Annotated in this window: 103 protein-coding genes and 2 tRNA genes (1 of these 105 running past the window's edge); 38 read left to right on the top strand and 67 right to left on the bottom strand. The window is 35.1% G+C overall.

Features of this window, described 5'->3' with window-relative positions:
- On the bottom strand, positions 1-556 hold the start of the coding sequence (locus tag UH1x_RS13700; RefSeq protein WP_482622306.1) for a SusC/RagA family TonB-linked outer membrane protein. The gene continues 2,522 nt to the left of window position 1, outside the view; the window shows 556 of its 3,078 coding nt (coding positions 1-556); its start codon is at positions 554-556; its stop codon lies off the left edge, out of view.
- Between the two features lie 310 nt (positions 557-866).
- Between UH1x_RS13700 and UH1x_RS13695 the strand changes: the two genes are divergently transcribed.
- The 5 genes from UH1x_RS13695 (at position 867) to uxuA (ending at position 7,625) form a co-directional block, all read left to right on the top strand.
- The gene (locus UH1x_RS13695) at positions 867-2,255 is read left to right on the top strand and encodes a 3-keto-disaccharide hydrolase (RefSeq protein WP_482626509.1); all 1,389 of its coding nucleotides are present in this window, start codon (positions 867-869) and stop codon (positions 2,253-2,255) included.
- Between the two features lie 5 nt (positions 2,256-2,260).
- Positions 2,261-3,616, top strand: a complete 1,356-nt coding sequence (locus UH1x_RS13690; protein WP_482622304.1) for a Gfo/Idh/MocA family protein — start codon at positions 2,261-2,263, stop codon at positions 3,614-3,616.
- A 158-nt stretch (positions 3,617-3,774) separates the two neighbouring features.
- Complete coding sequence (locus tag UH1x_RS13685) at positions 3,775-5,610, top strand: alpha-L-rhamnosidase-related protein (RefSeq protein ID WP_482622302.1); 1,836 nt, start codon at positions 3,775-3,777, stop codon at positions 5,608-5,610.
- 4 nt (positions 5,611-5,614) lie between these two features.
- Positions 5,615-6,430, top strand: a complete 816-nt coding sequence (locus tag UH1x_RS13680; RefSeq protein WP_482622300.1) for an SDR family oxidoreductase — start codon at positions 5,615-5,617, stop codon at positions 6,428-6,430.
- Between the two features lie 19 nt (positions 6,431-6,449).
- A complete protein-coding gene (gene uxuA / locus UH1x_RS13675; protein WP_482622299.1) occupies positions 6,450-7,625 on the top strand; it encodes a mannonate dehydratase in 1,176 nt (391 codons plus the stop codon).
- Positions 7,626-7,635: 10 nt separating this feature from the next.
- Here uxuA and UH1x_RS13670 read toward each other — a convergent pair whose 3' ends face one another.
- Together UH1x_RS13670 and UH1x_RS13665 are read right to left on the bottom strand one after the other, a co-directional pair.
- Complete coding sequence (locus UH1x_RS13670) at positions 7,636-9,870, bottom strand: DUF7133 domain-containing protein (RefSeq protein WP_482622298.1); 2,235 nt, start codon at positions 9,868-9,870, stop codon at positions 7,636-7,638.
- Between the two features lie 171 nt (positions 9,871-10,041).
- A complete protein-coding gene (locus tag UH1x_RS13665; RefSeq protein WP_482622296.1) occupies positions 10,042-10,860 on the bottom strand; it encodes an SDR family oxidoreductase in 819 nt (272 codons plus the stop codon).
- A gap of 395 nt (positions 10,861-11,255) precedes the next feature.
- Here UH1x_RS13665 and UH1x_RS13660 point away from each other — a divergent pair, with 395 nt between their 5' ends.
- A complete protein-coding gene (locus UH1x_RS13660) occupies positions 11,256-12,086 on the top strand; it encodes a DMT family transporter (protein WP_482622295.1) in 831 nt (276 codons plus the stop codon).
- Between the two features lie 77 nt (positions 12,087-12,163).
- Here UH1x_RS13660 and UH1x_RS13655 read toward each other — a convergent pair whose 3' ends face one another.
- Positions 12,164-12,355, bottom strand: coding sequence for a hypothetical protein (locus UH1x_RS13655; protein ID WP_482622293.1), 192 nt, complete (start codon positions 12,353-12,355; stop codon positions 12,164-12,166).
- A 273-nt stretch (positions 12,356-12,628) separates the two neighbouring features.
- Between UH1x_RS13655 and UH1x_RS13650 the strand changes: the two genes are divergently transcribed.
- Positions 12,629-13,165 (top strand): lipid-binding SYLF domain-containing protein, encoded by a 537-nt coding sequence (locus UH1x_RS13650; protein WP_482622291.1) that lies wholly within the window; start codon positions 12,629-12,631, stop codon positions 13,163-13,165.
- Positions 13,166-13,224: 59 nt separating this feature from the next.
- On the opposite strand, the gene UH1x_RS13645 is transcribed toward UH1x_RS13650, so the two are convergent.
- Together UH1x_RS13645 and UH1x_RS13640 are read right to left on the bottom strand one after the other, a co-directional pair.
- Positions 13,225-14,043 carry a glucose 1-dehydrogenase gene (locus UH1x_RS13645; protein WP_482622290.1) on the bottom strand — a complete coding sequence of 273 codons (819 nt, stop codon included), beginning with the start codon at positions 14,041-14,043 and terminating at the stop codon, positions 13,225-13,227.
- A gap of 146 nt (positions 14,044-14,189) precedes the next feature.
- On the bottom strand, positions 14,190-15,287 hold the full coding sequence (locus UH1x_RS13640) for an aldose epimerase family protein (protein WP_482622288.1): 1,098 nt from the start codon (positions 15,285-15,287) through the stop codon (positions 14,190-14,192).
- A 453-nt stretch (positions 15,288-15,740) separates the two neighbouring features.
- Here UH1x_RS13640 and UH1x_RS13635 point away from each other — a divergent pair, with 453 nt between their 5' ends.
- Both UH1x_RS13635 and UH1x_RS13630 read left to right on the top strand, forming a co-directional pair.
- On the top strand, positions 15,741-16,433 hold the full coding sequence (locus UH1x_RS13635; protein ID WP_482622286.1) for an NUDIX hydrolase: 693 nt from the start codon (positions 15,741-15,743) through the stop codon (positions 16,431-16,433).
- Between the two features lie 74 nt (positions 16,434-16,507).
- On the top strand, positions 16,508-17,530 hold the full coding sequence (locus tag UH1x_RS13630; RefSeq protein WP_482622285.1) for a LacI family DNA-binding transcriptional regulator: 1,023 nt from the start codon (positions 16,508-16,510) through the stop codon (positions 17,528-17,530).
- A gap of 75 nt (positions 17,531-17,605) precedes the next feature.
- Here the strand turns inward: UH1x_RS13630 and UH1x_RS13625 are convergent, their stop codons facing one another.
- The 4 genes from UH1x_RS13625 to uxaC are packed head-to-tail and all read right to left on the bottom strand — an operon-like array spanning position 17,606 to position 21,804.
- On the bottom strand, positions 17,606-18,901 hold the full coding sequence (locus UH1x_RS13625) for a TRAP transporter large permease (RefSeq protein WP_036152612.1): 1,296 nt from the start codon (positions 18,899-18,901) through the stop codon (positions 17,606-17,608).
- Positions 18,901-19,359 (bottom strand): TRAP transporter small permease, encoded by a 459-nt coding sequence (locus tag UH1x_RS13620; protein ID WP_482622283.1) that lies wholly within the window; start codon positions 19,357-19,359, stop codon positions 18,901-18,903. The genes UH1x_RS13625 and UH1x_RS13620 overlap by 1 nt, the downstream gene beginning before the upstream one ends.
- A 6-nt stretch (positions 19,360-19,365) precedes the next feature.
- Positions 19,366-20,343 (bottom strand): TRAP transporter substrate-binding protein, encoded by a 978-nt coding sequence (locus UH1x_RS13615; RefSeq protein ID WP_482622282.1) that lies wholly within the window; start codon positions 20,341-20,343, stop codon positions 19,366-19,368.
- 42 nt (positions 20,344-20,385) lie between these two features.
- Positions 20,386-21,804, bottom strand: coding sequence for a glucuronate isomerase (gene uxaC, locus UH1x_RS13610; protein ID WP_482622280.1), 1,419 nt, complete (start codon positions 21,802-21,804; stop codon positions 20,386-20,388).
- A 529-nt stretch (positions 21,805-22,333) separates the two neighbouring features.
- Between uxaC and UH1x_RS13605 the strand changes: the two genes are divergently transcribed.
- Positions 22,334-22,555, top strand: coding sequence for a hypothetical protein (locus UH1x_RS13605; RefSeq protein WP_036157855.1), 222 nt, complete (start codon positions 22,334-22,336; stop codon positions 22,553-22,555).
- 126 nt (positions 22,556-22,681) lie between these two features.
- Here UH1x_RS13605 and UH1x_RS13600 read toward each other — a convergent pair whose 3' ends face one another.
- Genes UH1x_RS13600 through UH1x_RS13580 form a run of 5 tightly spaced genes read right to left on the bottom strand, consistent with a single transcriptional unit; the run spans position 22,682 to position 26,273 of the window.
- The gene (locus UH1x_RS13600) at positions 22,682-22,957 is read right to left on the bottom strand and encodes an ATP-dependent Clp protease adaptor ClpS (protein ID WP_036157852.1); all 276 of its coding nucleotides are present in this window, start codon (positions 22,955-22,957) and stop codon (positions 22,682-22,684) included.
- A 20-nt stretch (positions 22,958-22,977) separates the two neighbouring features.
- Positions 22,978-23,814, bottom strand: coding sequence for a 50S ribosomal protein L11 methyltransferase (gene prmA / locus UH1x_RS13595; protein ID WP_482622278.1), 837 nt, complete (start codon positions 23,812-23,814; stop codon positions 22,978-22,980).
- A gap of 14 nt (positions 23,815-23,828) precedes the next feature.
- A complete protein-coding gene (tpiA, locus tag UH1x_RS13590; protein WP_405410165.1) occupies positions 23,829-24,578 on the bottom strand; it encodes a triose-phosphate isomerase in 750 nt (249 codons plus the stop codon).
- 40 nt (positions 24,579-24,618) lie between these two features.
- A complete protein-coding gene (locus UH1x_RS13585; RefSeq protein ID WP_482622277.1) occupies positions 24,619-25,716 on the bottom strand; it encodes a BT_3928 family protein in 1,098 nt (365 codons plus the stop codon).
- 8 nt (positions 25,717-25,724) lie between these two features.
- A complete protein-coding gene (locus tag UH1x_RS13580; RefSeq protein ID WP_482622276.1) occupies positions 25,725-26,273 on the bottom strand; it encodes a DUF1599 domain-containing protein in 549 nt (182 codons plus the stop codon).
- A gap of 103 nt (positions 26,274-26,376) precedes the next feature.
- Between UH1x_RS13580 and folP the strand changes: the two genes are divergently transcribed.
- Genes folP through UH1x_RS13565 form a run of 3 tightly spaced genes read left to right on the top strand, consistent with a single transcriptional unit; the run spans position 26,377 to position 28,838 of the window.
- Positions 26,377-27,201: a dihydropteroate synthase gene (gene folP / locus UH1x_RS13575; protein WP_482622274.1), complete on the top strand. Its 825-nt coding sequence runs from the start codon at positions 26,377-26,379 to the stop codon at positions 27,199-27,201.
- A 54-nt stretch (positions 27,202-27,255) separates the two neighbouring features.
- Positions 27,256-28,041 (top strand): diadenylate cyclase, encoded by a 786-nt coding sequence (locus tag UH1x_RS13570; RefSeq protein ID WP_396631971.1) that lies wholly within the window; start codon positions 27,256-27,258, stop codon positions 28,039-28,041.
- On the top strand, positions 28,041-28,838 hold the full coding sequence (locus UH1x_RS13565; protein ID WP_482622271.1) for a DUF3667 domain-containing protein: 798 nt from the start codon (positions 28,041-28,043) through the stop codon (positions 28,836-28,838). The genes UH1x_RS13570 and UH1x_RS13565 overlap by 1 nt, the downstream gene beginning before the upstream one ends.
- Here the strand turns inward: UH1x_RS13565 and UH1x_RS13560 are convergent, their stop codons facing one another.
- Together UH1x_RS13560 and truA are read right to left on the bottom strand one after the other, a co-directional pair.
- A complete protein-coding gene (locus tag UH1x_RS13560; protein WP_482622269.1) occupies positions 28,839-30,605 on the bottom strand; it encodes an ABC transporter ATP-binding protein in 1,767 nt (588 codons plus the stop codon). It lies immediately after the preceding gene.
- Positions 30,598-31,347 carry a tRNA pseudouridine(38-40) synthase TruA gene (gene truA / locus UH1x_RS13555; protein ID WP_482622268.1) on the bottom strand — a complete coding sequence of 250 codons (750 nt, stop codon included), beginning with the start codon at positions 31,345-31,347 and terminating at the stop codon, positions 30,598-30,600. The genes UH1x_RS13560 and truA overlap by 8 nt, the downstream gene beginning before the upstream one ends.
- A 156-nt stretch (positions 31,348-31,503) precedes the next feature.
- Between truA and UH1x_RS13550 the strand changes: the two genes are divergently transcribed.
- Positions 31,504-31,998 carry a metallophosphoesterase family protein gene (locus tag UH1x_RS13550; protein ID WP_396631975.1) on the top strand — a complete coding sequence of 165 codons (495 nt, stop codon included), beginning with the start codon at positions 31,504-31,506 and terminating at the stop codon, positions 31,996-31,998.
- Positions 31,999-32,041: 43 nt separating this feature from the next.
- Here the strand turns inward: UH1x_RS13550 and UH1x_RS13545 are convergent, their stop codons facing one another.
- The 3 genes from UH1x_RS13545 to UH1x_RS13535 all read right to left on the bottom strand — a co-directional run bounded on the left by UH1x_RS13545 (position 32,042) and on the right by UH1x_RS13535 (position 34,184).
- A complete protein-coding gene (locus UH1x_RS13545) occupies positions 32,042-32,902 on the bottom strand; it encodes a hypothetical protein (protein ID WP_482622266.1) in 861 nt (286 codons plus the stop codon).
- Between the two features lie 112 nt (positions 32,903-33,014).
- Complete coding sequence (locus UH1x_RS13540; protein ID WP_482622264.1) at positions 33,015-33,512, bottom strand: DM13 domain-containing protein; 498 nt, start codon at positions 33,510-33,512, stop codon at positions 33,015-33,017.
- A 261-nt stretch (positions 33,513-33,773) separates the two neighbouring features.
- Positions 33,774-34,184, bottom strand: coding sequence for a DUF4293 domain-containing protein (locus UH1x_RS13535; RefSeq protein WP_482622263.1), 411 nt, complete (start codon positions 34,182-34,184; stop codon positions 33,774-33,776).
- 196 nt (positions 34,185-34,380) lie between these two features.
- On the opposite strand from UH1x_RS13535, the gene rho reads away from it, so the two are divergent.
- Entirely contained in the window at positions 34,381-36,021 is a 1,641-nt protein-coding gene (gene rho, locus UH1x_RS13530; RefSeq protein ID WP_482622261.1) for a transcription termination factor Rho, read from the top strand.
- A 193-nt stretch (positions 36,022-36,214) separates the two neighbouring features.
- Positions 36,215-36,922 carry a hypothetical protein gene (locus UH1x_RS13525; protein WP_482622259.1) on the top strand — a complete coding sequence of 236 codons (708 nt, stop codon included), beginning with the start codon at positions 36,215-36,217 and terminating at the stop codon, positions 36,920-36,922.
- Between the two features lie 788 nt (positions 36,923-37,710).
- Here the strand turns inward: UH1x_RS13525 and rpsT are convergent.
- The 4 genes from rpsT to proS form a co-directional block, all read right to left on the bottom strand.
- Positions 37,711-37,962, bottom strand: a complete 252-nt coding sequence (rpsT, locus tag UH1x_RS13520) for a 30S ribosomal protein S20 (RefSeq protein WP_036152561.1) — start codon at positions 37,960-37,962, stop codon at positions 37,711-37,713.
- 47 nt (positions 37,963-38,009) lie between these two features.
- A tRNA-Glu gene (locus UH1x_RS13515) sits at positions 38,010-38,081 on the bottom strand.
- Positions 38,082-38,122: 41 nt separating this feature from the next.
- Positions 38,123-38,194 (bottom strand) — tRNA-Glu (locus UH1x_RS13510).
- 78 nt (positions 38,195-38,272) lie between these two features.
- Complete coding sequence (proS, locus tag UH1x_RS13505) at positions 38,273-39,748, bottom strand: proline--tRNA ligase (protein WP_482622257.1); 1,476 nt, start codon at positions 39,746-39,748, stop codon at positions 38,273-38,275.
- Between the two features lie 96 nt (positions 39,749-39,844).
- Here proS and UH1x_RS13500 point away from each other — a divergent pair, with 96 nt between their 5' ends.
- Together UH1x_RS13500 and UH1x_RS13495 are read left to right on the top strand one after the other, a co-directional pair.
- Positions 39,845-41,161: a hypothetical protein gene (locus UH1x_RS13500; RefSeq protein WP_482622256.1), complete on the top strand. Its 1,317-nt coding sequence runs from the start codon at positions 39,845-39,847 to the stop codon at positions 41,159-41,161.
- 33 nt (positions 41,162-41,194) lie between these two features.
- On the top strand, positions 41,195-42,700 hold the full coding sequence (locus tag UH1x_RS13495; protein ID WP_482622254.1) for an OmpP1/FadL family transporter: 1,506 nt from the start codon (positions 41,195-41,197) through the stop codon (positions 42,698-42,700).
- A gap of 53 nt (positions 42,701-42,753) precedes the next feature.
- On the opposite strand, the gene UH1x_RS13490 is transcribed toward UH1x_RS13495, so the two are convergent.
- Both UH1x_RS13490 and UH1x_RS13485 read right to left on the bottom strand, forming a co-directional pair.
- Entirely contained in the window at positions 42,754-44,190 is a 1,437-nt protein-coding gene (locus UH1x_RS13490) for a T9SS type B sorting domain-containing protein (protein ID WP_482622253.1), read from the bottom strand.
- Positions 44,191-44,315: 125 nt separating this feature from the next.
- Complete coding sequence (locus tag UH1x_RS13485) at positions 44,316-46,118, bottom strand: T9SS type B sorting domain-containing protein (protein WP_482622251.1); 1,803 nt, start codon at positions 46,116-46,118, stop codon at positions 44,316-44,318.
- A 134-nt stretch (positions 46,119-46,252) separates the two neighbouring features.
- Between UH1x_RS13485 and folE the strand changes: the two genes are divergently transcribed.
- The gene (gene folE, locus UH1x_RS13480) at positions 46,253-46,933 is read left to right on the top strand and encodes a GTP cyclohydrolase I FolE (protein ID WP_482622250.1); all 681 of its coding nucleotides are present in this window, start codon (positions 46,253-46,255) and stop codon (positions 46,931-46,933) included.
- Between the two features lie 14 nt (positions 46,934-46,947).
- Positions 46,948-48,426 (top strand): cysteine--tRNA ligase, encoded by a 1,479-nt coding sequence (gene cysS / locus UH1x_RS13475; protein ID WP_482622249.1) that lies wholly within the window; start codon positions 46,948-46,950, stop codon positions 48,424-48,426.
- On the opposite strand, the gene UH1x_RS13470 is transcribed toward cysS, so the two are convergent.
- Positions 48,423-49,346: an AraC family transcriptional regulator gene (locus tag UH1x_RS13470; RefSeq protein WP_482622247.1), complete on the bottom strand. Its 924-nt coding sequence runs from the start codon at positions 49,344-49,346 to the stop codon at positions 48,423-48,425. The two genes, cysS and UH1x_RS13470, sit on opposite strands and share 4 nt — an antisense overlap.
- Before the next feature lie 195 nt (positions 49,347-49,541).
- Here UH1x_RS13470 and exaC point away from each other — a divergent pair, with 195 nt between their 5' ends.
- From exaC to UH1x_RS13435, 7 genes are all read left to right on the top strand, one after another.
- Positions 49,542-51,065, top strand: a complete 1,524-nt coding sequence (gene exaC / locus UH1x_RS13465) for an acetaldehyde dehydrogenase ExaC (RefSeq protein ID WP_396631989.1) — start codon at positions 49,542-49,544, stop codon at positions 51,063-51,065.
- A 13-nt stretch (positions 51,066-51,078) separates the two neighbouring features.
- Entirely contained in the window at positions 51,079-51,453 is a 375-nt protein-coding gene (locus UH1x_RS13460; RefSeq protein ID WP_036157840.1) for a DUF779 domain-containing protein, read from the top strand.
- 104 nt (positions 51,454-51,557) lie between these two features.
- Complete coding sequence (gene yidD, locus UH1x_RS13455; protein ID WP_245233005.1) at positions 51,558-51,791, top strand: membrane protein insertion efficiency factor YidD; 234 nt, start codon at positions 51,558-51,560, stop codon at positions 51,789-51,791.
- Positions 51,792-52,064: 273 nt separating this feature from the next.
- On the top strand, positions 52,065-53,027 hold the full coding sequence (lgt, locus tag UH1x_RS13450) for a prolipoprotein diacylglyceryl transferase (RefSeq protein WP_482622245.1): 963 nt from the start codon (positions 52,065-52,067) through the stop codon (positions 53,025-53,027).
- Between the two features lie 2 nt (positions 53,028-53,029).
- Entirely contained in the window at positions 53,030-53,521 is a 492-nt protein-coding gene (locus UH1x_RS13445; RefSeq protein ID WP_482622243.1) for a DUF192 domain-containing protein, read from the top strand.
- A 30-nt stretch (positions 53,522-53,551) separates the two neighbouring features.
- Positions 53,552-54,064 carry a GNAT family N-acetyltransferase gene (locus UH1x_RS13440; RefSeq protein WP_482622241.1) on the top strand — a complete coding sequence of 171 codons (513 nt, stop codon included), beginning with the start codon at positions 53,552-53,554 and terminating at the stop codon, positions 54,062-54,064.
- Between the two features lie 8 nt (positions 54,065-54,072).
- Positions 54,073-55,299 (top strand): ATP-binding cassette domain-containing protein, encoded by a 1,227-nt coding sequence (locus UH1x_RS13435; protein WP_482622239.1) that lies wholly within the window; start codon positions 54,073-54,075, stop codon positions 55,297-55,299.
- Positions 55,300-55,370: 71 nt separating this feature from the next.
- Here the strand turns inward: UH1x_RS13435 and secDF are convergent, their stop codons facing one another.
- The 3 genes from secDF to UH1x_RS13420 form a co-directional block, all read right to left on the bottom strand.
- A complete protein-coding gene (gene secDF / locus UH1x_RS13430; protein ID WP_482622237.1) occupies positions 55,371-58,358 on the bottom strand; it encodes a protein translocase subunit SecDF in 2,988 nt (995 codons plus the stop codon).
- A gap of 116 nt (positions 58,359-58,474) precedes the next feature.
- Entirely contained in the window at positions 58,475-59,092 is a 618-nt protein-coding gene (locus UH1x_RS13425) for a hypothetical protein (RefSeq protein WP_482622236.1), read from the bottom strand.
- Positions 59,093-59,230: 138 nt separating this feature from the next.
- Positions 59,231-60,157, bottom strand: a complete 927-nt coding sequence (locus UH1x_RS13420; protein WP_036152528.1) for a malate dehydrogenase — start codon at positions 60,155-60,157, stop codon at positions 59,231-59,233.
- Positions 60,158-60,437: 280 nt separating this feature from the next.
- On the opposite strand from UH1x_RS13420, the gene UH1x_RS13415 reads away from it, so the two are divergent.
- Entirely contained in the window at positions 60,438-60,815 is a 378-nt protein-coding gene (locus UH1x_RS13415; protein ID WP_482622234.1) for a hypothetical protein, read from the top strand.
- 184 nt (positions 60,816-60,999) lie between these two features.
- Here UH1x_RS13415 and UH1x_RS13410 read toward each other — a convergent pair whose 3' ends face one another.
- On the bottom strand, positions 61,000-62,016 hold the full coding sequence (locus UH1x_RS13410; RefSeq protein ID WP_482622232.1) for a DUF6588 family protein: 1,017 nt from the start codon (positions 62,014-62,016) through the stop codon (positions 61,000-61,002).
- Between the two features lie 71 nt (positions 62,017-62,087).
- Positions 62,088-64,028: a DNA topoisomerase (ATP-hydrolyzing) subunit B gene (gene gyrB, locus UH1x_RS13405; RefSeq protein ID WP_482622231.1), complete on the bottom strand. Its 1,941-nt coding sequence runs from the start codon at positions 64,026-64,028 to the stop codon at positions 62,088-62,090.
- A gap of 374 nt (positions 64,029-64,402) precedes the next feature.
- On the opposite strand from gyrB, the gene UH1x_RS13400 reads away from it, so the two are divergent.
- On the top strand, positions 64,403-64,588 hold the full coding sequence (locus tag UH1x_RS13400; RefSeq protein ID WP_276492184.1) for a CsbD family protein: 186 nt from the start codon (positions 64,403-64,405) through the stop codon (positions 64,586-64,588).
- An 88-nt stretch (positions 64,589-64,676) separates the two neighbouring features.
- Here the strand turns inward: UH1x_RS13400 and asnB are convergent, their stop codons facing one another.
- Positions 64,677-66,350, bottom strand: coding sequence for an asparagine synthase B (gene asnB, locus UH1x_RS13395; RefSeq protein ID WP_036152515.1), 1,674 nt, complete (start codon positions 66,348-66,350; stop codon positions 64,677-64,679).
- Positions 66,351-66,596: 246 nt separating this feature from the next.
- On the opposite strand from asnB, the gene UH1x_RS13390 reads away from it, so the two are divergent.
- A complete protein-coding gene (locus tag UH1x_RS13390) occupies positions 66,597-67,136 on the top strand; it encodes a DUF2911 domain-containing protein (protein WP_036152512.1) in 540 nt (179 codons plus the stop codon).
- A gap of 64 nt (positions 67,137-67,200) precedes the next feature.
- On the opposite strand, the gene UH1x_RS13385 is transcribed toward UH1x_RS13390, so the two are convergent.
- The 8 genes from UH1x_RS13385 to UH1x_RS13350 all read right to left on the bottom strand — a co-directional run bounded on the left by UH1x_RS13385 (position 67,201) and on the right by UH1x_RS13350 (position 80,466).
- Positions 67,201-68,775 (bottom strand): amidohydrolase, encoded by a 1,575-nt coding sequence (locus tag UH1x_RS13385; protein WP_482622230.1) that lies wholly within the window; start codon positions 68,773-68,775, stop codon positions 67,201-67,203.
- Positions 68,776-68,925: 150 nt separating this feature from the next.
- Positions 68,926-69,354 (bottom strand): hypothetical protein, encoded by a 429-nt coding sequence (locus UH1x_RS13380; protein ID WP_482622228.1) that lies wholly within the window; start codon positions 69,352-69,354, stop codon positions 68,926-68,928.
- A 72-nt stretch (positions 69,355-69,426) separates the two neighbouring features.
- Positions 69,427-71,250 (bottom strand): DUF885 domain-containing protein, encoded by a 1,824-nt coding sequence (locus UH1x_RS13375; RefSeq protein WP_482622227.1) that lies wholly within the window; start codon positions 71,248-71,250, stop codon positions 69,427-69,429.
- 77 nt (positions 71,251-71,327) lie between these two features.
- On the bottom strand, positions 71,328-72,089 hold the full coding sequence (locus UH1x_RS13370; RefSeq protein ID WP_482622225.1) for an NYN domain-containing protein: 762 nt from the start codon (positions 72,087-72,089) through the stop codon (positions 71,328-71,330).
- A 174-nt stretch (positions 72,090-72,263) separates the two neighbouring features.
- Positions 72,264-73,370, bottom strand: a complete 1,107-nt coding sequence (locus UH1x_RS13365) for an OmpA family protein (RefSeq protein WP_482622224.1) — start codon at positions 73,368-73,370, stop codon at positions 72,264-72,266.
- A 135-nt stretch (positions 73,371-73,505) separates the two neighbouring features.
- Positions 73,506-75,518 carry a hypothetical protein gene (locus tag UH1x_RS13360; protein WP_482622222.1) on the bottom strand — a complete coding sequence of 671 codons (2,013 nt, stop codon included), beginning with the start codon at positions 75,516-75,518 and terminating at the stop codon, positions 73,506-73,508.
- A 146-nt stretch (positions 75,519-75,664) separates the two neighbouring features.
- Positions 75,665-77,419 carry a TonB-dependent receptor gene (locus UH1x_RS13355; RefSeq protein WP_482622220.1) on the bottom strand — a complete coding sequence of 585 codons (1,755 nt, stop codon included), beginning with the start codon at positions 77,417-77,419 and terminating at the stop codon, positions 75,665-75,667.
- A gap of 29 nt (positions 77,420-77,448) precedes the next feature.
- Positions 77,449-80,466 (bottom strand): tetratricopeptide repeat protein, encoded by a 3,018-nt coding sequence (locus tag UH1x_RS13350; RefSeq protein ID WP_482622218.1) that lies wholly within the window; start codon positions 80,464-80,466, stop codon positions 77,449-77,451.
- 155 nt (positions 80,467-80,621) lie between these two features.
- Here UH1x_RS13350 and UH1x_RS13345 point away from each other — a divergent pair, with 155 nt between their 5' ends.
- The 4 genes from UH1x_RS13345 to UH1x_RS13330 are packed head-to-tail and all read left to right on the top strand — an operon-like array spanning position 80,622 to position 84,763.
- Positions 80,622-81,305 carry a cell division ATP-binding protein FtsE gene (locus tag UH1x_RS13345; RefSeq protein WP_482622217.1) on the top strand — a complete coding sequence of 228 codons (684 nt, stop codon included), beginning with the start codon at positions 80,622-80,624 and terminating at the stop codon, positions 81,303-81,305.
- Positions 81,306-81,317: 12 nt separating this feature from the next.
- Positions 81,318-81,809 carry an SRPBCC family protein gene (locus UH1x_RS13340; RefSeq protein ID WP_482622215.1) on the top strand — a complete coding sequence of 164 codons (492 nt, stop codon included), beginning with the start codon at positions 81,318-81,320 and terminating at the stop codon, positions 81,807-81,809.
- On the top strand, positions 81,806-82,108 hold the full coding sequence (locus UH1x_RS13335) for an antibiotic biosynthesis monooxygenase family protein (RefSeq protein WP_482622213.1): 303 nt from the start codon (positions 81,806-81,808) through the stop codon (positions 82,106-82,108). Before UH1x_RS13340 ends, UH1x_RS13335 begins: the two co-directional genes overlap by 4 nt.
- A gap of 21 nt (positions 82,109-82,129) precedes the next feature.
- Entirely contained in the window at positions 82,130-84,763 is a 2,634-nt protein-coding gene (locus UH1x_RS13330; protein WP_482622211.1) for an MGH1-like glycoside hydrolase domain-containing protein, read from the top strand.
- Between the two features lie 136 nt (positions 84,764-84,899).
- Here UH1x_RS13330 and UH1x_RS13325 read toward each other — a convergent pair whose 3' ends face one another.
- The 26 genes from UH1x_RS13325 to aceB form a co-directional block, all read right to left on the bottom strand.
- Positions 84,900-87,527 (bottom strand): MGH1-like glycoside hydrolase domain-containing protein, encoded by a 2,628-nt coding sequence (locus UH1x_RS13325; protein WP_482622210.1) that lies wholly within the window; start codon positions 87,525-87,527, stop codon positions 84,900-84,902.
- Positions 87,528-87,789: 262 nt separating this feature from the next.
- The gene (locus UH1x_RS13320) at positions 87,790-88,167 is read right to left on the bottom strand and encodes a VOC family protein (RefSeq protein ID WP_482622209.1); all 378 of its coding nucleotides are present in this window, start codon (positions 88,165-88,167) and stop codon (positions 87,790-87,792) included.
- 37 nt (positions 88,168-88,204) lie between these two features.
- Positions 88,205-89,113, bottom strand: a complete 909-nt coding sequence (locus tag UH1x_RS13315) for an NAD(P)/FAD-dependent oxidoreductase (protein WP_482622207.1) — start codon at positions 89,111-89,113, stop codon at positions 88,205-88,207.
- A gap of 302 nt (positions 89,114-89,415) precedes the next feature.
- Positions 89,416-90,708, bottom strand: coding sequence for an APC family permease (locus UH1x_RS13310; RefSeq protein ID WP_482622205.1), 1,293 nt, complete (start codon positions 90,706-90,708; stop codon positions 89,416-89,418).
- A gap of 18 nt (positions 90,709-90,726) precedes the next feature.
- The gene (locus tag UH1x_RS13305; protein WP_482622203.1) at positions 90,727-91,275 is read right to left on the bottom strand and encodes a GNAT family N-acetyltransferase; all 549 of its coding nucleotides are present in this window, start codon (positions 91,273-91,275) and stop codon (positions 90,727-90,729) included.
- Between the two features lie 160 nt (positions 91,276-91,435).
- Positions 91,436-93,706 carry an ATP-binding protein gene (locus UH1x_RS13300; RefSeq protein WP_482622201.1) on the bottom strand — a complete coding sequence of 757 codons (2,271 nt, stop codon included), beginning with the start codon at positions 93,704-93,706 and terminating at the stop codon, positions 91,436-91,438.
- Between the two features lie 299 nt (positions 93,707-94,005).
- A complete protein-coding gene (locus UH1x_RS13295) occupies positions 94,006-94,536 on the bottom strand; it encodes a DUF4303 domain-containing protein (protein ID WP_482622199.1) in 531 nt (176 codons plus the stop codon).
- Positions 94,537-94,576: 40 nt separating this feature from the next.
- On the bottom strand, positions 94,577-95,068 hold the full coding sequence (locus UH1x_RS13290; RefSeq protein ID WP_482622197.1) for a phosphoribosylaminoimidazolesuccinocarboxamide synthase: 492 nt from the start codon (positions 95,066-95,068) through the stop codon (positions 94,577-94,579).
- Between the two features lie 28 nt (positions 95,069-95,096).
- A complete protein-coding gene (locus UH1x_RS13285; RefSeq protein ID WP_482622195.1) occupies positions 95,097-95,747 on the bottom strand; it encodes a peroxiredoxin-like family protein in 651 nt (216 codons plus the stop codon).
- Between the two features lie 153 nt (positions 95,748-95,900).
- Entirely contained in the window at positions 95,901-96,275 is a 375-nt protein-coding gene (locus tag UH1x_RS13280) for a VOC family protein (RefSeq protein ID WP_482622193.1), read from the bottom strand.
- 85 nt (positions 96,276-96,360) lie between these two features.
- On the bottom strand, positions 96,361-97,176 hold the full coding sequence (locus UH1x_RS13275) for a DUF6597 domain-containing transcriptional factor (RefSeq protein ID WP_482622191.1): 816 nt from the start codon (positions 97,174-97,176) through the stop codon (positions 96,361-96,363).
- Positions 97,177-97,255: 79 nt separating this feature from the next.
- On the bottom strand, positions 97,256-97,840 hold the full coding sequence (locus UH1x_RS13270; protein ID WP_482622189.1) for a hypothetical protein: 585 nt from the start codon (positions 97,838-97,840) through the stop codon (positions 97,256-97,258).
- Positions 97,841-98,104: 264 nt separating this feature from the next.
- Complete coding sequence (locus tag UH1x_RS13265; protein ID WP_482622188.1) at positions 98,105-98,872, bottom strand: DUF6090 family protein; 768 nt, start codon at positions 98,870-98,872, stop codon at positions 98,105-98,107.
- 293 nt (positions 98,873-99,165) lie between these two features.
- Positions 99,166-100,248, bottom strand: a complete 1,083-nt coding sequence (locus UH1x_RS13260; protein WP_482622186.1) for a serine hydrolase domain-containing protein — start codon at positions 100,246-100,248, stop codon at positions 99,166-99,168.
- 152 nt (positions 100,249-100,400) lie between these two features.
- Positions 100,401-101,054: a hypothetical protein gene (locus tag UH1x_RS13255; RefSeq protein WP_303597870.1), complete on the bottom strand. Its 654-nt coding sequence runs from the start codon at positions 101,052-101,054 to the stop codon at positions 100,401-100,403.
- 82 nt (positions 101,055-101,136) lie between these two features.
- The gene (locus tag UH1x_RS13250) at positions 101,137-101,850 is read right to left on the bottom strand and encodes a haloacid dehalogenase type II (protein ID WP_482622184.1); all 714 of its coding nucleotides are present in this window, start codon (positions 101,848-101,850) and stop codon (positions 101,137-101,139) included.
- 24 nt (positions 101,851-101,874) lie between these two features.
- On the bottom strand, positions 101,875-102,225 hold the full coding sequence (locus tag UH1x_RS13245) for a DoxX family protein (protein WP_482622182.1): 351 nt from the start codon (positions 102,223-102,225) through the stop codon (positions 101,875-101,877).
- A 29-nt stretch (positions 102,226-102,254) separates the two neighbouring features.
- Entirely contained in the window at positions 102,255-102,917 is a 663-nt protein-coding gene (locus UH1x_RS13240) for a peroxiredoxin-like family protein (RefSeq protein WP_482622180.1), read from the bottom strand.
- A gap of 22 nt (positions 102,918-102,939) precedes the next feature.
- Positions 102,940-103,584: a DsbA family oxidoreductase gene (locus tag UH1x_RS13235; protein ID WP_482622178.1), complete on the bottom strand. Its 645-nt coding sequence runs from the start codon at positions 103,582-103,584 to the stop codon at positions 102,940-102,942.
- Between the two features lie 3 nt (positions 103,585-103,587).
- A complete protein-coding gene (locus UH1x_RS13230; protein ID WP_482622176.1) occupies positions 103,588-103,902 on the bottom strand; it encodes an EthD family reductase in 315 nt (104 codons plus the stop codon).
- 67 nt (positions 103,903-103,969) lie between these two features.
- Positions 103,970-104,962, bottom strand: a complete 993-nt coding sequence (gene gap, locus UH1x_RS13225; RefSeq protein ID WP_482622174.1) for a type I glyceraldehyde-3-phosphate dehydrogenase — start codon at positions 104,960-104,962, stop codon at positions 103,970-103,972.
- Positions 104,963-105,027: 65 nt separating this feature from the next.
- Entirely contained in the window at positions 105,028-105,753 is a 726-nt protein-coding gene (locus tag UH1x_RS13220; RefSeq protein ID WP_482622172.1) for an SDR family oxidoreductase, read from the bottom strand.
- A gap of 120 nt (positions 105,754-105,873) precedes the next feature.
- The gene (locus tag UH1x_RS13215) at positions 105,874-106,422 is read right to left on the bottom strand and encodes a carboxymuconolactone decarboxylase family protein (protein WP_036152420.1); all 549 of its coding nucleotides are present in this window, start codon (positions 106,420-106,422) and stop codon (positions 105,874-105,876) included.
- A gap of 75 nt (positions 106,423-106,497) precedes the next feature.
- On the bottom strand, positions 106,498-107,061 hold the full coding sequence (locus tag UH1x_RS13210) for a TetR/AcrR family transcriptional regulator (protein ID WP_036152418.1): 564 nt from the start codon (positions 107,059-107,061) through the stop codon (positions 106,498-106,500).
- 151 nt (positions 107,062-107,212) lie between these two features.
- Positions 107,213-108,844: an isocitrate lyase gene (locus UH1x_RS13205; protein WP_482622170.1), complete on the bottom strand. Its 1,632-nt coding sequence runs from the start codon at positions 108,842-108,844 to the stop codon at positions 107,213-107,215.
- 74 nt (positions 108,845-108,918) lie between these two features.
- Positions 108,919-110,517 (bottom strand): malate synthase A, encoded by a 1,599-nt coding sequence (aceB, locus tag UH1x_RS13200; RefSeq protein ID WP_482622168.1) that lies wholly within the window; start codon positions 110,515-110,517, stop codon positions 108,919-108,921.
- A gap of 126 nt (positions 110,518-110,643) precedes the next feature.
- On the opposite strand from aceB, the gene UH1x_RS13195 reads away from it, so the two are divergent.
- The 4 genes from UH1x_RS13195 (at position 110,644) to UH1x_RS13180 (ending at position 115,246) form a co-directional block, all read left to right on the top strand.
- Positions 110,644-112,122 carry a helix-turn-helix domain-containing protein gene (locus tag UH1x_RS13195; protein WP_482622166.1) on the top strand — a complete coding sequence of 493 codons (1,479 nt, stop codon included), beginning with the start codon at positions 110,644-110,646 and terminating at the stop codon, positions 112,120-112,122.
- A gap of 281 nt (positions 112,123-112,403) precedes the next feature.
- The gene (locus tag UH1x_RS13190; protein ID WP_482622165.1) at positions 112,404-112,709 is read left to right on the top strand and encodes a hypothetical protein; all 306 of its coding nucleotides are present in this window, start codon (positions 112,404-112,406) and stop codon (positions 112,707-112,709) included.
- A 136-nt stretch (positions 112,710-112,845) separates the two neighbouring features.
- Positions 112,846-113,598, top strand: coding sequence for a polyphosphate--glucose phosphotransferase (gene ppgK, locus UH1x_RS13185; protein ID WP_482622163.1), 753 nt, complete (start codon positions 112,846-112,848; stop codon positions 113,596-113,598).
- Positions 113,599-113,695: 97 nt separating this feature from the next.
- A complete protein-coding gene (locus UH1x_RS13180) occupies positions 113,696-115,246 on the top strand; it encodes a hypothetical protein (RefSeq protein ID WP_482622161.1) in 1,551 nt (516 codons plus the stop codon).
- The last annotated feature ends 97 nt before the right edge of the window (positions 115,247-115,343 follow it).

Here is a 115,343-nt window from a genome sequence, read left to right as displayed (position 1 = left end):
CTAAATTATCACTAACACCGTCACGTTCACCTCCTTGGTTCGCGGTAATAACAGTATTACCTCTTATCTTAATAGATAAAGGTGCACCAGGTTTAGAGTTCAACGTTCTAACATCCACACCCGCAATACGACCTTGAATTGCCTGACCTAAGTCCGTTTTTCTTTGTTCCGTAAGTGTTTTACTATCCACAGAGGCAACAGCACCTGTTAAATCACTTTTCTTCACAGACCCGTAACCAATAACTACAACTTCATCTAGTTGCGCAGTATCTTCTGTCATGGTAACCGATAAATTAGGTTGCCCTGAATACGTGACATCAACAGACTTATAACCTAAATAAGAGATGCTAAGTACATTTCCGTCCTCTACTGAAATACTAAAATTTCCATCAAAATCGGTCACGGTTCCATTTGATGTTCCTTTTACTACAACAGATGCTCCTGGAATTGGCATACCTTGGTCATCTGCCACCGTACCTGTAACGCTACTCTGCGCCAATAATACAGATGACATGCCCAATAAAAGGAATACCATTAATAGTTTAAGTTTTTTCATTTTTTTATTGTTAAGTTAATTGACTACTAATGTATTGTTAAGACCTTGTTAATGAATGGACATATTCATCGAAAATATGGACAATGGATAAAAATTCATTTATTTTTAAATTAATAATCACACAAAAATTGAATTAAAATTTTACATAATTCACATATTCGAAAGAATAAAAATCACATATTTTTATATTTTAAGGAATAACACACTTTAACATTTAGAGTAAAAAATCCATGCTTTTTATTAAAATGTCCATCCATAAAAACAATAACCGCAGTACTTTGTTAAACCATTCTAAACCAATATATCAATGATGAAAAATTTCTTATCAAACCTTAAATTATTAGCAGTAATAGCTATCCTATTATTAATAGGTTGTACCGAAAGTCCAAAAGACGATACCCCATGGGTCAGTCTTTTTGACGGAGAAACCTTAAACGGATGGCATAAATTAGGTGGAGATGCCACTTATGCCGTAAAAGATAAGGCCATAGTGGGCACCACTACGCATAATACACCCAATACATTTTTAACTACTGATAAAATGTATACCGACTTCATATTAGAATTAGATTATAAGGTAGATTCTTCCATGAACTCAGGTATACAAATTAGAAGTAATAGCATACCAACTTATAGAGACGGAAGAGTTCATGGCTACCAAATTGAGATAGACCCCTCTGACAGAGCATGGAGCGGTGGTATTTATGATGAATCTAGACGTGGTTGGCTTAACCCAATGACAGATAATCCAGCAGCTCAAAAGGCTTTTAAACAAAACGAATGGAACCATTATCGCATTGAAGCTATTGGAGACACTATTAAAACATGGGTAAATGATGTACCTGCTGCCTATTTAATAGATGACAAAACATCAGAAGGATTCATCTGCTTACAAGTTCACAGCATTCATGATGACCAAAAAGCAGGTACCGATATCATTTGGAAGAACGTAAGAATCCTTACTGATAGTGTTTCTAAATATTCAAGAAGTTCTCCTTTAGATCCTATTATCACTAAAAATCAATTGACCATCGATGAAAAGAAAAATGGATGGAAATTACTTTGGGACGGGAAAACAACTAATGGTTGGCGAGGTGCCAAATTAGAAGAATTTCCTGAGCAAGGATGGAAAATTGAAGATGGTGTTTTAAGCGTTCTTTCTTCTGGAGGAGCTGAATCTGCTGCAGGTGGTGATATTGTTACCACAGATCTTTATGAAGATTTTGAACTGAAAGTAGATTTCAAACTAACACCAGGAGCCAACAGTGGTATTAAATATTATGTAGATACCGAAATTAACAAGGGCGAAGGATCTTCCATAGGTTTGGAATATCAAATACTGGATGACAATCTCCATCCCGATGCCAAAAAAGGAAACCATGATGGTAGTAGAACAGTTAGTTCTTTGTATGACTTAATAAAAGCCGATGTTAATAAACCTATCAAACCAATTGGAGAATGGAATACAGCTTACATTATTTCCAAAGACAATCAAGTTGAGCATTGGTTAAACGGGACAAAAGTTCTTGAGTATGAAAGAAAGAGCGATGCCTTTAGAAAACTTGTATCTGAAAGCAAATACGCTAAGTGGCCCAATTTTGGCGAATTGGGCAAAGGTCAGATTCTACTTCAGGATCATGGAGACCTAGTATCCTTCAAAAATGTAAAAATTCGTGAAATCAGTAATACAAAAGAATAAATACAATGAGTTCAAACAGAAGAAATTTCATTAAAAAAACGGCTCTTGGTGCAGTAGGCGCTACAATAGCAAGTACTACTGCAAATGCTATGTCTGCAAAGAGCTATTCTAAAATAATAGGTGCAAATGATAGAATAAATGTAGCAATACAAGGTTTAGGCAGGAGGTATGGTGCCTATATACCCGCAATTGCACATAAGCAAAATAATATTGAGCTAAAATATTTGTGCGATGTCATGAAAAGTCAGCGAGAAAAAGCTGCCGCTAACTTGGCTTCAAAAATCAACTATAAGCCAAAACTAGAAAATGATATTCGTAAAATTTTAAACGATAAAGACGTGGATGCCATTTTCATGTCAACACCAGATCATTGGCACACACCAGGTGCCTGTATGGCCATGCAGGCTGGCAAACATGTTTTTTTGGAAAAACCTTGCAGTCATAACCCTAAAGAAGGTGAATTGGTGGTGGCTTATCAAAAAAAGTACAACAAAGTGGTGCAAATGGGTAACCAACAGCGCTCATCACCAGAATCACAAGAAATTATCAAAGAAATTCACAACGGTATTATTGGTGATGTCTATAAAGCAACAGCTTTTTACTTAAGTGCAAGAGGTCGTGTTCCTCACCAAACGAAAGCTAATCCGCCAGAAGGTTTAGATTGGGACCTTTTTCAAGGTCCTGCACCAAGAAGAGCCTACACAGATAACACTTGGGATTATAATTGGCATTGGTACGGTTGGGATTTTGGTACGGCCGAGATGGGTAATAATGCTACTCATGAACTTGATATTGCACGTTGGGCATTAGGTGTTACATATCCAGAATATGTATCTGTTGATGCTGGTAAATATCATTATAAAGATGATGGTTGGGAAATGTATGATACCATGGAAGCTACTTTTAAATTTGCAGGCAACAAGACCATAAAATGGGATGGTAACAGTAGAACAGGTTATCATAAATATGGAAATAAATATGGTAGAGGTACTATAATTGACGGTTCTGAAGGTACAGTATACATTGACCGTGGTGGATATAAGCTTTTTGACCTTAAAGGTGGGCTTATCAAAGAAAATCTTTCTTCTGGCGAAGAAGCCGGTACCGCTCTTGGTGGCGGTGGTGATATGTCTACGTTACACACTGTAAACTTTTTTGATACTATCAGAGGTAAAGCAGAACTAACATCCCCTATTGATGAAGGAGCTATTAGTCAAATGTTAACACATTATGCCAATATAGCTTCTAGAATTGATGACTCTTTTGAAATTGATGAAACTACAGGACGCATATTTAATAGAGAAGCTATGAAATTATGGTCTAGATCCTATGAGCCAGGCTGGGAAATTAAAGATGTTTAATTTCTCTTTTAAAATAAATAATCTAAAATGTAATTATTCTTTTTAGCTGGAGAAAAATTATGTACTCGTATTTCTACATTTAGTTATTAGACTAGATACTATGTTGAACTAGCATAGTATCTGGTTCTAATCATCATATCCAACTTACCGAAAACACTATGAAAAAGCATATTTATTTATGTCTTACATTACTATCTATATCTATATCTCAAGCTCAAAATAACCTTGGGGATATTGACTTGAGAACAACAGGTATTAAACCTGCAAAGGTCGATAAATTAGATGATGAGAGTTACTTAATAGATTTTGGAAAAGCATTTTTTGGCACCGTCCAGTTAAGCAGTACTATAGGGCAAGTAGATTCACTGGTTGTACATTTAGGTGAAAAACTAAATAAAGATAATAGAATAGACAGAAATCCGGAAGCCACAATTAGATATCAAAAAGTAGTTTTAGCAAATTTACCAGCTAACCAAATAATTAAGTTAAAACTAACACCTGACAAACGAAATTCAACCGGAGCTGCTATTTTATTGCCTGATAGTATAGGTGCGGTTATGCCTTTCAGATATTGTGAGATAGAAAATTTAAAAATTCCATTTAAAAAATTATCAGTACATCAAAGTGCATTGCACAATAAATTCAATGACAATGCCAGTACATTTTCATCATCGAATAAAATATTAGACTCCATATGGCAACTTTGTAAACATACGATTAAGGCTACAAGTTTTACAGGTTTATATGTTGATGGTGATCGTGAGAGAATTCCTTATGAAGCAGACGCCTACATAAATCAATTAAGCCATTACAGTGTAGATAGTCTATACAATATGGCCAGAAGAACAAATGCATACTTTATTGAAAACCCTACTTGGCCAACGGAGTGGTTATTGCACACCGTACCCATGTTTTACACAGATTATATGTATACGGGCGATTTAAAACCCTTACAAGAGCATTATGAAAATCTAAAATTAAAAACCTTAATGGATTTAGAACGTGCGGATGGACTAATTAGTTCTTCTTCACCTAACCTGAATAAAGAGTTAATTCAAAAACTAGGCTTTAAAAAATCAGATACAAAAATAAAAGACATCATTGACTGGCCACCTGCACAGAAAGACACAGGATGGGAACTTGCCACTGCAGAAGGTGAAAGAGATGGTTATGAAATAGTACCAGTAAATACTGTGATTAACTCCTTCTACTATTATAATCTAAAATTGATGAGTGAAATAGCCGCTTTTTTAGGTAAAGAAGAAGATGTTAATTTTTTTAATAAGAAAGCAGGTATTATAAAATCTGTTATCAACACTTTATTCTTTGATGAAGAAAAAGGGTACTACATAGATGGAGAAGGTTCTACTCATTCTTCTTTACATGCCAATATGATGCCCTTAGCATTTGGTATTGTGCCACAAAATTATAAAAAATCAGTTACAGATTTTATCAAAACCAGAGGTATGGCATGCAGTGTATACGGGTCTCAATATTTACTGGAAGGATTATATAATAGTAATGAAGCCCAATATGCACTAGACTTAATTACAGAAACTGAAAACGATAGAAGTTGGTGGAATATGATTCAAAATGGCGCAACCATGACTTTAGAAGCTTGGGATGTTAAGTACAAACCGAATTCTGATTGGAACCATGCCTGGGGCACCGCACCCTTAAATATTACTACAAGATATATGTGGGGTATAAAACCAAAAATAGCGGGTTTTAAGGTAGCCGAAATAAAGCCACAACTGGCTGACTTAACTTTTTCTAAAATACAAGTCCCTACCAAAAATGGAGTTATCATAGCAATTTTCAAAAAAGATAATAATGCCCATAACTATACCATTACAATACCAAACAACATGACAGCAGAATTTACAGTTCCCCCAAATTTTATGCTAATTGAATTTAATGGTCAAAAGCTAAAATCAACAAATAACCTCATCCATCTAAAAAGTGGTAATCATACAATTAAATTAAAACATTAATAACATGAATCTATTCAATATTGACAGTAAAGTAATTTTAATAACAGGCGGAGGCGGAATTCTTGGTGGTGAAATGGCCAACTATCTAATACAAAATGGCGCTACAGTAGTTATTTTAGATTACAAAGAAGATATCGTCAATAATGCAATAACAAAACTTAAAAAGAAAGGAGATAACGTATCTGGTTTTGTATGTAATGCTTTAGATGAGCAAAGCTTAAAAAACGTTTCAGACAAAATAATGGCTCAATATGGGAAAATTGATATCCTAATAAATGCTGCAGGCGGTAATATGCCCGGTGCCACTATTGGTGAAGACCAGACTATTTTTGATGTCAACATAGACCACTTTAAAAAAGTGGTAGACTTAAACCTATTTGGCAGCATTCTACCAGCATTGGTTTTTGGTAAAGAAATGGCAAACAATAAACAAGGTGTTATTATAAACATCTCCTCTATGACTGCGCAAAGTGCAATAACTAGAGTGGTTGGTTACTCTGCATCTAAAGCTGCTATAGATAATTTCACCAAATGGTTATCGGTAGAACTAGCAACTAAATTTGGTGAAGGTTTACGTGTAAATGCAATTGCTCCAGGGTTTTTTATAGGAAATCAAAATAGAAATCTTTTAATTGATCAAGAAACTGGTAATTTTACAGATAGAGGCGATACTATAATACAAAATACTCCCATGAAAAGATTTGGTGAAACAGATGAATTAAATGGTACTATTCATTATTTATGTGCTGAAGCATCAAAATTTGTAACAGGTGTAGTTGTCCCTATTGATGGAGGTTTTAGTGCTTTTAGTGGAGTTTAATAAATTATAACAAAGAAAAATGGAACAAACATGGCGTTGGTACGGACCAAACGATCCCGTATCATTATTAGATATTAAACAAGCAGGTGCAACAGGTGTAGTAAGTGCATTACATCATATACCTAATGGTGTAGTGTGGTCTGTAAATGATATTATGGAGCGTAAGAATATAATAGAAGCAGCAGGTTTAACTTGGTCTGTTGTAGAAAGTGTTCCTATCCACGAACAGATCAAGACCCAAAATGGTGATTATAAGACTTACTATGAAAATTACAAACAAACACTCACAAATTTAGGAGAATGCGGTATAGATACGGTTTGCTATAACTTTATGCCGGTACTTGATTGGACCAGAACCAATTTAGATTTTGAAATAGAAGACGGTTCTACAGCTCTTAGATTTGAAGCTGATGCATTTGCAGCCTTTGAATTATACCTACTAAAAAGACCAGGTGCAGAAAACACATATACAGACGCTCAGAAATCTGCCGCTAAAATATATTTTGATCAACTTACCGAAGAAGGAAAGAAAAAGTTGATAAGCAATATTATTGCAGGGTTACCAGGGGCTGAAGAAGGTTATTCGTTAGAAGAATTCAATGCTATTTTGGCTACTTATGATGCTATAGGACCAAAAGAACTAAAAGAACATTTATTCGAGTTTTTATCGGAAATTATTCCGGTTGCAGAAAAATCAGGTATACGTATGTGTATTCATCCAGATGATCCACCTTTCCCTATTTTAGGCTTACCACGCGTTGTAAGTACAGAGCAAGATATTGTTGACCTTTATAAAGCAGTGGATAGCCCAAACAACGGATTAACTTTCTGTACAGGTTCATTTGGTGTTAGACCGGATAATGATTTACCAGGCATGGTAGAACGCTTAGGTAATCGCATTCATTTTATCCATTTACGTAGCACACAACGCGATGCTGATGGAAATTTTCATGAAGCCAACCATTTAGAGGGAGATGTAGACATGTACGGTGTTATGAAAGCTTTAATCAAAGAGCAGGATAAAAGAAAAGCATCTGGTCGTAAAGATACCAGAATGCCTTTGCGCCCTGATCACGGGCACAAAATGCTAGATGACTTGAGAAAGAAAACCAACCCTGGGTATTCCGGTATTGGCAGACTAAGAGGCTTAGCCGAATTAAGGGGCTTGGAATTAGGTATTAGAAAAAGTATGTAATCAGTTTAGATTAATTATCAAGTGCTTGAAGTTCTTTTTCTGTAAATTCCATACCAGAAGAAGACTTCACACTTCTTAATTCTTTTATACGATTGGTGCTTAACCTTTTCGGTTTATCAGAAAAAGCATTGGTTACGTATGATATTATATTGGCTATATCCGTATCTGTTATAGTTTCATTTCTAATAAGACCAGGCATTGCTAAATTAATATTATAAACTTCACCATTTACATGCACAGGACCCTCAAGTCCATGTAAAATTATAAGGGCTAGTCTCTCTGTATTTTTAACATGTTCAGAATTCATTAAAGGAGGTGCTAAACCTTCAATTCCCTTACCACCGGCACCATGGCAAGATGCGCAAATCTGAAAAAACATTCGAGCACCACTTGTACGTGTATCTTCAGTAGTTTTCTCAGTTGTAAAAATAGCATTCATCTTATCCACTTTTTTATCTGAAATAGTTCTTGCCAGTTTGTTTACAAAAGGGGTATGTTTTAGGCTATCCATAACAATAGCATTGGCATAAATATCAGAATCAACAGCGCCTAAACCTGAAATTACAGCCTCTACGATGGTTATATTGTTTTCTCTTCTATTTAAAATTTCCATCATTAATGGTAAAAAATGATCTTCATCAATCTTGATCCAACTACCTAATGAACTACCTAAATAAAGATCCAAACTAATAGTATCACGCTCCAAAACAGTTTTAAATATTGATATAGCTTCTTCTACATTTTCTTTGGTTGCAAATCCTTTTAAAAGTAAAAGAGCATGAGAGGCTACATTTTCATCACTTCTTATGATAACCTCTGTCAAAAATTCAAATGACAATGCTTTCCAACCTTCAAGCACGTACAATGCATGAATTTGACTTAATGGCTTTTTAGTATTCAATGCAATTTCTTTTACTTCATCAATTACAGCATTAAATTTTTTAAAGATTAAATAATGCTGGGCACGGTCGCGAACCCAACCATTATCGTTCAATAATAACTTTACCAATTCACTACCGTTCAAACTATTAAAGTCTGGTGTAACATTCACCTCAGCATTTTCATGGGATACTTTTAAGATTCTTCCAAAATTCACAATAGTATCTAATTCCTTTGCTTTCGCATTATCCCTTAAATATGGACTCATATAAGCATGATGACCAATCATACCTCTATGCATATCAACAACATACATATTTCCATCAGGTCCATTTTTTAAGCTTACCGGTCTAAAGCCTTCATCTGTAGACGTAATAAATTCTTTCTTTTGCCAGGCTTGTTGTGCAATGGTAGAATCTCCAGTAAAATTTAAAAGCACTCGCTTAATTAAATTACCTTCAGGAATACAGACAAAAACATTTTCGTCATATGACTCGGTAAACTTACCACCTCTATAAACCAGCGGACTACAAGCAGCTGTAGCATTAACTAAAATACTATCCGCATTTAGCACTCCCTTTGCGTACCCCCTATTTACAGACCCTGCAAAAGCCGGATACACTCTTTGATCATTGGTAAGAAGTTTATCAACACTTGCGTTAGGGGTAAAATACTTATTTTCTATTACGGTATTAGGCAGCACATAATCTCCCAACAAAATTCTTGAATTGTCATTGTAATAAAGCCTACCAAAATTATCATGGGTAATACCCCATTGCCCTCTAAAGGTAGTAGGTTCCTTTTTCCATACCCCGTCAATTCTTCTATACCTGAAATTAGACTTTGCATTGTAAATCCAATTATCAATATTCAATTCCAATCCGTTTGGTTGATGCTCTGGGTTTCCTTCAACCGCATAAATAGAATCGACCATAACTTTATTTACCGGTTTATCGTCTTCTATATCAACAAACCATAAATACGGAGGCTCAGCATATAGTAAACCACCATATACATGTGCCAGAGCACGAGGCATCACCAAGCTATCCATAAAAATTTTTGAATGATCCGCAATTCCGTCTTCATCCAAATCTTCAAGAATTATAATACTACCGGTTGGATCTTCTTCACCAGAACCTTGTAAATCATTCATATAACCGGGCATTTGAGCAACCCAAATTCTATCCTTTGCATCAAAATCTATAGCAACGGGAGCCTTTAACAATGGCTCAGCTGCTAAAACTTCTAAATTAAAACCATCTTCAACAGTATAAGGTTCTAAAGAAACTTGAGTCTCTTTAAAGCTGGTTTGACAAGAAATTAAAAGACAGAAAGTGATAAGAAAACCAATATGAATAATACGCATGAAAACTAATTATGTAAATAGCGAACTTTATATTTTAGATAGAAAAAAATCACCAAAAACTAGGTAAAATCCGACCACTAAAATCAGTTTTAAAGTTAGGTAATCGATTACAAAAAACAGTTAAAACAAATCGATATTAACTATTTTTTGTAATCAAGATAAATTTCCAAATTATACACCGGAAAATGATGTGAAACCACCATCAACATCAAAAATGCTCCCTGTAACAAAGCTTGAAGCATCACTAAGCAGATAATGTACCATCCCATTTAATTCTGACGCATCTCCAAAACGACCCATTGGGGTATTTTTAATGATACTATTTCCTCTTTCGGTAAATGAACCGTCTTCATTGGTAAGTAAGCGTCTATTTTGATTTCCTATGAAAAACCCAGGCGCAACTGCATTAACCCTAATTTTATCTCCATGTTTAGACGCTAATTCATTTGCCATCCACTTGGTAAAAATATCAACAGCACTTTTTGCCATGGAATATCCAAGAACTCTAGATATGGTTTGTTTTGCAGCCATTGAAGAAATATTCACAATAGAACCATAACCTTGTTCTACCATTAATTCACTTAAAACTATGGTAGGTATAACGGTACCAAATAAATTAATATCGACTACTTTTCTGGTATCGCTCATAGCAATGTCTCTAACAGTCTGATCTGGTTTTACGGTTGCCCCTGGTATATTACCACCCGCAAGGTTTACTAGTCCGTCCAGATGACCGAAGTCTTCTTTAATTTTATTTTTTAACTCAATAAGCTCATTTTCGTCCATTACATCGACCTTGAAAATAAATGTACTTTTTGGAACCAGTGTATTTAACTCCTTCTGTTTGTCCTTTAATTTATCTTCAGACCTACCTAACAATAAAACTTTAGCACCATTCTCTACCAAATATTTGGCAATAGAACCACCCAAGGTTCCCGTTCCGCCAGAAAGGGCATAATTTTTATCTTTCAAGGATAATAATTCGTTCATTTATTATGTATTTATTTAGTTGTAATTATAATTTAAAAAATAATAACTCGCTATTTGATTAGACAATTTATATTGTGATGCCAAGTTAAGAGAATTATGAAAAACTATCTCTAACCTTACCTCTATTATAACTTTTACATACGGTATTATTAACCATAAATATGATTGACAGCGTATTTTGGAAGTACAACTAGTTTTTGAGTCTCATAAATGTCAAAAAATGACTCTCTTTATTTTTAGTATGATGAATATACTTCAATTACACCATTGAAAAACAACCTTTTATTAGCTAATATTATCAGAATGATAAAACTTAAGAATAACCCACAATTATCACAAATTTACTCGGGGATATCTATAGTGCCCCTTTAACTTTGCAAGGACAATTTTGGACTGTGAAGAAGGCAATTTTATTTATGATCATTAGTACGTTTTCATTTAGTTTAATGAATTCGTTTATAAAATATCTAGAACATATTCCCACCTTTGAAATTGTATTCTTCAGAACCATAGGTTCCCTAATTTTAGGAACAACATATATACTAGTAAAAGGCATTCCTATATTAGGCAACAACCGTAAGTTTATGATATTTAGAGCTCTTGCAGGTTTAACCGCAATGAGTTTGTTTTTTATGTCCTTAAAATATTTACCTGTGGGCACAGCTGTATCACTTAGGTATCTGGCTCCTATTTATGCGGCTGTATTTGCTGTTTTTCTGCTTAAAGAAAGATTAAAACCTATTCAATGGTTTTTATTTTTATTTGCCTTTGCCGGTGTTCTAGTATTAAAAGGCTTTGATAACACTATAAATACCACCGGTTTATTATTGGTATTGGCAGCATCTGTTTTCAGCGGGTTAGTATATGTACTGATTAGAAAAATAGGAAACGGTGATCACCCGTTAGTCATCGTAAATTACTTTATGTTCACAGGTACTATAATAGGAGGTATTTTAAGTATTAAAGATTGGGTAAACCCTATGGGAATTGATTGGTTGTTATTATCGAGCTTAGGTCTATTCGGTTTTTTTGGTCAAGTATTCATGACAAAAGCTTTTCAGATTGCCAAGACTAATTTAGTTGCCCCTTTAAAATACATAGAAGTAATATTTACCATTTCCGTAGGTATTTTTTGGTTTGGAGATATTTATTCTCCTTGGAGCTTATTAGGCATAGTTATGATTATTACCGCATTAATTGCCAACGTAATAATAGGGAAGAAATAAAACCCACTAGATCAGAAATAAAAATAGCTGCCAATTACAATGAATTGACAGCCTATAGTTATGGTCAGAAATTTCAATTATCTACGAGCAGTATCTTGCTCAGCCAAGCTATTATTTACATCTTTCAATGAATTAACAATAACCACATTAACCTCTCTTTCAATTTCTTCAGAATAGTTGAAGTAATAAATAGTAGAAAAAAGCAGCGCTAATGCTATTAATAGGTTAGCTATCATTTTAGAATCAAAAAAGTTCTCTTGGTTATTCATCGCTCTTCATTTAAATATTCTATGAATATAGAGCATCTTAAATTAATTAACAAATTTTTAAGAAATGGATTTTTTCCTAACCTCCTACAAATTAGCAACATAACAATTTACCTTACTGTAATTTCAATTATATTAACTTATAATTAACTGATTTGCAAATGTTTAAATCGTTTTTGAATCAAAATTACTTTGGATAACAACAATCAAAACTTTCAATTCTATTTAATTTTGAAGTATTGAAATTATAATTACTAACACATAAAATTAGAACAAATGAAAATTTTAAAAACAATAACAGCAGCAGCATTTTTATTTTTAGCTGTGGGTGTAAATGCACAAAGTACTAAGGATAAAAAAGTGATAAATGATGCTGATAAAGCGAAAGAGAAATTAATGACAATGGAAGTTGGCTTAGACCAATTCTTCAACAATTCTGCAGGATATGTAATCTTTCCGAATGTAGGTAAAGGTGGTTTTATCATAGGCGGAGCATCAGGTAATGGTGTGGTGTATGAAGATGGAACAAAAGTAGGTATGGCAGACTTAAAAAAATTAAGTGTAGGCTTACAAGCAGGTGGACAAGCAATTACAGAAGTGATATTTTTTGAAACTCCGGATGATCTAGCTGAATTTAAAGATGGGGATTTTGAATTCTCTGCAGAAGCTTCTGCCGTAGCATTAAAATCAGGAATTGCAGTAAATGCTAAGTATAGAGATGGTGTTGCCGTATTTGCTTTACCAAAAGCAGGATTAATGGCAGATGCATCTGTTGGCGGACAAAAATTTGATTACAAGCCAATGATGAAATAATTCATCACCACATAATATAAAAAAAGCCACCCAATTGGGTGGCTTTTTTGTTTCGTATTTTAACCATTAGCAGTAAAGCCAGGGTAACACGTCATGCCCCCATCTACGAAAATGGTCGTTCCATTTATATATTCAGATTCATCTGAAGCTAACCAACTGGCTACACTACCAATATCATCTGGCACTCCTATTTGCTTGTACGGTATTAATTTCAACATACCGTCCCTACCCTCTTGTGTACTCCAAACATCTTTATTGATATCCGTTTTAATAGCGCCAGGAGCAATAGAATTACATCTTACTTTATCCGGACCATATTCTTGACAAATGGTTTGCATTAACATGACCAATCCGCCTTTAGAAGCTGCGTAGTTTGCATGACCCGCCCATGGAATAACCTCATGAACAGAACTCATATGAATAAGTTTGCCTAATGATTTAGATATTTCTGGGCGCATTCCTCTTCTCTTAAATTCAAGAATAGCCTCTTTTGCACAAAGAAACTGTCCTGTCAAGTTTACATCTATCACTCTTTGCCAATCCTTTAATGGCATTTCATGTAGCGGATGATCTAACTGCAGACCAGCATTGGCAACACAAACATCTACCGTTCCAAATTTAGCCACCGTTTTTTTAAACATGTCCTTTACGTCATCTTCTTTGCTTACATCACATTTTACAACTATAGCATTACCGCAATCAGAATTTTCACTGATCCAATGTGCAACATCTTCCGCTTCTTCCTTACTACTATGATAATTAACTACAATATTAGCACCTTCCATTCCCATTGCCTTCGCAACCGCTTCGCCAATACCGTCACTAGAACCAGTAACAATACAGGTTTGGCCTTCTAATCTTTTATTTGGTTTTTGCATAATGTTTCTTTTTTATGGCTAAATATATTCCGTAATCAGGGTTTTAATTATCGCAATAACCTAAATTACTAGCACAACGTTTCTAATAAAACTTAAACATACTGAAGAAAAGCTTGGTAAAAAGAATTACTCCTTTTACATCTCAATTACTTAGTAGAAAATTTGAAAGTTGTTCTAGTAGTATACGTTTCTCCCGGAATAAGAGTAGTACTAGGAAAATTAGGTTGGTTAGGAGAATCAGGAAAATGTTGTGTTTCAAAACAGAATCCGCTTCTTTTTTTATATGGCTCTCCATTAGGTGTGGATAATGTTCCATCTAAAAAATTACCGGTATAAAACTGCATACCCGGTTGATCTGTTAGTACTTCCAATACCCTACCAGATGCAGAATGATAAGCCTTAGCAACGGAGCGATAGCCCTTTGATACATTATTTAAAACCCAACAATGATCAAACCCTCCTCCTATTTCAATTTGCTTGTGATTGTTTTTAATAGCATCATCTACCAAACGAAATGTTCTAAAATCGAAAGGTGTATGCTCTACAGCTGCTAATTCACCTGTTGGTATAAGTGAATTATTCACCGGAACAAATTTATCGGCATCAATACGAACTTCATGATCTAAGATTAATTTTGAAAAGTCGCCCGATAAATTAAAATAAGAGTGATTTGTTAAATTGACCACGGTAGTTTTATCCGTTATTGCTTTATAATCAATATCTAAACTATTATCACTATTTAAAGTGTAGGTAACCGTAGTTTGCAAATTTCCTGGAAAACCTTCTTCCATATCGGCACTTAAATAAGACAATTTTAAAGAAACAAAGCTGGCTGATTCTATCACCTCCTCTACATTCCAAACCACTTTATCAAAGCCTATTAAGCCTCCATGTAAGCTATTGTCTCCGTTGTTTTTTGCCAATGAATATACTTCTCCTTCTAAACCAAACCTTCCATTGGCAATTCTATTCCCGTAACGACCAACTATTGCACCAAAGAATGGGTTTTCATTTTCGTATAATTTTAAATTGGCAAGAGAAAGAACAACATTATTTAATTCTCCGTTTTTGTCCAACGTTTCAATAGATGTAATTCTGCCGCCATATGTAATAATACATACTTCAATACCTCCAAAATTTTTAAGCTTAAATAGCTCTACAGCTATATTAGAAGAAGAGCACCCATAGTGACTTCTATCAATAGTTAATAATCTTGGTAAATCTTCATTTGCTACATTTTTCATATTTCATAGATAATGTCCCACAACTTATAAAAACACAATTGGCAAAAAAATAATAAACCATTGATTATTTAAAATTCCTATAACCTGTAAAATAATTCAACAATCTAAGGTTAAGTGTTAGAATTATATAAACATAAAGTGTTAAAAAATAAATTTTCACATGCTATCCGCTGTAATTCAATTTGTCACAATCAGAGCACGAACTAAATTTCTACAAAAAAATTAACACGAAAATAGAGACAATAAAAACTACATGCCCCTGTATATATCTACAAATAACTAATTTTTACCTAGCGTAATTAAACAATAAAATTCACCATAACAAAAATGGAAAAATGACGATAACATTCTAAAAAATAGACCACTGTAGGGTAAAAATCTAGTTGTAATTAATTATAAAAAAATTTCAAGTCTTTAGAATCTTGCTATTTTTAGACCTACAAAAATTAAAACATGGTTTTGAATAGGTATTGCAAAGAGGACAAAGTCTTACTTGCTGTAGATTGTATTATATTCGGGTTCTATCAAGAAGAATTAAAAATATTACTTGTTAAAAGAGATTTTGAACCAGCTAAAGGTGAGTGGTCACTAATTGGTGGTTTTCTGAAAAAACAAGAGAATTTAAATAAAGCAGCTTCAAGAATTCTTAATCATTTAACCGGTCTTCATGATATTTATATGGAACAGGTACACACCTATTCTAAATTGGATCGTGACCCAAAAGAAAGAACAATATCAGTTTCCTATTTTGCTCTTATAGATATAGCACACCATTGCAAAAATCTTTTAAAAGATAACCCCATTAAATGGTTTGATATTAAAGATAGACCAGATCTAATTTTTGATCATAACAAAATGGTAAAAGATGCTCTTGCATCACTACGCAACAGAATATCCAATAAGCCCATTGGTTTTCAACTTTTGCCCGAAAAGTTTACAATGCGCCAACTTCAAAAAATGTACGAAGCTATTTTAGATACCGAATTAGATAAAAGAAATTTCATAAACAAATTCAATTCTTTTGACCTTTTAAATAAACTGAATGAAAAGGATATGACCTCATCCAAAAAAGGGGCTTTTCTATTTGAATTCGATGAGGATAAATACCAAAAAAAGGTAGAGGAAGGTTTTTGTTTTAAAATCTAATTACCCGTTAATTTTAAGCTCCTTTCGGAAACAATTTATGATTCAATAATCGTAAATTCGTTCTACACTTTTTTATGAGCAAGAAAGCCACCATTTACGATATTGCAAAAGAGCTGAAAATAACCGCAGCTACTGTCTCTAGGGCTTTAAACAACAATCCTAAAATAAGCGAAAAAACTCGCGATTTGGTTCTTGCCACAGCTGAAAAATTAAATTACAAACAAAATAGACTTGCCGTTGCTCTCAAAAGTGGTAGGAGCAATAATGTAGGTGTTGTTGTACCATTTATTAATAAAAACTTTTTTGCATCGGTAATTAGAGGCATTGAAGAAGAGCTCTACCCTAAAGGGTTTCATGTCATCATCTGTCAAACACATGAAGAAAGTGATCGGGAAAAGAAAATTATTCAAAATTTAATTAATGCACAGGTAGACGGTATTCTAGTTTCCACCTCATTTACAAATAAGAACAAAGATCAATTAAATCAGGTTTTCAAAAAAAATTCGCCTTTTATATTTTTTGATCGTGTTTTAAATTTTGATGGCATAAGCACAGTAACCATTGATGATTACCAAGGTGGATTTAATGCTACTGAGCATCTTATAAACCAAGGCTGCCAAAGAATTGCCCATTTTAACGTAGATCAAAACATAGAACTATATAATAACCGATTTAATGGTTACAAGGATGCACTTTCAAAACACGGTATTGCGTATAACAGCGATTATGTAATAACGCTAAAAAATGATATGCAGGCAGGTAAAGAAGCTGCCAAAAAACTAATGGAACTACCCGTACCACCAGATGCTATTTTCTCTTCTACGGATAATGGATTGCTGGGTGCGGTTAAATATTTACAGAGCAAATCTATAAGAATACCAGAAGATGTAAGTGTTGTAGGATTTAGTAATGAACCATTTACTCAGTTTTTAGAACCATCTATCAGCTCCGTTGACCAATCACCAGTGGAAATGGGAAAAATGACCGCTAAAGTATTTTTGGAGCAGATTGAAAATAAGCAATCTATAAACACACAAAAAAAGGTAGTACTCCCTGCTAAATTGGTTGTTAGAAAATCATCCAATAAAACCAAATAGCTGATAAATTACAATTTCGGATTTTATTTATCCTCCGTGTACTTTAATTATGCTTATTAATAGCTTAGCAATATTTTACAAATCAAACAAGCTAGGTAGCCATAAGCTTAATTGCGGAATATAAGTAACCAAGAAAAGAGCAATAATCATTGCTATAAACAAGGGCAACAAGGGTTTAAATACCTTTTCAATGGTGGTTTTGGCCACACCTACCCCAACAAATAAAACAGACCCAACCGGTGGTGTACATAACCCAATACAGAGATTCAATACCATTATAATCCCGAAGTGGACAGGGTCCAAACCTAATTTGGTGACCACTGGCAAGAATATGGGAGTAAAGATTAATACAGCAGGGGTCATATCCATAAAAATACCCACAAACAACAACAATAAGTTAATGATCAAAAGAATAACAATCTTATTATCACTTAGGCTTAAAAGTCCGGAGCTGATATCTTGGGGGATATTTTCATAAGATAATGCCCAAGACATACACATAGACGACCCGATCAATAGCATTACAATTGCCGTTGTTGCAGAAGAATCCAATAAAATTTGAGGCAATTTTGGCAGGGTGATCTCCTTGTAAATAAAGCCAAGAATTAGACTATACAATACCGCAATGGCAGATGCTTCTGTAGCCGTAAAGATTCCTGTAACAATACCTCCAATAACCACAACCAACATAAAAAGACTAGGTAAGGCATCTATAAATGTTTTCCCTACTTCTTTTAAACTACTTCGTTTTCCTACTTTGTATTTCTTCTTTTTTGCCCAGAAAGCTGCTACGATCATCAGAAATAATCCCGTCATTATTCCGGGGATATATCCCGCTAGAAACAGTGCTGCAATAGATGCACCACCACTGGCTAAAGAATAAACTATTAATACATTACTTGGCGGAATAATTAAACCGGTTGTTGCGGAAGTTATATTGACCGCTGCCCCAAATTCTTTAGAATAGCCTTCTTTTTCCATCTCAGGACCTAAAATACTACCCATAGCAGAAGCAGATGCCATTGCTGATCCTGCAATTGCACCCATTAACATAGCCGCTATGACGTTTATTAATGCCAAGCCGCCAGGAAAGGAACCTACCAATGTCTTTGCAAATGCAATGAGTCTATGGGCTATACCTCCCTTATTCATGAGCTCGCCCGATAGTACAAAAAATGGAATTGCCAACAAGGCAAAACTATCCAGACCTGTAGCCATTCTTTGAGATACCGTTGTAAACGCAGGCATTGCAGGTATACTAACCAACATGGTCAGTAAAGATGAAATTGCTATACTCCAAGCTACAGGTGTACCAATAGACAATAAGCATATAAAACTTAGTACTAAAACGATAATCGGTAAATGCTCCATCATGAATTGATATTTTTGAGGTCAGATATTTTGTAATACATAATCAACAAACCGCTGATTGGAATTATAAGGTAGACCACTGCAAGAGGTAATTGCAGAGCCGGTGATTGTTGCCCTAAAACATAAGAGATATATACTAATCTGGACCCACCTATTACAAAGGCGAACAAAACAAATAGTATAATTAATATGGTGACTATTATCTTTAAGTTTTTCTGTGTCTTTTCACTTTGCCTAAGCGGTAGAATATCTATGGCTACATGTAAATTTTTACCAGAAACATATGCAGCTCCCAGTACTCCGATCCAAATCATTAAAAAACGTGCTAGCTCATCTGTAAATGAACTAGGGTTGCCAGTTACGTATCGTGTAAAAACTTGCCAAAGTACATTAATGACCATGACGGCCATAATAAGTACTAGTGCCTTGCCTAAAACGGAATCTATTTTATTTCGCATAGTAAACTATTTGGTTTCTTGAATTTGTTTGATAAGCGGGTATATTTCTTTATCATCTTTATAGCTTTCAAAAATACCTGCTACTTTTTCTGCAAAAAGAGATTTATCTGGTCTCGTAATTTCAACACCTGCTTTTTGAACTTCGCGCAAAGCTTCCGCCTCGGCCTCAGCCCAAAGAATACGTTGATATTTTACAGATTCTTTTACTGATTCATTCAACCATTTTTTCTCTTGTTCATTCAATTTATCATAAGCATATGTACCTATCAATAAAACATCTGGCAGAACGGTATGTTCATCTAAGGAGTAGTACTTACAAACTTCATAATGTCTAGAAAGGTAAAAACTGGGTGGATTATTCTCGGCACCATCTACCACTCCTTGTTGTAAAGATGTATATAACTCGCCCCATGAAATAGGCGTTGGGGAACCACCTAATGCCTTAACCATATTTACGGCCGTAGCACTTTCCATTACGCGTATTTTTTCACCTACTAAATCTTCAGGTTTTTCAATTGGTTTGTTCATAGTGTAAAAACTTCGACTACCTGCATCATAATACCCTAAACCTTTTAACCAGTATTTCTCACCATCATTCAGCAACATTTCACCTACCGGACCGTCAAGAACATTAAACGAATGTTGACGATCTCTAAAAAGAAATGGCAGTCCCAGCACCTTCATTTTGGGAGCAAAATTTTCTAAAACACCTACAGAAACCTTGGTCATATCCAAACTACCTATTTGTAATAACTCTAGGCATTCTCTTTCTGTACCCAATTGCTGACTTGGGTAAATTTCAAGTTTTAATTTACCACCAGATCTTTCAAACAAATCTTCACTCATTTTAACCATTGCCTTATGCACAGAATGGCTAACATCTAGCCCATGACCCAAACGCAATGTTTTTACATCAGTTTGAATTTCACAGCCAAAAAATGGTATCATCAGAATAAAGAGCAGTAGTATTTTTATACTTTTCATAGAAATGTTTTAAACGGATAAGAATAGACCGATACTTTTGTATTAAAATTTGAAATACTCCTTTGCATTGTTATAACTAATATCCTGTATTATTTTACCCACCAATTCAAAATCTTGGGGTAATTCTCCCTTTTGCATTTCTTGTCCAAATAGGTTACAAACTATTCTTCTAAAATACTCATGCCTAGGGAATGAAAGAAAGGACCTAGAATCTGTCAACATTCCTATAAAACAGCTAATTAAACTCATATTGGACAATGCATTCAATTGTCTGGTCATCCCATCTTTCTGATCCATAAACCACCAACCAGAGCCAAATTGCATTTTACCTTTTATTTTACCATCATTATAGTTACCAATCATAGTGGCTAAGACTTCATTATCTGCCGGATTTAGATTGTATAATATAGTTTTGGTAAGCTTGTCTTTAGAATCCAAAGCATTTAAAAAGCTTGAAAGGGTTCTTGCTTGCGAATAATCCCCAATAGAATCCCAGCCAGTATCCGGACCAAGAATACGGTTCATTCTTGCATTATTATTACGTAATGCGCCAAGGTGAAATTGCTGTATCCATCCGCGAGAATGATATTGCTCACACAGGAATAATAATATAGCGGTTTGAAATTTTTCGTCTTCTTCCAAAGACAATTGTTTATTTTCTACCCTTTTTTGAAAAATGTTTTCAATCTCGGCATCTGTAAACATCCTGAAAGGCACATAGCTTAAACCATGATCAGACAGCGTACATCCATTTTCTTCAAAGTAATCTAAACGGAGTAAAAGGGCGTCGCACAATGATTTGTATGAGTTAATGTTTACTTTACTAACTTCGGATAGCTTCTCTAAATATTCTAAATATGTATCGTTAGAAATGACAATAGCCTTGTCTGGTCTAAAAGCAGTACTCACTTTTACATTAAAATCACTCTTCTTTAATTTGACATGGTTATCTAGGCTATCAATAGGATCTTCTGTAGTGCAAATAACCTCTACGTTCATTTTGTTAATTAGACCCTGACAGCTATACTCTGATGTTTGAAGTTTTGCCGTAGCTTCATCATAAATATCATTTGCGGTATCTTCATTCAACAACAAGTCAATATCAAAATAACGCTGTAGTTCTAGATGTGTCCAATGATATAACGGATTTCTTAATGTATACGGCACAGCTTTACCCCATTCAAGAAACTTCTCTTTATCTGGAGCGTTTCCGGTAATGTATTTCTCATCAATACCAAAAGTCCTCATGGCACGCCATTTATAATGGTCGCCGTCATTCCAAACTTTTGTCAAATTCTCAAAATGTCTATTATTCGCAATCTCATCTGGTGGTAGATGACAGTGGTAATCTATAATAGGCATTTGTGATGCATATTCATGAAATAATCTCTGTGAGAATTCATTCTCTAAAAGAAAATCTTCTGTGATAAATGTGTTATTTTTTATAATGGAACTACTCATTAATTTTAATTTGTAAGGTTTAAAACTCTTAGCTATTCTTTAATACCAAGATTATTTACGTATCGATCCTTATGAAAAATGTAGGATATAATTGATTAATTGAAATTAACTGACGCTATATATATTTAAATATTCTAAAGCTATATTCAGCTAATAACCACTCATTACAAAATACATTGAATATTTATGCAATCGATTACACAAATATATTCCAAATTACAGATTTAGCAAGTATTTCAATTAAAAATGTGATAAAAAATAATTTTCAGAAGAATATTTATCTAATTCTTAATGATATTTTTTATAATCTTAAATTATACACAATTCTTTTATTGAAAAAGTTTATTTTCTGATTTTGAAAAATAAAATCCCCTAAATTCTCTGTCAACAACTAAAAAAAGAGTTCAAAACACCCTATTATCGTTAAATTGTTCATAAATACTATTATCTAATACCCTCATAACTATATACAATTGACAAAGAATTGCGTAATTTGAATATTATGTTAACTTTGAAAAAAAAGAAGCAAATGGAGTTACTTGAAAAAGCTCAAGAATTTATAGGTCGAAAAATGAGTAATATGTCTACTAGTGACCGAGTAGAAGCGTCGAGAGAGGCAAAAGCACTTATTTTAAGTATTAATGAAATATACAAGGAAACGAAAGATTCTAACTTAATGGATGTAATGAAAGAAGTTACAGTCAAAAAGAAGAAGATTGAAAAACGATTGAACGGAGTACCTTTAGTATAATTTTTATTACAATACAGACTTGTTATAATTTCTTTTAAGAGTTTAATTGAAATAAAAAAATCCCTTGAACAAATTCAAGGGATTTTTTTATTTCAATACTATTTGTAAAATCTATACACCTACACTTTACACAATTTCTGCACTGAGGCCAGCTTGCAGTAATTTAGAACATTTTGGTTTCAGCTCTTCATACTCGCCAGTCTTAACAGTACACTTGCCTTTATAATGTACAATTAATGAGCATTGCTCAGCCTGCTCAGGCGAATGTTCACATACAGACATTAATGTATTTATAACATGATCAAATGTATTGACCTCATCATTAAAAAGTACGATTTCATTCTGTTGAACCGTTTCTTCTTCTAAAAGTAACTCTTCGGAAATTTCTTCTCTTGTGCTCATCATATTCCAATTAATACCTTCTAATTTACATATTTTGCGGCAACCCAATTATTACGTTCAAGATTTTTTTCGAATTTTAACGCCAAATCAGTACATTTTTGCGAAATCATTTCTAAATCCTCTTTATAAAAACCACTTAATAATAAAACACCCCCTGTATTTAAAGATTTTGCATAGTTAGGTAAATCTGCCAACAAGATGTTTCTATTGATGTTTGCAATAATCAAGTCGTACTTCTTACCTTCAAGTAAGGCAACATCGCCTTCATATACAGAAATAAAGCCCATGCCGTTACGCTCAACATTCTCTTTTGCATTCAGATAACACCAATTATCAATATCAATGGCATCTATTGTAGTAGCACCACGCATACCGGCAAGAATAGCCAAAACACCAGTACCGCTACCCATATCCAAAACAGTTTTTCCTTTTACATCTAACTGCAGAATATGCTGCAGCATCATATGGGTTGTTTCGTGATGACCCGTACCAAAACTCATTTTTGGTTCTATAACAATGTCATACTCTACGCTAATAGCCTCATGAAAAGGAGCCCTTATCATACAAATATCATCAACAATGATGGGCTGAAAATTTTGCTCCCAAGTGGCGTTCCAATTTTCCTGCTCAATTTCTTTATAGTCATAAGTAAACTTATATCTATGATTATGCAAAATTGGCAAATCTTTTAACATACCCTCAGACCAATCAGTTTTTTGAATGTATGCCAGAACATCATCATCCTCTTCAACAAAACTTTCAAAACCAACTTCACCCAATTCCGCAATAAGAAGGTCTGAAGCTGGATCTTTTGGTTCTACCGTAAAACGGTATTCAATGTATACTGTATCGCTCATTTATATATACTAGCTTAAATAGCTTTTATGATAGCAATAAAATCGTCTGCAACTAAAGATGCACCACCAATTAAACCACCATCAACATCTGGTTTAGAGAAAATTTCCTCAGCATTACCTGGTTTTACACTACCACCGTATAGAATAGTTACGTTGTTTGCTATTGTAGCATCAAAAGCCTCCGAAATAGTTTTACGAATAAATGCATGCATTTCCTGAGCTTGTTCAGGAGAAGCAGTTTCACCTGTTCCAATTGCCCATACCGGCTCGTAAGCCAAAACAATTTTAGACCAAGCAGATGGTTCTAAATCAAAAAGAACGTTCTTTAACTGACTCTCAACTAAATTAAAGTGATTTCCAGATTTACGATCTTCCAATTCCTCTCCAAAGCAAAACATAACACGCATACCTTTATTCAAGGCAGTCACCACTTTCTTTGAAAGAATTTCATCGTCTTCTCCAAAATAAGCTCTTCTTTCAGAGTGTCCAATAATAGCAGTATCAATACCAATATTCAATAACATATCTGCAGAAATTTCTCCTGTAAATGCTCCGCTTTCAGCATAATGCATATTCTGGGCTATAACTTCTATTTTAGAACTTTCTAAAGCATGAACTGCACTTGTTAAATTCACATATGTTGGTGCTACCATAACTTCTGCATTGGTATCTGGCAATTTTGCCGATAACTCTGCTAAAAGTGTTTCAGTCTCAGCCAAATTCTTATTCATCTTCCAGTTACCTGCTACTATCTTTGCTCTCATGTTGTTTTTGTTTCTAATTATATTATTTCAATTTAATATCTTAATTGAAGACTAAATCTCCTAGATCGTTATAATGTACTTTTTGTTTTATGGTACCTTTTTCTAAAACCAATACTCCCGGATTAGATCGAACAATGGTTTTCAATGTTGTTTCATCTGTAAAGTAAAAATCAAAATCCAAACTATACTCTTTAATCAAAGCATTTGTTTGGTCAGGACCAGAGGCTGACATACCTATTACTTTATAGCCAGCTTTTATAGCCTTATCGGCTACTGTTTTTATATTCTTGAACTCTTCTAAGTTCGATTTTCTTAAATCGTAGGCTATGACCATAACCAATTTAGGCTCTTGCAATAATGAAGCTGCAAAATCTTCACCTTCTTGCTCTATGGTAAAATCATGAACAGGTGGTTCATACCCCGCTTGTATCTCTTCTGTTTCAACATCAATAAATTCCCCATCTACTGTTGGGTAATCTCCATTACTAATGTGAATTTCTTCTTTACCATTTACATTGAACTTCCATCTGTATTCAAAAATAGCTTTAGGCGCATCATCTGGCGTACTCATACCCTCTTCAATATTTTTTCCTATTTCATAAGGTCTAAAATCTATTACTGGCAAATGATTTAATACATAGTATACATAACCTACACAAGCAAAAAACGACACCGTTAATATGGTCATCAACACTTTTGAATTTACTAACGGAGTAATGTATTTTCTTCCGACATAAATAATCAATATTAAAACTAACAGTACTACATCTTTTGTAAAAGACTCCCAAGGAGTCAGTTTTATGGCATCACCAAAGCAGCCGCAATCGGTCACTTTATTGAAATACGCGGAATAAAAAGTCAAAAAGGTAAAGAACACGATCATTGCAATCAATGTCCATACGGTAATTTTACGCTTATACCCAAGTATCAGCATTACACCTACCATAACTTCTACGATGACCACAAGTATAGAAATAGCTAATGCGAACGGAGTTAAAAAAGGAAGGTCCAAAACACCTTGGCTAAAGTATTCCTCTAACTTAAAAGAAAAACCTACAGGGTCATTCAATTTAATAAATCCGCTTATAATAAAAAGTATACCAACAAAAATTCTAACGACCCCTACTAAATACTTCATTCTTATTATTATTTTTCTGATTCTGAACCCAGATGTATTAATGCAAAAACCGCATAATTGATCATGTCTTGATAATTGGCATCTATACCTTCACTTACCAAGGTTTTACCTTTATTATCTTCTATTTGTTTTACACGAAGTAGTTTCTGTAAAATTAAATCTGTAAGTGAACTAACTCTCATATCTCGCCAAGCTTCACCATAATCGTGGTTCTTGTTCAGCATCAATTCTTTGGTAATTTTAATATGCTTAGCATATAGCTCAACAGCTTCTTCAGTAGTTAAATCAGGTTGATCGGCAACACCTAATTCAAGCTGAATTAAAGCCATTACAGAATAATTTATGATACCAATAAACTCTGATCGTTCACCTTCATCAACCTTACGTACGTCATTTTCTTGAAGACTACGTATGCGCTGTGCTTTTATAAAAATTTGATCAGTTAATGATGGTAATCGTAAAATGCGCCAAGCACTACCATAATCTGACATTTTTTTTTGGTACAGATTTAAACAAACCTGAATGACCTCATCGTATTCCTTTGCCGTATCTAGCATGTAATTCTATCTAATTTGTGTAAATTTCGCTTAAAAAATTGTAACCATCAAGATAGATGGTTTAAACTTGGAAAATGCCACAATTTCCTGATAATAATTAATAATGACCATAAATTGCAACGGTAAACTTATATCACTAGACCAGCCTAAGGTAATGGGCATTTTAAACGTTACTCCAGATTCTTTTTTTGATGGCGGAAAATACAAAGACGAATCTAGTATTCTACATCAGGTTGAAAAAATGCTTAATGAAGGTGCCACCTTTATTGATATTGGCGCCTATAGTTCTAGACCCGGAGCTTTAGAGGTAGATGAAGCAACCGAATTACAGCGAATTACACCCATTGTCAGTTTAATTCTAGAAAAATTCCCTGATACTATTCTTTCCATTGACACTTTTAGAAGTAGCGTTGCTAAAGCATGCATAGAAAAAGGTGCTGCCATTGTCAATGATATTTCTGCGGGGTTACAGGATGAGAATATGTTATCCACAGTTGCAAAATTGAATGCACCTTACATAATGATGCATATGCGTGGCACACCACAAAACATGCAAAAACAAACAGATTACGAAGATATTTTAAAAGAAATCCTGTACTTCTTTTCAAAAAGATTATTTGCAGCAAAAGCATTAGGAATAAAGGATATTATTATAGATCCAGGTTTTGGTTTTGCAAAGAACTTAGCACAAAACTATAAGCTTTTAAATCAAATGGAAGTCATGAATATCATTGAACACCCAATATTAGCAGGCATAAGTAGAAAATCGATGATTTACAAAACATTGGGCACCAATGCTGACCAGGCATTAAACGGATCAACGGCTCTACATATGATTTGCCTACAAAAAGGAGCTAAAATACTACGCGCGCATGATGTTAAAGAGGCTATGGAATGTGTAAAACTTCATGAACAATTAAATGCCTAAGTTTATATGAATTTCTTGTCAACTAATTTCTTAATTTTACTAAAACGGTACTGATTGGATTTTTTAAATTTTCTTGACTTTAAGATTACGGATGTTCTTGACATCATCTTTGTCGCCGTACTTCTTTACTACATCTACAAACTAGTTAGAGGGTCTGTTGCCATCAATATATTTATTGGGATTGTTATAGTTTGGGCTTTTTGGAAATTGACCGAATTATTAGATATGCAAATGATCAGCAGCATGGTCGGTGCATTTATGCAAGTCGGACTTATTGCACTCATCATAGTTTTTCAGCAAGAGATCAGGAAATTTCTTTTAATGATAGGCTCTACCAATTTTGCCAATAAAAGAAATTTTGTAAAGCATTTTAAATTTTTAAAACAAGAAGGTTTATCTACCGATACCGATGTAGATGCTATACTAAAAGCCTGCGAAAAGATGGCGAGCAGTAAAACGGGAGCTATTTTGGTTATTGAAAGAAACAACTCCCTAGATTTCATTAAGAGTACGGGAGACCGTATGAATATTGAGATCAATCAACCAATTTTAGAAAGTATCTTTTATAAAAACAGCACATTACATGATGGAGCTGCTGTTATCGTTGGGAATTACATAGTTGCTACCAGGGTAATTTTACCTGTATCCAATGAGCGTAATATTCCGCTTCGTTTTGGCTTACGACATAGAGCAGCTGTGGGTATCAGTGAAAAAACCGATGCAATAAGCATTGTGGTTAGTGAGGAAACCGGACTTATCTCTTACATTAAGAATGGAGAATTTGTGCTGTATGACTCCATTACACAATTAGGGAATATGCTTAAACAAGATTTGGTTTAATGAATTGTAAGAACTGCCAAAGCAACTTAGATAATGATAATAATTATTGTCCTGATTGCGGTGCTAAGGTAATACGGAACAGACTTACAGTGAAGAATCTGATCAATGATGCCACTGAACGATTTTTCAATATTGACAATACCTTTCTCATAACTTTCAAACACCTTTTCACAAAACCAGATGAAGTTATTGGTGGCTACATTAATGGTGTCAGAAGGAAATATTTAAACCCTATTAGCTATTTTACAATAGCAATTACTTTTGGAGGATTATTCGTTTATGTGTACACGGAATTCTTCCCTAATGCATTAGATTTTGATTTTAGGTATGAAAATTCTTCGTCTTTAACCGAAGCTGAAAAATTTGGACAAGATTTTCAGAAAAAGTGGAATACCTACCTATTTAAATACCAAAGTCTCTTTTACATAGCTATGCTTCCATTTTTAGCATTGATTTCTAGACTTGTATTTATCAATAAAAAACAATTTAACCTTAGTGAACATTTTGTTATAAACATCTATGCTTACTCTCATTTATCCATAATTATCAACACCGTTTATATGTTGGTTTTATGGAATTCCAAATTGCTTTACTACGTTTCCATGGTCAATGTGGTATTTCAAATTGGCTTCTTCACATGGGTATTTTACAAACTTTTTAATTTGACCATTAAGCAGACCATATTAAAACTTTTACTCTTTCTTGTTTTATTCGCTGCGATTTGTTTTGTGCTATTTATAATTGGGATGGTCTATTTAGCCCTTTTCACCGACACTTTTCAGAAAATAGCATCATAATTAAGCCACCTCCTCAGCTAAGAACTGAGCTTCGTAAAGATTACTATAGTAACCACCTTTTTTAAGCAACTGTTTATGTGTACCGGTTTCTACGATGTTACCGGCATCCATTACAATAATCTTATCTGCTTTTTTAATCGTAGCCAAACGATGGGCAATTACAATAGAAGTTCTGCCTTGGGTAATTTTATCGGTAGCTAATTGTATTAACTGTTCAGAATAAGTATCGACAGAAGATGTCGCCTCGTCTAAAATTAAAATACTAGGGTTACTAACGTATGCTCTAAGAAAAGCAATCAATTGTCGTTGACCGCTTGAAAGCATAGTACCTCTTTCTTTTACATTGTAATGATAACCACCAGGTAGACTAGAAATAAACTCATCTACACCAATAGCTTTTGCTGCATTCTCAATATCTTCAACAGTGATATTAGGGTCTTTAAGAGAAATATTATTGGCGATGGTATCGGCAAATAAGAATACATCTTGCAACACTACGGCAATATGTGAACGTAAAGAAGCTAAATCATAATCTTTTATATCCACATCATCCACGGAGATAGCGCCGGAATTAATTTCATAAAATCTATTCAACAAATTAATGATGGTACTTTTTCCTGCACCTGTTGCACCAACAATAGCAACGGTCTCCCCTGCTTTTACATCAAAAGAAATTCCGTGTAAAACCTCTTCGTCCTCTAAATATCCAAAATGTACATTATCAAAACTAATATCACCATTAACGGTTTCCTTTTCATAAGAACCTACATCTTGTATATGGCTATCGGTATCTAAAATCTTAAACACTCTATTAGCTGCAACCATACCCATTTGTAGGGTATTGAATTTATCTGCAATTTGACGAAGCGGTCTAAAAAGCAAATCTATTAACATGATAAATGCGAAAATGGTACCTGCTATATCCGTCGAAATATTGGCAACATTTTGCAAACCTCCATACCATACAATTAACCCCACCGTAATAGAAGAAACAATTTCTGCGATAGGAAAGAAAATAGAGTTATACCATACCGTTTTCAACCAAGCCTTTTTATGCTTTTCATTTATTTCCCTAAACTTGTCGCTCTCAATTTTTTCCCGGGTAAATAGTTGAACTATTTTCATACCCGTTATACGTTCCTGAACAAAAGAATTTAGATTAGAAACCTCTGCTCTAACCTCTGTAAAAGCAACTTTCATGGCTTTTTGAAACCACCTTGTAGCATAGACGATTATAGGTAATAATGCAAAAACGATAAGGGAAAGCTTCCAGTTGATAAAAAGCATTACCATTGCAGCTACCACCATTTTCAATAAGTCTGCTACAATAACAAAAAAACCTTGACTAAAGATTTCACCAATTCGTTGCATATCGGCAACAGCTCTGGTCACCAAAACCCCTAAAGACGAATTATCAAAATAGGTCATTTTAAAGGAAAGCATCTTTTTGAACAAGTTGATGCGTACATCTCGTATAACGGATTCTCCCAACCAATTGGCGTAGTAGTTAAAAGCCAGTTGACATATTACTTGGCCAAGTAACACTACCAACATGGCAATAGTTAAATAAAGAAGCATCTCATCATTACTGCCCTTAATAGCCTTATCTATGATTTGTTTTACGATCAAAGGTGTAAGAATGGCAAAACCGGATAATGATATAGCAGCCAAAGCGACGCCATAAAAAGTGATTTTGTACGGTTTTGTGAAGGCGAGTAAGCGTTTAAAAAGACGAGTGTCAAATGCTTTGCCAGAATCCTTATCCATTCTTTAAAATAGTATTGGGGTAAACAATAGAGGTCAAATATAGTCCTTTTGCAGGAACAGAAACGCCTGCTTTTGTTCTATCCTTGCTTTTTAATATGGTATTAACATAGTCTGCCGGGTATTTACCTAATCCCACATTAATTAAGGTTCCCACAATGGCTCTCACCATGTTTCTAAGAAATCTATCTGCAGTAATTGTAAAAACAAGTTTGTCGTCTACCAACTTCCAATGCGCTTCCCGTAAATCACATATATTAGTAAAAACATCTGTATTGGATTTTGAAAAACATTCAAAATCTTTTTTACCTAACAACAATGCTGCTGCGGTATTCATCTGTTCAATATCTAAATCTTTCTTTACAAAATGAGCCAGATCAGTAGCAAACGGATTCTTCTTTTTATCAATATGATATTCATAGGTTCTAGCCGTGGCATGAAAACGGGCATGTGCATCTTCTTTAACCTCAAATATGCGATCAACAGCAATATCATTAGGTAAGAAAGAATTTAATCTAAAAACATATTCTTGAATATTTTCTAAGGTATCAACATCAAAGTGAGCATACATTTCTTTTGCATGAACACCCGTATCCGTACGACCGGCACCCATGAGCGAAACCTTAGAATTTAAAAGCTTAGACATACCATTCTCTAGTACTTCTTGTACGGTTATGGCATTGGGCTGATTCTGCCAACCATGATATGCTTTGCCGAAGTATGAAAATTGAATGAAGAATCTCAAAAGGATGTGCTAGTTTTGTATCGCACAAAGGTATTAAAAAGGATACGTTTTAACATTGATTAGATTAAGCTGTAATTCTAAACTTTAAAATATCAATTCTAAGTAATTAATTACCTGTAAAATTAAATCTTTATATCCCCATAATTAAAAATAAATATGACCAAAATACTCTTACTTTCCGACACTCATTCACATATAGACGATGCTATTTTAAAGCATGTTAAATGGGCAGATGAAGTATGGCATGCTGGCGATATTGGCTCTTTAGAAGTTACTGATGCCATTGCAAAATTAAAGCCATTAAAAGGTGTACATGGTAATATTGATGACCATATCATTCAAAAAGAATTCCCGGAGAACAACAGATTTTTCTGTGAAGGAGTAGATGTTTTAATCACCCATATTGGTGGATACCCACCTAAATACAATATTAGAACAAGAGATATTATTAAGGAAAATCCGCCAAAATTATTTATTTGTGGACACTCGCATATTTTAAAAGTTATGATGGACAAAAAATTAGGCGTTTTACATATGAATCCTGGAGCATGTGGAAAACATGGTTTTCACCAAGTACGCACCATGTTACGTTTTGTAATAGAAGGTGACAACATTAAAGACCTAGAGGTTATAGAATTGGGTAAAAGATAATATACAGGATTTTGTTATTTAACCAAACCCTGTATCTAGCTAATTAATACTCAAACGAAATACCTAAAGAAAATGTGCCGCCATCATAAATATTTTTACGCTCAACTAAAAAGCCGGCGTAATCAGAATATTGAGCTACCACATTAAAATGATCGGTCACCTTATACATTGACGTAATACCGTAATTTGTAAAAGTAGTACCCTCACCAAATAAGAAAGAACCACTTTGTACATTATTTTCAGAAGATAAACGTTCTTGAATTTTTAGTTTCCCTATGAGATACAGCTTATCAAAAAACAAATGCCCCAATTCTACACCTGCTTGTAACTGATTGCTAAAACCTTCTGTTCTAAAATTTATACTCGAGAAAGCGGAAGCATATGTTTTGCCGTTATCAAAACCATGAGATGCCGCAAGTGTGGTCCAAACATTAAACTCACCATCAGAAACAGGTAAATTTATTTCATCAAATTGACCAAACGCATTAGCATTTTTAGATTGCGCAAAATTACTACCATCATTAGTAGGTATATCTAAAGCCACTTGTAACGATAATGGGAAGCTTTTTAAAAGTTTATATTTTACACCCAATTGAATATTGCCTACTCCGCCTACAGTTTCCGTAGTGCTAAAACTGTTTAAGCGCACCAATGGTAGATCAAGAATTGCTGTAAATCTATCAGATATTCCATATTCACCATAAATTAATAACGCACTAGTATTAAAAGTACTTCCTTGATCTGCCAATGTACCTTCTGTGGTATAGTAATTATTAGAAGAGAAATGAGCCGCAGATGCCTGAACATAAAATCCTTTTGCCTCTCTCGTCCATCCACTTTGTGCCTGAGCATAAAAAGTAAATAAGCAACAGCAAATGACCATGATGTTTTTTATATTTTTCATAATTCCGTGATATTAAGTTACAGGGATAGAGTAACCCCTATAAAAAAGCCTTTGGGAGACATAGAAAAACAGAATCATGTGTCTCTATTCCCAAAGGCGGTAATACATTATATTAGTTTAAAGCAACATTACCAAATGGTATGTTAGCAGTAGCACACCATAGTATAATGTGCGTATATTTAGCATCTGGGGCAGCATCTAACTTAATGAACATTTCACCATTGTCAGCCACGTTACCAATTAACATTAAATCTGGATTTCCGTTTGCAGGATCAGCGGTAAATACTTCAGAGGTAGATAAAAAGATACCTACAGTACCCGTACCCAACTCAGTAGTAAAGTCATCTGCAAAACGAACAAAGTTTGCATCGTCAGTATCAACACCTACTTCAACCAACCCTTGTGTAGGCGTACCACTTTCAGCAACTAAATTACCACTTAAGGTCACCATTAAATCACCTACCGGCAATGACGAATCTACTTCTACTGTTTCAGTTTCAACTACCGTTTCAGTAACTGTTACTACTTCACCATCATCATCTGAACAACTGATAAAAAAAGTTGTCATAACACTAGCTAACAATACAAGAGTAAATTTTCTGTTCTTCATAATTTTAATTTTTAAAATGTTTAGTTTAAAACAGGTAACTAACGACTATCGTTAGCCTTGCTGTTTCTTGGGACAAACATAGAAATGGGGTATCACGAAGAATTCAAGAAAAAGTAAACAGTTTATCACATTAGGAAGAAAAGCTGCAATAGTTTTGTGATATTTAAAGAAGATACATTAGTTGCCAAGAAAAATCAGGGCATAAAAAAACCCGGAAACTACCCCGGGTTTTAACGCACTAATACTACTAAGATTATAGGCTTAACGCAAGCGATCAACAGATTTTACAAGATCTTCATCCTTCTTTATAGCTCTATTTGCAAGAACCAAAAAAATGATAGAAAATACTGGAATCAGCATCCCAATACCCTTCTCAGAGACCAAGGTCTCTCCGGATAAGTTTAGTGATCGGTAAACGAAAAATCCTAATAAAAAAACATTTAATATCATGTTCAGCCTGTTAATGACAAACTGAGATTTTCTATTTTTAAATTGTACTATAGCCCATACAGCTAGAACAGTACTTGCGTAAAAGGAAATAGAAATAAGCATTTCATTATTTGCAAATACCTCAACACCATCGATATCTATCCATAGGTTAAAGAAGAACGGTAGAACACCCGTAAGTATTGCTACAACTATCAAATAAAGGCTTTGTATTCTTTGAATCATAAATCAATTACCAGTTTACGATGCAAAAATACATGTCTTTTCAAAAAATATACCCCTTTTATTCAAAATAATTTGTAATATTGCTACGTTATCACGTCATAACACCTACCACTAAGGAAATTATCTCCTTAAGATTATCCAAATAAAATAGTCACTTCTTACAATACAAACTACTTATAATTTATTCTACTACTTAATGTTTGAGATTTCAGATTTAAAATCAAAAAAGCTACCTGAGCTTCAGGAAATTGCTAAAGGACTAAAGGTTCCTAAATTCAAGACCTTAAAAAAACTAGATCTAGTTTATCAGATTTTGGACGTACAAGCAGCGAATCCGAAAGTTGCCGCAGCTATAGTTCCTGCTGCAACAGAAGAGGCTAGCAAACCTGCCGAAACAAAACCAAAACCTAAGCCTAGACCTAGACCACGTGTTGCTCAAAACACGAATAAAGAGGTTAAAGCACCAGCAAAACCAGCTCAGGAAAAAACTACTCCTGAAAAAGTTGCTCCGGTAAAGAAAGAGAATACTACGGAAAGTGTTTCTAAAGAACCTGTAGAACAAAAAAGGCCAAGACCAAGGCCAAAGGCTGCTAACCAGCCCAATAAAAAGAATTCTAATCAGAATAACAATCATAATAAAAAACCTAATCCTAGATCTAATCACGACAAAAGTAATTTTGACAAGGATTTAAAAAATAGGTACAAGGAACCAGAGTATGAGTTTGACTCCATTATTGCTAGTGAAGGCGTATTGGACATCATGCAAGACGGCTACGGATTCTTACGTTCTTCTGATTATAACTATCTATCATCACCAGATGATATTTATGTTTCTCAATCGCAAATTCGTCTTTTCGGTTTAAAGACTGGAGATACCGTATTAGGTAACGTAAGACCACCAAAAGAAGGTGAAAAATATTTTCCTCTTATTAAGGTGAATAAAATTAACGGTATAGACCCTCAGATTGTTCGTGATCGCGTATCATTTGAACATTTAACCCCGTTATTCCCTCAAGAAAAATTTAATCTGGCAGAACGCCAAAGCACCATATCTACTCGTATAATTGATTTGTTCTCGCCTATTGGTAAAGGACAAAGAGGTATGATCGTATCGCAACCAAAGTCTGGTAAAACCATGCTTTTGAAAGATATTGCGAACGGTATAGCGGCAAATCATCCTGAAGTATATCAAATTATATTACTAATTGATGAACGACCTGAAGAGGTAACCGATATGCAGCGTAATGTACGTGGTGAAGTTGTAGCTTCTACCTTCGACAAAGAACCAACAGAACATGTACGTGTAGCAAACATCGTTTTAGAAAAAGCGAAGCGTTTAGTTGAATGTGGTCATGATGTGGTAATTCTTCTAGATTCTATAACACGTTTAGCAAGAGCATACAATACGGTTCAACCAGCATCTGGTAAAGTATTAAGCGGTGGTGTTGATGCGAATGCTCTACACAAGCCAAAAAGATTCTTTGGTGCTGCCCGTAATATAGAAGGTGGCGGATCATTATCTATTATTGCTACAGCTTTAACAGAGACAGGATCTAAAATGGATGAAGTTATCTTTGAAGAATTTAAAGGTACAGGTAACATGGAGCTTCAGTTAGATCGTAAGATTGCTAACAGAAGAATTTTCCCTGCAATTGACCTTACTTCTTCCAGTACACGTAGAGATGACATGTTATTAGACGAAAACACCTTACAACGCATGTGGATTATGCGTAAGTACCTTGCAGATATGAACCCGGTAGAAGCTATGGAGTTTATTGAGCAACGTTTTAAACAAACTAAGAATAACGAAGAGTTTTTGATGACAATGAATCAATAAAACTTTTTTAACTATTATAAAAAAATCCCGATTTCTTCTAGAAATCGGGATTTTTTCTATTACACTCTTTTCGTATTGATATACAGTGTTTTGCAATGCCTCTATTATATTTTTAATATCTTTATTGTTCAACAAAAGAACTCTCCCCAGTCTTTTAGCAATTTTCTTTATTAATCAAAATAAGTTTTAGAAAATGAAAAGACCATTTAACCTCATCTGTAAATTTTTATGCGTATTTACCATTTTAGCCGCTTTAGGTTGTAATGAACAAACTAATGAAAAACCAAAGAACCCTATTCAAGAAGACAAAAAAACGGTAAAACCTCCAAATGAAATTATAGACATATCAGAGGCTAAAAGTATGTACGAATCATACGAAAAAAGAAGAGTACCTTTAATTCAACAGTACGAAGATTCAATAAATACGGAAAAGGGCATCAAAAAAGAATTCGATGTAGGTAGATTTGTTTACTACGACTACAAAACAATTAAGCAATACTTAGCTTATATAGAACAAGAGGCTGCAGATGCAAATGTAGAAATCTCTACATTAAGACTGTACTACTCCAATTATCCAGATGAAGAAGTTTTTCCTAATTCAGAGACTCCCATTAAACACCCCAGACAGAACAGCCTAATGTTATCACCCACCTTTAAAGATGGTAAACGCGATGTTCTCTTTTACATTTCACAAGGTGCTGAAGGCAAGCAAGCAGTACCTATGAACAATAGTTTTGAAGACATGGATGGATATGGAAATATTGAAGAAAGAAACACCAAAGCATATGCATCATTTGCACCAAATTTAAACAACGTTAATGTTGCACCAGCTGTATTACAAGGAAAAGAAAGTCTAACACTGAATAGAGGCACCGGTGTGCCCCCACCAAAAAATCAATAAGAGCTCAACAAAAAAATAGACTATTAAGCTATGCTGCAGTATATTTTAGATAATTATTTCATCTTACTCTATTTTATAGCGCTGGTTTTATCCGTTATCAAGTATAGACTGTACTATGACACTGTATTAAAGTATTTGCCAATTATTCTAGGCTATGTTCTAATGTCTGAAATATTAGGTGCGATCGTAAGAGATATAGATGATATACAATTGGTTTATATACCAGAATACTATAACTACAATACTATAATTTTCAACATTTTTGACATCGTATTTTACCTATACTTTTTCTATGTTTTTTATCAATTATCCGATAAACCTATAAATAAGATTATAATTAAATACGGAAGTATTGTTTTCTTGATTTCTTGTCTAGTAAATTTATTTTATCAAGATTTTTATACCCAACCCCAAAACTATGCTATTATAGTTGGAGCCATTGTATTAATATTTGCTTGTTTAACTTATCTATATAAGATATTTACAGAAGAGCAAAAATTCGTTCCTAGAAGAAATCTTCTATTTTGGATTAGTATAGGCCTATTGTTTTTTTACACGTACTATCCTATCTCCATGTATATCTTATCATTCAATTATGATTTATACAGCATGTATAACATAACAAAATATCATTACGCCTGTATATCAGTCTTATATATCTGTTTTATTATCGGTTTTATATCCATGAGACGATTACGGCTACCGATAAAACAAACGGAATAAACATTCTCACAATAAAAAAAGCCTTCCATAATTGGAAGGCCTTAAAATATTATAATAGCGGAAATTTACAATGCAGCTACGTGCTTTGCCAATTTACTTTTTAAGTTGGCAGCTTTGTTATCATGTATAATATTACGTTTAGCTAAACGATCGATCATACTAACAACACTTGGAAAAAGAGCCTCTGCATCTTTCTTAGATTCTTCTGCACGTAATCTCTTAATAGCATTACGTGTAGTTTTATGCTGATATCTGTTACGTAAACGAACTGCTTCGTTTCTTCTAATTCTCTTTAATGCCGACTTGTGATTTGCCATTTTATTCTTTGTTATAATATTTTTGGATTTACATCCATTTAATTTTGTAGTCCGTAGGGGAATCGAACCCCTGTTACCAGGATGAAAACCTGGCGTCCTAACCCCTAGACGAACGGACCATTATGTCAATACTTGGAAATACATCCAACGGTTTAATTAGTAGTCCGTAGGGGAATCGAACCCCTGTTACCAGGATGAAAACCTGGCGTCCTAACCCCTAGACGAACGGACCATACTTTGCGCAATTGCGGATGCAAAAATACAAATATTTTTTACTATCGCAACACCTCTTTATTATTTTTTAAAAAAATTAATACGCTTTAGCAAATAACACCCTTTTATTAGACGGTTTACCTGTCACCATACAAGTGCCTTCTTCCTCCTTTGCATCTATGGGAATGCAACGTATAGTTGCCTTTGTCTCGTTTTTAACTTGTTCTTCGGTTTCTTTACTACCGTCCCAATGTGCAGAAATAAATCCGCCTTTTTCTTTTAAAACTTTTTTAAATTCATCATAAGAATCTACCTCAGTGATATGATTAGTTCTATAATCCAGTGCTTTTTGGTACATATTCTTCTGAATATCTTCCATTAAAAATTCAATTTTAGCCACTACATCTGTCGCCGCAACAGTCTCTTTTTGCAAAGTATCTCTTCTTGCCAGTTCATATGTGCCATTTTCAAGGTCTCTAGGACCAATAGCCAACCTTACCGGTACACCGCGCAATTCGTACTCATTAAATTTAAAACCTGGCTTATGGGTATCTCTATTATCGAATTTTACAGAAATACCTTTTGCTCTTAATTCTTTAACTAAAGGATTAACCGTTTCAGAAATTTTATCCAACTGATCTAATCCTTTATATATAGGCACGATCACAACTTGTATTGGCGCTAATTTTGGAGGAATAACCAACCCATTATCATCACTATGCGTCATAATCAACGCTCCCATCAATCTAGTTGACACTCCCCAAGAAGTTGCCCAAACATATTCTTTACTACCCTCTTTTGTTGCAAATTTTACATCAAAAGCTTTTGCAAAATTCTGTCCTAAAAAGTGAGAAGTACCAGCTTGCAATGCCTTACCATCTTGCATTAATGCTTCAATACAATAGGTTTCAATAGCACCTGCAAAACGCTCGCTTTCAGTTTTAGTACCTTTTATGACAGGTACTGCCATATGGTTTTCTGCAAAATCGGCATAAACGTTCATCATTTGTTCCGCCTCTTCAATTGCTTCCTTTTCGGTAGCATGTGCCGTATGACCTTCTTGCCATAAAAACTCTGCCGTTCTCAAGAATAATCTTGTACGCATTTCCCAACGAACAACATTTGCCCATTGATTAATAAGTAGCGGCAAATCCCTATAAGATTGAATCCATTTCTTATAAGTATCCCAAATGATGGTTTCAGAAGTAGGTCTTACAATAAGCTCCTCCTCTAATTTAGCATCTGGATCAACTATAATTCCGCTTCCATCTTCCGCATTTTTTAATCTGTAATGTGTAACCACAGCGCACTCTTTGGCAAAACCTTCCACATGGCTTGCCTCTTTACTCAAATAGGATTTTGGTATAAACAAAGGAAAATAGGCATTTTCATGACCAGTTTCTTTAAACATCTTATCTAAACCAGCTTGCATTTTTTCCCAAATACCATAACCATATGGTTTTATAACCATACAACCTCTTACACCAGAGTTTTCGGCTAAATCTGCCTTAACTACCAATTCGTTATACCACTTGGAATAATCTTCGCTTCTCTTCGTCAACTTTTTACTCATTATCTGGACTTTGGCACAAAATTTGTGATTATTGCTATGTAATAATTGGGTAAAACTAGTTATTTTTAATATGTTCAACAATATAATTTTGATCCGATGATATATTCACTACCCCACAACAAACTTCGCAACATTACAATGTTGGTGACCCTAGCTGCTTTTGTAGCATCTTGCGGTTCTTATCAACAATCATCTTACTATGGTAATGATGGTATTTATTCTGATGATACCTCAACCACTGTAGAAAAAAGACCAGAACAAAGAAATTACACTCAAAGTAATCCTGAATCTGACACCTACACCAACTATTTTGGTGAAAAAGCCGATGAATACGGTGAAATATTAGGTGATGAAATATTCACGGATGTGGATTCTTATTCCAGCAACAATCTAGATGCGGAAATACAAGATGACCAATTAACAGATTATTACGCTAATGCAAACGACTATGAAGGCTATGGTAGTTGGGGTAGCAATAATGCTGATGTAAGCATCTATATTCATAATAACGGTTGGAACAATTGGGGTTACGGCAATCTATATGGATGGGGCTGGAACAATATTGGCTATGCAGGATTCTACGGTGCCGGATGGGGTCAGCCTTGGGGTTGGAACAGATGGAATAGATGGAACAACTGGGGTTATGGCGGATTCGGATTTGGTTGGAACAACTGGGGATTTGGATGGAACAGACCTTTTTACGGTAATAATTTTGGATATGCATATGGTTACGGTTATGGCAACAGATACTATAGTCGCAACAATAGATACTCCAATAGACGTTACGCAGTAAACAATTCTAGAAGAGGAAATTACACCAGACAAACATCTAATAATAGCGGACTTTCCGCAACAGCGGCAAGAGGTCGTTCAAATGTGAGTACTAGAGGTAATTCATCTAGATACAGAACTACGACCGGTAGATCTACTACAGCTAGAAGCTCTGCAAATACACGTAGCTCAAGAACATATTCAGGTAACTCTACAGCAAGAAGAACTGTAGGGGTAGATCAAAACAGAGCCTATAGAACAAGTAGAAGTACAAGAGCCACGCCAAGATATAGCAGTAGTTCTTCTAGAAATTATAGCAGCAGATACAGTAGTAGTCCTAGAACATCTAGTTCTAGAACAGCAAGATCTAGTAGCAGGGTTGCAGTACCAAGAACCTCTACATACCGAAATTCCGGTAGCAGCTCTAGAAGTTATTCTTCTGGCAGAAGCTCTAGTGGATCAAGTAGCAGATCTTACCGTAGTTCTGGAAGTAGCTCTAGAAGTAGTAACTACAGTTCAGGAAGAAGCAGCTCTAGCGGTAGTTCTTACAGAAGTTCTGGAAGCAGCTCTAGAAGTTCTAGCAGTGGGTCTTCATCTAGGTCTTCTGGTTCATCTAGAAGCAGTAGTAGCAGAAGAAACTAAAAATCAAACATTTATCAAACTTGAAATATTGTTATGAAGAGATATTTAACTTTCGTAATACTAATGGCATGTGCCGTTGGTAGTGCACAAAACATAAACGAAGCTTTACGTTACGGCACAGAAAACCTTCAAGGAACCGCTCGCTTTCAAGCTATGGGCGGAGCGTTTGGTGCCCTAGGCGGGGATTTATCATCACTAAACATTAACCCTGCAGGCTCTGCTGTTTTCAATAATAGCCTATTCACCATCACAGGATCTAACTACCATACAAATAATGATGCCCGTTACTTTGGTGACGCCTTAATAACCAAGAATAACGACATTGAACTAAATCAAATAGGTGGTGCATTTGTATTTAAAAACACCGATGCTAATTCTGATTGGAAAAAATTTACCTTGGCTTTTAATTATGACTTGGTCAATAATTTTGACAACGAATACTATGTTTCTGGAAGTGCAACAGAAGGTATTGATACTTATTTTCTAGAATATGCGGGTGGTACACCTTTTGGGTCTATTTTATTACAAGATGGCGAATTTTTAGAAGAAGCATATTTAGATATTGGTGCAGCTCAAGGTTTTAGAGACCAGCAAACATTTTTAGGATACTATGGTGGAATTCTCGACCCAGAGACTGAAGATAACAACAACACAAATTACATCAGTAATTCTCTCTATGACTTTGTTGACCAAGATTTTTTAAGAAGAACTACGGGCTATAATAGTAAGTTTACCGTTAACGTTGCTTCTCAATACAAAGAGAACATTTATTTGGGGGCTTCATTAAATTTTCACAGCGTTCTATATACTCAATATGATCAATTTTCCGAAGATGGTTATGAGCCAAATTCTGAAATTACACGAACTACGTTTGACAATTATTTAGAAACTGAAGGTAACGGATTCTCATTTACTTTAGGTGCAATTGCCAAATTGAACGATAATGTACGTTTAGGAGGTAGCTACCAATCACCAACATGGTATCGCTTGGAGGACAATACTTCGCAACGTGTAAATTCTGATTTAGCAGATGCGGATATTAATTTCATCAACTTTACCATTGTAAACCTTTTTGAAGAATACACGGTTAAAACACCTAGTAAGCTTACAGGTAGTTTAGCTGTAATATTTGCAAAAGATGGATTATTAAGTTTCGATTATGGATATCAAGATTTCTCACAATCGGAATTACGCCCTACAAATGACCCAAGCTTCCAAACAGTTAACTCAGAAATTGCGAGTGATTTAGGAGCCGTTTCTACTTTTAGACTTGGCGGTGAGTACAGAATTCAGCAAGTAAGCCTAAGAGCAGGATACCGTTTTGAACAGAGTCCGTATGCCAATGGAAATACAATTGGAGATTTAAATGCCATTTCTGGTGGTATTGGGTATAACTTTGGCGGAAGTAAATTAGACTTTTCCCTAAGTCGTTCTCAACAGGATGTAAGCGAAAGATTATTTAATGCCGGTATTACCACACCCGCAATGATTGATAGAGGAATTATGAATGCTACCTTAAGTTATACGATTAACTTTTAAGACAAAAAGCAATTACATAAAAAAAGGGGAGCGTTAAGCTCCCCTTTTTTTGTTTATCTCTTTAATGTAAAATGTGTCTTTCGAGTTTTAGCTACCAATAGATCATCTTCCATTTCTCCATACTCAAACCTGAACCAATAATCTGTAGATGGCATTTGCTGTCCGTTAAAATTACCGTCCCACGTATCCGTTGGTCCTAATTGTTTCAACAACTTGCCGTACCTGTCAAAAATAAATACAACAGGATCACTTAGTGTTTCAATACCTAAAATATTCCATGTATCATTAACACTATCACCATTAGGAGTGAAAAATTTTGGATAACCAACTACTAAAAACTCAATTGGATCCGTAATTCCACATCCATTTTTATCGTTAATTATAACTGTATTCACACCCGGTGGCACATTCATGAAAATAGGATTATCTTGAAATACCCCATTATTAATGGCATATTCATAATCGCCATCTCCCTCAACAAAAAACTCAATGTTATTTTGATCGGGATCAATGGAAAGATTAGTATCCAAAGTTTCTACTCGATCTAAAACAGGAGTACCAAAAAAGGTAATTAAAACTCCGCTTTCATCAGCAACTGTTGGCGGTGAACCGGTTATTGTGGTAATTGTAGCAAAATACCGACCAGAATTAGGACTGGCAACTACCAACTCAGCACCAAAATCACCCGTACCGGTAAGCGTATCATCAACCACACCGTCATCTTCATAATCTACCGTCCATTCTACACTGGCAATATCTGCACCTGCAGGTGAATTCAAAGCACTAATAGTAATTGGATCATCACCTTCACAAGCTATAATATCTAAGCCTAAGAACTCATCTCTCAATGTACAATCTAAAGCGGTGTCTTGATCATCATTTACTGAGCTACCCGTAAAGGTTAACATAAATGGCTCAGGATCTCCAGTAAAATTATCTGCAAAATTATTTATCAATATGTAATAAATCTCACCAGGCACTACATCTAAATACTCATCATATGTATTCTGACTACCTGTTAAAGATGCACGACCTTCTTCCCCACTTTCCGGATTTACTCCTAATCCGGTAAAGTTGGTATCATTAACTTCATAATTACAACGTATTGGTTGCGCCGTACCATTACTAATATCCGCACAATCAACATCTGGTCCGTAAACCGCAAAATCCCATTCTCCGGTTGGTGTAGATCCAGTAGAGGGTAAAGCTTCAATGTCAAAACCGACTTGACCGCCAGTACCCGCTCTAAATACAAACCATGAAGTATTAAATTCGATATTTGCTGATGAAAGACTTCCTTTTTCCAGACACCCAGTTTGTAGTATTACATCTGGATCAAAATCATCTACATCTCCTGTTCCACCAGCCAGACCCATAATAGGTTGATCGGCACAAACAGGAATAGCCGTTCTACAATCGGCTGAATTCTGTGCAGTTACATTCCAACAAAAAAGAAACAAACAGCATATAGAACAAAAAAGAGTTCTCATAAAAGTGTAACTAAGTTAGTATACGTGATGTATATTATAACTACACATGACTTGCTTTAGTATCTTACAACGGATATTCTTGCATTTAATCGATAAAATGCACTCATCAAGCCTAAAAACCAGGCTTAGCGCTTTAAAGTAAAATGATTATTAATGTAAGATGCGTCTGTATCTTCACCTAAAGAATTGGTGTAAGAAAGCTTGAACCAATAGTCAGATTCCGGCAATAACGTACCATTAAAAGAACCGTTCCAACCACTGGAGTTTTCAAATATCTGATGCAATAATTTACCGTAACGATCATAAATAGTAATTACAGGATTATCTAAAGCAGATAGACCATCAACTTTCCAAACATCATTTACGTTATCTCCATTGGGAGTAAAGAACTTTGGAAAACCAACTACTACAACATCCCTAATATCAGATCCACAGCCATTAATATCACGGACCGTAATGGTATGCTCTCCAGGAAACAAATTATTGAACACCCCACTACGCTGTGGCGCATCATTATCTACTTGAAACTCAAAATCGCCGCTTTCTTCCAAGAAAACATTGACCACATTAGAAGCATCATCTTCATATTCTATAGTAATATCTGAAATTACCGGAGGACTAGAAAAAACCACAGTAACAGAACGCACGGTAATACATTGTATCAACCCTTCTATGTTCGTTACAGATAACGTATACACACCAGGCTCTGCAACGGTAATTAATGATGATGTTTGACCAGAGCTCCATTCATATGTAAAATCACTATCGGGTATACGTTGCCCAATAGTTACAATCGGCTCATCGCCACAAATAAATACCTCTGTTTCAAAATCTAGAACAGGAAGCTCAATTCCGTTAATATTAAAGGTTTCAGAAGCATCAAAACACATAGAATTTTCTATAGATGTCGTTCTTACATAAATAGTTTGTAAAACCTCTGTTGGTATAAATTCTTTTGAAAGTGCGTTTGCACCGTCAATTGCATCTTCAAAGCTTTCATGATAAGAAACACGAAACTCCATAGAACTCTGCCCTCCTAACGCTTCAGCATCCTTTGCATTTAAATCTATAGCTGTACCATCTAAACATGCCGTTTCATCTTCTAAAGAAAATGTTTCTGGCGATGGAGCATATGCAACTTGGGTTTCGCTTGTTATAGGATTACCTGAATTTCGCACTATAATAACACGATACATACCAGAAACGGCAATAGAGAGTTCTGGGTCACTTTCACCCGGTATCTGTTGGTAACCTGTTCCAGCATCCAATTCCCATTGATAAGTTTTAGCATCTTCAGTAGTTGCATCTAAAACCACAGTCTCATTATCGCAAGCAATAACTGGCGGACCTAATAAATTGTCAATAATATTACAATCTAGTGCCGTATTTGGAAACTCTACAAAAATATTCCCTGAAAACTGAATAGAAAAACCAGAGTTATTATTACTGAAGTTATTGATCATGAGCAGGTATTCTTCTCCTGGCTCTACATCTAACCAATCATCATATTGTATATTATCTATACCCGTAGGGTCCTCACCTACCCCTATATAACTGCTATCATCAGAATTATCAAAATAGTTACATCGAACAGGTTCTCCTAAGGCTGTACAATCACTTGTTCTGTATAAGGCAAAATCCCAATCCTCAGTAGTATCAAAACCTATATTAAAACCTAATTGACCAATTTCACCAATTTTAAATTTATACCAAGCAGAATTTGTTTCAATAGTACCACTACCCTGATTTATGCATCCAGAAATTGTAGCTCCGTTAAAATCGTCAATACCGTAACCATTGGTACCACCATTTACAGGAGTATTATAGCAAATAGGAACCGCATTAGCGCAGTCAGCAGCTACTTGTGCAAAACAAGTGAACATGCCAAAAAAGTAAATTAACAAAGTAGATATGCCATACTTGGTCATAGGGGACTTCTGATTTGGAAAAATAAAATTAACTAGACCTTAACGTTATGGCTAATTAATGTTGTGTAATGCCCGTTATTCGTTATAAAGTGGCACATATTGTATATCTTTGCAGCTTCTAAAAGATTGATAAAATGAAAATTGAGGATACACTGGAAGATCAATTTGATGAATTAGGAAACGATCATATTTCCACGTCAGAAGATACTCCATTACGTTCAGACGCCTTTGACCTGGATGATGCCGAAAAGATTGAACGTATTCGCGAAAATGTTCGCGAAATCATGCTTACATTAGGTTTAGATTTAACCGATGACAGCTTAAAAGGAACTCCAAACAGAGTTGCTAAAATGTATGTAAATGAAATATTCGGTGGTTTAAACCCTACCAAAAAACCTAAAGCTTCTACTTTTGATAATAAGTACAAGTATGGGGAGATGTTGGTTGAAAAGAATATTACCCTTTACAGCACTTGTGAGCATCATTTGTTACCTATTGTAGGTCGTGCTCATGTTGCCTATATTTCTAACGGTACTGTTGTAGGTCTTTCTAAAATGAACCGTATTGTTGATTACTACGCAAAACGCCCTCAAGTTCAAGAGCGTTTAAATATTCAAATAGTAAGAGAATTACAAAAAGCTTTAGGCACGGAAGATGTTGCTTGTGTTATAGATGCAAAACACCTTTGTGTAAATTCTAGAGGAATTCGCGATATTGACAGTAGCACCGTAACTGCAGAATATGGTGGTAAGTTTAAAGAAGAATTAGTACGCCGCGAGTTTTTGAACTACCTTAATTTAGATACCCATTTTTAATAGCATATAGCTTCATGCAATTATACGAAAGTCAAGAAATCAAAGTATATAATTCCCTAACCGGAAAAAAAGAAGTTTTTAAACCCATAAACGAAGGCCACATAGGCATGTACGTTTGTGGACCAACCGTGTACAGTAATGTACATTTAGGAAACTGCCGAACTTTCATGTCTTTTGATATGATTTTTAGATACTTTAGACATCTTGGCTACAAAGTTAGATACGTACGTAATATTACAGATGCAGGTCATTTGGTAGATGATGCGGAAGATGGAGAAGATAAAATTGCGAAAAAAGCACGATTAGAAAAGTTGGAACCTATGGAAGTAGTACAGCGCTACACTGTAGATTTCCATAATATTTTAGAGAAATTTAATTTCTTACCTCCCAGTATAGAACCTACAGCAACTGGTCATATAATAGAGCAGATTGAAATTATTAAGGACATTCTTGAAAAAGGATTTGCTTATGAAACCAATGGCTCTGTATATTTTGATGTTGCCAAGTTTAACCAAGAACATGAATACGGTAAACTTAGTGGTCGTAAGCTTGAAGACATGATTGCAAATACCCGTGATCTTGCCGCTCAAGACGACAAGCATAATCCGCAAGATTTTGCTTTATGGAAAAAAGCAGAACCACAGCATATTATGCGTTGGCCATCGCCATGGGGCGACGGTTTCCCAGGATGGCATTTAGAATGTACTGCTATGAGTACCAAATACTTGGGCGAAACATTTGATATTCATGGAGGTGGAATGGACTTAAAATTTCCACACCACGAATGTGAAATTGCACAAGCAGAAGCTTGCAATGGTCAAAGCCCCGTAAACTATTGGTTACATGCCAATATGCTGACCTTGAACGGTAGAAAAATGGCAAAATCTACGGGTAATAGTATTTTACCAGGAGAAATATTTTCAGGTGAAAATGAAATTTTAAGTAAGCCTTTCTCGCCTTCAATGGTTCGTTTCTTTATGATGCAGGCACACTATACCAGCATTTTAGATATGAGTAATGATGCCTTATTGGCATCTGAAAAAGGGTTCAATAAGTTGATGGAAGCTATCAATTCCCTTAAATCATTAAATACTGGCAAGACTACCGATTTTGATATTACGGCTTGGAAAGCATCTTGTTATGCTGCCATGAACGATGATTTTAATTCACCTATACTAATTGCGAAATTATTTGATGCCGTTAAACATATTAATCTTATTAAGGAAGGCACTGAATCTATTACCGCAGAAGATAAACTAGAATTAGAAAGCACTATACATGGTTTTGTTTTTGATGTTTTAGGTTTAGAAAACAAAAGTAGTTCTGATGCCGATACAGAAAAATTAGGTGGTGTTGTAGAACTATTGATCGAATTGCGTAAATCAGCTAGAGAAAACAAAGATTTTGCTACATCTGATCAAATACGTGATCAATTGGCGGCACTAGGTATTCAATTAAAAGACGGTAAAGAAGGTACTACGTATAGCCTTTAATCTAAATATTTAGATTTGTGAATTTTAGACTGGTATTCACCAGGCGCTAGGTGTTGCCTAGTTTTAAAGACCCTGTTAAAGTAAGACCTGCTCTCAAATCCGCAATCTAGATAGACATCTTTAATACTTCGCTTTGGATCTTGCAATAAACCCACAGCTAGTTTTATACGCTCGTTATTTATAAACTCTACCGGAGAAATACCTAATTCTAGCTTAAAGGTCCTGTAAAAATGTGAAGGACTCATACATGCTAACCTACTTAGATCATCTACACTTAAAGACTTGTGTACATTATCTCTAATGTAGCGTATAACTTCAGTAAGTCTACTTTCTTTTTTAATGGACAAAGTTGCGTTACTGTATATTTTACGCTCATTAGTCTGTAAAATTCTAATGATAAGCTCACGTAACATGTTATCTACAAATATGTCTTTGGATGGATGATCTTCAGAAAACAAAAACAAGAGACGCTGAATAATTTGAAATATTCCCCTATCATTCACAAAATGAAAATTATAGTCCATTAAACCCCATGCCTCTTTATTACTCTTGGGCATATTCTCATTCATGAACTGTAATACCTTGTTTATTTTATCTTCTGAAATAGCCATTGCCAAACATCTAGTTGGGTTCTTTGCCATAGCTTCGGGGAAATCTATACACATTCCTTCATTTGCAGGTAAAACTAAAGACTCTCCCGGCAAAAAATCAAATGACTCATAATCTCTTAGGTGCATAATTTTCTTTCCCTGTATCATACTAGCTAATACAGGTTGCTCAAATTGCAATAATACACTAGCTGCCTGCTCATGTGTTTCAAAAACATGCATAGCGGCATTGTTCATAGTATAAGAGGTTTGGTTCTCGACCAAAGTCTCTAAACGCCTTCCATTAAAGAAATTATCTGATAAATGAATCACACTAATTTTGATTTAATTTTAAGGAAATTACAAAATTATATACTTAAAAAAATCATAAAATGAATTTTTGATAGAATAGTTCACATTATTCGTAGTATCCTTCAGATGAATTGAATATGTGAGAAGTACATTTAGAATATCGTATTGGCACTATGAATACGACAAGACTTCTATTATTAACTTAAATCATATATTATGAGCACAACAGCAGCAGTAGAAAAAGATGTACTTCAGAAACCTAAATTTAAAAACCAGTATGAAAATTTTATTGGCGGCAAATGGGTTGCACCAAGTAAGGGTGAATATTTTGACAACATCTCTCCCGTAGATGGAAAGTCATTTACAAAAATACCAAGATCAACAGCAGAAGATATTGAAAAGGCAATTGACGCCGCTTGGGAGGCAGCACCATCATGGAACTCTTCATCAGCAACCGAAAGAAGTAATATGCTTCTAAAAATTGCAGATAAAATAGAGCAAAACTTAGAAGTTCTTGCCAGAGCAGAAACATGGGACAACGGTAAAGCCATTCGTGAAACTATGGCTGCAGATTTACCATTGGCAGTTGACCATTTTAGATATTTTGCCGGAGTCATTAGAGCAGAAGAAGGGTCTGTCAGTGAATTGGATTCTAATACGGTGGCACTAAATGTTACAGAACCACTAGGTGTCGTCGGTCAAATTATACCATGGAATTTCCCATTATTAATGGCTACTTGGAAATTGGCTCCAGCATTGGCTGCCGGTAACTGTGTAGTTTTAAAACCTGCCGAACAAACCCCTGTTGCAATTTTAATTTTAATGGAAATCATTGAAGGTATTTTACCTGACGGTGTATTAAACATTGTAAACGGATTTGGTGCAGAAGCAGGTAAACCATTAGCCTCTAGTCCAAGAATTGATAAAATTGCCTTTACCGGTGAAACTACCACAGGGCAATTGATTATGCAATACGCATCTAAAAATATTACTCCGGTTACCTTAGAGTTAGGTGGTAAATCTCCAAATGTATTTTTTGAAAGTATTATGGATGCTGATGATGAATTCTTTGATAAATGTTTAGAAGGCGCCAATATGTTTGCCTTAAACCAAGGTGAAGTTTGCACATGCCCATCTAGAATGTTAGTACAAGAAAGCATTTATGACAAGTTTATAGAACGAGTAATAGAGCGTACCAAAGCCATTAAAATGGGGCATCCTTTAGACCCAAACACAATGATGGGCGCTCAAGCTTCCAACGATCAGTTCGAGAAAATCCTTAGCTATATAGAAATAGGTAAAGAAGAAGGTTGCGAGGTACTTACTGGCGGTTCTCAAGCGTATAACGAAGGTTTAGAAGGTGGTTACTATGTTGAACCGACTATCTTAAAAGGGAATAATAAAATGCGAGTTTTCCAAGAAGAGATTTTTGGACCTGTACTTTGTGTGACCACTTTTAAAGATGAAGCAGAAGCTATAGAAATTGCAAATGATACTCTTTATGGTCTAGGTGCAGGCGTTTGGACACGTGACACCCACCAAGCCTATCAAATATCAAGAGCGATAAAAGCCGGTAGAGTTTGGGTCAACTGCTATCATTTATATCCTGCACATGCTCCTTTCGGTGGGTATAAAAAGTCAGGTATTGGTAGAGAGAACCATAAAATGATGTTGGCACATTACCGTCAGACCAAAAACATGCTTATCTCTTACGATAAGAAAAAAATGGGCTTCTTTTAAAAACCAATTTATGATGAAAACAAAAAGAGTATTAGTAACCGAAAAAGCGGCTGAAATAATTGCTCAGTTAAAAGAAAGGCATGGCGAACTTATGTTTCACCAAAGTGGTGGCTGTTGTGATGGTTCATCTCCCATGTGTTTTGAAAAAGGAGATTTAATGCTTGATGATAACGATGTTTGGTTGGGCACCATAGAAGGTTGCGATTTTCATATGTCTAGAGATCAGTTTGAATATTGGAAACACACGCAACTAACGGTTGATGTTGTCCCTGGCATTGGTTCTAGTTTTTCATTGGAAATTCCGTTAGGGCTTCGATTTTTAATCAAATCTAGATTATACTCTGCAGAAGAAGCTGAACATCTAGACCCCATAAGAATAGGCGCCTAAACCGAAACCATTTCATTTTCAGAAGTCCGGATGCAACTCATCCGGACTTCTTATTTTACACAGTTAGTTGATTTGTAGTAAATTTGTATTATCAATTTGTCATCGTGAAAATCTCATTAAAAAAAATTCTTATTGCTCCCTTGGTATTTCTAGTCCGGTTTTACCAAGTAGCTATTTCCCCATATACACCAGCAACATGTAGATACTCCCCTACTTGCTCTCAGTATACACTTGAAGCATTAAAAAAACATGGTTTATTCAAAGGCGGATGGATGGCAACCAAACGAATTTTTAGCTGTAACCCTTGGGGCGGAAAAGGATATGACCCAGTTCCTTGATTAAGCTTCAAACGCAAATTCAAACACAAAGTCCAATTTCAAGTCAAAAAAAGCTAACTAAAGTTAAAAGTTCAGTAGGTCAAGACTCTGACATAGTCAAATAACCAAGTATTTCTTTAATCTAACATCTATTTTCTCTACTCTCTTTTCTATTCTCTTTATTCTTCTCAATATAAACTTAACGCTCTTTTAACCTAGAACAAAACCGATTTCCACAATCTAAAGCCTAGGTAGATTTCTATTTTATTATCTTAGCCTTTCAAAATTCAACACATGCATTTCTTAGGAATTACTTGGAATCCGAATGAGACACTTTTCAACATCGGATTCATACAAATTAAGTATTACAATCTTCTTTGGATTACCGCCTTTGCATTAGGTTGGTTTATCATGAAAAAGATATTCCTAAATGAGAAAAAATCCGTAGAACAATTAGATTCGCTATTTATCTACACGGTTCTAAGTACAATGCTAGGTGCAAGATTGGGGCATGTATTCTTTTATGACTGGGCATACTATTCCAATCATCTTATAGAGATTTTAATTCCTGTTCGCGAAAGTGATACAGGCAGTTTATTATTTGGCTTAATAGATGGTTATGAGTTTACAGGCTTTGCCGGTTTAGCCAGTCACGGAGCTACTATTGGTATCATAATCGGTACGTATATGTACACTAGAAAATACCCGGAATTTAAAATGCTTTGGATATTTGACAGAATGGCTATACCAGTGGCAATTGGTTGTTTCTGCGTACGTCTAGGTAACTTTTTCAATTCTGAAATCAATGGGAAAGTGGTAGATGAAAACTTCATATTCGCCACAAAATTCATTCGAGATTCAGACGACTTACATCCTTCAAAAGCGTTAGGCATTACACAAGAAAAAACATTGAATGCGGCTTATGCAGCAATAGAAAACAACCCACAGTTTTCACAGTATTTAGCTGAGATACCATACCGTCATCCGGCACAATTGTATGAAGGCATAGGCTACCTGTTCATATTCATTCTTTTATATTTCCTATACTGGAAAACCGACAAGAAGAATAAACCAGGTTATTTGTTCGGCTTGTTCTTTGTATTACTTTGGACGGTTCGTTTCTTTGCAGAATTCGTAAAGAAAAGTCAAGGTGGCTTTGAAGAATCTTTAGGTTTACTTTCAACTGGGCAATGGTTGAGTATTCCTTTTATTCTAATTGGATTATACTTCATGTTTAAAAAAACTAAAACTGCATAGTATTGAAAACGATATATAAAAGTTCGGTTATTTTAATGGTTGTTGCACTACTAGCTTTTTCTTGTAAAGAAGAACCAAAGAAGACTATTTCCACGCAAAGTATAGATTTCACTCATGAAGGAGATATAACCATTTTTTTAAATGCAAGTGATACCGTAAAAACCAAATTCAATATTGAGTTTGCAGAAACGGATTACGAAACCCAAACGGGACTTATGTACCGCAAGGGAATGGATGATAACCAGGGTATGCTATTTATTTTCCCTGACCAAAGAATGCATTCTTTTTACATGAAGAATACAGAGTTTCCTCTAGATATTATTTATATAAAAGATGATTTAAAAATTGCTAGTTTTCAAGAAAATGCCCAGCCACTTAATGAGACCGGTTTATCTTCACAGGTTCCTATCAAATATGTTCTTGAAATTAACGGTGGTCTAGCGCAAGAATTAGGGCTATCTATTGGTGACAGCATTAGCTTTAGCAGAAAGTAATTACCGCTTCTAATATTTTATTACGAAATAATGCCAGAATATGTATTATTCAATGAAGAATCTGAACGCTTACTTTTTAAAGAAGTACAACCATCAGATTTTCAAAATTGGCTTCCTTTTCATGAAGAACCTTTAAGTACCCAATATTGGTCAGGTTTACCAACCGATCCTATTGTGGCATGCCAACAACAATTTGACAGAATATTTGAGCGCTATAATGAAAACTTAGGTGGCATGAACGCTTTATTCTTAAAAGACACCAATACACTAGTAGGTCTTTGTGGAATACTTATACAAGAAGTAGATGGTAAAAAAGAGTTTGAAATAGGTTATTCCATTCTCCCAAAATATTGGCGACAAGGCTTTGCCTTTGAAGCTGCCAAAAAGTGTAAAGAAATAGCTTTTCAAAAAGGATGGACCAAAAGTTTAATTTCAATCATACAAGTTGATAATATTCCCTCGCAAAAAACAGCTATAAAAAATGGGATGTTTTTAGATTTTACTACTTCCTATCAAATAACAAAGTTCATATTTTTAGAATAAACGCATAAATGAGTCATTGGGTAATATATTTAGATAACAATTCTAACAAGAAAGGCTTCATTAAAGACTTTCAACATGGTAACATACCTGTAGCGCTTCAAGAATTCAAACCTAAAAACGGCCGGTTATTTTCTGCTTTCACATTAGATAAACTTATTGACGAAGAAGATAAACATGATGAAAAGATTATCAGTTCTGAGCATCAAGCGCTAGAAACTATGTCTAGCGGAGAGCAAAAAAGAGCGTTACTATATTACTTACTAAACGAAAAACCAGATTATATAATTCTTGATAATCCTTTTGATAATTTAGACATTGCTTTTCAAGAAGAATTAAAATCAATACTAAAACAACATTCAACAGAAATTGCATTTATTCAATTAGCGAGCAGAAAAGAAGACACCCTTTCTTTTATCAATCATTTTGGCAGCCTTAAAAAAAATGAATTTACAGTATTAGAGAAATCGGCATTGGATGAGAATATAAATAGCCACACATTCAATGCTATAAATATACCTGCATCAATCACACCTTTTACCAACCTAGATAATATTTTGATTGATTTTAAAAATGTAAGTATCTCTTATGGCGAGAAGCAAATATTGAACGATATCAACTGGACAGTAAAGAAGGGTGATTTCTGGCAACTTTCAGGTGCGAACGGTAGCGGAAAATCTACCATGCTTTCCATGATATTTGGTGATAATCCAAAAGCATACGGTCAAGAAATATATTTATTCGGAAATAAAAAAGGTAGTGGAGAAAGTGTTTGGGACATTAAAAAGAAAATAGGGTATTACGCACCCGCAATGACACTTAAATTTAATGGCAGGCATTCTATAGAACATATGCTCATTTCTGGTTTAACGGATTCCATAGGGCTCTACACCATACCTACAGAGCTACAAAAAAGAATAATTGATCAATGGTTGACCCTTTTAGAATTACAAGATCAAAAAAAGCGATATTTCAATACATTATCTACTGGGCAACAACGTTTGGTAATGACTGCGCGAGCCATGGTCAAAAGACCCCCAATTTTAATATTGGACGAACCAACAGCAGATATGGATGATGAGTCCGCCAGTTTATTGGTTGCCTTGGTCAACAAGTTTGCCGATGAAACCGATACCGCTATTATTTTCGTTTCGCATAGAAAAGAAAAAGGTCTAAAACCGAAACGAACTTTAGACCTTATACCCAGTAAAAATGGTTCATCTGGTATTATAAAATAAAAAGAAACCTTCCCTAACAAAAAAAGGCCGCTCATTTCTGAGCGGCCTTTTTACCTGAGTTAGTTATAAATTTATTCTACTTCAGCACTAGGCTTAGCGTCACCAGAAGTAATTTTCTTGCTCAATGCATCAAACATTACAGGAGTTGCAATAAATACAGATGAATATGTACCTACAAGCACACCAACGATCATTGCAAACATGAATCCTCTTAACGATTCACCACCGAAAATGAAGATTGCCAATAATACCACTAATGTTGTTAATGATGTATTCAATGTTCTACTTAACGTACTATTGATAGCGTAGTTAATATTAGAACCACCTTTCCAGCCACGTTCAGCCAAAGTTTCACGAATACGGTCAAATACTACCACGGTATCATTCAACGAGTAACCAATAACGGTTAGTATCGCCGCAATAAACGCTTGATCGATTTCCATATTAAATGGCATCAGCTTACCGAATATTGAGAATACACCAAGTACAATCAATACATCATGGAATACTGCAGTAACAGCACCCAATGAGAATTGCCATCTTCTAAATCTTAATAAGATATACAAGAACACTACTGCCAATGACCCTAGAATTGCCAAGAAAGCATTGTTTTTAATATCATCGGCAATAGTAGGACCTACTTTTGAAGATTTCATAATACCAAAAGTCTCATCATCTATACCTCCAAGTACAAAAGCATCTTTTGTTATACCATCTGGTAAATACTTTTGAAGCGATGTGTATAATTTATCTTGAATTTCATTATCTACTTCGATACCTTCAACATCCACTTTATAAGGCGTTGTAATCCTTATTTGATTAGATTCACCATAAGTCTTCACATTAGTTCCACTACCGAATACAGTGTTTAATTCCGAAGATATTTCAGAAGGATTAACAGGTTGCTCAAAACGAACCGTGTAAGAACGACCACCGACGAAATCTACACCCTGTTGCAAGCCTGGACCAAAGAACAACGATGCTAGTCCTGCTAGAATTAAAATTCCAGATATTACATAAGCAATTTTTCTTTTCTTCAAGAAATCAACATTGATTCCTTTGAAAAGGTTTTTAGTGATGCCAGTAGAGAAATCCAAGCTTCTACCTTTTCCACTAATATACCAGTCGATTAATAAACGAGTAATGAATATTGCAGTAAATAAAGATGTTATAATACCAATAAGTAAGGTAGTTGCGAAACCTTTAATAGGACCAGATCCAAAAATAAATAAGATAACCGCAGTTAAACCGGTTGTAATGTTCGCATCTAAAATAGAAGACAATGCATTACCAAAACCATCAGCTACAGCTTGGCTCTTACCCTTACCTTTTGCCAATTCTTCTTTGATACGCTCAAAGATCAGTACGTTAGCATCTACAGACATACCAAGTGTTAAAACAATACCGGCAATACCAGGTAATGTCAACACGGCATTTAAGCTAGTTAAGACACCAAATATCAATAAGATGTTCAACATTAAAGCGATATCAGCAAATACACCTGCTTTACCGTAATAACCGATCATCCATAAAAGAACGATTACAAAAGCGATTAAGAAAGACATGAAACCACTATCAATAGCTTCTTGACCTAATGAAGGACCAACAATTTCCGATTGAATGATTTCTGCAGAAGCTGGAAGTTTACCAGCTCTAAGTACGTTAGAGATATCTTTAGTTTCGTTTACTGTAAAGTCACCCGTAATTTCTGAACGACCACCAGAAATAGGACCAGAAGAAACACCAGGAGCAGTATATACTTTATTATCTAAAACAATTGCTATACCAGTCTGATTGGTGTAAGCATCTCCGGTTAATTTTTCCCATTCTTTAGCACCTTTCGTATTCATGGTCATAGAAACAGCAGGCTTACTGAACTGATCAAAATCCGCTCTAGCATCACTTACAACATCACCACTAATTCTTGGCGTTCCTTCGCGATTAGATTTTAACGCGTATAAATCGATAACTTCAGTTTCTTCTGTAGATGGTCTTTCCCATACAAATTTTGTAAACTGAATATCAGCAGGTAATAATCTTCTTATTTCCGGCATTCTTAAGTAAGAACCAATAGTTGCCGTATCCTTAATAGCAGCACGGAACATTGCATTTGATCCTGGGTTAGCAGGAATCAATAATTCGTATAAAGGATTTACCTGTGTAGCTAAATCTAAAGAATCAGCAGAAACATCAGATAATAAAGAATCTAATTCAGACTCTTCTTTAACTTGTTCTGGTTGCTTAACCTCAACAATCGTTTTTAATTTCTCATTCGCCTGAATTAAAAACGTACTAAAGCTTGTATTACTTTGCTTGTACGTTTCCCAAAACTCTAATTGAGCAGTACTAGATAAAAGATCTTGTGCACGAGCGATATCTCTAGCACCTGGCAATTCAACCAAAATACGACCAGAATTACCTTCTCTTTGAATGTTTGGCTGTGTTACCCCAAAACCATCGATACGTTCTCTTAATACTTCAAAAGCAGAAACGATAGATTCATCTATTTTTCTACGGATGATTGGCTTAACCTCATCATCAGACATTTGAAAGTTGATTTCATCACTAAGACCTTTGTTAGCGAAAATATCAGGCGAAGCTAATTTAGTATCACCTTTGATGTTATCGAAAGCTTCAAAAAACAAATCGATATACGTATCATCACTATTACTAGAAGCAGCATCCGCGTCTGCTAATGCTTTATTAAATACCGGGCTCTTTGTATTATTAGCTAATCCTTTAAGGATATCCTTAATAGAAATCTGTAATGTAACGTTGATACCACCTTTAAGGTCAAGACCTTTATTAAGTTCTTTCTTTTTAGCTTCATTGTAATTGGTATACCCAAACACAGGGTTATTACCAATAGAGTCAAGATAGCTAGCAGCTACTTCTTCTCTTTTGGCCACATAGCCATCTTCTGCCTCAGAAACTCGGCTTGCAGCGAAGGTAGTCGCTTCTTTTTCTACTTTACTGGTTACGAAAGTATAGGATAGCTGGTAAATACTAACTAACCCAAATAATAAAGCAAACAGCTTTATAAGTCCTTTGTTTTGCATTTTAATAGTTTATTTAATTTATGTTGATTAAGATTATATGTATGTCTAAAAAAAGGGTAAACAACTTCTACGTAGAAGTTATTACGCTCTTTAGTACTAGTATATGTTATCGGAAATTAGCTATTTCCACATGTGTAAGGTCCTGCCCTTACTTCTGGAATTATTTGTGAAGTATTATCTGTTGCAATTGCAATAGTTCTATTAATCTTATAAGCCGTAGCTACAAGAACATCTTGCTCTAATTCTACAGCACTACTAAACGGCAATAATACCGGGTTAGTCATTTTTTTAGAATCCTGCTTTTGAACTGCAACTAGAGTAGCATTCAAAGTAACACTGCTATCTCCTTGCTGATGCAGATCAGATACTACTAAATTATATGTTTCAGGTAGTTGTTCTTTTGGGTAGTCTGAAGGAAATTCTTCTTCATTGGTTGTTAGCGGGTGATTTTCTTCAGAAAGAAACTCTTTAACACTAAGGGCATCAACATCACTATAATAACGAATACTTAATTGAGCACCGTCATTTTCTATAATTTCAACACCATCAACACCTAGAACTTCTAGTTTCTTGGTAATTACCGCTAAAATCTCATCATGGGCAGATTCCGAAGCTAATTCTACATCTGCAAATTGTAGTACAATTTGCTGATTAGAAGCTTTAGTTTGCTCTTGACTTAGCCCTAACAAGGCTAGAATAATAAATAGAGTACTTACGCACCATTTTGCATTCATGCGGCAAATATAAAAAGAAAGATTATTCTAGGTAGTATATTTTTTACAATATATAATACCAATGCTTACCTATTAATACAAACAAAGCCCTTATAGTTAGACTATAAAGGCTTTGTTTTATGTTTAAGAGTATATAAACTACAACTCTAAAAGACCATTGGTTTTAGTAACACCAGCAGCACTTTCTTGCATTTTCGCTTTTTCAGCATCGCTTAATGGAATGTCAACGATTTTTTCAATACCGTTTTTTCCTAAGATTACAGGTACACCTATACAGATATCGTTTAAACCATATTCTCCTTCCAACATTGTAGAACAAGGGAACATTTTCTTTTGATCACACGCAATAGCTTGAACCAAAGCAGAAACTGCAGCTCCTGGCGCATACCATGCACTTGTACCTAACAAACCTGTTAAAGTAGCACCACCAACTTTAGTATCGGCAGCAACTTGCTCTAATCTTTCATCAGATAAAAATTCAGATACACGAATACTGTTTCTAGTTGCATGAGAAGTTAAAGGTACCATACCTTTATCACTATGACCACCTATTACCATACCGTCAATATCAGAAATAGGAGCTTCCATAGCCTCTGCTAAACGATACTTAAAACGAGCGCTATCCAAAGCACCGCCCATACCTATAATTCTATTTTTAGGTAAGCCAGTAGTTTTGTGTACCAAATATGTCATAGTATCCATAGGGTTACTTACTACGATAATGATAACGTTTGGAGAATGCTCCAATAAACTGCTAGAAACCGTTTTTACGATACCAGCATTAATACCGATCAATTCTTCTCTGGTCATACCTGGCTTTCTTGGAATACCAGAAGTAATTACTGCAATATCGCTATCTGCTGTTTTAGCGTAATCATTTGTACTACCTGTTATCTTTGTATCAAATGCGTTTAAAGAGGCCGTTTGCATTAAATCCATCGCTTTACCTTCAGCATAACCTTCCTTAATGTCCAAAATAACCACTTCTGATGCAAAATCTTTAATGGCAATGTACTCTGCACAACTAGCACCTACCGCACCAGCACCTACAACTGTAACTTTCATTTATTTCTATTTTATGAATTATTATATATAAAATGGAATGTCCACTTTATGTCTATTGAATTTTCGTTCCAAAAATAGGTATTTATTGACGAATTATGCTATGGAGCAGTTGATTTAATTGGGCTCAAAAGCATCGACAAAATGCATATTTTGTTAAAAAATTTTGCGCTTTAACGAAGAAATCGTCAAAAAGCGACCGTACATCGAATTAAAGTAATATCCCAAAATTAGTCACGTTAATTACTGTGGATCCCAAATCCAAAATTAAATTAACCTACTTATGACTAAGAAGTTCCTCTCTTTGTTGGCGATATGCGCCATAGTATTTCTTGCGAACTGTTCTCGGATAGAAGAAAACAATGACCCTATTATAGGGTTATGGTCTCAATCAGAACTAATTGTAAGTGAAAGTTCCTCAAAACAAACAATTCGTAAAGAATGGATTTTTAACGATGTCTATTTAGGTAGATATCAAGAAATTGACGGTTCTACAATTACCCTAAAAACAGATTTCAACTGGTCCAAACAAGACGATATTTATACTGTAGAGTATAAAGGTCTAGACGGCAAACCCAACAATGTAATTACCATTAAAGCAACTGATGAAGGTTCATATCTTCAAAAGAAAGATGGTGCTACATTGGCAATAAGGGAATAAACGATTTTAACAGGGCCATGGGAAAAAGGCTGTCCGGAGGGATCTGGGCAGTCTTTTTTATACCCATTGTTGTTCTAAAAACAGCTTTTAACAAGTATTACCTACGCTTATTTAAAGCACAAAAAAAGGTCCGACGGAATTAGAGATAATTCCTATCGGACCTTTTTAAATTTAAAACTTGTCTTTATCTAAAACCGAAGTTAACACCAAACGTTGCAGTATTAAACTCTCCTAAATTATATTCTGCATTCAACCTAAAGAAACCTAATTTTAGTTTAGTACCTAAGGTACCGGTTACACCATTTACCTTTTTGGTAATTGAAAAAGGGTCTTCATATGTATCTGATGCAAATGGACCGCTTGTAACTCTATATGTTCCCAGTACATCTGTCACAGATTTACCGGTAATATAATTTACACCACCATAGAAATTAATGATAGGCAATTTTGTTGAAACCACCGCACCAAAAGCCCAGCTACTGATTTCAGCTTCTATTCGCTGATTTTCACCATCTACTAAATTGGCATTGGCCAAGTCATAATCTCCACTAATATTTGTATATCCTATAACAGCGGAAATAGCTACAGGTAGAATTTTATCTGCTGGTAATAATTTTGTGAAGTCATGTTGAATACCTACACCGAACAATCCTATAGATGCATCTTCATATTCTATTTTAGGAAGGAATCTTGCCTTTATTTCTGTTCCTTTGATCAGCCCTACACTTCCTTGCAAATATCCTGAAGGGATAAAATCGATATCTTCTCCTGCTAGTCCTGATGGTAGTTCAAAAGTCTCACGAACAGTTACCCCTAATACTTCACCTTCTACGAATACCTCTGTTCCAGAAATATCACCTAATGCAGTTGAAACTTCTCTTGCAACACCTGGGTTATCCACAAAATCCAAATTCTGATAATTGGTTGGATCTAGAATAAATGTCCTTTTATCTTCTTTATTCTTAAAACCGGTAATGTTACCTATAATTGAAATTTCAAATCCGCCTAAGGGTTTTGCATCGGCAGTATTATACCAACCTGTTGACATGCTGTACACCACACTTTCCGATAATGGAGACATGTAATCCGTAGTAAACCTTTCCGCATCTTCAACTCCGGCTGAAAGCACATTATTGAAATCTGCTTGAGCAGTCGCCGTTAAGCATGTTCCAACAAAAATGCAAGTAAGTAGATTTTTCATATTTCTAATTTTATCTAAAACTAAAAAACCTGCGCTGTAGGCGCAGGTTTTTGTTGTGTAAATGGTATTTTCTATGTGTCAATGTTTGCATAAACAGCATTTTTCTCAATAAATTCTCTTCTAGGTGGCACTTCATCACCCATAAGCATTGAGAAAACACGATCTGTTTCCGTTGCATTATCTATTTGTATTTGACGTAATGTTCTAAACTCAGGATTCATTGTGGTATCCCACAATTGCTCTGCGTTCATTTCACCAAGACCTTTGTAACGCTGAATACTTACACCACCGCTATAACTATTGGCAATTTCATCACGTTCTTGATCACTCCAAGCATATTGCTTTTTCTGACCTTTCTTCACCAAATATAAAGGTGGAGTAGCAATATAAATATGCCCCTGCTCTACCAACTCTCTCATATAACGGAAGAAGAAGGTTAATATTAAAGTTTCAATATGGCTACCATCGACATCGGCATCACACATGATGACTACCTTATGATATCTCAATTTTTCAAGATTCAATGCCTTACTATCTTCTTCGGTACCAATAGTTACCCCCAAAGCAGTATACATATTTTTAATTTCTTCGTTTTCAAAAACCTTATGTTGCATGGCTTTTTCAACATTCAAAATCTTACCTCTTAATGGCAAGATCGCTTGAAAGTTACGATCACGACCCATTTTTGCAGTACCACCTGCAGAATCTCCCTCGACAAGGAATATCTCACATTTTTCAGGATCTTGCTCAGAACAATCAGATAGCTTACCAGGTAAACCACCACCGCTCATTACATTCTTACGCTGTACCATTTCACGAGCTTTAGAAGCTGCATGTCTAGCTTGCGCTGCAAGAATTACTTTTTGAACAATAGTTTTAGCATCATCCGGGTGCTCTTCAAGATAATCCGTCAACATTTCGGACACTGCCTGACTTACTGCTGCCGAAACCTCTCTGTTACCTAATTTTGTTTTTGTCTGACCTTCAAACTGAGGCTCAGAAACTTTTACGGATACAATTGCCGTAAGACCTTCACGGAAATCATCTCCTTGAATTTCAAACTTTAATTTATCCAACATTCCAGAAGCATCTGCATATTTCTTTAGAGTAGAAGTTAATCCTCTTCTAAATCCAGATAAATGCGTACCACCTTCGTGCGTATTAATATTGTTTACGTAAGAGTGAAGATTCTCTGTATAACTAGTGTTATATATCATGGCTACTTCTACAGGAATATCATTCTTTTCCCCTTCCATAGCAATAACCCCTTGTATCAAAGACTCACGGTTACCATCTAAAAACTTAACAAACTCTTTAAGACCTTCATTAGAAAAGAACGTTTCTCCAACGTACTCTCCTTTTTCATCTTTTTGACGCTTATCCGTAATACTGATAGTTACCCCTTTGTTCAGGAAAGAAAGCTCACGCATTCTATTTGCCAAAGTTTCGTAGCTATATTCTATAGTTTGCGTGAATATGGTATCATCTGGGTGAAAAGTCACTTCTGTACCTCTCTCCGTAGTTTCTCCTATTCTTTTAACAGGATACAAAGCCTTACCCCTAGAGTATTCTTGTTGCCAAACAACACCATCTCTATAAACCGTTGCCGATAAATGATCGGACAATGCATTTACACAAGAAACACCAACACCGTGTAGACCACCAGAAACTTTATAAGAATCTTTATCAAACTTACCACCTGCACCAATTTTGGTCATTACAACCTGTAATGCAGATACGCCTTCTTTTTTGTGAAGATCAACAGGTATACCCCTACCGTTATCTTTAGTGGTTATGGAATTATCTTCGTTTATGATTACGCTAATGTTGTCACAATGACCACCCATAGCCTCATCAATAGAGTTATCTACTACTTCATATACTAAATGGTGCAAACCACGGACCCCAACATCACCTATATACATGGATGGACGCATACGTACGTGCTCCATTCCCTCCAAGGCCTGAATACTATCTGCCGAATAATTTTTCTTATTTGCTTCTTCGCTCATAAAATTAAGGTTGTTTTACTTCAAATTTTGCAATCTTACAAATATACGCAATACCCCATGAAATATAGCCTTTCTAAGGATTGGACAAAAGCAAGTTATCAACAATAATTGTGGAAAATTAGCCATCAATATTCAAATTGCGCCATATTTCAGGTATCATCCCTAAATTGAAGTACAGAAGCCTAATTAACCATAAAACACAACTTATCCGCTACATGCTAAATCTGCCTTTTTTTTGGACAATGTTAACATCTCACCGATGAAATTAACGGAATAAAACTGATTATTTGCGTTATCGCTTTCTTACGCAAAATATTAAGATATCCTTTAGATATGGATACTAACTTAGAGGTATAATCTTAAAATAATCTATTATGAACGAAGAACAATTTAAAGGAAAGTGGAATATAGCTAAAGGAAAACTTAAACAACAATACGGTGATCTTACCGATGATGACCTTACTTACGCAGAAGGAAAATCTGATGAGCTATTGGGAAGAATTCAAGAAAAGACCGGAGAGTCCAAAGAGAAATTAAAAGAAATGATCAATAGCATCTAAAAGCTGTATTCATATTCAATATAAAAAGTAACCCCGCCTACAGAAGTAGACGGGGTTTTTACAATAGATATAATGACTAATTCAAACCCTATTGCTTAACATATGCTTCGTCATGTACGTTAGCTATTGCTCTACCAGAAGGGTCATTCATATTTTTAAACGCTTCATCCCATTCCAAAGCTGTTGCCGTACTACAAGCTACACTTGCTTCTTGCGGTACACTTAATGCTGCAGCATCACTAGGAAAATGTCCTTCGAAAATAGTTCTATAGTAATATTCCTCTTTGTTCAATGGTGTATTGATAGGAAAACGGAATGCTGCATTTTTAATTTGCTCATCTGATATTTCTTTCTCAACCAATTCTTTTAAGGTATCGATCCAACTGTAACCAACACCGTCACTGAATTGTTCTTTTTGTCTCCAAGCAACACTTTCCGGTATCATATCTTCAAAAGCCTTACGCACAACCCATTTCTCCATACGCTCACCGTTGATCATTTTATCTTGCGGGTTGATACGCATAGCAACATCCATAAATTCTTTATCCAAGAACGGCACACGTCCTTCAATTCCCCAAGCAGCCAAACTCTTGTTAGCTCTTAAACAATCATACATATGTAGTTTATCTAACTTACGTACGGTCTCTTCATGAAACTCTTGTGCGTTTGGTGCTTTATGAAAGTACAAGTAACCTCCAAATATCTCATCTGCACCTTCACCGGACAATACCATTTTAATACCCATAGACTTAATAACACGTGCCATTAAATACATAGGTGTAGAAGAACGAATGGTAGTAATGTCATATGTTTCTATGTTATAGATAACATCTTTAATAGCATCTAAACCTTCTTGAATGGTAAACTTGATCTCGTGGTGTACGGTACCTATATGATCTGCCACCTTTTTTGCAGCAGCTAAATCTGGTGAACCTTCTAGACCAACAGAGAAAGAGTGTAATTGTGGGTACCAAGCATCTGTAGTATCTCCACTCTCTATACGTTTCTGTGCATATTTCTTCGCAACCGCAGAAGTTACAGATGAATCTAAACCACCTGATAACAATACACCGTAAGGTACATCAGACATTAATTGTCTGTGAACCGCCGCTTCTAAAGCTTCCTTAACTTCTTGTATGCTAGTTTCGTTTTCCTTTACCGCATCATACTCCATCCAATCTCTAGAGTACCATCTTTTTATTTCTCCGTCAGCACTATGCAAGTAATGCCCTGGAGGAAATAATTCTATTTTGGTACAGGTACCTTCAAGTGCTTTTAATTCTGATGCTACATAGAACGTTCCGTTTTTATCCCAACCCATGTACAAAGGAATAATTCCCATATGATCACGAGCTACAAAATATTCATCTTTTTCGGCATCATAAATCGTGAAACCAAATATTCCGTTCAATTCATCTATAAAATCAACTCCCTTTTCCTGATACAAAGCCAAAATAACCTCGCAGTCAGATTCTGTTTGAAAGTCATAAGTACCTTCAAATTGCTTACGTAATTCTCTATGATTATATATTTCTCCGTTCGCAGCCAATATCAATTTACCATTTGGACTCAATAATGGTTGTTTACCAGAAGCTGGATCTACAATAGCCAAACGCTCGTGCGCCAAGATGGCTTTATCATCTGCATAGATACCACTCCAATCTGGACCTCTATGTCTTATTTTCTTTGACATTTCTAAAAGTTGAGGCCTAAGTAACTCCGTACTTTCCTTAACATCAAATGCACATACTATTCCACACATAATCTAATTATTATATCATTTCGAACACAAATATCTATTTATTGTTTCAATTAACAAACACATATTACAATTATGATTACATATTATAACTATAAATCACTTTATTAATTCAATATGACATGTATTCTATATTTATACCGTTTAAAACATGCTGGAATGTAACTATCAAAAAATTTAACTTCTTTTTATTAATCGGACTGTAAGGAACTGCTTAGTTTTATGACCTAGAAAACCAAAACAATTATTATGAAAAAAGTATTTACACTAGCTACACTTATTTTTGCCTTAGTTTTAACCTCTACGGTATCTGCACAAGAATTTTCTGGAATTGACAAAAGTCCAATGGATATGGCTGCCTACCCTACAGATTACAAAGTTTCTGAAAAGGCGGTACGTATTATTTACGGAAGACCACAATTAAAAGGTCGTTCTATGGAAGAATTAGCTCCTACAGGAAAAGTTTGGAGAACAGGTGCCAACGAAGCTCCTGAAATTACATTCTACAAAGATGTTACATTTGGCGGTAAAGCTGTTAAAGCTGGAACATACTCTTTATTCACTATACCTGGTGGAGATGAGTGGACCGTTATTTTGAACAAAAACTTAAACCAATGGGGATCTTATTTTTATGATGAAGCTGCAGATGTTGCTCGCGTAACCGTACCTAATGGTTCTGATGCTGCTTCTTTAGAAGAATTTTCAATAGCTTTTAAAGATGCTGGTGACGGTGCACACTTGGTAATGGGTTGGGACAAAACAAGAGTTGCAGTTCCTATTACTATGTAATTAAAAACAACATATATTAAAAAAGCCTCGGTCATTGACCGAGGCTTTTTTTTGCTTTTTATTATTATCTAACTATACCATTTACAAAAGTCTGTTCAGCACGTATAGTAGGTATTTCAGATACCGGAACCGTCATCATATCTTTATCATAGATGACAAAATCCGCTACCTTACCAGGCTCAATGCTTCCTTTATCTTCTTCTTCAAAATTAGAGTACGCTGCCCAAATGGTCATTCCCTTCAAAGTTTCTTCTCTAGATAACGCTTCTTCCATTTGAAAACCTCCCTTAGGATATCCGCTAGTATCTTGTCTTGCTACTGCAGCATAAAATGTCAAAAACGGACTTACATCTTCTACAGGGAAATCGGTTCCTAGTGCAATAGTACCTGCTTTGTTCAATAATGTTTTATACGCATAGGCACCTTTAACCCTCTCCCCTAAACGATCTTCTGCCCAATACATATCACTTGTGGCATGTGTTGGTTGAACTGACGGAATAATACCATCTTCAAAGTAATCGAAATCTCCTTCTGTTAATACTTGGGCATGTTCAATTTTCCATCGTCTATCCCCTTTGCCTTGAAGTACATTTTTATAAGCTCTCAACACAGCAATATTTGCAGAGTCGCCAATAGCATGCGTGTTCATTTGATATTCTGAATTTGCCAGTTTTTCAGCCAATGCCTCAATATCTGCAACAGGAGTAATCATAGCTCCAAAGTGCTTAGGTAAGTCACTATATTCTTCTTTTAAAGCGGCACCTCTAGAACCCAAAGCTCCATCGCCATACACTTTTATAGATCTTACATTTAATCTATCTGTCTTAATAGGACCTTTATTGATATAATAATCTACATCTTCTTGGTTATTGCTTACCATGGCATATATTCTGATCGATAATTCTCCTGCCTGCTGCAAGCTATCAATAAGCTCTATTGTACTTCTATCTAATCCCGCATCGTTTACGGTTGTAAGTCCGTGGTTCAAGCTTATTCTTTCTGCATCTTTCAACGCCTTAATTTTATCTTCTAGCGTTGGTGATGGCATTATACTATCTATAAGTGTCATTGGGTTATCTACCAAAATCCCGGTAATACCAGAATAGCCATTCTCCCATTTTTTTACAATTTCACCACCTTGAACCTTGGTACTCCAGTCAATACCTGCCATATCCAAAGCTTTCTGATTCACCAAATAAGCATGACCGTCTACACGCTCCAATGCTACGGGTATATCAGGAAAAATAGTATCTAATTGTGCTTTTGTCGGAAATTCTTTTACTTCCCAATCATTCTGGTCCCAACCTCTACCTCGAAGAAATAATTTAGGATTTTCGGCATGAAAAGCTTTGACTCGTTCTAAAACCTCATCAAAACTTGTAGTCCCTACCAAATCAACTATTTGCTGTGTAAGTCCTAATCCGTAAAAATGGCAATGGGCATCAATTAGACCTGGTGTAATAGCTCTACCATCGGCATCTATTAATTGGTCTGAAGTATAAACATCACGAATTTCATCTGTAGTACCAACGGCAATAAACTTACCATCTTGCACAGCAAAGGCTTGTGCTTCAGAAAAAGAATCATCTACAGTATAGACTTTAGCATTTACAATAACTAGGTCGACTTTCTCTTTCATGAGTTCGCAACCTGATAATAAAACGAGTAAAATTGGAAGAAGTTTTTTCAAATCAAAAATAGTTAGTTAGTGAAATTAAATAAGCAGAGCCAATGGGCTCATCTTAAATAATATTGAAAACTAAGTATTTTTTCGGAAAATTCTAAATCTTTATTCTTGTGGCAATTGGCGCTTTGCTAAAATTTCGCTTTGACCACTCTTAGAATAACATTCACCAATCATCTTATCACCTTCTACCTCTAGCACAAAAGATACACGTTCAATACCATCTTTATTGATATTAAAATTGATACGATTGTTATCAATCTCAATATCCTGACCATTTAAAGATCCCGTTTTTAAACTGATAACAACTGTATAAACGCCATTAGGCTTAGAAATAAAAAGTCTACCTTTTCTATAAGGCTCATCTGCTTCGGGCATTAAAAATTCCCAAACACCAAAAACAGAACTGTCATCAATACTATGCTCTTGCAACACTAAATCTTGCGATTGAATAGTTATATTTTCGCTGATCAATGGATAAAAAAAGGCATTAGTTATTAAGACAACTTTTAATAAAACATGGTTAGTGTTCATTTTATAAAGTATTGTTTAATGTATTAGTAACGATACTAAGATATTAATATTTTATTAATTGTAGGTTTTTTACTACTTAGTTTGTTTTTGAGACGCAATCCATCCATTTAGTTTTTCTTCTAATAAAACCAAAGGTAAACTACCTGAGTCTAATATTTGGCTATGAAACGCTCTGATACTAAAATCATCACCTAAAATATTTTCAGCCTGTATCCTTAGCTCTCTAATTTTTAACTGACCAATCTTATATGAAAGCGCTTGCCCAGGGGTGGCCATATATCTTTCAACTTCGGCAATTATACTTTCTTCAGACTCCGCCTCATTATCCAATGAATATTGAATCGCTTTTTCTCTACTCCATCCTTTTGCATGAATACCAGTATCAACCACTAACCTGATCGCTCTATGCATCTCCATACTTAACATGCCAAAATATTGATATGGGTCTGTATAAATACCCAGTTCTTTTCCTAAAGACTCTGCGTAAAGCGCCCAACCTTCTACAAAAACACCCATACTCTCAGGATGTAAAAACTCAGGAAGATTATTATTTTCTTGCTGTAAACTTAACTGAAAGTGATGACCAGGTATGGCTTCATGCAAAAACAAAGCTTCATCATGTACCCTATTATAACTCTTTACATCAGGAATTGGAACATAGAAAATTCCCGCTCTTGACCCATCTTTTGAACCCGGCACATACTCCGCACTTGCCGATGCTTCTCTAAAAGCTTCTGTTCTACGTACATTAAAACCTGCTTTTGGTGTCAGGGCGAACAAAGAATCTATACGCAATGCTATGCGGTCATTTATAGCATTAAAACTTTCAACTACCTGTTCAGGTTCTGAAAAAGGCATTAATTCTTTTCTATTTCTAAGAGAACTGAAGAAAGATTTTAAATAGCCTTTAAAACCTATTTCATTCTTTACAGCTTCCATTTCTTTAGAAATACGAGCCACTTCAGACAATCCTAATTCATGGATTTCATCTGCAGTCATGTTCGTAGTCGTATGTAATTTTATTAAATATTGATATGTTTCTTTTCCGTTAGGTAGATCTGATAATCCGTCTGTATCTCTACAAGCAGGTAAATAAACATCCGTTAAAAACCGGTTTAATTCTACATATTTAGGTGTTAGTTTTTCTTGAATGAAATCTTCATAATTACTCTGAAGAATATCCATATCAACATCAGACAGTCCGTCTGGGAAATTCATTATTGGTTTATAGAATAGGTTTTCTTCTAAAGGAATATCAATAAACGATTGAATCTGTGGTAGCATTTTTAAAGTTAGTACTTTGGGTAGCACTACACCTTTATCCATACCTCTTTTCATTTTCTCAATTGAAGTATCTAAAAACACCAAATAATCTTCTAACCTACTTAACCAATTATTATAATCTTCAATGCTCTTAAACGGCTGAACACTTGTACCACCGCCTAATTGCGCCACATATAAATGCAAGGACTGTATCTGAAAAAGGGGCATAAGCTCAAAACTTGGTAAATCATAGATTGGCGATGCAACCGTTACTATAGGGTTCATTACCCCTTCCAATTTCACATTACAATCCCACTCCATTACACGCATGCTCATATAATCTTCAGCACTTACTTGGGTAGAATCATACTTACTTAATTGATCTAAAAAATAGGTATAGCGGTCTTTTAAATGTAGAATGTAATCATCTGAAATGTAATTGGCTATAGTATCATTATATTCTGAAAAGCCAGCTTTGGTAGCCTCTATGGGGTTTATGTTTTTCTTAAACTCATAAAACTCAGTAAAAACCTCAGCAATAGGTTTTGCTGTAGTAAGCTGTTCTTGTTTTGAAGATTCTTTACAAGAAGAAATAACGACAACGAATAGTAAAAGCCAGAGGGTACGAATCATAGTAGTAGAATTTGTACTGAAAAATACAAAACTATTATGATTGATGAACCTCTATTTTCTTGAATTTAAAAAAGGAATTACTTCTTTGATTTTGAATTCGCCTTTTCCTTAATTTTTACGTAAATCAGTTTCTTACGCCCCTTAGAATCTTCTCTTCTTTCTATCTCAAAATGAGGAATGGAATTGATAAGCGGAGTCAGTTTTTGAAATCCGTAATTACGAGAATCGAAATTTGGTTGCTTTTTTTGTAACAAGCTACCAACATCACCTAAAAATGCCCAACCATCATCATCGGCAACGTCATCGATAGTCGTTGAAATAAAGCGCAATGCCTTTGGCGTAATCTTATCTACCGTATTTTTTTCTGTAGGTGTTTTATTTGCAGCATCGGTCGTTTCTTCTTCTGATCTACCTTTTAGAATTTCTATGTATATAAATTTATCACAGGCTACAATAAACGGATTTGGAGTTTTACGCTCCCCAATACCAAAAACCTGCATACCTGCTTCCCTAAGTCTTGTGGCCAAGCGAGTAAAATCACTATCACTACTAACAATACAGAAACCATTGACCTTGCCAGAATATAGTACATCCATAGCATCGATAATCATGGCAGAATCGGTTGCATTTTTACCTTGTGTATACCCATATTGCTGAATAGGTGTAATGGCATTTTCAAGAAGGACATTTTTCCATTTACCTAAACGTGGGTTGGTCCAATCACCATAAATACGTTTAATGGTAGGGTTACCATATTTAGCAATCTCCTCCATCATTTCCTTTACATAGGCAGATGGTATATTATCGCCATCTATTAATACTGCTAAATTCAAATCCATTTGTACTGTTTTTATGTAAAGGTAATTTGATTTCTACTTGAATAGCAAGATGTTGACCGATAAAGTTAAAAATGATTTCTTTACTACGGATTATAAGCTATTGTAAGTGACATTTAGCGAACAACCTTGATCATATAGTTAAGTATTAACGATACCGAAACAAATACGTACTACTTAATCTGGCTTGGTCAAAACAAACTCCACACGCCGGTTGAGAAATCTACCAGCTTCCGTTTCGTTCGTTGAAATGGGTTTTAAACTGCCAAACCCCTCAGCTTTTATTCTACTTTTTTGAATCCCGTTATCAATTAAAAAACCAACTACTTCATGAGCTCGCCTAACCGACAATTTTTTATTGAAATTATCGGATCCAATATCGTCGGTATGCCCAAAAATTTCGATGTTGATATTTAAATTCGCTTTTAAATAAGAAAGCAACGATTCCATTTCTTGCTGGTGATTTCCTCTTATTTTAGACTTGTTAGAATTAAAGTATACATCTTTAAATACGTGCACGCTATCCAATACATATTCTCTATGTTCATTGCGCCCCGAGTTTTGAGATTTTGATTTCACGTTCGACACTGAAACCATATCTAAATAGTAATAAGAGCCTTTGTTAATTTTTCTTTTGGTCTGATATTTCTGTGTGCGCTTGTTGTTTTTAAAATTACCGATAGTCAAATAATTCTCGGTTCCAGAAGCTTCGAATTCCGTAGTTAATTTCACCCATTTGATTTCATCTGAATAATATTTAGAATAGGATATTTCTAATGCTGCGGATACTTCACCATTTACCTTAGATAGATGCAATCCAGATAGCACTTTGGTAGTTTCTACCTCAACTGAAAATTCCGAAAACCGGATACCAAATTCCTTCACAGCAAAATCTGATCGTTCTGCCAAACTCACATAAAAAGAAATCGTATAGCGTTCTCCTTGCTTTAAAGTCGTGCTTAATTTTGCTTGAATATATTCTCTATAATCATTTGGGGCATACATGTAAAACCCCACATAACCTACGCCAAAATCAGCGGGTTGCTTTCCATTGAAATTTTCCGGGGTTCCCATGGCGGTACTGCAACCGTTAAAATAATCGGTAGAACCCATTGTGGGCATATTCCAATCTATTACATCTTTTTCAAGATTACCCAATGTAACGGGGCAATTTCCATACATTTCAAAACTAGGATTCACCACCAAATTTTGTCCTGTCATAAGAACAGGCACATATAACAGAAGCAATAAGAGAAAATCTAAATACTTTCTTTTAGGTAGCATAAGGGTTAAATAGATTCCCTAAAATACAGAAAAGATAAAATATGGTGATTTCACTAATTCTAACTCATAAAAAAAGCCCTTCTTAATTAAAAGAAGGGCCTTACTAACAACAAAAACCAAACCTTACTTCAACTCTTAATTGTTATATAAATAAATAGATGCAGCAGAAGTTAAATCATTACTAACCGCTGGCGCAACGTTACCACTGGCATTCAAAGCATCTGAAAAGGCTAGTACCTTACCATTACCGATTTCTGCTATAAATACTGTTTTTGTTTTGTGATCATAAGCAACATCAATTGGGTTACCCATTTCAGTCAAAGAACCAGCAACTCTAGACTGACTTAACCATGATAACAAACCACCATCTTCTATTCCGGCTAAAACCGTTGAAAAATCTTGTGTTATTTGAAAACCACCATCAGTATTTGCATCTGCGGCATCACCTATATCGGTCATTACCAAAACATCATCTGCAGCACTATAATAAATACCATGGGTTCTCACTATTCCTTCAACTGTAATTCGTTTTGTAGGTATAATTGCGCCATCCACAGAAAAGTCGGTCAAGAAATTATCGTACACTGCCAAATCGCTCGTAGCATCTACAACGGCCAACAAGGTATTCCCCATAAATGTAATCCCCCAAGTATCGAAACCGGCATCGAAAGTATTTAATAGACTAAAGCTAGAACCGTTGTACTCATATACATAAAACTTATTCTCTGTATTACTAGACACAACTACCTTGTTACCGAAAACGGCAATCTCCCTTGGGCTAGCCAATTCCGCACTACCTGAAAAATCAGACACGATATTGGCTAAATCTGTAACTGCAGCAAAACTACCGTAGTACTCTAGCGCCATACCTGACCTAGATGCTTGAATAATTGCATCGTTCATAGCATTGTAATAAATACCTTCTGTAGCATCAGAACCTGTAGCTACTGTTTTTGTCAACATACCAGAACCATCATATACACTTACATTTCCGTCAGCCGTACTTGTAGCATACAATCTTGTTGCTCTAGCTTCACTAGAATCACCGGTATTTCCATCAGTTTCGTCACTACTAAATTGAATAGACGAAGCCATTGCTAAGTCTTTGTTGAAAGACGGAGTTAAATTACCACCAGAACCTATAGAAGTAAATCCTAATACTTTACCATTTCCAATTTCAGAAACATAAACCGCATCGGTTTCAGAATCATACGCAACATCAATTGGGTTACCCATTAATGTTGAAGAACCTGCTACACGCACTTGCATACCTATTGGCAGTAATTCACCATCAGACAAGGCATCGAACTTTGAAGAAAAATCAGAAATTACGTGAAAACCACCATCGGTATTTGCATCTGCCGCATCACCAATATCGGTCAACACCATTACATCGTCAGTACCATCATAAGTAATACCATGTGTTCTTACAATACCTTCGATTGTTACTCTTTTCGATGGATTCAAAACTCCATTGGTAGCATTAGAAAGAAAATCGTAATACACGGCTAAATCTCCTGTTGTATCAACTACTGCATATAAATCATCTCCTTTAAAAGTGATACCCCAAACTGGGAAAGGAACCTCAACTGTACTGGTTAATGTGAATCCGCTTCCTGTATTCTCATAAACGAAAAATTTGTTCTCCCCATTATCAGCAACTACAAAAGAAGATCCGTTAACCGCTAGTTCCCTTGGACTCTCCAAATCTACTCCACTTGTATAAGCAGAGGCAACCGCATCACCGTCCATTAAAGTACTTACATCTGCAAAAGCTTCTAATTGCAATGCACTTCTAGATGCTTGGAAAACTACATTTGTTGTAGCATCAAAATAAATACCTTCAGCAGCAGTAGTTGTTGTCATGAATGTGACCAAAGAATCTCCGGTTACGCTGTAACGTGAAATATTTCCGTTATCGTTGTTGGTTACGAAAAGGTCTGTTCTACGACCTAAAACCGTCATTCCTTCACCGCAGGGCTCACAAAAAGAACCACCACAATCTACACCTGTCTCATCACCGTTCATTACTCCGTCTTCACAAGTGGCATCTGGTGTAACATCTACCATGGCATCGTCATCGTCACTACATGAAGCCACAAATAGTGCGCTTGCTAAAATTGCTAAATAAATTATAGATTTTTTCATATGATATTATTGATTTTATTAGTTGAATCAAGAATACCTACGAAGTAATTTGAAGAGGGTTTGGTTTTAAATGTGAAAAAATAAAAAAACGCCCAAGAATCAGTAAAACCGACTCTTAGGCGTTCAAATATTTTATGAATTGTTTTCTAGAAATCGAACTTATACGTTGCTCCTCCCAAAATCTGAATTCCTTGCACTTGAAAATTAGCCCATCTTTGATAAGCGTTATTAGAAAGATTTGCTCCTTTTATAAAGAACGACCATTGATCTGTATAACGGTACCCAACATGTGCATTAGCATCAAAATAACCATCTAAAGTTATTAGCGCTGCCGGAAAATCACTTGACGGAACATTTTCTAATGCAGTTGACGAAAAATCATCTCGCTCGCCTACATAAAATAAATTTGCACCGGCATACCACTTCTCTCCTATTTGGTAGTCCATAAACAATGATGCCTGTAAATTTGGCAAGTTCCAAGCTGGGTTACCGGTTTCTGTATTATAATCATACACGGCTACATTTACACCTGCAGTAAAATTACGGTTAACATCAACATTCAACTCTCCAAAAATTCCCAAGGTTTTGATGTCATCATAAAACACATCAAATGAATTACCATAATAGTACCCTTTATCATCTGACCTAAAATCGTTTCTAGGATTCAATGTATACAGCGGTCTGTTGTTCTCTGCAGAATACGACCCTTTTACATTATAACTCAAATTAGGTAACAACTGACCCTTAAAACCTACATAAGCATTATACTGACTATCTGTAGGTGCTATATTCAAGGTCGGAGAAACAAACGGATTACCTTCTACCAAATCATAGTAAGAGTTCTGCTTTAATTCTCCCGTTACTCCGCCATAAGCGATTACGGTTTCATCTAATAATCTGTATGACGCTGTTACGGCCGGGTAAATATAGAAGTTACTTTCGCTATTCTCTAAATCCATTCCATAGACCACATTTACTCCTAAATTCAACGAAAGATCATCGCGTAGCATTTTTAAAGACGGATTAATACCTACTTGTAAATTACTATAAGAGATTCCGTTATCATTGGTCGTACTTCTTACAGACGCATTTTCAAAAGTACCGCCCACATAATCTACATTTACTTTTGCATTTAAAGTTTCTTCGTTAACCGGAAACTCGAATCCAGTATTGAATATCGCTCTGTTTTCACCTGAACTTACTGCGTCAAAAAATCGTCGGTATTTTAAATCCGCTCTTTTAAAATAAGCGTCTTCCACATTAATATGACCACTAGCTTCGCCCATGTAATAGTTTTGGCGTTCATCAATACTATTTAGTACCGTTTCACTGAATACTCCTGGCTCAATACCATACCAATTGTACAATTGATGTTGTAAACCTATTGCTGCACCCCAATCTAAATCGCGATCACGCTTTGCGTATGATGCGTCTAATTTGGTATCATAGAACGTATCGCTCAATTCTACACCATCAATACCGCCACGAGACGATAAGTGATTGAAGCCAATATCGAAATTCTCATCTCTATTAATGGTTCTACTGGTATAAAATTCGCCCAACACATTACCATACAATCCCGCACCTAAAGAGGCATACGAATTATACAGTACCGGTGGTGGCAATCTTTCAACTTTAGATGCCGTACCCTTATTAGGTGTAAACGTAGATGCTACGGGAACGGAAAAAATACTATAATTGATAGGCTTTTTCTGTAACACGATAGAGTCGTTCATATTCGGAACCGACTTGATCTTAAAAGCATCTGAAACGGTTGGCGTATATGCTTTAGTCACCGTTACGGTCTCCGTACCCAAATCTTTTTCCTCTTCTTCTTGAGCAAAAACAATTTGAAAGCCAAGCGTTAAAATTATAAGCGTAAATATATGTTTGTTGTACATAGATGTTCTTTTACTGGTGTACGTAATTTTTAGTTAGGATCAACCGATGAGTTACTTTTCGCCTCTTTCGATTTAATGATAGCAAGCTCTGCTCTTGCTTCACTGACAATTTCTGGATACTGCGTAAAGTTTGTTATGACGCTTTCTAAAATATAGGTTGCTTGGTAGGCATCATTTAAAGCATAATAGTTTTTAGCCATTAAAACTAAACCTTTACCTCCCCATTCTTTATAAGCTGCATAATCTTTAGCTAGTTTTTGTACGGCAATATTAGAGTTCTCGTATGACCCATCTTTATGCTCAAAATAGGCGTTATAGTACAATGCTTCTGCAGCTGTTTCACCCGATGCTATTTGTAACACCTCAGCATATGCCGATTCCGCTTTTGCCTCGTCATTGGTTGCAATGGCAGATCTTGCAATCATAATATGCGCATCACTCTTAATTCTATTATCGATATTTGAAGTTGCTAATACCTTATCGGCATATGCTATCGTCTTCGGATAATTCTTTTGCTTGTAATACCCTTTCATTAAGTTAGAGCGAGCAAATGTTCTGTTCTGTGAAATGTTTGCCTGGCTTTCTAATTTTAATAAATATGGCAGTGCAATTTGATAATCATCTTTAGAAATATAGACTTCACAAACACGAGTCAACGCCTGTTCTGCATATTCGCTCGTGCTTCTATCGGCAACATATTTGTAATACGGTAAAGCCGATTCTTTTTCTCCTTTCCCAAAGTACAACTGTGCTAAGCTAAAGTTAGCATCTACGGCATGTAAACCAGTTGGGAACTGTTGAATGTAATTTTTATAACCTTTAATGGCTGCATCAACATTGCCTTCTAAATTCTGTTTTTGCGCAGCATCGAAAGTGGCGTTGTCCAATTCCGCATCGGTCACCTCAACAAAATCTAGTCCGCGAACCCACTCAGCATATTCGTTTACGCGACCCATATCCACATACACCAATTTAGCCGTTGCAACAGCCTGTATGGCTTCTTGTGTTTTTGGAAAATCGCGAACAACCGTTTTAAACTTTGCCAAGGCAGCTTCGTTTCTAGCGGCATTATAATTTACCAATCCCTGTCTCATTAATGCCTGTGGCACCAATGAACTTCCTCTATACTCACTGATCAAACGATCGTAAGCAGCAAGACCTTTGTTCTCTTGACCTTGAGACACATAGGTGTTTCCTAATTCAAACAAGGCATCATCTTTAAAACTAGATCTTGGGTATTGGCTTACGAATTCTTCTAAGTTTTCAATTTTGCTATCTCCTTTATCAACATAACCGTAACTCATCGCTTTTTGGTAAAAAGCATAATCTTTCTCCGGCCCCGTTAATGCCAATGCTTTATTATAGGTTTCAATAGCTGGCCAGTATTTACTAGTAGCGTAGTAGCTATCACCCAGTCTTAAATAACCATCATGTAATTTTTCCACTTCTGCATTTCCGTTGGCTGTAAACGAATTGAAATAGGTAATGGCATCAGAATAATCTTTTTGTTTAAAATAGCCATATGCCAAATTGTAATCTACATCGGCATACATTTCTGTATTCTTTGCGGATGGATTATTCTTGAAAGCCGTATAGCCCTGTACTGCTTCATTGAAACTATTAGATAAATAATCAGATTCAGCTTTCCAGTAATTTGCTCTTGCCTTAAAGAGCATATCTTCTGCACTATTTAAAGATTTATTGAAGTTTTCAGCTGCAGCATTATAATCGCCTTCCATAAAAAGTTCGATACCTCTGTAATACGCTACTTTTTGATAGACAGCTTTACTGGCATAGTTCTTATTCTCCTCTAGCAACGTCATTGCACCTTCAAAGTTCTTTGAAGTAATGTATGAATCTACCAACAAGGTCTGCATCTCATCTTGATGCTCATCTTTAGGGTATGTTTTTAAATAATTTGTAATTACCTGAGGAACCGGTTCATAGGCATTACCCACCTCATAACTTAAACGTGCATAATTAAGAAATGCATCTTTTTGAATCTCGGCACTATAATCCATTTGAGAAGCATTACGGAACGCATTTAGGGCTTCCTGCTTCTTATCCAACTTCAAATAACATTCTGCCAAGTGGTAATATGCATTTTGAGCAACACTATTGGTACCTCCTATAATTTTATTGAATTGAGCTATGGCACTGGCATAGTCACCACCTTTATAATAAGCGTAACCTAAGTAGTAATAATCCGTATTATTCCACTTACCACCTTTACCGTTGTATTCCGTTAGATACGGAATCGCATTTTCATATTGCTTCAAGTTGAAATAACTCTCCCCTATAATCTTGTTCAGTTCAGATACTTCTCGTCTGTCAGCTTTTGGCAGTTGTTTTTTCGCCAAAGCAATTGCCTCATCAAACTTACCCAACTTAAAATTCATATCCGCCTGATAATAGCTCAGCTTTTCCTCTAAGACATCTTGATCGGTAATTTGATCAAAACGCTGATTTGCCGTTTCATAATCATCTTCTTGATATGATATATAACCCAAATAATATTTTGCTTGAGATCCGTATACTTGAGAATTGGCAACTTTTTCTAAATACTTTTCAGCCTCTTTCGTTTTACGTGATGAGAATAAAGAGTAGCCGTAATTAAAGTTGAACTTATCCATCTCGCCACGAGAAAGGGAGCTTTGATCTACTTTGTTGTACCACTTTAAAGCATATGGATATTTACCTGTTTGAAAGTAGTACTCTGCCACATCGGCAAAGGCAGAATTACGTTTGGTAGAAGTAGGGTATTTTTCCACAAAATCTTCCATCAATCGGTCTGCACCCATCTGGTTTAAACGTACTGCTGCATTAGCTGCGTAGTATGCACTATTGGCAGCGGTCTCCTCGTCTTTTGTAGACACTTTAACCTTCTCGAAAATGGTCTGTGCCGCTTGGTATTGTTCGTTGTTGTATAGCGCTAGCGCGTCTTGAAAAGCCTTTTGCTCATGAGTATAAATCTTAGTTTCTTGGGCACTGGTCAATGCGACCAAACCGAATACCAATGGAATAAAAGCGGTGATTTTTTTAAGCATAGTGTTCTGTACCTATTTAGAATTACCAGTATCACATGTGATAACGGCAAAAATTGTACCTAAGTATGTGCAATACCCCTTCAAAAAAAAAGATTTTAAAAAAGGGTTCTCTAATATCAAATGGAACTTATTACTTTTATAACAACATTTGCGTTATGGAAGAGATTGTTTTAGAACTTAAGGATGCCTCTATTTTTCAAAAAGAGAGTTTGGTGTTGAGTGAAGTAACTATAAAAATTGCCAAAGGGGAATTTGTATACCTTATTGGTAAGACCGGTAGCGGTAAAAGTAGCTTCATGAAAACGCTGTATGGCGATTTACCTTTACAAAAAGGTGAAGGTCATGTGGTTGGCTTTGACCTTAAAACATTGAAAGAAAAAGATATTCCGTTTTTACGTAGAAAACTGGGTATTGTTTTTCAAGATTTTAAACTTCTTCCAGACCGAAATATCAACCAGAATATGTTTTTTGTTTTAAAGGCAACCGGATGGACAGATAAGGCAAAAATGGATGATAGGGTTTCTAACGTGCTGGAAAAAGTTGGTATGAAAACCAAGGGATTTAAGTTTCCGCATGAACTTTCTGGCGGGGAACAACAACGTATTGCCATTGCACGTGCATTATTAAATGATCCAGAACTGATTATTGCCGATGAGCCTACCGGAAACCTTGATCCACAAACCAGTGTAGAGGTTATGAAGGTATTACAGGAAATCAATAAATCTGGCAGAACTATTTTAATGGCAACCCATGATTACGCATTAATACTAAAATTCCCGTCTAAAACAATTAAGTGCGACACCAACAAAGTATTTGAGGTGGTTCAAAGGGCGGTTTAGACACTTAAATATATGCCAAAGATTGTACTCAAAACTCTGATAAATGCAAAGAAAGAAATTGTCTTTGATTTATCGCGGAGTATCGATCTTCATAAAATTTCTACAGAGCATACCAACGAAGAAGCTATAGCAGGAATTACAAGCGGTCTAATTGGATTAAACGATTGGGTTACTTGGCGGGCGAAACATTTTAGTATTTATCAAATTCTAACGAGTAAAATAACAGAGTTCGAATACCCTAATTTCTTTTCTGATGAAATGGTTAAAGGTGCTTTCAAAAGCTTTAAACACGAGCATCATTTTAAAAATCATAAAAATGGGACATTGATGATCGATTATTTTGATTACCAATCACCATTCGGTTTTTTAGGAAAAATTGCAGATAGCTTATTCTTGAAAAAGTATATGACAGATTTATTGGCGAAACGAAACACTACCATTCAACAATTTGCCGAATCCGATAAATGGAAACAGATAACTACAATTAAAACAACAAAAGCATGATTGCACGAATTTGGGAAGGTAAAACCAAAATAGAACATCTTGTTGAATATGAAGATTTTATGAAGAATCGTGCTATTCCTGATTATAGCAAAACCTCTGGATTTATTAAATTAATGTTCTTAAAAAACTCTGACAATCAATACGCATACTTTAAACTCATAACTGTCTGGGAGAACTTAGAAGTCATTAAAAATTTTGCAGGTCAAGATTATGAAATAGCAAAATATTATCCAGAAGACAAAAAATATCTTATCGATTTTCCAGAACAAGTTACTCACTTTGAAATCTTTGCAGATTAATTAAACACAATACATTGCCATATGAAAAACCCTGAAAAAAAACGTTTGGATCAACAACATACCGAAGAAAAAGATTGGTTAAAATGGGGTCCCTATTTAAGTGAACGCCAGTGGGGAACGGTACGTGAAGATTATAGTGCTGGTGGCGATGCTTGGAACTACCTACCACATGACCATGCAAGAAGTCGCGCTTTTCGTTGGGGAGAAGATGGTATAGCTGGTATTAGTGATCGCTATTGCAATATGTGTTTTAGTATTGGTTTATGGAACGGTAAAGACCCGATTATAAAAGAGCGTCTTTTTGGTTTAACAGGACCGCAGGGTAATCATGGGGAAGATGTAAAAGAGCTGTATTATTATTTAGAGAATACACCCTCTCACTCGTACATGAAGTATTTGTACAAGTATTCTCAGAAAGCATACCCGTACAATCAATTGATTGACGAGAACCAAAAGCGCAATCGTAGAGAGCTTGAATTCGAGTTACTGGATACCGGTATTTTCGATGATAACACTTATTTTGATGTCAGCACCGAATATGCAAAAGGTGATGAAACAGATATTCTTATAAAAATTACCATTACCAATAGGCATTCAAAACCGGCACCTATCACTTTATTACCACAAATGGTAATGCGTAATCACTGGACATTTAAAGAAATGTCTAGAAAGCCCGTTATCACTCAAAAAGGAACAAAATCGAATCCTTACGTAAACATTGACCACTCGTATGTAGGCAATTATAATCTCTATTTTCAAAAGGCAGCGCAGTTATTCTTTACAGAGAATGAAACCAACAAAGAGACCATTTATAAAGAGAAAAACGACCATCCCTTTAAAAAAGATGTGTTCAATAATGCTGTCTGCAACAATGACTTTGAGTTAGCGACAAAGAATAATTCAGGAACAAAATTTGCACCGCTATATCAAGTTATTTTAGATGGTGGCGAATCAAAAACATTTCAACTTCGTTTAACCGAAGAAACACTTGAAGCACCTTTTGCCGACTTCGATTCTATATTTAAAAAGAGACAAAAAGAGTGCGCTCAATTCTATGATGAAATAGCCCCAAAGGCAAGCGAAGACAGAAAGGCGATTTTAAAACAAGCCTTTGCCGGTTTACTGTGGACGAAGCAATATTATAACTACGAAGTTGAGAAATGGTTAGAAGGTGATTACAAAACCATACCCCCATCACAAGAGCGTAAAAATGGCAGAAACAGCCAATGGAAGACCTTACGAAATCATGATATCCTTTCTATGCCAGATGCTTGGGAATACCCTTGGTATGCCGCGTGGGATTCTGCATTTCACTGTGCATCGTTCGCCTCCATTGATCCAGAATTTGCGAAAGACCAACTACTATTGTTCACCAAAGAATGGTACATGGCACCTAACGGGCAAATACCTGCGTACGAATGGAATTTTAGTGATGTAAATCCGCCAGTACAGGCATGGGCAACCTTACAGATTTACGGCACCGATAAATCTATTACCGGCGTACCGGATATTAAGTTCCTAAAACGAATGTTCAATAAACTGAATTTGAACTTCAACTGGTGGGTGAATCGTTTAGATAGAAATGACAACAATGTTTTTCAGGGCGGATTCTTAGGTTTGGATAATATTGGAGTATTTGACCGTAGCCATGGTGTACCCGGTGGTGGTTCTTTAGACCAAGTAGATGGTACTGCATGGATGGCAATGTACAGTCTAAACATGTTAGAAATCAGTCTACGTATTGCAGAACATGACGATTCGTATGAAGATATGGCAACCAAATATTTCGGCCATTTTATATTCATAGCCGAGGCATTGAACAAAATGGATACCGATAAGGCAAACACTTGGGACGATGTTGAAGGTTTCTTCTATGACCGCTTAACACTACCTGACGGACAATCGACCACCATAAAAGTGCGATCTATTGCCGGTATGTTGTCATTGGCTGCGGTACTTACAATCAAGAAAAGTGTATTGGATAAATTCCCGAAATTTAAGGCAAGTGTTCTTTGGTTTAAAAAGTACCGTGCAGAGAATTTAAAATATGAAGTGATACAGCAGTATGAAGAAAATGGTGATTTACTTCTATCATTAGTACCAAAAGACAGAATGCAAAAATTAGTTGCTGCACTCTTAGATGAGAAAGAATTTTTGAGTGAATATGGCATTCGATCATTATCTAAAATACATGAGAAAGCATATCAAATTCATATAGATGGTATAGATTACTCCATTGATTATGAACCTGCAGAATCTACCGTTTCTTTATTTGGTGGTAATTCTAATTGGCGTGGACCTATTTGGATGCCAATGAACTATTTATTCATTCAGGCATTACGTGAGTACCAGTGGTATGACGGCAATGATTTTCTTTTTGAATACCCTACGGGAAGTTCTAAATTGTTGAACCTGAAACAAGTTAGTGATGAATTGAGCAAACGCTTGATCCACATGTTCGAGAAAGATGAAAAGGGCAATAGAGCCATCAATAAGAACTACGAAAAATATTACCAAGACCCTCATTTTAAGGACTTGATTTTATTCTACGAGTATTTTCACGGCGAAAATGGTCGCGGTTTGGGAGCATCTCACCAAACAGGTTGGACCGCTTTAGTAGCCAACCTTATTGAGCAATTAGAAGATGAAAGCTAGTATTCTAAAAAACCATAAATAAAACAGTCAATAAGTGTTGTGATTTAATAGTTAATCTGAACTGACGCAAGAATTAAAATAAAAAGCGAGGTGTAAAAACACCTCGCTTTTTGTTCGTTTATATACGAGTTTATGTTTAACTATTTTGTTCTAGCTCCATAATTAAATTTGCAATTAAGGCAGTCCACCCTGTTTGATGAGATGCACCTAACCCTTTACCGGAATCACCATCAAAAAATTCATAAAAGAAATGCTCTTTTTTAAAGTGCTCATTTTTAGTGAATACATGATTAGCATCTTCTGAATGGTACACAAACTTACCATCTTCATTAGGCTCAAACAATTTAATCAATCTTTTAGAAATCTCATTTGCAATTTCATTCAAGTTTAATTTTACCCCGGAGCCTGTTGGAAATTCATATACATATTGTTTACCGTAGTATGAGTAATATTTACGAAGCGATTGTACGATCATATAATTTAAAGGCAGCCAAATTGGTCCACGCCAGTTAGAGTTACCTCCAAACATGTTAGATTGACTTTCCCCAGATTCATACGAAATGTGATGATGCCCGTTATGTTGAAAAACATACGGATGTTCTTCATGATATTTTGAAAGTGAGCGAATACCGTAATCGGACAAGAACTCTTTTTCATCAAGTAGACGGAATAACAGTTTCTCTAATCGAAATCCACGCATGATTGAAAAGAGGTAATTACCATCGGAATTAAACTCTTCAATATTTGAAATCAATGAAGCCAAATCTGGTCTAGTACGTACAATTTCTGCCGCTCTAACTTTGAAATTCATTAATTCATCAAACAAATCTTTATGAATGATTTCAACAGCGAACATGGGTATGATACCAACTAATGATCTTACTTTTAATCGGTCTGTATTTCCATTAGACATTTCTACCACATCATAATAGAAATTATCTTCATCATCCCAAAGTGAAATATCCTTTTGACCAATGTGGTGCATTGCCCATGCAATGTTCAAGAAATGTCTAAAGAACTTAGCTACACTATCCTCATAGTTTGGATTAATGGTTGCCATCTCTAGCGACATACGCAGCATGTTTAAAGTAAACATAGCCATCCAACTTGTAGCATCTGCCTGCTGCATACGTGTAATACCTTCAGGCATGTGGTTTCTATCGAATACACCAATATTATCCAAACCTAGGAAACCGCCTTCAAAAAGGTTGGTTCCGCTTTTATCCTTTTGGTTGACCCACCATGTAAAGTTGACCAATAGCTTTTGATACGCCTTCTCTAAAAAATTAAAATCTCCTTTACCGTTTCGCTTTTTGTCTTTTTCATAAACGGTCCACACCGCCCATGAATGCACAGGAGGGTTTACATCACTAAAATTCCATTCGTAGGCGGGAATTTGTCCATTAGGGTGCATATAGCTTTCCTTAAGCACCAAAAGCAATTGTTCTTTTGCGAAATAGGGATCTATTTCTACGAAAGATGCCATATGAAATGCAAGATCCCAAGCGGCATACCAAGGGTATTCCCATTTATCCGGCATTGAAATTACATGCCTATTGGTCAAATGTTCCCAATGCTTATTCCTAGAATCTGTTCTATATGGCTTGGCTTCACCAGGTCCGCCAAATAACCATTTATATACATCATAGTAGTAGAACTGCTTTGTCCAAAGTAAACCTGAAAAAGCTTTCCTAGCAATCTCTTGTTGCTGAACGGGAAGTTCTTTTTTTAAGATATCTCCATAAAATTCTTCACACTCTTGAATTCGCTTTTCAAAAATAGCATCATAATTGCTCCAAGGGTCATCCAATTTTTTCTTACTAAGACGTACCTTAATTGTTTTTTCTTCTCCAGATTTTAAACGGAGTTTATGCCAAACTGCAAATTTTGATCCTTTCTTATCTGGGTTAACCGTAGGTTGACCATCTATAACATGATCGTTTATACCATCTTTTACATATTCAACTTCATTAGGAACACCGTAAATACGTTGGTTATTGGTTTCGTTCTCACAAAATAGTTGATCTCCTTCTTCGTGATAAAAATAGTAACGACCATTTCGTGTACTACGAGACTGTACAGCACCCTTTGAAATAGCTTTCATCTCTGGTCTTTCAAATCTTTGATTGTGTTTCCAGAAATTACGAAACCATAAATGTGGTAATACATGAATATTTGCAGCTCTGGGCCCTCTATTGATTACCGTAACTTTCATTAAAATATCACCAACATCTTCTTTGGCATATTCAATAAAACAGTCGAAATATGTATTATTGGCAAAAGCTTTGGTATCTAATATCTCAAATTCAGCTTCTTCACGACTTCTACTTTTATTCTTTCTTACCAGTTCTGTATATGGAAACTTTTTATGAGGGTATTTGTATAAATACTTAGCGTAAGAGTGCGTAGGCGTTGACACCTGATGAAAATAAAGCTCCTTTACATCTTCGCCATGGTTACCCTCATCATTGGTAAGACCGAATAAGCGTTCTTTTAAAATTGCATCTTTTCCGTTCCAAAAGGCCGGAGCCATACACAAAATTTCTCTAGAATCGCAAAAACCGCCAATACCTTCTTCTCCCCATCTATAGGCATTACTACGTGCCTTGTCATGACCAACAAAACTCCAAGCATGCCCTTGCGGACTATAATCTTCCCTTACCGTACCCCATTGACGCTCTGCCAAATAAGGACCCCATCTTTTCCAATTTTTATAATTATCCTCAACGGCTAATCTTTCTTCCTCAGCATTTTTATGGACCATAAAGTCTTTTTCTGTTATAATAATTTTTATCAACCTCAACCACCTAAGGGCAATATAAAAAGTTCAATAAATTTTGCGTCCTTTTAATAGACGTTATAATAAAAATAGTATTTGTTCTACTATAAGAAGGATTAACGTATTGATGAAGTGATTAGTATTACCTAATCCCAACAAATAAGACATATAAATCGATAACTTGTTAAAATTAACCCAGTTATAATAGTAACCTCACAACTAAGTATTTTAAACTCTAAGAAAAAATCTATTCCAAACGCCAAGGCGGATTCAATCTATTCTTACCGCCATAAAACAAAATCAATTGATTACCATCTAAATCCTTCAATCTAGCTTCTCTCCATAACCATTTTTCATCAACGGGCTCTTGGTCAAATTTAACTCCTTTATTTTTAAGCAGTTCTACTTTTTCATCAAGATTATCGCATTCAAAATAGACATACACCCCAGTTCCTTGAGGTAATTTATCTACCAAGTGAATAGAAAACGTAGAGTTTCCATCAGGGCACTCAAATCTTGCATAGTTAGGAAGTGATTTTACAATGAGTTGTAATCCCAATTTTTCATAGAAAGCTATGGCATTCTCCACATTTAAAGAGGGAACAGTAATTTGATTTAAGTTCATGATTGCAATATAGAATTATCATTTAACACCTAAAGTATTAAAAATTCTCTTTTACCAATTCCATATTAACAACCGCACCAACCATGGTACCCGATGCTACGGAATTAGCCAACGACCTCATTTTTATACAATTATCACCACAAGCAAATACGTTTTCAATAGTAGTTCTATACATGTCATCTACCTTAATAAAACCCTCTTCATTTAATTCGCAGTCTAACAAATTTGAAATATTACTATGTTGAACAAAAGGCAATGCGGCATAAATAGCATCTATAACCTCTTTACTTCCGTCATCGAAAATGATTGCTTTAACGTTCCCGTCATTGTGCTCTACCTCAACAATTTTTTTATCAATAACACTTATGCGGTTATGCTCTAGTTTACTCCATTCTTCTTTAGAAAAAGAAGCGGGTTCATTGGTTAAAACATGAAGGTTTTTGGTAAGGTTCCCAACCATTGATGCCAAATGATAAGCACGCTCACCATTGGCGATTATACCTGTTTTCTTATTCCTAATCTCATATCCATGACAATATGGACAGTGAACCACAGAGATACCCCAACATGCGGCGAAGCCCTTAATATTGGGCATTATATCTTTAATACCAGTAGCTAAAATGAGTTTTTTAGCACTATATGTAATTCCTGATTTTGTACTTACCGAAAAGCTAGTTTCATTATTAATTGCGTGTATAGCTTCATCTTCTACAAAGTTTACGGTTTTATATTCTAAAACTTGAGATTTAGCAATACTACTAATTTCACTAGGTGTCTTACCGTCTTGGGTTAGAAAATTATGTGAATGTGGTGTTTGTCTATTACAAGGCTTACCACTATCAATTATCAATACTTTTCTTAATGATCTGCCCAAGGACATTGCCGCTGCTAAACCAGCGTAACTACCACCTATTATGATTACGTCAAAATTATTTATTGCCTGCATATTCTTGTATTAAAAATGGATTAAAAAGAAATAGCACACTTTATTTAAAAACTAAAATGAGCTATATTTTGATTGCTTTACATTAATTATTGCAACTTAGTTGCAATAATATTACATTTTCATGAAAAGAAGAATAAAGCAGTCAAACATCTTATGATTTTAATTATGAAATCACCTCTTTATAATAACTCAAATGACCATCTTAAAAGCCAATGATAGCAGTTTAAAACACCAAAGACTATCGTGGTAAATCATATAAAAAAAACCGAAAGAAGTAAGTTTAACTCCGTTTTTTCTAGACACTAGCCTATTTTAGCTTCTGTCTTTTTGTAAACTAACTCAAGAATAAAACAGAACGCTATAATACCCAAAGCAGTAATTACCCCAACTCTATTATCAGAAAACTGCTGAACAATCAAAGTAACGAATGCCAACAAACATAGTATACAAGCAAATAAATGCACATAACTTTTAGAATCCAGTTCCTTATGTTTTTTGAATCCTATATAATTTACAATGCAAAAAATCAATAAGAATCCTGCACTGCCTGCCGTAGATATACTTTGAAGATTAAAGGAGTTGACCAAGGCAATAGAAAGTATTGCAGTTATTAAAAATCCAACAGGTTTACCCCAAAACATATGGCAAAAATATTTGGGTAATTCATCATCTTCAGCAATATCATAATTTACCCTACCACTACCTAAAACAGTTGCATTAATAGCAGAGAAAGTAGAAATCAGTGCGGTAATGGTTATAATTGTAAAGCCAATTTGTCCAAGCGTAGGCTCTGCCGCCTTTGCCAACACGTAATCTTCGGCATTGGCAATTTGATCAAACGGTAAAGCCCCAACGGTTACAATTGCAATTAAGATATATAATAAGATTACGAAGCCTACGGCGCCAAAATATGCTTTTTCGGTATTCTTTTCTCTGTCTCTTAGATCCGATATAGAATTAGCAATTAACTCGAATCCTTCATAAGCAACAAAAATGACCATACCACCAGAAAGAATTAATAAGGGACTTTCCCAATTACTCGGAGACAATTGTTTTAAGTTTTCTGGATGGACGGATAAACCATAAAAACCGATACCTATAAACGCTATTAAAATGGATAATTTAATAATGACCGCCAATGACTCAATTTCACTAACCAGTTTAACACTCAGATAATTGATCAATAAGGCAATCAGTAAAATAGCGGTCTGAAATATGCGTGTATCTATTTCTTTTGACCCTGAAAGCGAGATTAGTTCACTAGCATACGACCCAAATGCCGATGCATATAATGCAAGCATAACAATATAGCTGACCCATAATAGATTGTTGATACCACCGGCAAAAATACCGCTACCAAATTGTTGATGTACAAATTTTACCGTTCCACCATTTTCAGGATATTTCTTTGAAAGCTTGGCATATGAATAAGCCGTTAACATAGCAATGATACCTGCCCAAAGAAATGCAACAGGTGTTGCTCCTTTTGCCAAAGAAACCGCAAGACCAAGAACGGCAAAAATACCACCACCGACCATACCGCCTATACCTATAGAGATTGCATCTTTGAGTCCTATTTTCTTTTCTACACCCATCCTCTTTACCTATTATTTTTAAATACGTTCATCACTTTCCAACATAGCATATTCAAAACTATCTGACCATCCTTTTTTTAAGGGAAGTATTTGTCTTCTAAGCCCTTCTTTCTTCATTCCTACTTTTTCTAGCACTCTGGCAGAGGCTATATTATCTACCGCACAACCTGCTTCTATACGATGAAGATTAAGCACATTAAATCCGTAATCCAATATTTCTCTAACCATTTCAGTAGCAAGACCTTTATTCCAAAAATCAATATGTAGTTTATACCATATTTCTGCTCGTCTATATTTCTTAGAACCTAACCGTAAACCCAATAAACCAACAAACTCATTATTCACTTTATGTTTTATAGCTAAAGTATAATTACGTATTTCACTTGCATTATTCGCTTTGATCCATGGTTCTATAATCCTTTTTGTTTCCTCTAAACTTTCTGGAATGCCTAGCGTATTGAATTCATCCGTTTCCGGTATGGAATGTAAGCGATGAATATCCTTTACATCTACCATTTCAATTAGCCTTAATTCTAATCGATCGGTCTGAAGTATAAATTTTTCCATGCCATATGAATTCTTAGTAGTTTTTTAAAAATACCTTTTTTCTTAGAATCATGCATACAACTAAAACACATGAATTCAACTTTCCAATATAAAAAAGCAGGAAAGAAGTGCTAAGCGATTTATGAAATCGCCATTATCACAAATATTACAAATGAAAAATTTAGTTGACCGGTAAATAAATTACGAATGTAGACCCCTTGTCTTTTTTACCTATGGCATGAATATGCCCATGGTGTTTTTCTACTATCTTTTTGCAAATAGAGAGTCCGATGCCCGTACCCGAATATTCCGTTTTAGAATGTAGTCTTTGAAATACCTCAAAAATATTAGTTGCAAATTCAGGTTCAAAACCAATACCGTTATCTGCAAATGATATTTTATAATAGTATTCTGATAGCTTGCTGAAATTTTCTGTGATTTGTGAATTACGTACCTTTTTAGCGCTAATGACTATTTTAGGAGCTACATCTTTATTGCAATACTTTATAGAATTACTGATAAGATTAGTACATAGTTGCTCTATCTTAAAAGGTATGCCCTGAATTATAGGCAAATTGTCATAAGAAATAGATGTGTCAGTATCTTTAATGAGCTGTGAGAGCTCATCCTCAATTTTACTTAGAATATCACCAAGAGGAATATTTTCGAAATTTGAATTGATCTTATCGATTCTTGAATACGAAAGTAAATTCTGAATCAATTCTCGCATTCTAAAAGTACCAGATTTGATCTTGGTAAAATACTTTTTAATACCGTCAGACATTTTTTCTTCGCCCTCGTCTTCTATTCTAGAAATGAACATTTGTATTTTCCGTAACGGTTCCTGCAAATCATGACTGGCCACTCTATTAAAAGATTCCAGCTCTTCATTACTTAGCTTTAATTTCTCATAACTATCTATGAGTGCTCTGTCTTTTTCTACACGACTGGTAATATCTTGTACAATACCTACAGATACCGGTCTATTATCTATTTCAACATACTTTCCTTTTAAATCTAAATGCCTTACCCCTTTGGTCTTGGTAAAAACACGGTATGCAAAAATGGTAGAAGCCCCTTTTTCTATCTCATTTGTGCTTAAAGATTCAAAAATGGCAACATCTTCTGGGTGTACAAATTCTTTGTAAGCGTTAAAAGTTACCTCAAAGCTTTTTGGCTCGACTCCTAAAATCCTGTAAAAATTATCAGAGACAGTAGCACTACCATCATCTAAATACCAAATAAAGCTACCTACACCCGCTACATTTTCAGCCTCCTTAAAAATGGTATTCTGAAGGCTAAGATCCTCGTTCAATTTCTGAAGGTTTTTTTCCGCCTCTTTAACCTTTGTAGTGTCCCATGCGGTATTGGTTATACCGTTGGCAGATTTAACAATGGTATTGTAGATGTATTTTTTTTGTCCTTCAAAAGTATATACACTCTCATGTTCTTGGGTATTGCCGGTAACATAACACTCCTGCATTAATGAAAATAACCCGTTCTCAAGAACCATAGGATACATCTCTAAAAGCGAGCCACCAATAATATCATTTTGTTCTGATCCCGTTACTTTTTCAATGGCATTAGAGGTGTACCTAAATTGAAAATCGGTTATATTTTTATCTGTATCCAAAACAGGCTCAAAATGACTGATAACATTGTTAGAACTTTTATATACACCTTTTAAAAACTCTTCTGTCTCCTGTAATTTTTTATTCTGAAGATAGACCTGGCTATTTACTTCTTGTATTTCGCCCTTCTGTTTGTATATACTGATAAAGCCAATTAAAAAAATACCCAATGCCGTTAGGGCTACCAACAAAGATGACATGGGCGTTAAGAAAGATTGCGAAGTATATTCCTCTTTTCGTGCAACCATTAAGTAGTTCTCTTCTGCCAACATCCTATCTTTTATAACCTGGGCTTCAGTTACTATTCTAGATATACGTTCCTTACTTTGAAACGATAAATCAGTAAAATTAATCACCACACTGTCTTTTACAAAAAGGCTGTCATCTTCAACAGAGCTATTTACAACAATAGTAGTATCTATTTCATTCTTAATTCTATCATGCAGCAATTGTAAAGCCTTTACGCGTTCTTGCTGTGCCTCATTATCTTGGGTAAGTGTTTTTAACCTATCTAACGACTGCCCCATTTCAGTTATCACTATAGATGAAAGATCAGTCTCTTGTTGCTCAAAAAGTTTTTTAAGCTGAATTGCCTCTACCTCTAAAAATTTAGAAGAAAGCTCTACAATAGTACGCTGCACCTCAAGTGTGTGAGAAACTAAATCACCAGTTTTATGAAGCCTATTAACTTGCTTGTAACCTACACTAACAGTATACAATAGCAAGGCTATTGCCAAAACAAGTAAAATAATATAGGTTTTTACCGAACCGATTAGGGCTTTTAATTTCATCATGATCTCACTAGAAAAAAGACTTTTCATTTATAGTAACAAGTTAAAAGGGGGTATTACCGATCATTAAGATTTCAAGCAATGAATATACCTTATTTTAAGATGATGATATTGAAAAATGTATACAAATATGAAGTTGGCTTTTTTAGTTATAAAGTCCGAATAAAATTATTGGATAAAACACGATTAGCATATGTATCATTGAGAATCAAAATAAAATAATTAAATTTTCTTTTTCTACATAGAAAAATAAACCCCATCTCGTACGATAACGATATGGGGTTTAAAATAAATTTAAAAATCCGACTAGTTTGTAACACAATCATTCGCTAATCACTCAAGTACTTTTCAAAGCGTTTGCTCTCGCTAGCTGAATTTAGGCGCTTCATCCATTGTAGTAAATTCTCATTAGACTCAGAAGTATCAGAAATACTGAACATCAACAAAATCTCTCTACCTAGTTCTTTTTGAAAGAATTTTTCTAATCGAAGTTTTTCTAAAACTTGAGTACAAGTTTCAAATAAAGAATTTCTAAAAGATTCAAAATCTAATTCATCATTATTAATTGCTTCGCAAAGCGTTTTACATATATCATTGAACTCATTATTTGCCCCACCGGATGCAAACCACTCTGCAGGCTCAAACTCATATGTTTCTTTATACTCGGCATCTTCTGACTGCATCTTTTCTAGATGCTCATTAGTATTTATATAGGGCACTACTGTCATTGCACCATCATCACTAACCAATGAAAAAGCACAAATATCTGTACCATATTTCTCAACGTTTTCTTTGAAAGCTAATTTTGTAGCAATTTCAATTTCGCTTTTTAAATCCTCAAAATATATAGTAGTACTCATACTTGTATTAGTTGTGCGAACAAAGAATTTAGCTCACTTATTAATCCAGTAATTTTTCTTCTCTCATTATTTTTAATGCCTTCTCAGTCTCTTGCGATCCATTATTCCATGATCCTGGCAGCATGATCAATCGCTTCTTCATTTTTTGATTTTCATCTTCAAAAACTAAGATAAATCTCGCGCGTGTTAGTCCAAATATTGCTTTTTTAAATTTGACACTTTTAATCTTATTCCTTTCAATACTTGGTGTTGCTGAATTATTTAAGCTATTTAGTATTCCATAAACTAAATAGAGACCAAATAATCCGAATAACACAGTACTAAAAGTTTCTCCTCTTTGAAAACCATCATACGCTGAATAAAATAGAAATGCAGAAATACCCCCATAAACTAACAATACTCGGGTTATGCTTTTACCAACTACCACTTTTGAAATGTTTCCAATTACACCATCTCTAGTTAGTATAATACTATCGGTTAAAATATGGCAAAAACCCGTTTTAGTTTTAAATTTCTTTTCTTCGCCGTTCACTGTTTTAATTATAAGTAGAAATTACTTTTTAAGACAAATTTTTCAAAGCCTGAATAATCTCTTCAGGTTCTGAACGTGTTCTGTAATCAACATTTACATAGCTCCATTTTACAACGCCATCCTTTCCTAAAATAAATGTTGCGGGTATTGGCAGTACACTTCCATTCCCATTATTAATGGCTTCCAAATCTAAATTACGATCTACGCGCATGTGATCTAATAAAAACTCCGGCACCTCCCAAGCAACCCCATATTCAGAAGCTACTTTAGCATTTTGATCGGACAAAACGATAAAATCCATCTCACTGATTTCACTTTTTGTCAATGACCCGTCTGGTACTTGCGGACTTATAGCAACCAACGTAGCACCTAATGCATGTATTTCACTTAATCTTGCTTGTAAAGCTCTCAGTTGCAAGTTGCAATACGGACACCAATCGCCACGATAAAATGTCACCACAACAGCACCTTTCTCAAGTAAACCTTCTAGTGAAATTAATTCATTCTCAGCGTTTGGAAGCTTGAAAATTGGAGCTTTTTGCCCAACCTTTACTGCTTTTGCTCCTTTTTCAAAAGCTTTTGCTTCCTCAATCACCTCATCAACGCCTTTCATGAATTCCGGTTTAGCCAATCTGCCAGAAGCAATTTTAGCATCGGTTTGTTCTTTTAAGCTTTTCATTATTTCAATTTCTTTAGTATAGCCCGTAAAGTTATTAAGAGTAAAGGTGAGCAAAGAATATTTCTCATCAATTTAACACTGTGAAGAAAACTTGATAGTCTTGTTTTTCTACTAAGTTGATTACAGGAAGACTTGAGAATTTAAATACATAATTTAATTTCTTGAATGAAGCCCTATAGTATTTCCGTCCCTATCCAATAAAATAGAGATAAAGCCAAATTCTCCAATAGACATTTTTGACCTTATAACTTTTCCACCAGCCTTTTCAACCAGGTTTTCTTCAGTTGTACAATCTTCAGATTCAAAGTATACAATTGTGTTATTGCCATTAGACGCAAAATCTTCCTTTTCTACTAAGGCACCAGTAATATTCAATCCTTTTGAATCAAAGGGGAAACCAGCTTGTTTCCCAAATTCAATAGGAAAATCAACAAGTTTAATACTAAAAACAGTTTCATAGAACTCTTTTGCTTTGTTTAAGTTTGATACATTGATGTCGAACCAGTTTACAAGATTTACGTTTTTCATAATATTTGCTATATAATTTTATTGCTTTATCGCAATGCAAATATGGTATGAGTATAAACTTTAAAATTGTAAAAATGGGACAAAGCTAATCTTCTCTATCAAAAATCAGAGACATTTTTAAATCGTCACCGTAGAATTCTTTTGGAGTCAGTCCTGTAAATTCTTTAAAATCTTTTATAAAATGTGCTTGATCAAAGTATTCATTCTCATAAGCCAAATCTGTAAGGCTAGAAACTTCTGTTGTAAGCAGTGTTTTTAGTGTATTCTGAATTCTTACAGTTTTTATAAGCTGTTTTGGGCTTAGACCTATCGTTGAAGAAAATTTTCGTGTTAATTGTCTACGATTAATATTATTTTGCACTGATAGTTCATTCACAGAAAATTGTCCGTTAGCTTTAATAATAGTATCTATCGTTGATTTTACAATAGTGTCAATTACATTTTTATCGCTTAATCTTTCAAGTAAAAAAGTTTCAATTAATGCTATCCTCTCTGAGGTAGTATTAGCATTTAAAATTTGATTTCTAATTTTCACTCCTTCCCTTCCAAATAACTCCTGTATGGGTACCGCTGTATTTTGAATATCTTTTATTGAAATACTAGAAAAAGGTAAAAAACCGTTAGGCTGAAATCTAACTACAAATGAACCCGTAATACCCAACGGTTCTACAACGTATGGTTTTGTCAATTGCCCAATTAAAAAACATTTTGGAAGAATTATACTTTCTTTATTATCTGGATGATGCTTATACGTATCTCCATAATGAAAGATGAGTTTCATTGTACCATCTGGAACAATGGTATTTTTTAAAGGGGTGTTTTCAAAATCACTTTCTAAATTCCAATAGCATTTAACCCACTCTTTCAAATTCTCTTGTGGTTCAAATATTTGGTGATTCATTTAATGATTTTGTTTTGTTCTAATGTTGATTGGGTATGATGTGCATTGCATGTTAAACTCTTCGTATTACCTTGCAATGCTAAAATTGTATAGGTATGTTCAGCCAGTCTAATTTATCATTTTTTGGATTTGTGTAATTGAGATGAATAAAACCTTTTAAACTGTCAAGAATTTCTTCATTATACATACGTAGATTTAATTCTGTATTTGGTACGTTAAAAACATTTTTATTTTTTATAGTTTGAGAAAAGACAGAATCTATAAATATATTTTTCCTAATCCTCCCATCTAAAGTAGCATTATAAGCCATATATAATTTATAAGTCTCGCTGCTTTTACTACTTATCATTCTTTTTTTTGCAGGCTCATATACAAGCTCATTATTCACATAATCATACAGTTTAGGTCCAACCATGCTGTATATATTCCCTCCAGATTGACTATAAGCCATTTTGGTAAATTCAACTGCTTGAAAATTATCGTTATTGATTTCCAATGTTATAGGGAGCATCAGTAATACTCGGGTACTATCACTATAATTATTAATGATCAGAATCTTTAGCGGATCATCTTGTATTTTATATTTAGTTGATAATTTGTCATCTTGATAAACACATGATGCACAAAATAGAAGTAATAATAAATAGCCCAAATTTCTTCTCATACCTATATTCTACATAAATTGAATTAATAACCAATAAAGATTAAAAGCGTATTTCACTTTTGATAATAACGTAAATCGTTCTGAAGTATTTCGAAAATTTTATCACCCTCATAAAATTATCAATATTTAAAACGTCGGCAAGGCTGATTAGTTTAAAAAATGCTCAAAGAATCTGATTTTAGATTTTTGGAGCTTAGAATAATAATGTCTTAGGTTATAGAAGAATTTAATTATTGATTATCTCAGTTATTTGGCGTGCTATCTTTATTTTTCTAACTCTTTTTCAATTTCTTTTATAATGGTCTCTATTTCAGTCTTCACACGTCCAAATAACTTTGGTCCATTCGTTACTTTAGCCGATAGATAGTAGGCCAAAAGATAATTTTCAAATTCAGCTGATTCGAATAATTGTTTGTTATCTATCTTTTCGGAAATTGACTTGAAATCGGAATTCATAAATCCAATATCCATCACAAGTTTTCGTGTACTTCCTTTTTTATAAAAAATAGTACGTAAATTTTCTTCTGTGAAATCCATTGCATTTAACTGAATGTCTAAATAATCTAATGAACTATTAAAAGAGGCTATGTTTTGTCTTAAATTTTTATTTAAAAGGATATTGAGCTTACCTGAACTAATGATGTCTTCTAAAACTCCTGTTGCAGGTATATAGCTAATTGAACTACCGAAAATAGGGGCAAATTTTTGAGAAATTCTCTGACTACTGACTGTGTCAAGCACATTTTTATCAAATAAATTCAATAGATATTCAAGTGACTCTATACGTTGCTCATTTTCTTTAATTGAGGCATTTATTATATTCAAATTATTTTTAAATTCTGTTTGTATGGATAATAAATACTCTTTCTCTAGACTTCTTTGTTCGTTGTAATTATTGTTATTATTAATCTGTAAAGCTATTAATATACCAATAACAACAAGTATTATTTCTCCAACAGCATAAAGCAGATATTTACTGAATTTATTTTCAGCCAACATTTTTTGTCTGATTTTTCTAAAGAATTTTATCATTGATCTGGTTGGTTTTAGTGAAGCACTACACACAAATAAGTGCAATTGACCTTATAACTAAGAAAGATACAATTTTCATTCAAAGTCAACCTACATAGTTATTTGAAAATAATTCAATAATTAATTAAAAAATACACACATTAACTTAGTCTATAACTACCTTTCATTTAAGGTTATACATAAAAAAAAGCCAATATTTAAAATATCGGCTTTCTATAATTTATTAATGAAGATTCGTTGATTTTCAAAAGTCTTTTAGAAGACAAAAAAATATCTCTTAGTTCACTTTTTTTCTAATTAATTACCTCATTAAATTTCTCCCAAAAAACATTGTCAAAAGATGATAATGCAAAATTTTCTTCAGATCCCGTAGCCTCACCCATTCTTATAATTACCAAATTCTCACTAGGTACAATGTAGATGCGCTGTTCATCTTTACCTAAAGCTGCAATCATATCTGTTGGTGCATTCGGAATAAGAGATCCCGGAAATTCTGTTTGCGTAGATGGTAACATGAAGTCACTTTTTCCATTTAACCACCATAAATAGCCATAAGCCGGGTTTATATCTTGAGAAGTTGTTGTGCTTTCCAAAAAGAAATCTTCATCTACAATTTGCTCCCCATCCCAATTTCCATTTTGCGAAGCAAGTAATCCAAATCTTGCCATACTTCTTGTATTACTATGATATATGCGATAGATAAATCCGTTATTCCAGAATCCATCCATACCTATTTTAGCAGCTAATTCGGTATTAAAATAAGTTTCAAATTCAGTTTCACTGGCATCTTCGACTACATTCATTAATCGTTGAAATACGTTACCATAAGCCCAGCGTGTACCCGCATCGGCAAGCGCAACCAAATTCGCTTTGATTACCAATTGAGGTTCGTCGTCTAAACCAGAGGTCATTGTCAACAAGCTCTTTACGGTAATTAAATTTTCTTGTTCTATTGCGGCACTTGTCCACTCGGTACCAATGTAATCAGACACCTTATCATCTATATCTATTAATCCGTTTTGTTGCGCAATACCAGTGGTAGCCGTTACCAAAGTTTTCCCGGCACTATTCCACTGCCAAGTATCGTTAACCGTATGGTCGTTATAATATTCTTCTACCACAATTTTACCATCGACCAACACCATAAAAGATTTGGTATCATCGGCAATAAGAAAATCTTCTAATTCTGCAAGTTTATCTACATTCCAATTCAATTCTGAAGGTGATACACTTTCCCAGTCATTTGTATTAATAGGCGGAAAATAAGTAGCAGCTTCTGTTGGGTTTGGCTCATTTGTATCAACCGAGACGGAATCATCTGATTGACAGCTTAAAAGTATAGATAGAATACCAATATAAAATAATCTATGTATCATGGAATTTACTCTTTAGAAAGGCTTAAAATATTTAACGCACTGGAATCTAATTTGTTGCGTAAATAATTGTCTATTCTAAAGAATGTAAATGACAAAAAAAAGCCAGTATGAACACATACTGGCTTTCTTCTAGGAAAAACTAAAAATCTAAACTATTCTTCGCCTAATTCGGTGATTTTCTTCTCGTATAATTTCTTACTCTCTACAACGGCAACGTTCAATTCTTGCATGATACCGTCTACACGACCTTCAATGCTTTTCATTTGATCATTGATATTATCGAAAGAGTTAAGGGCTGCAGCCACTTCTAATGCTTTTACGACCTCAACGGCATCGCCATGCAACAACCTTAATTTTTCTATAGCCGTAGAAGTATTCGCTAATGTTGCGTTGTATTTGGTTCGTGCCTTTTCTATAGCACCCAAGAGTGTTTTTTTACTCTTTTCATCACTTAGGCTATTGGTCTGTGTCTCCATTGCCGTGAACAGATTGGAAGCTTTCTCTTTTAAGTCTTCGTACTCCTTATTCAAGTTATTAACTCTACGATCTACTTTTTCCCAATCTCCATAAACCTTGGCGAATTCCTTATCTTCATTCTTGGTATCTTCCAAAGCGCTTTTTAAAGCGTTTAGAGATTCTAGACCTTTATTTACATTTTTGTTCGCGGTCTCTTTCTTATTCTCAAAATCGTCTACTTGAGACTTGAATTTATCTTTTAAGCGAATAAGGTCTTCCGGACTTTTATCTTTCCAACAAGAAGTTAGGGTAAGTGCAATTAGGGCAACAAATAGTGTTCTTTTAAACATGTAATACTTTCTTTAGTTAATGGTAAAGCAAAGATACATATTCTTAGATGCTTTTAATTTGAAAATGAAATGGCAAGAGTTTTTACTTGTAAGTAACTAAAATGTCCGCTGCTTTTTTTAAATCAGACACTACTATTTCTGTTTTGGGCGCTAGAGGATATTCCTGTTGCCCTGGTCTACCTATAAACGCTGCTCGCCACCCTGCCCAAAGTGCTCCAGCAACATCCCAGCCATGGGCTGCGATGAGCATACATTCTTCTAGTTCCAAACCCATTTGTTTTGCTCCCCATGCGTACGTATCTGTAAAGGGTTTGAATTTTCCCGTTGGTTCTACACTTAGCATTTCATCAAAATACTCGGTCAATCCGGCATTTTCAAATTGCTTTTTTAATCCGTCTTTAGATGAATTGGTGAATGCGACTAATTTGTATCCGGCTTTTTTTAATTGTACTAGCGCTTCCTTAACCTCAAGATGCGCAGGCAAATTACCCATGGACTCAGAAATGGTTTTGCGTGCATCTGCTTCCGCGAGGTTTATATTATGATTTGCAGCTACCATTTGCAATGCGGCAGCACCAATTTGACCAAATGGCTTGTATTGGCCACTAGCCGAAGTCACTAATGAATACTGCAACATTGTTGTAAACCAAAGAGAAAGTAAATCTTCTCTTCCGCCTAATGCTTTGCCTACTTCTTTTTTAACTTTAGTAAGATCTAAAAGCGTTTCGTTGACATCAAAGAACAACACTTTAGGCCTGATAGTTTTTGAATTTTTATGTTTCGTAGTATTATCCATAACCCTAGTTGTTTTTAATTGTATTTATATTTTTTTACTAAAGATATAAGAAACAACCAATGCCACCCAAGCAATTACAGCTGCCATTTGTTCTCCATCACTTACCATAATGTGAGCAAAAAATGCTAAGGTAACCGCAAAGAAAAATGCGGCATACGCCCATTCTTTTATAATACGAAACTTAGGATTCCATATAGCAAATAACCCAATCAACTTTGCAGTAGCGTACGGATAAATTAAATATGTAGGGTAACCCAAACTCGTAAAGGCTCCTTTAATATATTCATGATTAAAAAAATACATGCCTGCAGAAAACAGTATGACCAAGGAAGAAATACCTGTAGCTACGTAATAGATTATTTTGTTCGCATTCATAATTATTGGTAGTTAACTAGTTGCTTATACTATTTCAACTTTTCTAAAGCCGTTAATATTTCCGACACTTCTGCTCTTTCGGTATAATCTGCATCTAAAAATGCATATTGTATAATGGCATCGGTATCGATCACATAAGTTGCAGCCAATGGTAATTCATTACTATCATCTCCATTTACCTTACTTAATCCAAAACCTGCTTCATACATTGCAGCAACCTCATCGGTCAAGGAATATACTACACCATATTCTTTTCCAACAACATTACCCACATCGCTCAAAACAGAAAACTTTAAAGAATTCTTTTCTGCTGTACTTAGTGAGTTATCTGGCAACTCTGGTGTAATTGCGATCAAAGTAGCACCTGCTTTTTGAAATTCAGGTAGTTTTTCTTGCAAATAGTGTAGTGTGATGTTACAATACGGACACCAGCCACCTCTATACCAAGTAACAACTACAGGTCCGTTTTTAAGTTCCTCATACAAAGAAACCGATTTGCCCGATGCATTTTTCAAGGTGAAGTTAGGTGCTTTACTATTGACATTCAATGCATTTTCCAATACACCAGATGCCGCAACACTACTAATACCCTCAGCATAGGTTTGCTTTTTCTCATCAGTAAACTTCACAGCTGCTTCTTGGCGTTTTACCGCTAATAATGCATCTAGCTCCCCTTTATTTGTTGTGCTCATGATAGACTAATTTATATTTTAATTAATCGGCAATTAGTTCGCCAAGTATTTGTTTAAAAGTAGAAACGGGTTGTGCACCTGTTACTGCACTTTTCATATTAAAGACAATAGTAGGCACAGAGTTTACACCCATATTCTTCCATTCTCCTTGTTTGTTTCTTACCTCAAATCTCGCTTCTTCACTGTCTAACCTAGCAAGTGCCTCATCTGCATTTAAACCGACCGCTATTAAAGCTTCTTTCAAAACAGCTCTATCAGAAACATCTTTTCTTTCGGTAAAGAAAGAAGTAATCAATTGCATTTTCAATTCGGTCTGTTTTCCAAAATTCTTAGCATATTCTAACAACAAATGAGCATCAAAAGTGTTCGCCATACGCATACCTTCAAAATAGTCGAACTTAAAACCAAGTTCTTCCCCAATATCGGTCATGTTCTGTTGCGATGCTTGTTGTTGTTCTATAGTAGAACCATACTTTTCGGCAATATGTTCCGTAAGGTCTTGCCCTTCTGGTGGCATGCCCGGGTTTAGCTCAAATGGTTGCCATTCAATTTCTACCTTATCTTCAATACCTAGTTCTGAAATCGCTTTTTCTAAACGCTTATACCCAATAATACACCATGGGCAAACTACATCAGAAACGATATCAATTTTTAATTTCTCTTTCATCTCTTAAAATGTTACCAATTCACTGATCTGAATCTCACCTTGTACATTGCTATAATTTTTAACATCTGCCGCAAATGTCGCTGCATGAGGACCAAATGCCGCTTGAAATGAAGCTACATCCTCAAACTTTAAATGAGCAATAGCTACATAGGGTGCAGCTTCGCCTGGCGCTCTGCCACCAACACCAAGATCTAATTCCAATCCTTTCAATGCACTACCCACTAGTTTTTGAACCATTGGCAAGTGTGTATTTTTATAATATTCCGTATCGAACTTTACGCCTTCGCTGTTCGGATACATTACAGATACCTTTATCATTTTCTGAGTTTTTAAAGTTGAAAAAAGTAGCGGTTCTATTCAATCAAGAAACGCTACTTCGTTTATTCTAGTTTTCTGATAAAATTTGACGAATCATTTGATTGGTGAATCCCCATTCATTATCATACCACGTCATCACTTTTAATAAATCGCCATCTACGACTCTAGTCATACCTAAATCTACTGTAGATGCATGCGGATTTTTCACAATATCAGAAGATACCAAAGGCTGATCTGTTGTAGCAAGAACGTTCTGATATCTTTTAGTAGCCGCTTCTTCCCTAAAAATAGCATTAATAGCTTCTGGTGTAATATCATGTTCCATTACAAATGTTAGATCGGACATTGAACCTACCGGAATAGGAACACGTAAAGCAACACCATCAAATTTACCGGCTAAACCTGGCAAAGCTTTAGTGGTTGCAATTGCTGCACCAGTAGATGTTGGTACTATATTCGCCGCACCGGCACGTCCCATTCTTAAGTTTTTCTGTGAAGGAGAATCTACAATACCTTGAGATGCCGTATAGGCGTGTACCGTAGTCATGATAGCTTTCTTAATACCAATTCTACGACTTAAAATCTCAACAACAGGACTTATGTTATTGGTAGTACAACTAGCACATGAAAATATGTTAGTTTCTCCAGCTTCCGTATTTACACCATGAACTACCGTTGGTATGTCCTCACTTTTTGTTGGTGCAGAAATAATAACAGATTTAGCACCTGCTTTAATGTGTTTTTTAGCGTCTTCGCTTTTGGTAAAGAAACCAGTACTTTCAATTACGACATCAATTTTATGTGATGCCCAAGGTAAATCTTCAGGATTACGTTGTGAGTTGTATTGAATTTTTTGACCATCTATGATCAAATTGTTATCATCATGAGAAACCTCTTTTTCATAAATCCCATAAACTGAATCATACTTAAGTAAATAAGCTATATTCTCTATAGACACGATATCGTTTACCGCCACTAACTCTAATTCTGGAGTATCCAAAATCACCTTTAAAGAAGCGCGACCTATACGCCCCATTCCGTTTATTGCTATTTTTTTCATTTCGATGTATTTAGTTTAATAAAATTCAATCCTACTTACGCAGAACCCTTTAATTCTTGTTTGTTCTAATCCGTTAAAACTATATTTTCTGCAAACCCTTGATAAGCTACTTCAAATTGTTTCGCCATATCGTCTGGAAACAAGTGAAAATCTCCTGCAGCCAATGATTTTACAATACCTTCCGATACAATTGAGGTAGCCGCAGCACCCTCAAATCCTGCTTTTGCAGCCATATCAGTATCTATAGGACCAGGGTGCACACTTAAAATGCTAACTCCTTTTGCTCCTAAATCCGCTCTTACACCTTGCGTCAAGGAATAGGATGCCGCCTTTGAAGCAGAATAGGTAGATAATTGAGGGAAATTTTTAATAGATGCTACAGAATTTAATTGAACCAACGCTCCTTTTTTATCCTCTAATGTTTTAGCGAATGCATTGGCTACACGTAAAAAACCAAAGGCATTTACCTGTAATTGTTGCATGAAATCTTTTTCTACATCTTCACCTACAGTGGCATAAGGTGTACCTATACCCGCGTTATTAACAACGATATCTACATCGTTTGCCTGTTTAGCCAAATCTTGAATAGATTTTGTGTCGGAGACATCTGCATTCAGCGTCACTACCTTATCACCGTATTTCTCTTCTAATTCTTTTGTAGAATCCGTATTACGTACTGCCAAATACACTTTTTTAGCACCGTGATTTATAAATGACTCCACTATCGCTTTACCGATACCTCTATTGGCACCAGTTACTAAAGCTACTTTATTTTCTATTGTTGTGCTCATATATAAGTTTAAGTTTTTGATAAATTTGTTCGAGAAAAAAATAGCCTTCCGCCTAAAGACGGAAGGCTACAAATAATCACTCAATCAACATATGGTTTCGGGGGAAAACTGAAACCTCAATTATTTAGACCATGCAAAGCCTTGAAAAGGTGCGTCTACTGGCGTATGTGCAATATGGTTTGTGTAGTTACTGATCACTTTTTGAGATAAGCCTAAGATAATTTCCAATACTTGTTGCTCACCATAACCAGCTGCATAAAAAGTATCTAGATCTTCTTGCGTTACATTACCTCTGTTACGAACAACACTTAATGTGAACGTACGTAAAGCCTCTAATTTTTCATCTGCCAAAGGAGTTTCGTTACGTAATGCTTCTGTAATAGCATCATCAACCTTCATCATTTTAGCAATACCCGTGTGCGCTGGTACACAGTAATGACAAGCATGCTCTACATTGATTGTCTGCCATACTACTGTCAACTCATCGTTGTTAAAAGAAGTTTCAGTAAATAGTTTGTGTAATGTCTGGTATGCTTCTAAAATTTGTGGAGAAGCTGCCAACACACCGTGCAAACCAGGAATCATACCAAATGATTTTTGAGAGTTCTCTAATAATCCTTTGCTACCTTCTGGTGCAGATTCAATGTCGTGTACTTTTAAAGTTGTCATAATCTTATTATTTCTATTAATTATTATAATTATGTTAAATCTAAGCGACTGCTTAGTTATTGCTCAAAAAAAATGTTATAAGTGTAAAAATGTAATCTTAATAATGTCTTTTAGCTGTTCCTCTTTAAACACTTTCGATGAAATAGATAAACCTAAAAGAGCATTCATTAAATAGTCTGCTTGCGCTTCTATTTCTTTTACATCCCTTAAGTCGTCTTGTTTTAGATTCCTTACAAACAATTCTCTAATATTTAAAGAAAAGCGTTTTAACGCCGCCATTATTACAGGGCTAGAATCTTCTTTAATTTCATTTACAGTATTAGTAACCAGGCATCCTTTAAAAATTGCGCCTTCTCTAGAAAAATCAAGAAAATCAAGAAAATATTCCTTAATACCTTCTACTCCATTATTAGAGTTTTCCAAGGTATTGGTAATGGTTTTAATTTGATTATTATAAAGTTTGATGCTTTCTAAAAAAACACCCTCTTTATTTTTAAAACTAGAATATATGGAAAACTGGTTAATACCCATTTCTTTCTCCAACATACGAACTGATGTGCTCTCATAGCCATTACGCCAGAACAGGCGCATTGCCTTTTCTATGACTTCAGCTTCGTTATATTGTTTTTTGCGTGCCATGATTTCTAATTCCACCACAAAACTAAGCAAGTGCTTTGTTATATAAAAACTTTTAACTTCTATTTAATAATTGACAGAAGTAATGAATAAAAAAAATGAGCCAACCCGTAGGTTGACCCATTTAAGGAAAGTAAGCAAAACCATAATTATATTAAGACATAACTTCTACCTCTTTTACCCTCTTCCTACTTTTTGATCCGGCATCGAACTGGTTAGAAGTATTCTTCTCGCCACCTGCTTTTAAAGCCTTATCCCCTGCAAAAAAAGATTTATGATCATCACCAAGATCAGACCCCGCCATTCTCTGGTGTTTTACACAAGCCACACCTTTACGTATTTCTTGTCTTTGTACCTCTTTTACATACGCCAACATACTTTCTTCACCAAAATATCCTTTGGTAAGATCACTCATATGCAACGCAGTTGTATGATAGGTTGGTAATGTAATTAAATGGTGAAAAATACCGGCATCCCTAGCTCCATCTACCTGAAAGCTTCTTATTTTCATATCTGCACGGAATGATAATTCTGAATCATCATATGCTTCGTCCATTAAATTATTTCTATCGTACTCCGTCATATTCTCACCTTCGGCAAGCATTTCATCATATGCCTGACCACGGAAATTTAAGGTCCAGTTAAACGATGGTGAATTATTATATACCAATTTTGCATTAGGTATCACTTCTCTAATTCTATTTACCATATGTGTAATTTGCTTTACATTAGGTGTTGGTGTTTCTATCCAAAGTAAATCCGCACCATTTTGCAAACTTGTAATACAATCCAAAACTACCCTATCTATATTGGTGCCGTTTCTAAATTTATACAATCCGTTAGGCAAGCGAATTGGGCGCACCAATTTACCGTCCCTTTTTAATAGTACATCATCTTCACGAGCATCTGAAATCGCAATCTCCTCTGCCTCTACAAAAGCTAAATATTGTGATGCCAAATCACCCGGCTCTTGACTTACCGGCAATTTCTGTGTAAGTCCCGCACCTTCAGAATCTGTTCTTGCAACAATTACCCCATCGTCAATTCCCAATTCAATAAAAGCATATCGCACTGCATTTAACTTAGCAACAAAATCTTCATGAGGTACGGTTACCTTACCATCTTGGTGACCGCATTGTTTTGCATCTGATACCTGATTTTCTATCTGTATGGCACATGCACCAGCTTGGATCATTTTCTTGGCTAATAAATAAGTAGCCTCTTCATTACCAAAACCGGCATCAATATCAGCAATGATCGGTACAATATGGGTTTCATAATTATCGATTTCATGTTGCACATCTTCCCCATTCTCCAATCTTCTGAACAAATCGTTTAATTCAATAGCATCTGCCTGACGCAAAAAATCATAGATTTCTGCAATTAAACTAGAAACCGCCGTTTTTTCATGCATAGATTGGTCAGGTAAGGGTCCAAATTCTGAACGTAATGCAGCCACCATCCACCCAGAAAGGTATAAGTATTTTTTACTGGTAGTTTTATGGTGTTTCTTCACGGCAATCATTTTTTGCTGCGCTACAAAACCATGCCAGCAACCAAGAGATTGAGTATAATTAGACGGATCCGCATCATAATCTGCCATATCCTTTCTCATAATCCCAGCTGTATATTTCGCAATATCCAATCCGGTTTTAAAACGATTTTGAGTGACCATTCTAGCAGCATTTTCAGGGTTGATATCATTCCAAGTTGCCCCGTACTTTTGCTTTAGGTTTCTTACAGTCTCCAATGCAGAACTGTACTTGCTTTGTTCTAAATTTTTCATAATTTTGAAATACGTTATTTATTATTGATAATGAGATCCTGTACATTGTTGCCGCAATGGCAGGATCGTTTTTATTAAATGAATTTATAGGCTGGTAAGGTTAAGAATTCCTCAAATTTATCTGTAACCACCAACTGATCGAACAGTTGTATAGCCAGTTCAAATTTGGTGTTCTTCAAATTATCCTCACCAACTTCGGTAATAAGTTTTTCTACCTCATCATCAAATATTTCCATATACAGACCTTTATTCAATTGGCGCCCATCGGCAAGAATAACTTCATTCTTCAACCACTGCCATACTTGGGTTCTAGATATTTCTGCCGTAGCGGCATCTTCCATTAAATTATATAATGCCACCGCACCATGTCCTCTTAACCATGCTTCGGTATAAAGAATACCTACATTGATGTTTTTTCTAATACCCGCTTCTGTAATGGTACCTCTTGGAATTTCCACAAGGTCTTGTTCAGATATCTTTACATCTTCGCGCAATACATACATTTGATTTGGCGTAGGCATATGTTTATTAAATTCAGCCATAGCAACTTCTACCAAAGCTGGGTGAGCCACCCAAGTACCATCATGACCGTTTTGAACTTCGCGTTCTTTATCTTTTCTAACTTTCTCCAACGCTTCGGCATTTGCCTTGTCATCGTTCTTAATCGGAATTTGAGCCGCCATACCACCAATAGCAAGTATGCCACGCTTATGGCATCTTTGAACCACCAATTTTGCATAGGCATCCATAAACGGAGTGGTCATAGTCACCTGATCTCTATTTGGTACCACGAACCCAGGGTGATTTCTAAACTTTTTGATATAAGAGAATATATAGTCCCAACGACCACAGTTCAACCCAACGATATGATCTTTCAATTCAAAAATAATTTCGTCTAATTGAAAGCTTGCTGTTATTGTCTCTACCAAAACAGTTGCTTTAAAAGTACCCTTTGGTACACTCAAATACTTTTGGGCAAATTCAAAAACTTCGTTCCACCAACGTGCTTCTGTGTAATGCTCTAATTTTGGTAGATAGAAATAAGGTGCCGTACCGTTGGCCATCATAGTTTTGGTATTATGAAAAACGTACAGTCCAAAATCTACCAAACTACCAGAAGCCTCTTCATCATTGATCAACAAGTGTCTTTCATTCAGGTGCAAACCTCTTGGTCTTACCAAAAGCACTGCGGTTTCATCCTTTAATTGGTATGATTTCCCTCTTTTAGTATCTGTTAAACTAATGGTCTTCGTATTGGCGTCCATTAAATTTTGCTGCCCTTCAATACTATTTTTCCAACTTGGCGAATTGCTATCCTCCAAATCTGCCATAAAGGTTTTGGCTCCAGAATTTAAAGCATTAATAATCATCTTACGATCTACAGGTCCGGTAATTTCTACCCTCCTATCCTGCAAATCTTCAGGTATGTTTCCTGCGGTCCAAACTCCTTCCCGTATTGTTTTGGTCTCTTTAGGAAAATGAGGAAACTGACCACTATCAAAGACTTCTTGCTGGACTTCACGGTTTTTAAGTAACTCTAATCTTTTCTCGTTAAAGTTCTCATGAAGCGCTGTTAGGAATTCTAAAGCGCTGTCTGTTAGAATTTCAGGATAGTAATGATGTACCTGATTTGCGAACTGAATTTTTGGATGTTTTAAAATCGTGTTTTCCATTATTAAAAGTTTTTGTTGACACAATGATAGAATAAAATATTTTACAAAACAAGCGAACGTTCGCTAAAATGATAAAATTCACTTTTTTACGATATACGCAAAATGTAGTATCTTTAAAATCTCATTATGGAACAAGAATATATTAAACTCATTTTCGGCTTAAAACTGAAGCAAATACGAACAGATAAAAATTTATCGCTATTTGGTTTATCAAAAATTTGCGGACTTTCTAAATCGTATTTAAACGAAATTGAGAAAGGAAAAAAATATCCGAAGCCAGATAAAATCATTTTACTATCAGAAAAATTAGATGTGCCATATGATCAAATGGTCTCTTTAAAGCTTGATAAAAACTTGGCACCAATTGGAGATTTGCTTCGCTCCAAGATATTAAAGGAGATTCCGCTAGAGCTGTTCGGCATAAAAGAAAGCGACCTAATAGATATTGTTGCTACGGCACCTGCAAAGGTCAATGCCTTTATAAGCACCATTATAGAAATAGCACAGCACTATAGTTTTAGTAGAGAAAGTTTTTTCTTGGCATCTTTACGTTCTTACCAAGAGGCAAATAACAATTATTTTGATGATATTGAACAGCAAGTTTTAAAATTTGCCAAAGCCTATCATATAGATTTATCCAAAACGCTTTCTTCAAAAGATTTAGAGGAAATACTAATTGAGGAATATGGCTATACCATCAATAATGGGGAAATAAAAAAATACGAAGCCTTAGAAAATTTAAGATCCTTATTTGTTCCCGAAACCAAAACACTGTTACTTTCTGCAGATATTAACGAGCCACAAAGAGCATTCATTTATGCTAAAGAAATTGCCTATAACTTTTTAGCCTATACTGATCGGTTATATACTTTTCCATGGATAAAATTCGAAAATTTTGATCAGGTTTTAAATAATTTTTACGCGTCTTATTTTGCCGGTGCACTGGTTATACCTAAAACTCTTCTTGTTCCTAAAATTGAAGCGGTTTTTTTAAAAGAAACTTTTGACCCTAACAAATTCTTAGCACTTATTAACGGCTTTAACGCCTCACCAGAATCTGTTTATCAGCGACTCACTAATATTTTACCCAATTCCTTCAACATACAGAACTTATTCTTTCTCCGTTTTACCCATAGATTAGGCAGTACAAAATACCATCTTAAAAAAGAGCTGCACCTATCTCATCAACATTCGCCCAGAGCAAATGAAACCAATGAGCACTACTGCCGTCGGTGGGTGTCGTTAAAAGTATTAAACGATATTAAAATGAGCCAGAAAGACCATGAATTCGATTGCCAAATATCTGAATATGATGGTGAGGACAATAACTACATTGTTTTCTCTTCTGCAACTAAAGATCCTTTTAAGGATAATCAGTATAGAAGCATTAGTATAGGGCTGCTCATGAATAAACAGCTAGCACGTAAAATTAAATTTTTGAACGACCCAAAATTTAAGTCTCAAAAAGTGGGCGTTACTTGTGAGCGTTGTGCCATTAAGAATTGTAAGGAACGTCAAAATTCTGCCGTTGTTCTAGACCGAATCGACAAAAATAAAAATGTAGAATCTATTGTAGAAGAATTACAGGCTAAGTTTAAATCTTAGAAACCATAGCAAGCCGATATTTTACCTAAAAGCAGCCTACGTTAAATTACTAACAGGTTTATCTTAAATAGAGCATAGTTACATCTATACATTTTTTGTTTTGTTGTTATTAAAATAACCAACTGACTTACCGCTCTTTAGGATTTAAAAAAACTATCATAATAAAATGATAAAATTAATCGTTATTCAACTAATTAGATTTCATTTGTATCAACTTTTCTAGCTATAAAAAAGCCTGAAAACCGAACAAAAAAATCGATAATTAACTTAACAAGAAAAAAATGAAATCACTTTTAATTGTATTGTTCGTAGCAGTTTCTTCATTAACTACTTTTGGACAGGAAACGAGTACCATGAACGGAACATACGAGGGCTATATCGATGGCGCTTATGTATTTTCCGATGGCGAAGGTTACAAAACAGAATTCAATAATGTAACCAGTGAAGTATTAGCGGAATATGACCTAAATGGTCAAAAATTTGTTGGTAGGCAGTTCTCTATAACTTTTACAGTAGATTCTGAAATGGATGAAGATGATGAAGAAATTCAAGTAAGCACGATTACCGGCTTGCTCATGCCAATATAAAAAACATCAAGGACCTTAAAAGGTCCTTTTTTTATGCCTTTAACGAACGAAAAAAGGGATGAAAATGGACAAAAATAATCTCACTTCAAAGAGCCGAATCTTTTTCGTTTCTTTGTAATTCATAACAAAATATAAAATGACTTTACTAGGTATTGATGTAGGTGGTTCTGGAATTAAAGGAGCGTTAGTTAATTCTGAAACCGGAGAAATGATTTCCGAACGTTTTAGAATACCCACTCCCATACCTAGAACCCCAGAAGCAATGACCGATGTAATTGCCCAAATTGTAGCACATTTTGACTACAAGGGTAAAGTTGGCTGTGGTTTCCCTACCATTATCAAGAATGGCGTTTGTAAAGCCACCGGAAACTTGGATAAAAGTTGGCTAGGTGTAAATGTCGAAAAACTGTTAGAAAAGAAAACCGGACTAGATTTTACGGTTATCAACGATGCAGATGCAGCTGGGTATGCTACCATGAATTACGGCACCGGAAAAGGTGAAAAAGGATTTGTTGTTATGATAACCATTGGTACCGGCTTAGGCAGTGGTGCCTTTTTAGATGGTAGATTGATACCAAATTTTGAACTAGGTCAAATACCTTACAGAAAATTCGACAAGATAGAAAAGTGGGCAGCCGGATCAGCAAAAGACCGCGAAAAACTATCCTATAAAAAATGGGGAAAAAGGTTCAATACTTTTTTAGAGTATGTGGAATTGATCGTTTCACCAGACTTGATTATTCTAGGTGGCGGTGCTTCAAAAGATTTTGAGGAGTTTAAATCTAAAATTAAAATCGATACCAAAGTAATACCAGCAAAGCTTCAAAATCACGCAGGAATAATTGGTGCGGCAGTAGCTACACTACACAAATCACTCGATCAAAAATAAAATTCATAATTTCATAGAATACCATTTTATAACGCTTTAAACCAAAGTGGAGTATTTCTTGTTTAGTATATTCCTCTAACCAACCAAAATAACCAAAATGAAAAAATCACTTAGTTTATTTGTAATTATCTGTTGCCTTACCACCACCAAAATCTTGGCACAGAGAGCAAATTTAGATCGCGAATACTTTAGAACTTCATTTGTAGACCTCCCTACAATACCTATCGTAGATGATTCAAAAAGAACATTTACCTCTAGTAGCCGTAATATTTTTTTAGAAGGATTTTCTAGAGTAGCAAAAAATGGTACGCTAGATTTTAGATTCAATTTTCATGGAACACAAATAGGCGAAGTTGATATCAAAAAAAGAACCCACGAGGAAAAAGACAAAGACGGTAATGTAACTAAAACAACGTATACGTATGACGTACTTTGTAGTTATTCTTCTTCAGCAACCGTTTCAATTAGCAATGCCGACTCTGGAGAAAATTCTTCTTTTAGTTTATCTGAAGACGACAATTATGCTAGCACAGGCCATAAGACGTATTCTAAGGCCAGCGCTTTCTACAATAATAATCGCTACAACATTAGAGATAAATATCGTAATAAGCATCGCAATAGCATGGTCAACCAAACAAATAACAAAATCAATTATAACTACGGTTATGTTCCAGTAACTTCTAACCAAGCACAACATTTTTGGATAATTGCAACAAAAAAGCATCCAGAATTTGCCAATCATCAAGAAGCTTCTGCAGCTTTAAAAGCAATATTTTCAAAAATGCAGTACGATCAACCAGTTAATGATCTTTTAATAGAAGCACAACCATGGATCGATTATTTTAATGATGTTGTTACAAGATATAATGAAGATGACAAGCAACATAAAAAAGTACGCTATGCCAGTTATTATAACATTGCAAAAATTTATCTGAATTTAGATTTACCAGAAAAAGTAAAGAAATATGCCGATTTGCTTACCGCAAACGAATATGACAAAAAAGATGGAAAGCGACTGAACAGAAGTGCAGAAGATTTAATTAAAGATTTTACCATCAACGAAATCTCCACTAGGCATTTTGAAGTGGTTACCGAAGACCTTTCTAACGAGCCAGATGTAGAGATTGTATATGCAGACGATCCAGCTGAAGAATCTGAGAAGGCAGTTGCATTTTTAATAACATCTACAAACGATACCATACAAACAACTGTAGCTGTTGACGAATTGACAAAGGCGAGCGCAGCAATACAAATGTTAGACGAAAATAACAAAGCAAACGAAGTTGCTGCAACAGACAGTAAACAAATTGTATTAACTACAGGTGATATTTACGAAGTGGTAAATTTTGCATCTTCAGTTGCCAGTGATAAAACGAACGCACCAAAATTTGCCAAGGCAATTTATCAAGGAAGCAAGGTATCATTGTACGAACATATGGGTAAAGAATATGTTTTAAAGTATACCAATACCGAGGACGGTATCTCTACAATGAGCAAAGATTTTGTTTTTGGCTTCAATAAAAAACTGGCATCCTTGAGTACCGAATGTGAAGCGGTCAAAACTAAAATTACTGCCAACGAATACAAAAACACCAAAGAAGGTCTTTTAGCATACAGCCAAGCATATGATGCTTGCGCAGCTGAGTAAATCTTAAACCATATTTAAAATATAAATGGTGTATCTAAAAGTACTTTTTAGATACACCATTTTTTGTGCTATAATAGACATTTAGATTTTAAAGCTA

This window comes from Maribacter sp. UH1 (assembly GCF_056839145.1).
This window is presented reverse-complemented; position numbering and strand designations above follow the sequence as displayed.

What these genes read in the sequence shown, in the direction of transcription:
- UH1x_RS13640 (WP_482622288.1), bottom strand. Translation starts at nt 15,287, where the DNA reads ATGAAAAATGTAGCAAATGAAGATTTACCAAGATTATTAACTATTGAT.
- UH1x_RS13650 (WP_482622291.1), top strand. Translation starts at nt 12,629, where the DNA reads ATGAAAATTTTAAAAACAATAACAGCAGCAGCATTTTTATTTTTAGCT.
- tpiA (WP_405410165.1), bottom strand. Translation starts at nt 24,578, where the DNA reads ATGAGAGCAAAGATAGTAGCAGGTAACTGGAAGATGAATAAGAATTTG.
- UH1x_RS13235 (WP_482622178.1), bottom strand. Translation starts at nt 103,584, where the DNA reads ATGAAAGAGAAATTAAAAATTGATATCGTTTCTGATGTAGTTTGCCCA.
- UH1x_RS13295 (WP_482622199.1), bottom strand. Translation starts at nt 94,536, where the DNA reads ATGAGTACTACTATATATTTTGAGGATTTAAAAAGCGAAATTGAAATT.
- UH1x_RS13220 (WP_482622172.1), bottom strand. Translation starts at nt 105,753, where the DNA reads ATGAGCACAACAATAGAAAATAAAGTAGCTTTAGTAACTGGTGCCAAT.
- UH1x_RS13500 (WP_482622256.1), top strand. Translation starts at nt 39,845, where the DNA reads ATGATATATTCACTACCCCACAACAAACTTCGCAACATTACAATGTTG.
- gyrB (WP_482622231.1), bottom strand. Translation starts at nt 64,028, where the DNA reads ATGAGCGAAGAAGCAAATAAGAAAAATTATTCGGCAGATAGTATTCAG.
- UH1x_RS13195 (WP_482622166.1), top strand. Translation starts at nt 110,644, where the DNA reads ATGGAACAAGAATATATTAAACTCATTTTCGGCTTAAAACTGAAGCAA.
- aceB (WP_482622168.1), bottom strand. Translation starts at nt 110,517, where the DNA reads ATGGAAAACACGATTTTAAAACATCCAAAAATTCAGTTCGCAAATCAG.
- UH1x_RS13580 (WP_482622276.1), bottom strand. Translation starts at nt 26,273, where the DNA reads ATGCTAGATACGGCAAAGGAATACGATGAGGTCATTCAGGTTTGTTTA.
- folP (WP_482622274.1), top strand. Translation starts at nt 26,377, where the DNA reads ATGACCATAAATTGCAACGGTAAACTTATATCACTAGACCAGCCTAAG.
- rpsT (WP_036152561.1), bottom strand. Translation starts at nt 37,962, where the DNA reads ATGGCAAATCACAAGTCGGCATTAAAGAGAATTAGAAGAAACGAAGCA.
- UH1x_RS13370 (WP_482622225.1), bottom strand. Translation starts at nt 72,089, where the DNA reads ATGGATTTGAATTTAGCAGTATTAATAGATGGCGATAATATACCATCT.
- ppgK (WP_482622163.1), top strand. Translation starts at nt 112,846, where the DNA reads ATGACTTTACTAGGTATTGATGTAGGTGGTTCTGGAATTAAAGGAGCG.
- UH1x_RS13250 (WP_482622184.1), bottom strand. Translation starts at nt 101,850, where the DNA reads ATGGATAATACTACGAAACATAAAAATTCAAAAACTATCAGGCCTAAA.
- UH1x_RS13605 (WP_036157855.1), top strand. Translation starts at nt 22,334, where the DNA reads ATGGAGTTACTTGAAAAAGCTCAAGAATTTATAGGTCGAAAAATGAGT.
- UH1x_RS13525 (WP_482622259.1), top strand. Translation starts at nt 36,215, where the DNA reads ATGAAAAGACCATTTAACCTCATCTGTAAATTTTTATGCGTATTTACC.
- UH1x_RS13385 (WP_482622230.1), bottom strand. Translation starts at nt 68,775, where the DNA reads ATGAAAGAGAAAGTCGACCTAGTTATTGTAAATGCTAAAGTCTATACT.
- UH1x_RS13550 (WP_396631975.1), top strand. Translation starts at nt 31,504, where the DNA reads ATGACCAAAATACTCTTACTTTCCGACACTCATTCACATATAGACGAT.
- UH1x_RS13615 (WP_482622282.1), bottom strand. Translation starts at nt 20,343, where the DNA reads ATGAAAAGTATAAAAATACTACTGCTCTTTATTCTGATGATACCATTT.
- UH1x_RS13360 (WP_482622222.1), bottom strand. Translation starts at nt 75,518, where the DNA reads ATGAAAAAATCTATAATTTATTTAGCAATTTTAGCAAGCGCACTATTT.
- UH1x_RS13645 (WP_482622290.1), bottom strand. Translation starts at nt 14,043, where the DNA reads ATGCAAAAACCAAATAAAAGATTAGAAGGCCAAACCTGTATTGTTACT.
- UH1x_RS13310 (WP_482622205.1), bottom strand. Translation starts at nt 90,708, where the DNA reads ATGGGTGTAGAAAAGAAAATAGGACTCAAAGATGCAATCTCTATAGGT.
- UH1x_RS13210 (WP_036152418.1), bottom strand. Translation starts at nt 107,061, where the DNA reads ATGGCACGCAAAAAACAATATAACGAAGCTGAAGTCATAGAAAAGGCA.
- UH1x_RS13655 (WP_482622293.1), bottom strand. Translation starts at nt 12,355, where the DNA reads ATGAATAACCAAGAGAACTTTTTTGATTCTAAAATGATAGCTAACCTA.
- UH1x_RS13535 (WP_482622263.1), bottom strand. Translation starts at nt 34,184, where the DNA reads ATGATTCAAAGAATACAAAGCCTTTATTTGATAGTTGTAGCAATACTT.
- UH1x_RS13190 (WP_482622165.1), top strand. Translation starts at nt 112,404, where the DNA reads ATGAAATCACTTTTAATTGTATTGTTCGTAGCAGTTTCTTCATTAACT.
- UH1x_RS13365 (WP_482622224.1), bottom strand. Translation starts at nt 73,370, where the DNA reads ATGCTACCTAAAAGAAAGTATTTAGATTTTCTCTTATTGCTTCTGTTA.
- UH1x_RS13245 (WP_482622182.1), bottom strand. Translation starts at nt 102,225, where the DNA reads ATGAATGCGAACAAAATAATCTATTACGTAGCTACAGGTATTTCTTCC.
- prmA (WP_482622278.1), bottom strand. Translation starts at nt 23,814, where the DNA reads ATGAGCGATACAGTATACATTGAATACCGTTTTACGGTAGAACCAAAA.
- UH1x_RS13315 (WP_482622207.1), bottom strand. Translation starts at nt 89,113, where the DNA reads ATGCAGGCAATAAATAATTTTGACGTAATCATAATAGGTGGTAGTTAC.
- UH1x_RS13620 (WP_482622283.1), bottom strand. Translation starts at nt 19,359, where the DNA reads ATGCGAAATAAAATAGATTCCGTTTTAGGCAAGGCACTAGTACTTATT.
- UH1x_RS13670 (WP_482622298.1), bottom strand. Translation starts at nt 9,870, where the DNA reads ATGCGTATTATTCATATTGGTTTTCTTATCACTTTCTGTCTTTTAATT.
- UH1x_RS13375 (WP_482622227.1), bottom strand. Translation starts at nt 71,250, where the DNA reads ATGATTCGTACCCTCTGGCTTTTACTATTCGTTGTCGTTATTTCTTCT.
- UH1x_RS13180 (WP_482622161.1), top strand. Translation starts at nt 113,696, where the DNA reads ATGAAAAAATCACTTAGTTTATTTGTAATTATCTGTTGCCTTACCACC.
- UH1x_RS13215 (WP_036152420.1), bottom strand. Translation starts at nt 106,422, where the DNA reads ATGACAACTTTAAAAGTACACGACATTGAATCTGCACCAGAAGGTAGC.
- UH1x_RS13305 (WP_482622203.1), bottom strand. Translation starts at nt 91,275, where the DNA reads ATGGAAAAATTTATACTTCAGACCGATCGATTAGAATTAAGGCTAATT.
- UH1x_RS13300 (WP_482622201.1), bottom strand. Translation starts at nt 93,706, where the DNA reads ATGAAAAGTCTTTTTTCTAGTGAGATCATGATGAAATTAAAAGCCCTA.
- asnB (WP_036152515.1), bottom strand. Translation starts at nt 66,350, where the DNA reads ATGTGTGGAATAGTATGTGCATTTGATGTTAAGGAAAGTACGGAGTTA.
- UH1x_RS13260 (WP_482622186.1), bottom strand. Translation starts at nt 100,248, where the DNA reads ATGATACATAGATTATTTTATATTGGTATTCTATCTATACTTTTAAGC.
- UH1x_RS13330 (WP_482622211.1), top strand. Translation starts at nt 82,130, where the DNA reads ATGAAAAACCCTGAAAAAAAACGTTTGGATCAACAACATACCGAAGAA.
- UH1x_RS13540 (WP_482622264.1), bottom strand. Translation starts at nt 33,512, where the DNA reads ATGAAGAACAGAAAATTTACTCTTGTATTGTTAGCTAGTGTTATGACA.
- UH1x_RS13345 (WP_482622217.1), top strand. Translation starts at nt 80,622, where the DNA reads ATGGAAGAGATTGTTTTAGAACTTAAGGATGCCTCTATTTTTCAAAAA.
- UH1x_RS13355 (WP_482622220.1), bottom strand. Translation starts at nt 77,419, where the DNA reads ATGTACAACAAACATATATTTACGCTTATAATTTTAACGCTTGGCTTT.
- UH1x_RS13265 (WP_482622188.1), bottom strand. Translation starts at nt 98,872, where the DNA reads ATGATAAAATTCTTTAGAAAAATCAGACAAAAAATGTTGGCTGAAAAT.
- UH1x_RS13425 (WP_482622236.1), bottom strand. Translation starts at nt 59,092, where the DNA reads ATGAATGCAAAATGGTGCGTAAGTACTCTATTTATTATTCTAGCCTTG.
- UH1x_RS13380 (WP_482622228.1), bottom strand. Translation starts at nt 69,354, where the DNA reads ATGAACACTAACCATGTTTTATTAAAAGTTGTCTTAATAACTAATGCC.
- UH1x_RS13435 (WP_482622239.1), top strand. Translation starts at nt 54,073, where the DNA reads ATGAGTCATTGGGTAATATATTTAGATAACAATTCTAACAAGAAAGGC.
- UH1x_RS13485 (WP_482622251.1), bottom strand. Translation starts at nt 46,118, where the DNA reads ATGACCAAGTATGGCATATCTACTTTGTTAATTTACTTTTTTGGCATG.
- UH1x_RS13635 (WP_482622286.1), top strand. Translation starts at nt 15,741, where the DNA reads ATGGTTTTGAATAGGTATTGCAAAGAGGACAAAGTCTTACTTGCTGTA.
- UH1x_RS13460 (WP_036157840.1), top strand. Translation starts at nt 51,079, where the DNA reads ATGAAAACAAAAAGAGTATTAGTAACCGAAAAAGCGGCTGAAATAATT.
- uxuA (WP_482622299.1), top strand. Translation starts at nt 6,450, where the DNA reads ATGGAACAAACATGGCGTTGGTACGGACCAAACGATCCCGTATCATTA.
- UH1x_RS13335 (WP_482622213.1), top strand. Translation starts at nt 81,806, where the DNA reads ATGATTGCACGAATTTGGGAAGGTAAAACCAAAATAGAACATCTTGTT.
- UH1x_RS13285 (WP_482622195.1), bottom strand. Translation starts at nt 95,747, where the DNA reads ATGAAAAGCTTAAAAGAACAAACCGATGCTAAAATTGCTTCTGGCAGA.
- UH1x_RS13275 (WP_482622191.1), bottom strand. Translation starts at nt 97,176, where the DNA reads ATGAATCACCAAATATTTGAACCACAAGAGAATTTGAAAGAGTGGGTT.
- UH1x_RS13680 (WP_482622300.1), top strand. Translation starts at nt 5,615, where the DNA reads ATGAATCTATTCAATATTGACAGTAAAGTAATTTTAATAACAGGCGGA.
- UH1x_RS13585 (WP_482622277.1), bottom strand. Translation starts at nt 25,716, where the DNA reads ATGAAGTATTTAGTAGGGGTCGTTAGAATTTTTGTTGGTATACTTTTT.
- folE (WP_482622250.1), top strand. Translation starts at nt 46,253, where the DNA reads ATGAAAATTGAGGATACACTGGAAGATCAATTTGATGAATTAGGAAAC.
- UH1x_RS13565 (WP_482622271.1), top strand. Translation starts at nt 28,041, where the DNA reads ATGAATTGTAAGAACTGCCAAAGCAACTTAGATAATGATAATAATTAT.
- UH1x_RS13560 (WP_482622269.1), bottom strand. Translation starts at nt 30,605, where the DNA reads ATGGATAAGGATTCTGGCAAAGCATTTGACACTCGTCTTTTTAAACGC.
- UH1x_RS13600 (WP_036157852.1), bottom strand. Translation starts at nt 22,957, where the DNA reads ATGAGCACAAGAGAAGAAATTTCCGAAGAGTTACTTTTAGAAGAAGAA.
- secDF (WP_482622237.1), bottom strand. Translation starts at nt 58,358, where the DNA reads ATGCAAAACAAAGGACTTATAAAGCTGTTTGCTTTATTATTTGGGTTA.
- UH1x_RS13665 (WP_482622296.1), bottom strand. Translation starts at nt 10,860, where the DNA reads ATGAACGAATTATTATCCTTGAAAGATAAAAATTATGCCCTTTCTGGC.
- UH1x_RS13410 (WP_482622232.1), bottom strand. Translation starts at nt 62,016, where the DNA reads ATGAAAAATCTACTTACTTGCATTTTTGTTGGAACATGCTTAACGGCG.
- UH1x_RS13690 (WP_482622304.1), top strand. Translation starts at nt 2,261, where the DNA reads ATGAGTTCAAACAGAAGAAATTTCATTAAAAAAACGGCTCTTGGTGCA.
- UH1x_RS13390 (WP_036152512.1), top strand. Translation starts at nt 66,597, where the DNA reads ATGAAAAAAGTATTTACACTAGCTACACTTATTTTTGCCTTAGTTTTA.
- UH1x_RS13230 (WP_482622176.1), bottom strand. Translation starts at nt 103,902, where the DNA reads ATGATAAAGGTATCTGTAATGTATCCGAACAGCGAAGGCGTAAAGTTC.
- UH1x_RS13625 (WP_036152612.1), bottom strand. Translation starts at nt 18,901, where the DNA reads ATGGAGCATTTACCGATTATCGTTTTAGTACTAAGTTTTATATGCTTA.
- UH1x_RS13280 (WP_482622193.1), bottom strand. Translation starts at nt 96,275, where the DNA reads ATGAAAAACGTAAATCTTGTAAACTGGTTCGACATCAATGTATCAAAC.
- UH1x_RS13400 (WP_276492184.1), top strand. Translation starts at nt 64,403, where the DNA reads ATGAACGAAGAACAATTTAAAGGAAAGTGGAATATAGCTAAAGGAAAA.
- UH1x_RS13490 (WP_482622253.1), bottom strand. Translation starts at nt 44,190, where the DNA reads ATGAGAACTCTTTTTTGTTCTATATGCTGTTTGTTTCTTTTTTGTTGG.
- exaC (WP_396631989.1), top strand. Translation starts at nt 49,542, where the DNA reads ATGAGCACAACAGCAGCAGTAGAAAAAGATGTACTTCAGAAACCTAAA.
- UH1x_RS13340 (WP_482622215.1), top strand. Translation starts at nt 81,318, where the DNA reads ATGCCAAAGATTGTACTCAAAACTCTGATAAATGCAAAGAAAGAAATT.
- lgt (WP_482622245.1), top strand. Translation starts at nt 52,065, where the DNA reads ATGCATTTCTTAGGAATTACTTGGAATCCGAATGAGACACTTTTCAAC.
- rho (WP_482622261.1), top strand. Translation starts at nt 34,381, where the DNA reads ATGTTTGAGATTTCAGATTTAAAATCAAAAAAGCTACCTGAGCTTCAG.
- UH1x_RS13320 (WP_482622209.1), bottom strand. Translation starts at nt 88,167, where the DNA reads ATGAACTTAAATCAAATTACTGTTCCCTCTTTAAATGTGGAGAATGCC.
- proS (WP_482622257.1), bottom strand. Translation starts at nt 39,748, where the DNA reads ATGAGTAAAAAGTTGACGAAGAGAAGCGAAGATTATTCCAAGTGGTAT.
- UH1x_RS13545 (WP_482622266.1), bottom strand. Translation starts at nt 32,902, where the DNA reads ATGAAAAATATAAAAAACATCATGGTCATTTGCTGTTGCTTATTTACT.
- UH1x_RS13440 (WP_482622241.1), top strand. Translation starts at nt 53,552, where the DNA reads ATGCCAGAATATGTATTATTCAATGAAGAATCTGAACGCTTACTTTTT.
- UH1x_RS13630 (WP_482622285.1), top strand. Translation starts at nt 16,508, where the DNA reads ATGAGCAAGAAAGCCACCATTTACGATATTGCAAAAGAGCTGAAAATA.
- UH1x_RS13495 (WP_482622254.1), top strand. Translation starts at nt 41,195, where the DNA reads ATGAAGAGATATTTAACTTTCGTAATACTAATGGCATGTGCCGTTGGT.
- UH1x_RS13695 (WP_482626509.1), top strand. Translation starts at nt 867, where the DNA reads ATGAAAAATTTCTTATCAAACCTTAAATTATTAGCAGTAATAGCTATC.
- cysS (WP_482622249.1), top strand. Translation starts at nt 46,948, where the DNA reads ATGCAATTATACGAAAGTCAAGAAATCAAAGTATATAATTCCCTAACC.
- UH1x_RS13350 (WP_482622218.1), bottom strand. Translation starts at nt 80,466, where the DNA reads ATGCTTAAAAAAATCACCGCTTTTATTCCATTGGTATTCGGTTTGGTC.
- UH1x_RS13420 (WP_036152528.1), bottom strand. Translation starts at nt 60,157, where the DNA reads ATGAAAGTTACAGTTGTAGGTGCTGGTGCGGTAGGTGCTAGTTGTGCA.
- UH1x_RS13415 (WP_482622234.1), top strand. Translation starts at nt 60,438, where the DNA reads ATGACTAAGAAGTTCCTCTCTTTGTTGGCGATATGCGCCATAGTATTT.
- UH1x_RS13325 (WP_482622210.1), bottom strand. Translation starts at nt 87,527, where the DNA reads ATGGTCCATAAAAATGCTGAGGAAGAAAGATTAGCCGTTGAGGATAAT.
- UH1x_RS13270 (WP_482622189.1), bottom strand. Translation starts at nt 97,840, where the DNA reads ATGAGAAGAAATTTGGGCTATTTATTATTACTTCTATTTTGTGCATCA.
- UH1x_RS13685 (WP_482622302.1), top strand. Translation starts at nt 3,775, where the DNA reads ATGAAAAAGCATATTTATTTATGTCTTACATTACTATCTATATCTATA.
- uxaC (WP_482622280.1), bottom strand. Translation starts at nt 21,804, where the DNA reads ATGAGTAGTTCCATTATAAAAAATAACACATTTATCACAGAAGATTTT.
- UH1x_RS13255 (WP_303597870.1), bottom strand. Translation starts at nt 101,054, where the DNA reads ATGTTTAAAAGAACACTATTTGTTGCCCTAATTGCACTTACCCTAACT.
- UH1x_RS13205 (WP_482622170.1), bottom strand. Translation starts at nt 108,844, where the DNA reads ATGAAAAATTTAGAACAAAGCAAGTACAGTTCTGCATTGGAGACTGTA.
- UH1x_RS13240 (WP_482622180.1), bottom strand. Translation starts at nt 102,917, where the DNA reads ATGAGCACAACAAATAAAGGGGAGCTAGATGCATTATTAGCGGTAAAA.
- gap (WP_482622174.1), bottom strand. Translation starts at nt 104,962, where the DNA reads ATGAAAAAAATAGCAATAAACGGAATGGGGCGTATAGGTCGCGCTTCT.